General features: G+C 70.3%; 98 protein-coding genes, 1 tRNA gene and 4 pseudogenes (2 of these 103 only partly in view). 60 read left to right on the top strand and 43 right to left on the bottom strand.

Annotated features, from left to right (window positions below; genetic code table 11):
- Positions 1–492: the 5' portion of an MMPL family transporter gene (locus tag ACZ6TU_RS13600; RefSeq protein ID WP_469548241.1), read on the bottom strand. Its footprint begins 1,716 nt before the window's first position; only the first 492 of its 2,208 coding nucleotides appear in the window; it begins with the start codon at positions 490–492; its stop codon lies off the left edge, out of view.
- Between the two features lie 164 nt (positions 493–656).
- Between ACZ6TU_RS13600 and ACZ6TU_RS13605 the strand changes: the two genes are divergently transcribed.
- The 3 genes from ACZ6TU_RS13605 to ACZ6TU_RS13615 all read left to right on the top strand — a co-directional run bounded on the left by ACZ6TU_RS13605 (position 657) and on the right by ACZ6TU_RS13615 (position 4,057).
- Positions 657–1,322, top strand: a complete 666-nt coding sequence (locus ACZ6TU_RS13605) for a TetR/AcrR family transcriptional regulator (protein WP_467668252.1) — start codon at positions 657–659, stop codon at positions 1,320–1,322.
- 78 nt (positions 1,323–1,400) lie between these two features.
- Positions 1,401–1,640, top strand: a complete 240-nt coding sequence (locus ACZ6TU_RS13610; RefSeq protein WP_467668250.1) for a heavy-metal-associated domain-containing protein — start codon at positions 1,401–1,403, stop codon at positions 1,638–1,640.
- Between the two features lie 161 nt (positions 1,641–1,801).
- On the top strand, positions 1,802–4,057 hold the full coding sequence (locus tag ACZ6TU_RS13615; protein ID WP_469548243.1) for a heavy metal translocating P-type ATPase: 2,256 nt from the start codon (positions 1,802–1,804) through the stop codon (positions 4,055–4,057).
- 652 nt (positions 4,058–4,709) lie between these two features.
- Here ACZ6TU_RS13615 and ACZ6TU_RS13620 read toward each other — a convergent pair.
- The 3 genes and pseudogenes from ACZ6TU_RS13620 to ACZ6TU_RS13630 all read right to left on the bottom strand — a co-directional run bounded on the left by ACZ6TU_RS13620 (position 4,710) and on the right by ACZ6TU_RS13630 (position 9,296).
- A complete protein-coding gene (locus ACZ6TU_RS13620) occupies positions 4,710–5,999 on the bottom strand; it encodes a citrate synthase (protein WP_467668246.1) in 1,290 nt (429 codons plus the stop codon).
- A 178-nt stretch (positions 6,000–6,177) separates the two neighbouring features.
- Positions 6,178–8,454, bottom strand: a complete 2,277-nt coding sequence (recD2, locus tag ACZ6TU_RS13625; protein WP_469548245.1) for an SF1B family DNA helicase RecD2 — start codon at positions 8,452–8,454, stop codon at positions 6,178–6,180.
- A gap of 29 nt (positions 8,455–8,483) precedes the next feature.
- Positions 8,484–9,296 (bottom strand): annotated as a pseudogene (locus ACZ6TU_RS13630) (helix-turn-helix domain-containing protein).
- A gap of 129 nt (positions 9,297–9,425) precedes the next feature.
- Here ACZ6TU_RS13630 and ACZ6TU_RS13635 point away from each other — a divergent pair.
- Entirely contained in the window at positions 9,426–9,638 is a 213-nt protein-coding gene (locus ACZ6TU_RS13635) for a hypothetical protein (protein ID WP_469548247.1), read from the top strand.
- A 23-nt stretch (positions 9,639–9,661) separates the two neighbouring features.
- Complete coding sequence (locus ACZ6TU_RS13640; protein ID WP_469548465.1) at positions 9,662–9,988, top strand: hypothetical protein; 327 nt, start codon at positions 9,662–9,664, stop codon at positions 9,986–9,988.
- Here ACZ6TU_RS13640 and ACZ6TU_RS13645 read toward each other — a convergent pair.
- The gene (locus tag ACZ6TU_RS13645) at positions 9,957–10,829 is read right to left on the bottom strand and encodes an alpha/beta fold hydrolase (RefSeq protein WP_469548249.1); all 873 of its coding nucleotides are present in this window, start codon (positions 10,827–10,829) and stop codon (positions 9,957–9,959) included. The two genes, ACZ6TU_RS13640 and ACZ6TU_RS13645, sit on opposite strands and share 32 nt — an antisense overlap.
- A gap of 112 nt (positions 10,830–10,941) precedes the next feature.
- On the opposite strand from ACZ6TU_RS13645, the gene ACZ6TU_RS13650 reads away from it, so the two are divergent.
- Positions 10,942–11,373 (top strand): MarR family transcriptional regulator, encoded by a 432-nt coding sequence (locus tag ACZ6TU_RS13650; RefSeq protein WP_469548468.1) that lies wholly within the window; start codon positions 10,942–10,944, stop codon positions 11,371–11,373.
- A 181-nt stretch (positions 11,374–11,554) separates the two neighbouring features.
- Here the strand turns inward: ACZ6TU_RS13650 and ACZ6TU_RS13655 are convergent, their stop codons facing one another.
- From ACZ6TU_RS13655 to ACZ6TU_RS13675, 5 genes and pseudogenes are all read right to left on the bottom strand, one after another.
- Entirely contained in the window at positions 11,555–12,484 is a 930-nt protein-coding gene (locus tag ACZ6TU_RS13655; RefSeq protein ID WP_467668237.1) for a hypothetical protein, read from the bottom strand.
- A 192-nt stretch (positions 12,485–12,676) separates the two neighbouring features.
- Positions 12,677–13,153: a DUF2000 domain-containing protein gene (locus tag ACZ6TU_RS13660; RefSeq protein ID WP_469548472.1), complete on the bottom strand. Its 477-nt coding sequence runs from the start codon at positions 13,151–13,153 to the stop codon at positions 12,677–12,679.
- Positions 13,154–13,303: 150 nt separating this feature from the next.
- Positions 13,304–13,949, bottom strand: a pseudogene (locus ACZ6TU_RS13665) (integrase core domain-containing protein); the annotation flags it as partial.
- A gap of 27 nt (positions 13,950–13,976) precedes the next feature.
- Positions 13,977–15,074: an MFS transporter gene (locus ACZ6TU_RS13670; RefSeq protein WP_469548474.1), complete on the bottom strand. Its 1,098-nt coding sequence runs from the start codon at positions 15,072–15,074 to the stop codon at positions 13,977–13,979.
- A gap of 116 nt (positions 15,075–15,190) precedes the next feature.
- A pseudogene (locus ACZ6TU_RS13675) lies at positions 15,191–15,418 on the bottom strand (MFS transporter); the annotation flags it as partial.
- 127 nt (positions 15,419–15,545) lie between these two features.
- Here ACZ6TU_RS13675 and ACZ6TU_RS13680 point away from each other — a divergent pair.
- Positions 15,546–16,436 carry a sigma-70 family RNA polymerase sigma factor gene (locus ACZ6TU_RS13680; protein WP_467668233.1) on the top strand — a complete coding sequence of 297 codons (891 nt, stop codon included), beginning with the start codon at positions 15,546–15,548 and terminating at the stop codon, positions 16,434–16,436.
- A gap of 146 nt (positions 16,437–16,582) precedes the next feature.
- On the opposite strand, the gene ACZ6TU_RS13685 is transcribed toward ACZ6TU_RS13680, so the two are convergent.
- Together ACZ6TU_RS13685 and ACZ6TU_RS13690 are read right to left on the bottom strand one after the other, a co-directional pair.
- Positions 16,583–17,230, bottom strand: a complete 648-nt coding sequence (locus ACZ6TU_RS13685) for a dihydrofolate reductase family protein (protein ID WP_469548252.1) — start codon at positions 17,228–17,230, stop codon at positions 16,583–16,585.
- 81 nt (positions 17,231–17,311) lie between these two features.
- The gene (locus tag ACZ6TU_RS13690; protein WP_467668229.1) at positions 17,312–17,677 is read right to left on the bottom strand and encodes a cupin domain-containing protein; all 366 of its coding nucleotides are present in this window, start codon (positions 17,675–17,677) and stop codon (positions 17,312–17,314) included.
- 244 nt (positions 17,678–17,921) lie between these two features.
- On the opposite strand from ACZ6TU_RS13690, the gene ACZ6TU_RS13695 reads away from it, so the two are divergent.
- The 5 genes from ACZ6TU_RS13695 (at position 17,922) to rbsD (ending at position 23,773) form a co-directional block, all read left to right on the top strand.
- Positions 17,922–18,941, top strand: coding sequence for a LacI family DNA-binding transcriptional regulator (locus ACZ6TU_RS13695; protein ID WP_467668227.1), 1,020 nt, complete (start codon positions 17,922–17,924; stop codon positions 18,939–18,941).
- Positions 18,938–20,470, top strand: a complete 1,533-nt coding sequence (locus ACZ6TU_RS13700) for a sugar ABC transporter ATP-binding protein (RefSeq protein ID WP_469548255.1) — start codon at positions 18,938–18,940, stop codon at positions 20,468–20,470. The genes ACZ6TU_RS13695 and ACZ6TU_RS13700 overlap by 4 nt, the downstream gene beginning before the upstream one ends.
- A complete protein-coding gene (locus ACZ6TU_RS13705; RefSeq protein ID WP_469548257.1) occupies positions 20,460–22,409 on the top strand; it encodes an ABC transporter permease/substrate-binding protein in 1,950 nt (649 codons plus the stop codon). Before ACZ6TU_RS13700 ends, ACZ6TU_RS13705 begins: the two co-directional genes overlap by 11 nt.
- Positions 22,410–22,484: 75 nt before the next feature.
- On the top strand, positions 22,485–23,387 hold the full coding sequence (locus ACZ6TU_RS13710; protein WP_467668221.1) for a ribokinase: 903 nt from the start codon (positions 22,485–22,487) through the stop codon (positions 23,385–23,387).
- Positions 23,384–23,773 (top strand): D-ribose pyranase, encoded by a 390-nt coding sequence (rbsD, locus tag ACZ6TU_RS13715; protein ID WP_469548259.1) that lies wholly within the window; start codon positions 23,384–23,386, stop codon positions 23,771–23,773. The genes ACZ6TU_RS13710 and rbsD overlap by 4 nt, the downstream gene beginning before the upstream one ends.
- Positions 23,774–24,016: 243 nt before the next feature.
- Here rbsD and ACZ6TU_RS13720 read toward each other — a convergent pair whose 3' ends face one another.
- The 3 genes from ACZ6TU_RS13720 to ACZ6TU_RS13730 all read right to left on the bottom strand — a co-directional run bounded on the left by ACZ6TU_RS13720 (position 24,017) and on the right by ACZ6TU_RS13730 (position 26,666).
- Positions 24,017–24,520 carry a GNAT family N-acetyltransferase gene (locus ACZ6TU_RS13720; RefSeq protein WP_467668217.1) on the bottom strand — a complete coding sequence of 168 codons (504 nt, stop codon included), beginning with the start codon at positions 24,518–24,520 and terminating at the stop codon, positions 24,017–24,019.
- 365 nt (positions 24,521–24,885) lie between these two features.
- Positions 24,886–25,689, bottom strand: a complete 804-nt coding sequence (locus ACZ6TU_RS13725; protein WP_467668215.1) for a sugar phosphate isomerase/epimerase family protein — start codon at positions 25,687–25,689, stop codon at positions 24,886–24,888.
- A gap of 44 nt (positions 25,690–25,733) precedes the next feature.
- Positions 25,734–26,666 (bottom strand): bifunctional helix-turn-helix transcriptional regulator/GNAT family N-acetyltransferase, encoded by a 933-nt coding sequence (locus ACZ6TU_RS13730; protein ID WP_467668213.1) that lies wholly within the window; start codon positions 26,664–26,666, stop codon positions 25,734–25,736.
- A gap of 292 nt (positions 26,667–26,958) precedes the next feature.
- Here ACZ6TU_RS13730 and ACZ6TU_RS13735 point away from each other — a divergent pair, with 292 nt between their 5' ends.
- Positions 26,959–27,531, top strand: a complete 573-nt coding sequence (locus ACZ6TU_RS13735; protein WP_467668211.1) for a dihydrofolate reductase family protein — start codon at positions 26,959–26,961, stop codon at positions 27,529–27,531.
- A gap of 359 nt (positions 27,532–27,890) precedes the next feature.
- Here the strand turns inward: ACZ6TU_RS13735 and ACZ6TU_RS13740 are convergent, their stop codons facing one another.
- Positions 27,891–28,937 (bottom strand): LacI family DNA-binding transcriptional regulator, encoded by a 1,047-nt coding sequence (locus ACZ6TU_RS13740; RefSeq protein WP_306970802.1) that lies wholly within the window; start codon positions 28,935–28,937, stop codon positions 27,891–27,893.
- A gap of 334 nt (positions 28,938–29,271) precedes the next feature.
- Between ACZ6TU_RS13740 and ACZ6TU_RS13745 the strand changes: the two genes are divergently transcribed.
- From ACZ6TU_RS13745 to ACZ6TU_RS13755, 3 genes are read left to right on the top strand one after another with little or no spacing between them, the layout of a single operon-like run.
- On the top strand, positions 29,272–30,423 hold the full coding sequence (locus ACZ6TU_RS13745; RefSeq protein ID WP_469548262.1) for a Gfo/Idh/MocA family protein: 1,152 nt from the start codon (positions 29,272–29,274) through the stop codon (positions 30,421–30,423).
- Positions 30,420–31,589, top strand: coding sequence for a dihydrodipicolinate synthase family protein (locus ACZ6TU_RS13750; protein ID WP_469548264.1), 1,170 nt, complete (start codon positions 30,420–30,422; stop codon positions 31,587–31,589). Before ACZ6TU_RS13745 ends, ACZ6TU_RS13750 begins: the two co-directional genes overlap by 4 nt.
- On the top strand, positions 31,586–32,422 hold the full coding sequence (locus tag ACZ6TU_RS13755) for a sugar phosphate isomerase/epimerase family protein (RefSeq protein WP_469548266.1): 837 nt from the start codon (positions 31,586–31,588) through the stop codon (positions 32,420–32,422). Before ACZ6TU_RS13750 ends, ACZ6TU_RS13755 begins: the two co-directional genes overlap by 4 nt.
- 75 nt (positions 32,423–32,497) lie before the next feature.
- Here the strand turns inward: ACZ6TU_RS13755 and ACZ6TU_RS13760 are convergent, their stop codons facing one another.
- Entirely contained in the window at positions 32,498–33,127 is a 630-nt protein-coding gene (locus ACZ6TU_RS13760) for a GNAT family N-acetyltransferase (RefSeq protein WP_467668203.1), read from the bottom strand.
- Between the two features lie 441 nt (positions 33,128–33,568).
- Here ACZ6TU_RS13760 and ACZ6TU_RS13765 point away from each other — a divergent pair, with 441 nt between their 5' ends.
- Positions 33,569–35,404 carry a glycoside hydrolase family 3 protein gene (locus ACZ6TU_RS13765; protein ID WP_469548269.1) on the top strand — a complete coding sequence of 612 codons (1,836 nt, stop codon included), beginning with the start codon at positions 33,569–33,571 and terminating at the stop codon, positions 35,402–35,404.
- A 111-nt stretch (positions 35,405–35,515) separates the two neighbouring features.
- Entirely contained in the window at positions 35,516–36,172 is a 657-nt protein-coding gene (locus tag ACZ6TU_RS13770; RefSeq protein ID WP_469548271.1) for a hypothetical protein, read from the top strand.
- Positions 36,173–36,217: 45 nt separating this feature from the next.
- Here the strand turns inward: ACZ6TU_RS13770 and ACZ6TU_RS13775 are convergent, their stop codons facing one another.
- From ACZ6TU_RS13775 to ACZ6TU_RS13785, 3 genes are all read right to left on the bottom strand, one after another.
- A complete protein-coding gene (locus ACZ6TU_RS13775; RefSeq protein ID WP_467668197.1) occupies positions 36,218–37,654 on the bottom strand; it encodes a S28 family serine protease in 1,437 nt (478 codons plus the stop codon).
- Between the two features lie 96 nt (positions 37,655–37,750).
- The gene (locus ACZ6TU_RS13780) at positions 37,751–38,143 is read right to left on the bottom strand and encodes a hypothetical protein (protein ID WP_467668195.1); all 393 of its coding nucleotides are present in this window, start codon (positions 38,141–38,143) and stop codon (positions 37,751–37,753) included.
- 111 nt (positions 38,144–38,254) lie between these two features.
- A complete protein-coding gene (locus tag ACZ6TU_RS13785) occupies positions 38,255–41,986 on the bottom strand; it encodes an ABC transporter ATP-binding protein (protein ID WP_469548274.1) in 3,732 nt (1,243 codons plus the stop codon).
- Between the two features lie 174 nt (positions 41,987–42,160).
- Here ACZ6TU_RS13785 and ACZ6TU_RS13790 point away from each other — a divergent pair, with 174 nt between their 5' ends.
- Together ACZ6TU_RS13790 and ACZ6TU_RS13795 are read left to right on the top strand one after the other, a co-directional pair.
- Positions 42,161–43,318 carry an acyl-CoA dehydrogenase family protein gene (locus ACZ6TU_RS13790; RefSeq protein WP_467668191.1) on the top strand — a complete coding sequence of 386 codons (1,158 nt, stop codon included), beginning with the start codon at positions 42,161–42,163 and terminating at the stop codon, positions 43,316–43,318.
- 35 nt (positions 43,319–43,353) lie between these two features.
- Entirely contained in the window at positions 43,354–44,235 is an 882-nt protein-coding gene (locus ACZ6TU_RS13795) for an acyl-CoA thioesterase (RefSeq protein ID WP_467668189.1), read from the top strand.
- On the opposite strand, the gene ACZ6TU_RS13800 is transcribed toward ACZ6TU_RS13795, so the two are convergent.
- A complete protein-coding gene (locus ACZ6TU_RS13800) occupies positions 44,228–45,016 on the bottom strand; it encodes a phosphatase (RefSeq protein ID WP_467668188.1) in 789 nt (262 codons plus the stop codon). The genes ACZ6TU_RS13795 and ACZ6TU_RS13800 overlap by 8 nt on opposite strands.
- 93 nt (positions 45,017–45,109) lie before the next feature.
- Complete coding sequence (locus tag ACZ6TU_RS13805; RefSeq protein WP_469548277.1) at positions 45,110–46,720, bottom strand: PucR family transcriptional regulator; 1,611 nt, start codon at positions 46,718–46,720, stop codon at positions 45,110–45,112.
- 131 nt (positions 46,721–46,851) lie between these two features.
- Between ACZ6TU_RS13805 and speB the strand changes: the two genes are divergently transcribed.
- Together speB and ACZ6TU_RS13815 are read left to right on the top strand one after the other, a co-directional pair.
- Entirely contained in the window at positions 46,852–47,835 is a 984-nt protein-coding gene (gene speB / locus ACZ6TU_RS13810; RefSeq protein ID WP_020273332.1) for an agmatinase, read from the top strand.
- The gene (locus ACZ6TU_RS13815) at positions 47,832–49,517 is read left to right on the top strand and encodes a thiamine pyrophosphate-binding protein (protein WP_467668184.1); all 1,686 of its coding nucleotides are present in this window, start codon (positions 47,832–47,834) and stop codon (positions 49,515–49,517) included. Before speB ends, ACZ6TU_RS13815 begins: the two co-directional genes overlap by 4 nt.
- A gap of 29 nt (positions 49,518–49,546) precedes the next feature.
- Here ACZ6TU_RS13815 and ACZ6TU_RS13820 read toward each other — a convergent pair whose 3' ends face one another.
- Both ACZ6TU_RS13820 and ACZ6TU_RS13825 read right to left on the bottom strand, forming a co-directional pair.
- On the bottom strand, positions 49,547–50,173 hold the full coding sequence (locus tag ACZ6TU_RS13820) for a hypothetical protein (RefSeq protein ID WP_469548280.1): 627 nt from the start codon (positions 50,171–50,173) through the stop codon (positions 49,547–49,549).
- A gap of 265 nt (positions 50,174–50,438) precedes the next feature.
- Positions 50,439–52,529 (bottom strand): mannosyltransferase YkcB-related protein, encoded by a 2,091-nt coding sequence (locus ACZ6TU_RS13825; RefSeq protein WP_469548282.1) that lies wholly within the window; start codon positions 52,527–52,529, stop codon positions 50,439–50,441.
- A gap of 144 nt (positions 52,530–52,673) precedes the next feature.
- On the opposite strand from ACZ6TU_RS13825, the gene ACZ6TU_RS13830 reads away from it, so the two are divergent.
- A complete protein-coding gene (locus ACZ6TU_RS13830; RefSeq protein ID WP_467668179.1) occupies positions 52,674–53,525 on the top strand; it encodes a serine hydrolase in 852 nt (283 codons plus the stop codon).
- 53 nt (positions 53,526–53,578) lie between these two features.
- Positions 53,579–54,604: an esterase-like activity of phytase family protein gene (locus tag ACZ6TU_RS13835; protein WP_469548285.1), complete on the top strand. Its 1,026-nt coding sequence runs from the start codon at positions 53,579–53,581 to the stop codon at positions 54,602–54,604.
- A 188-nt stretch (positions 54,605–54,792) separates the two neighbouring features.
- Here ACZ6TU_RS13835 and ACZ6TU_RS13840 read toward each other — a convergent pair whose 3' ends face one another.
- Positions 54,793–55,389, bottom strand: coding sequence for an SACE_7040 family transcriptional regulator (locus ACZ6TU_RS13840; protein ID WP_020273324.1), 597 nt, complete (start codon positions 55,387–55,389; stop codon positions 54,793–54,795).
- A gap of 86 nt (positions 55,390–55,475) precedes the next feature.
- Between ACZ6TU_RS13840 and ACZ6TU_RS13845 the strand changes: the two genes are divergently transcribed.
- From ACZ6TU_RS13845 to ACZ6TU_RS13895, 11 genes are all read left to right on the top strand, one after another.
- Positions 55,476–57,092: a carboxyl transferase domain-containing protein gene (locus ACZ6TU_RS13845; RefSeq protein WP_469548287.1), complete on the top strand. Its 1,617-nt coding sequence runs from the start codon at positions 55,476–55,478 to the stop codon at positions 57,090–57,092.
- 14 nt (positions 57,093–57,106) lie between these two features.
- Positions 57,107–59,023, top strand: coding sequence for an acetyl/propionyl/methylcrotonyl-CoA carboxylase subunit alpha (locus ACZ6TU_RS13850; RefSeq protein ID WP_467668174.1), 1,917 nt, complete (start codon positions 57,107–57,109; stop codon positions 59,021–59,023).
- Positions 59,020–59,970, top strand: coding sequence for a hydroxymethylglutaryl-CoA lyase (locus ACZ6TU_RS13855; protein ID WP_467668172.1), 951 nt, complete (start codon positions 59,020–59,022; stop codon positions 59,968–59,970). The genes ACZ6TU_RS13850 and ACZ6TU_RS13855 overlap by 4 nt, the downstream gene beginning before the upstream one ends.
- Positions 59,971–59,975: 5 nt before the next feature.
- Complete coding sequence (locus ACZ6TU_RS13860; protein ID WP_469548289.1) at positions 59,976–61,136, top strand: acyl-CoA dehydrogenase family protein; 1,161 nt, start codon at positions 59,976–59,978, stop codon at positions 61,134–61,136.
- Positions 61,137–61,332: 196 nt separating this feature from the next.
- Positions 61,333–63,330, top strand: coding sequence for a glycosyltransferase (locus tag ACZ6TU_RS13865; RefSeq protein WP_469548291.1), 1,998 nt, complete (start codon positions 61,333–61,335; stop codon positions 63,328–63,330).
- A 204-nt stretch (positions 63,331–63,534) separates the two neighbouring features.
- A complete protein-coding gene (locus ACZ6TU_RS13870) occupies positions 63,535–64,578 on the top strand; it encodes an ABC transporter substrate-binding protein (RefSeq protein ID WP_467668167.1) in 1,044 nt (347 codons plus the stop codon).
- A gap of 148 nt (positions 64,579–64,726) precedes the next feature.
- On the top strand, positions 64,727–65,581 hold the full coding sequence (locus ACZ6TU_RS13875; protein WP_469548294.1) for a siderophore-interacting protein: 855 nt from the start codon (positions 64,727–64,729) through the stop codon (positions 65,579–65,581).
- A gap of 183 nt (positions 65,582–65,764) precedes the next feature.
- Positions 65,765–67,207 carry a lysine decarboxylase DesA gene (desA, locus tag ACZ6TU_RS13880; protein ID WP_467668163.1) on the top strand — a complete coding sequence of 481 codons (1,443 nt, stop codon included), beginning with the start codon at positions 65,765–65,767 and terminating at the stop codon, positions 67,205–67,207.
- Positions 67,191–68,477, top strand: a complete 1,287-nt coding sequence (locus ACZ6TU_RS13885) for a lysine N(6)-hydroxylase/L-ornithine N(5)-oxygenase family protein (RefSeq protein ID WP_467668162.1) — start codon at positions 67,191–67,193, stop codon at positions 68,475–68,477. Before desA ends, ACZ6TU_RS13885 begins: the two co-directional genes overlap by 17 nt.
- Entirely contained in the window at positions 68,474–69,022 is a 549-nt protein-coding gene (locus ACZ6TU_RS13890) for a GNAT family N-acetyltransferase (RefSeq protein ID WP_467668160.1), read from the top strand. Before ACZ6TU_RS13885 ends, ACZ6TU_RS13890 begins: the two co-directional genes overlap by 4 nt.
- Positions 69,019–70,788 (top strand): IucA/IucC family protein, encoded by a 1,770-nt coding sequence (locus tag ACZ6TU_RS13895; RefSeq protein ID WP_469548297.1) that lies wholly within the window; start codon positions 69,019–69,021, stop codon positions 70,786–70,788. The genes ACZ6TU_RS13890 and ACZ6TU_RS13895 overlap by 4 nt, the downstream gene beginning before the upstream one ends.
- A gap of 130 nt (positions 70,789–70,918) precedes the next feature.
- On the opposite strand, the gene ACZ6TU_RS13900 is transcribed toward ACZ6TU_RS13895, so the two are convergent.
- Positions 70,919–72,508, bottom strand: a complete 1,590-nt coding sequence (locus ACZ6TU_RS13900; protein WP_469548299.1) for a beta-N-acetylhexosaminidase — start codon at positions 72,506–72,508, stop codon at positions 70,919–70,921.
- A 94-nt stretch (positions 72,509–72,602) separates the two neighbouring features.
- Between ACZ6TU_RS13900 and ACZ6TU_RS13905 the strand changes: the two genes are divergently transcribed.
- Positions 72,603–73,487: a DUF4429 domain-containing protein gene (locus ACZ6TU_RS13905; protein WP_467668154.1), complete on the top strand. Its 885-nt coding sequence runs from the start codon at positions 72,603–72,605 to the stop codon at positions 73,485–73,487.
- A 13-nt stretch (positions 73,488–73,500) separates the two neighbouring features.
- Here ACZ6TU_RS13905 and ACZ6TU_RS13910 read toward each other — a convergent pair whose 3' ends face one another.
- Entirely contained in the window at positions 73,501–75,060 is a 1,560-nt protein-coding gene (locus tag ACZ6TU_RS13910) for a purple acid phosphatase family protein (RefSeq protein WP_467668152.1), read from the bottom strand.
- A 186-nt stretch (positions 75,061–75,246) separates the two neighbouring features.
- Here ACZ6TU_RS13910 and ACZ6TU_RS13915 point away from each other — a divergent pair, with 186 nt between their 5' ends.
- Both ACZ6TU_RS13915 and glmS read left to right on the top strand, forming a co-directional pair.
- A complete protein-coding gene (locus ACZ6TU_RS13915) occupies positions 75,247–75,504 on the top strand; it encodes a hypothetical protein (RefSeq protein WP_467668150.1) in 258 nt (85 codons plus the stop codon).
- A 12-nt stretch (positions 75,505–75,516) separates the two neighbouring features.
- Positions 75,517–77,334 carry a glutamine--fructose-6-phosphate transaminase (isomerizing) gene (gene glmS, locus ACZ6TU_RS13920; RefSeq protein ID WP_467668148.1) on the top strand — a complete coding sequence of 606 codons (1,818 nt, stop codon included), beginning with the start codon at positions 75,517–75,519 and terminating at the stop codon, positions 77,332–77,334.
- A 175-nt stretch (positions 77,335–77,509) separates the two neighbouring features.
- Here the strand turns inward: glmS and ACZ6TU_RS13925 are convergent, their stop codons facing one another.
- A complete protein-coding gene (locus ACZ6TU_RS13925; protein ID WP_469548303.1) occupies positions 77,510–78,070 on the bottom strand; it encodes a GPR1/FUN34/YaaH family transporter in 561 nt (186 codons plus the stop codon).
- Positions 78,071–78,194: 124 nt separating this feature from the next.
- On the bottom strand, positions 78,195–78,722 hold the full coding sequence (locus ACZ6TU_RS13930) for a universal stress protein (RefSeq protein WP_319168180.1): 528 nt from the start codon (positions 78,720–78,722) through the stop codon (positions 78,195–78,197).
- 306 nt (positions 78,723–79,028) lie between these two features.
- On the opposite strand from ACZ6TU_RS13930, the gene ACZ6TU_RS13935 reads away from it, so the two are divergent.
- The 8 genes and pseudogenes from ACZ6TU_RS13935 (at position 79,029) to ACZ6TU_RS13970 (ending at position 84,787) form a co-directional block, all read left to right on the top strand.
- On the top strand, positions 79,029–79,361 hold the full coding sequence (locus ACZ6TU_RS13935; RefSeq protein ID WP_469548305.1) for a hypothetical protein: 333 nt from the start codon (positions 79,029–79,031) through the stop codon (positions 79,359–79,361).
- A 377-nt stretch (positions 79,362–79,738) separates the two neighbouring features.
- Entirely contained in the window at positions 79,739–81,013 is a 1,275-nt protein-coding gene (locus ACZ6TU_RS13940; RefSeq protein ID WP_467668142.1) for a helix-turn-helix domain-containing protein, read from the top strand.
- A gap of 165 nt (positions 81,014–81,178) precedes the next feature.
- Positions 81,179–81,781 (top strand): oligoribonuclease, encoded by a 603-nt coding sequence (gene orn, locus ACZ6TU_RS13945; protein WP_086605598.1) that lies wholly within the window; start codon positions 81,179–81,181, stop codon positions 81,779–81,781.
- Between the two features lie 115 nt (positions 81,782–81,896).
- Positions 81,897–81,969, top strand: a tRNA-His gene (locus ACZ6TU_RS13950).
- A 540-nt stretch (positions 81,970–82,509) separates the two neighbouring features.
- Positions 82,510–82,653, top strand: coding sequence for a hypothetical protein (locus tag ACZ6TU_RS13955; RefSeq protein ID WP_469548308.1), 144 nt, complete (start codon positions 82,510–82,512; stop codon positions 82,651–82,653).
- Positions 82,632–82,875: pseudogene (locus ACZ6TU_RS13960) on the top strand (transposase); the annotation flags it as partial. The gene ACZ6TU_RS13955 and the pseudogene ACZ6TU_RS13960, both read left to right, overlap by 22 nt.
- A gap of 152 nt (positions 82,876–83,027) precedes the next feature.
- On the top strand, positions 83,028–83,552 hold the full coding sequence (locus ACZ6TU_RS13965) for a MarR family winged helix-turn-helix transcriptional regulator (RefSeq protein ID WP_469548310.1): 525 nt from the start codon (positions 83,028–83,030) through the stop codon (positions 83,550–83,552).
- The gene (locus ACZ6TU_RS13970) at positions 83,549–84,787 is read left to right on the top strand and encodes a multidrug effflux MFS transporter (protein WP_469548312.1); all 1,239 of its coding nucleotides are present in this window, start codon (positions 83,549–83,551) and stop codon (positions 84,785–84,787) included. Before ACZ6TU_RS13965 ends, ACZ6TU_RS13970 begins: the two co-directional genes overlap by 4 nt.
- Positions 84,788–85,091: 304 nt before the next feature.
- Here the strand turns inward: ACZ6TU_RS13970 and ACZ6TU_RS13975 are convergent, their stop codons facing one another.
- Positions 85,092–85,505: a hypothetical protein gene (locus ACZ6TU_RS13975; RefSeq protein ID WP_469548314.1), complete on the bottom strand. Its 414-nt coding sequence runs from the start codon at positions 85,503–85,505 to the stop codon at positions 85,092–85,094.
- Between the two features lie 522 nt (positions 85,506–86,027).
- On the opposite strand from ACZ6TU_RS13975, the gene ACZ6TU_RS13980 reads away from it, so the two are divergent.
- Positions 86,028–86,975 (top strand): hypothetical protein, encoded by a 948-nt coding sequence (locus ACZ6TU_RS13980; RefSeq protein WP_469548316.1) that lies wholly within the window; start codon positions 86,028–86,030, stop codon positions 86,973–86,975.
- Between the two features lie 68 nt (positions 86,976–87,043).
- Here ACZ6TU_RS13980 and ACZ6TU_RS13985 read toward each other — a convergent pair whose 3' ends face one another.
- On the bottom strand, positions 87,044–87,583 hold the full coding sequence (locus ACZ6TU_RS13985) for a GNAT family N-acetyltransferase (RefSeq protein WP_469548318.1): 540 nt from the start codon (positions 87,581–87,583) through the stop codon (positions 87,044–87,046).
- Positions 87,568–88,557 (bottom strand): hypothetical protein, encoded by a 990-nt coding sequence (locus ACZ6TU_RS13990; RefSeq protein WP_469548320.1) that lies wholly within the window; start codon positions 88,555–88,557, stop codon positions 87,568–87,570. The genes ACZ6TU_RS13985 and ACZ6TU_RS13990 overlap by 16 nt, the downstream gene beginning before the upstream one ends.
- 550 nt (positions 88,558–89,107) lie before the next feature.
- On the opposite strand from ACZ6TU_RS13990, the gene ACZ6TU_RS13995 reads away from it, so the two are divergent.
- The 3 genes from ACZ6TU_RS13995 (at position 89,108) to ACZ6TU_RS14005 (ending at position 90,982) form a co-directional block, all read left to right on the top strand.
- The gene (locus ACZ6TU_RS13995; RefSeq protein ID WP_469548322.1) at positions 89,108–89,407 is read left to right on the top strand and encodes an ATP-binding protein; all 300 of its coding nucleotides are present in this window, start codon (positions 89,108–89,110) and stop codon (positions 89,405–89,407) included.
- Complete coding sequence (locus ACZ6TU_RS14000) at positions 89,404–89,616, top strand: hypothetical protein (RefSeq protein WP_469548324.1); 213 nt, start codon at positions 89,404–89,406, stop codon at positions 89,614–89,616. Before ACZ6TU_RS13995 ends, ACZ6TU_RS14000 begins: the two co-directional genes overlap by 4 nt.
- A gap of 175 nt (positions 89,617–89,791) precedes the next feature.
- Complete coding sequence (locus ACZ6TU_RS14005; RefSeq protein WP_469548326.1) at positions 89,792–90,982, top strand: MFS transporter; 1,191 nt, start codon at positions 89,792–89,794, stop codon at positions 90,980–90,982.
- Positions 90,983–91,050: 68 nt separating this feature from the next.
- On the opposite strand, the gene ACZ6TU_RS14010 is transcribed toward ACZ6TU_RS14005, so the two are convergent.
- A complete protein-coding gene (locus tag ACZ6TU_RS14010) occupies positions 91,051–91,590 on the bottom strand; it encodes a hypothetical protein (RefSeq protein ID WP_469548328.1) in 540 nt (179 codons plus the stop codon).
- 282 nt (positions 91,591–91,872) lie between these two features.
- Entirely contained in the window at positions 91,873–92,928 is a 1,056-nt protein-coding gene (locus tag ACZ6TU_RS14015) for a LacI family DNA-binding transcriptional regulator (protein ID WP_467668131.1), read from the bottom strand.
- Between the two features lie 397 nt (positions 92,929–93,325).
- On the opposite strand from ACZ6TU_RS14015, the gene ACZ6TU_RS14020 reads away from it, so the two are divergent.
- The 4 genes from ACZ6TU_RS14020 (at position 93,326) to ACZ6TU_RS14035 (ending at position 98,189) form a co-directional block, all read left to right on the top strand.
- Positions 93,326–94,651 carry an ABC transporter substrate-binding protein gene (locus ACZ6TU_RS14020; protein WP_467668130.1) on the top strand — a complete coding sequence of 442 codons (1,326 nt, stop codon included), beginning with the start codon at positions 93,326–93,328 and terminating at the stop codon, positions 94,649–94,651.
- Positions 94,652–94,656: 5 nt separating this feature from the next.
- The gene (locus ACZ6TU_RS14025) at positions 94,657–95,670 is read left to right on the top strand and encodes a carbohydrate ABC transporter permease (RefSeq protein ID WP_467668128.1); all 1,014 of its coding nucleotides are present in this window, start codon (positions 94,657–94,659) and stop codon (positions 95,668–95,670) included.
- 12 nt (positions 95,671–95,682) lie between these two features.
- A complete protein-coding gene (locus tag ACZ6TU_RS14030) occupies positions 95,683–96,603 on the top strand; it encodes a carbohydrate ABC transporter permease (RefSeq protein ID WP_467668126.1) in 921 nt (306 codons plus the stop codon).
- A 149-nt stretch (positions 96,604–96,752) separates the two neighbouring features.
- The gene (locus ACZ6TU_RS14035; protein ID WP_469548332.1) at positions 96,753–98,189 is read left to right on the top strand and encodes a GH1 family beta-glucosidase; all 1,437 of its coding nucleotides are present in this window, start codon (positions 96,753–96,755) and stop codon (positions 98,187–98,189) included.
- Between the two features lie 61 nt (positions 98,190–98,250).
- Here ACZ6TU_RS14035 and ACZ6TU_RS14040 read toward each other — a convergent pair whose 3' ends face one another.
- The 6 genes from ACZ6TU_RS14040 to ACZ6TU_RS14065 form a co-directional block, all read right to left on the bottom strand.
- On the bottom strand, positions 98,251–99,567 hold the full coding sequence (locus ACZ6TU_RS14040; protein ID WP_467668122.1) for a glycoside hydrolase family 36 protein: 1,317 nt from the start codon (positions 99,565–99,567) through the stop codon (positions 98,251–98,253).
- Between the two features lie 21 nt (positions 99,568–99,588).
- Positions 99,589–100,476 carry a carbohydrate ABC transporter permease gene (locus ACZ6TU_RS14045; RefSeq protein ID WP_467668120.1) on the bottom strand — a complete coding sequence of 296 codons (888 nt, stop codon included), beginning with the start codon at positions 100,474–100,476 and terminating at the stop codon, positions 99,589–99,591.
- Complete coding sequence (locus ACZ6TU_RS14050) at positions 100,473–101,456, bottom strand: carbohydrate ABC transporter permease (protein ID WP_469548335.1); 984 nt, start codon at positions 101,454–101,456, stop codon at positions 100,473–100,475. Before ACZ6TU_RS14050 ends, ACZ6TU_RS14045 begins: the two co-directional genes overlap by 4 nt.
- A 33-nt stretch (positions 101,457–101,489) precedes the next feature.
- Positions 101,490–102,803 carry an ABC transporter substrate-binding protein gene (locus ACZ6TU_RS14055; protein ID WP_469548337.1) on the bottom strand — a complete coding sequence of 438 codons (1,314 nt, stop codon included), beginning with the start codon at positions 102,801–102,803 and terminating at the stop codon, positions 101,490–101,492.
- A 217-nt stretch (positions 102,804–103,020) separates the two neighbouring features.
- Positions 103,021–104,421, bottom strand: a complete 1,401-nt coding sequence (locus ACZ6TU_RS14060; RefSeq protein WP_469548339.1) for a HAMP domain-containing sensor histidine kinase — start codon at positions 104,419–104,421, stop codon at positions 103,021–103,023.
- Positions 104,418–105,122, bottom strand: coding sequence for a response regulator transcription factor (locus tag ACZ6TU_RS14065; protein WP_469548342.1), 705 nt, complete (start codon positions 105,120–105,122; stop codon positions 104,418–104,420). Before ACZ6TU_RS14065 ends, ACZ6TU_RS14060 begins: the two co-directional genes overlap by 4 nt.
- Before the next feature lie 132 nt (positions 105,123–105,254).
- On the opposite strand from ACZ6TU_RS14065, the gene ACZ6TU_RS14070 reads away from it, so the two are divergent.
- On the top strand, positions 105,255–105,773 hold the full coding sequence (locus tag ACZ6TU_RS14070) for a hypothetical protein (RefSeq protein ID WP_467668110.1): 519 nt from the start codon (positions 105,255–105,257) through the stop codon (positions 105,771–105,773).
- Between the two features lie 13 nt (positions 105,774–105,786).
- Here ACZ6TU_RS14070 and ACZ6TU_RS14075 read toward each other — a convergent pair whose 3' ends face one another.
- Entirely contained in the window at positions 105,787–106,656 is an 870-nt protein-coding gene (locus ACZ6TU_RS14075; RefSeq protein ID WP_469548344.1) for a spermidine synthase, read from the bottom strand.
- Between the two features lie 77 nt (positions 106,657–106,733).
- A complete protein-coding gene (locus ACZ6TU_RS14080; RefSeq protein WP_467668106.1) occupies positions 106,734–107,129 on the bottom strand; it encodes a hypothetical protein in 396 nt (131 codons plus the stop codon).
- A gap of 297 nt (positions 107,130–107,426) precedes the next feature.
- Between ACZ6TU_RS14080 and ACZ6TU_RS14085 the strand changes: the two genes are divergently transcribed.
- Positions 107,427–108,896 (top strand): hypothetical protein, encoded by a 1,470-nt coding sequence (locus ACZ6TU_RS14085; protein ID WP_469548345.1) that lies wholly within the window; start codon positions 107,427–107,429, stop codon positions 108,894–108,896.
- A gap of 36 nt (positions 108,897–108,932) precedes the next feature.
- On the opposite strand, the gene ACZ6TU_RS14090 is transcribed toward ACZ6TU_RS14085, so the two are convergent.
- Positions 108,933–109,526 carry a histidine phosphatase family protein gene (locus ACZ6TU_RS14090; RefSeq protein WP_467668102.1) on the bottom strand — a complete coding sequence of 198 codons (594 nt, stop codon included), beginning with the start codon at positions 109,524–109,526 and terminating at the stop codon, positions 108,933–108,935.
- 191 nt (positions 109,527–109,717) lie between these two features.
- Between ACZ6TU_RS14090 and ACZ6TU_RS14095 the strand changes: the two genes are divergently transcribed.
- The 4 genes in view from ACZ6TU_RS14095 to ACZ6TU_RS14110 are tightly spaced (each overlapping or abutting the next) and all read left to right on the top strand, a layout consistent with a single transcriptional unit that may run on beyond the window.
- Positions 109,718–110,671: a phosphatase PAP2 family protein gene (locus tag ACZ6TU_RS14095; protein ID WP_467668100.1), complete on the top strand. Its 954-nt coding sequence runs from the start codon at positions 109,718–109,720 to the stop codon at positions 110,669–110,671.
- On the top strand, positions 110,622–111,866 hold the full coding sequence (locus ACZ6TU_RS14100; RefSeq protein WP_467668098.1) for a hypothetical protein: 1,245 nt from the start codon (positions 110,622–110,624) through the stop codon (positions 111,864–111,866). Before ACZ6TU_RS14095 ends, ACZ6TU_RS14100 begins: the two co-directional genes overlap by 50 nt.
- Entirely contained in the window at positions 111,857–113,449 is a 1,593-nt protein-coding gene (locus tag ACZ6TU_RS14105; protein WP_467668096.1) for a hypothetical protein, read from the top strand. Before ACZ6TU_RS14100 ends, ACZ6TU_RS14105 begins: the two co-directional genes overlap by 10 nt.
- Positions 113,446–113,488 carry the 5' end (the start) of an AAA domain-containing protein gene (locus ACZ6TU_RS14110; RefSeq protein WP_467668094.1) on the top strand. Its footprint extends 1,292 nt past the window's final position, so only the first 43 of its 1,335 coding nucleotides appear in the window; the start codon lies at positions 113,446–113,448; its stop codon lies off the right edge, out of view. The genes ACZ6TU_RS14105 and ACZ6TU_RS14110 overlap by 4 nt, the downstream gene beginning before the upstream one ends.

Raw genomic sequence — 113,488 nt, forward strand, 5'->3', positions numbered from 1 at the left:
GACTTCCACCGGGCCGTGCACGCCGCGGTAGTGGGGCGCGATGCGCTCCAGGGTCTCGCCGGCGGTCTTCTCGTCGCCCGTGATGCGGGCGGCTATCAGCGCCTCGTGGCCGTCCTCGGCGCGCAGGGCCGGGGTGCCGGACTGCCAGTAGGAGCCGACGCCGGTGACGCCCTTCTCGTTCGCCAGTCGCTCGGCGAGACGCTGGGCCCGGGCGGCGACGGCCGGGTCGTCGACCGAGGCGTCGCCCGCGTCGACCAGGAGCAGCAGGTTCGGCTGGGAGCCGGGGAACTCGCGCTCCAGGGCCTTGGTCGCGTACGTGGACTCGGCGGCCGGGTCCTCCCAGCCGCCGGCGCCGAGCCGGTCGGCCACGCCGCTGCCGGCCAGCACCGCGAGGGCGGTGAGGACCAGCGCCACCAGCAGCGACAGTCTGGGCCGGGCGGTCACGAAGCGGGTCCAGCGTCCGACGCGTGGTGGTGTGTTGACTTCGGTCATCGTGCGGTGTCCCCTTCACCGTGATCCGTGTCCAGGCGCAGCCAGACAGCACGGGGCTGCCGTAGACTGGCAAACACGAGAGATCGCTCGCATTTCTGTCCCACCTCAGAATGCGAGCGACCGCTCGTGTTTGTCAATCGCGTTCTGAGACCTGGGGATAACGCGTGCCCGAGAAGACCGAGAAACCCGGAACAGAGACGACGGCGGCGGCCGAGGACCGGCCGCGCCGCCGCCAGGCGCGCGGCGAGCGCCGGATCGCCCAGCTCCTCGAGGCCGCCGCCACCGTCTTCTCCACGACCGGTTACACGGCCGCCAGCACCAACGCCATCGCCCGCGAGGCGGGCGTCTCACCGGGGACGCTGTACCAGTTCTTCCCGAACAAGGAAGCGATCGCGATCGAGCTGGGCAGCCGGCTCATGCACGAGATGCGGCAGTCCTACGACGAGGTCCTCGCCCCGATCGACCCCGCAGTGACGCCGATCGAGGAGGTGATCACCGGGACCGTCGACCGCTTCATCGAGTTCAACTGCCGCCACCCGGCCTTCTTCGCACTGATGCACGGCCCCGACATCCCGGGGCACATCGCCGAGGAGCACGACGCGCTGCACCGCACGCTGACCGCCCGGGTCGAGGCGCTCCTCACCCCGTTCACCCCCGGCGCCCCGGCCCCGGCGGTCGCCCGCGCCGCCCAGATGTGCGTCGGCATCTACAAGGCGGGCCTGGAGCTGGTCCTGGCCCACGAGGGCGCCGAACGCGAGGCGTACGTCCAGGAGCTGAAGGACGCCCTCCTGCGCTACCTGCGACCGCTGGTCGGGGGCGTCGTGGACTGATACCCCCTAGGGGTACAGTTGGGGTATGTGGACCCCTCGGGTCCCCATTGCCCCACATGCCTCGACGAGGAGTACGACATGACCGCCCAGACCGACACCACGGGCCCCGTCACCACCGTCTACAAGGTGAGCGGCATGAGCTGCGGACACTGCGAGGGCGCCGTCTCCGGCGAGATCTCCCAGATCTCCGGCGTCAGTTCGGTGACGGCCGTCGCCTCGACCGGTGAGGTCACCGTCGTCTCCGCCACCCCGCTCGACGAGGAGGCCGTACGCGCCGCCGTCGACGAAGCCGGTTTCGAGCTGGCCGGGAAGGCCTGATCCGGTTCCAAGAGCCGGAAACGGCTCCAAGAGCCCGAGACGCACAGGCCTGAGACACCCGAGGCCTGGCACTCGTACCGACGTACGGGCCGTACGCCGCCGCCCCGGCCCGTACGGCCCGTTCCGCTTCCCGGGCGCCCCGCATCACCTGGAGTACGGACATGACCAGCACCACCGCCAAGGCGCCGACGGACGGCGAGCCGGCGCTCGCCGAGGCCGAGCTGCTCATCGGCGGGATGACCTGCGCCTCCTGCGCGGCCCGCGTGGAGAAGAAGCTCAACCGCATGGACGGCGTCACCGCCACGGTGAACTACGCGACGGAGAAGGCCCGGGTCACCTACCCCGCGGGCATCGAGGTCGCCGATCTGATCGCGACCGTGGTGAAGACCGGGTACACCGCTGAGGAGCCCGCGCCCGCGCGCGAGGAGGAGCCCGCCTCCGAGGGCACGCGCCCCGCCGAGGAGGACCCCGAACTGTCGGCTCTCCGCCGCCGCCTCGTCGTCTCCGCCGCCCTCGCCGTCCCGGTCGTCCTGCCGGCGATGGTCCCGGCGTTCCAGTTCGACAACTGGCAGTGGCTCTCGCTCACCCTCGCCGCCCCGGTCGTCGTCTGGGGCGGGCTGCCGTTCCACCGGGCGGCCTGGACGAACGCCCGGCACGGCGCCGCCACCATGGACACGCTGGTCTCCCTCGGCACACTGGCCGCGTTCGGCTGGTCCCTGTGGGCCCTGTTCCTCGGCGACGCGGGCATGCCCGGCATGCGGCACCCCTTCGAGTTCACGGTCTCGCGCGGTGACGGCGCCTCCTCGATCTACCTGGAGGTCGCCTCCGGCGTCACGGCCTTCATCCTGCTGGGCCGTTACCTGGAGGCCCGCTCCAAGCGCCGTGCGGGGGCCGCCCTGCGCGCGCTCATGGAACTGGGCGCGAAGGACGTGGCCGTGCTGCGGGACGGGCGCGAGGTGCGGATTCCGGCGCAGCGGCTGGCCGTCGGCGACCGGTTCGTCGTACGGCCCGGCGAGAAGATCGCCACCGACGGCACGGTCGTCGAGGGGGCTTCCGCGGTGGACGCCTCGATGCTGACCGGCGAGTCGGTGCCGGTGGACGTGACGGCCGGGGACGCGGTCACCGGTGCGACGGTCAACGCGGGCGGCCGGCTGGTCGTCGAGGCCACCCGGATCGGCGCCGACACCCGGCTCGCGCGGATGGCGAAGCTGGTGGAGGACGCGCAGAACGGCAAGGCCGAGGTGCAGCGGCTCGCCGACCGGATCGCCGGGGTCTTCGTGCCGGTGGTCCTGCTGATCGCCGCCGCGACGGCCGGGGTGTGGCTGGGCCTGACCGGCGACGGCGTCGCCGCGTTCACCGCCGCCGTCGCGGTCCTGATCATCGCCTGCCCGTGCGCGCTGGGCCTGGCCACCCCGACCGCGCTGATGGTCGGCACGGGCCGCGGCGCCCAGCTCGGCATCCTCATCAAGGGCCCGGAGGTGCTGGAGTCCACGCGCCGGATCGACACGGTCGTCCTGGACAAGACCGGCACGGTCACCACGGGCCGCATGACCCTCCAGGAGGTCCACGTCGCCGAGGGCGCCGAGGAGAAGGAGGTGCTGCGGCTCGCGGGCGCCGTCGAGCACGCCTCCGAGCACCCCGTGGCCCGTGCGATCGCGCTGGGCGCCGAGGAGAGGGCCGGACAGCTCCCGGACGTCGAGGGCTTCGAGAACGTCCCCGGGCGGGGCGTACGGGGGCGTGTGGAGGGCCGTGAGGTCACCGTGGGGCGGCTCTTCGACGTGGTGCCACCGGAGCTGGCCCGCGCGCGGGACGAGGCCGAGCGGGACGGCCGTACGGCCGTCCTGGCCGGCTGGGACGGGACGGCGCGGGCCGTCCTGGCCGTCGCGGACGCGGTCAAGGAGACCAGCGCCGAGGCGGTGCGCGAGCTGCGCGCGCTGGGACTCACGCCGGTGCTGCTGACCGGGGACAACCGGGCGGTGGCCGAAGCGGTGGCCGAGGCCGTCGGGATCGACCAGGTGATCGCGGAGGTCCTGCCCGAGGACAAGGTCGACGCCGTACGGCGGTTGCAGGCCGAGGGGCGGGTCGTCGCCATGGTGGGCGACGGCGTCAACGACGCGGCCGCGCTCGCCGCCGCCGATCTGGGCCTGGCCATGGGCACCGGCACGGACGCGGCGATCGAGGCGGGCGATCTGACGCTGGTGCGCGGCGACCTGCGGGTGGCCGCGGACGCGATCCGGCTGTCGCGCCGGACGCTGGCCACGATCAAGGGCAACCTCGTCTGGGCCTTCGGCTACAACGTGGCAGCGCTGCCGCTGGCCGCCGCGGGTCTGCTGAACCCGATGATCGCCGGGGCCGCGATGGCCTTCTCGTCGGTCTTCGTCGTCACGAACAGTCTCCGACTGCGGACATTCCGCTGAAGTCCCCCGAATTCGCCCTAAGTTCGCGGCGAACGTGATATGAGCCCCTCTGGAGTCCGGGGCCCGGCTCACATAAGCTCTTCACAAGGCTCGCGCATCATCCTTACGCTTGAGCCCCGGGCGGCATATCCGGGCTCTTGCGTATCTACCGGACATACGCAAGAGACGCAGATCACAGTGATGTGAACGTAACCATCGAAGGGGTTCGAAGGTCTAAGTTGACGATGTCAGGCAGCGTCTTGGGGGGCGCCACCTGGCATCTGGAGATGTCTTGGGGGACTTCTCCGGATGGGGGTACCTCCCTGCTCGAACGGAGTTGAGAGCTTGGGGGAGCGTTGCCGGGGCACGTACACCGGGAAGCTTTGAGCGGCCCTCCCGGTCGTGCGCTGTCCCGGCAGACCGCACACAGCAGTACGGCGAGTTTTGCTCGTTTTGCTCAACAGCGATTCAGGCGCTGTCCTCACAGACGCCCGGCCGGATCCCGTGGGGGGAATCCGTACCGGGACTGGGAAGGCGCCCTGGTCGTCGGCCCGTGGGGGGACCGGCGACAGGGCGCCTTCTTTTCTGTCTCTCGAGCCTTCTCGCCCCGCTCGTACGCAAGAACCCCCGCACCCGCACGAGCGCGGATACGGGGGCCGAGCGGAACTACGCCTCAGCGCTCCTCGACGGGCACGAAGTCGCGCTCGACGACGCCCGTGTAGATCTGGCGCGGGCGGCCGATGCGGGAGCCCGGCTCCTTGATCATCTCGTGCCACTGGGCGATCCAGCCCGGCAGCCGGCCGAGGGCGAACAGGACCGTGAACATCTCGGTCGGGAAGCCCATGGCCCGGTAGATCAGGCCGGTGTAGAAGTCGACGTTCGGGTAGAGGCTGCGCGAGACGAAGTAGTCGTCGGAGAGCGCGTGCTCCTCCAGCTTCAGCGCGATGTCCAGCAGCTCGTCGGACTTGCCGAGGGCGGACAGCACGTCGTGCGCGGCGGCCTTGATGATCTTGGCGCGCGGGTCGAAGTTCTTGTAGACCCGGTGGCCGAAGCCCATCAGGCGGACGCCGTCCTCCTTGTTCTTCACCTTGCGGATGAAGGAGTCGACGTCACCGCCGGAGTCGCGGATGCCCTCCAGCATCTCCAGCACGGACTGGTTGGCGCCGCCGTGCAGCGGGCCCCACAGGGCGTTGATGCCGGCGGAGATCGAGGCGAACATGTTCGCCTGCGAGGAGCCGACCAGGCGGACCGTGGAGGTCGAACAGTTCTGCTCGTGGTCCGCGTGCAGGATCAGCAGCTTGTCGAGCGCGGAGACCACGGTCGGGTCCAGCTCGTACTCCTGCGCCGGGACCGAGAAGGTCATGCGGAGGAAGTTCTCGACGTAGCCGAGGTCGTTGCGCGGGTAGACGAACGGGTGACCGATCGACTTCTTGTACGCGTACGCCGCGATCGTCGGGAGCTTGGCGAGCAGGCGGATCGTGGAGAGGTTGCGCTGGCGCTCGTCGAACGGGTTGTGGCTGTCCTGGTAGAACGTGGACAGCGCCGAGACGACCGAGGACAGCATGGCCATCGGGTGGGCGTCGCGCGGGAAGCCCTTGTAGAAGTTCTTGACGTCCTCGTGCAGCAGGGTGTGCTGCGTGATGTCGTTCTTGAACGTCGAGAGCTCGTCGACGGTCGGCAGCTCGCCGTTGATCAGCAGATAGGCGACCTCCAGGAAGGTGGAGCGCTCGGCCAGCTGCTCGATCGGGTAGCCGCGGTACCGCAGGATGCCCGCTTCGCCGTCCAGATAGGTGACGGCGGATTTGTAGGCGGCGGTATTGCCGTAACCGCTGTCCAGCGTCACCAGACCGGTCTGGGCGCGGAGCTTGCCGATGTCGAAGCCCTTGTCACCGACGGTGCTGTCGATCACCGGGTAGGTGTACTCGTTGCCGTCGTACCGCAGTACTACAGAGTTGTCGCTCACGTCTTCCCTCACCGACGTTGTGCCTCATCTTCGAGGTGCCCTGACTGTCTCTACCATCCCCCACTCGGCTCAGGAGAGTGCACTCGGGGTCGACCATCGGGCCTATTGACGGCACTGAGTGCCGTCAACTTCCTCATCCTGCCCCCTGTGTTCCCCATCTGGAAGTGCTCTGTGACCTTCACGACTCATTTGATCGATCATTTTTCTGCGAACCGAGCCGGAAGTCGAGTGCCGTGCACCGGCGGCCCGCAGACACGGAGCGCACCGCCTGGCCGATCGCCCTGCGCGAACCGACGAGGACGACCAGCTGTTTGGCCCGGGTGACCGCCGTGTACAGCAGGTTCCGCTGGAGCATCATCCAGGCGCCCGTGGTGACCGGGATGACGACCGCCGGGTACTCGCTGCCCTGGGAGCGGTGGATGGTCACGGCGTAGGCGTGAGCCAGCTCGTCGAGCTCGTCGAACTCGTACGGAACCTCCTCGTCCTCGTCCGTCAGCACCGTCAGGCGCTGGTCGACCGGGTCGAGCGAGGTGACCACACCGACGGTGCCGTTGAAGACGCCGTTCTTGCCCTTCTCGTAATTGTTGCGGATCTGGGTGACCTTGTCGCCGACGCGGAACACCCGTCCGCCGAATCTCTTCTCGGGCAGATCGGGGCGGCCGGGGGTGATGGCCTGCTGAAGCAGGCCGTTGAGGGTGCCCGCGCCCGCCGGGCCCCGGTGCATGGGGGCGAGGACCTGCACGTCCCGGCGCGGGTCCAGCCCGAACCTGGCCGGGATGCGACGCGCCGCCACGTCGACCGTGAGCCGGCCGGCGGCCTCCGTGTCGTCCTCGACGAACAGGAAGAAGTCCTTCATGCCGTCGGTGAGGGGGTGTTGGCCGGCGTTGATCCGGTGCGCGTTCGTCACCACGCCCGACTGCTGGGCCTGGCGGAAGACCCGGGTGAGGCGGACGGCGGGGATCGGGCCTCCGTCGGCCAGGAGATCGCGCAGCACCTCCCCCGCGCCGACGCTGGGCAGCTGGTCCACATCCCCGACGAAGAGCAGATGCGCCCCCGGAGGGACGGCCTTCACCAGCTTGTTGGCGAGGAGCAGGTCCAGCATGGACGCCTCGTCGACCACGACCAGGTCGGCGTCCAGCGGGCGGTCCCGGTCGTAGGCCGCGTCGCCGCCGGGCTTCAGCTCCAGCAGGCGGTGGACCGTGGAGGCCTCGGCGCCGGTGAGCTCGGACAGGCGCTTGGCGGCGCGGCCGGTCGGGGCGGCGAGCACGACTTTGGCCTTCTTGGCGCGGGCCAGCTCCACGATGGAACGGACCGTGAAGGACTTGCCGCAGCCGGGACCGCCGGTGAGGACGGCGACCTTCTCGGTCAGCGCGAGCTTGACGGCGGCCTCCTGCTCGGGGGCGAGGTCGACGCCGGTGCGCGTTTTCAGCCAGCCGAGCGCCTTGTCCCAGGCCACCGCCCGGAAGCCCGGCATCCGGTCCTCCTCGGTGCGCAGGAGGCGCAGCAGCTGGGCAGAGAGGGAGAGTTCGGCGCGGTGGAAGGGCACGAGGTAGATCGCGGTGACGGGCTCGCCGCCGTCAGGTCCCGGGACCTTCTCCCGTACGACGCCGGGGTCCTCGCTGTCCTCCGAAGGCTCGGCCATCTCGGCGAGGCACTCGATGACCAGGCCCGTGTCGACCTGGAGGAGCTTGACCGCGTCCTTGATCAGCTGCTCCTCCGGGAGGAAGCAGTTGCCCTGGTCGGTGGCCTGCGACAGCGCGTACTGCAGGCCCGCCTTGACGCGCTCCGGGCTGTCGTGCGGGATGCCGACGGACTGGGCGATCTTGTCGGCGGTGAGGAAGCCGATGCCCCAGACGTCGGCGGCGAGACGGTAGGGCTGGTTCTTCACGACGGAGATGGACGCGTCGCCGTACTTCTTGTAGATCCGCACCGCGATGGATGTGGACACCTCGACGGTCTGGAGGAAGAGCATGACCTCCTTGATGGCCTTCTGTTCCTCCCAGGCGTCGGCGATCTTCTTCGTCCGCTTGGGCCCGAGGCCCGGGACCTCGATGAGCCGCTTGGGCTCCTCCTCGATGATCTGGAGCGTGTCCAGGCCGAAGTGCTGGGTGATGCGGTCGGCGAAGACCGGCCCGATGCCCTTGACCAGGCCGGAGCCGAGGTAGCGACGGATGCCCTGGACGGTGGCCGGCAGGACCGTCGTGTAGTTCTCCACGTGGAACTGCTTGCCGTACTGGGGATGCGAGCCCCAGCGGCCCTCCATGCGCAGGGATTCCCCGACCTGGGCACCGAGCAGCGCGCCCACCACCGTGAGCAGATCGCCGCCGCCTCTGCCGGTGTCGACGCGGGCGACCGTGTAGCCGTTCTCCTCGTTGGCGTACGTGATCCGCTCGAGAACGCCTTCGAGCACGGCGAGCTGCCGTTCGCCGGTGGGGGTCCCCGTCTGGTTGGGCATGATCCGACCGTACCGCCGGGGTACGACAGTCAGGCCTTTATGTGCCCTTCCTTGACGGCCGTCACGAATGCCGTCCAGCCGTGGGTGGAGAAGACCAGGGTGGGGCCGGTGGTGGTCTGACAGGTGCTCACCAGGGCCGGATCGTCCATCAGGTTCCCGGTCTGGAAGCCCTCGACGTAGGCCACCGGGGCCGAGTCCTCGAACGTCATGAGCGTGAGCAGACTCTGCATGAGCGCGTGTGCCCCCACGCCGTACGGAAGGACGTGCAAGCGCAGTCGTCCCGACTCGGCGATGTCCGCGATTTTGTGGAGCTGCTCCGCCATGACCTGCGGCCCGCCGACGCAGCGCCGGAGGACCGCCTCGTCGAGCAGAGTCCAGACCACGGGCCGCGCCGGTCCGTCGAGGATTCGACGGCGCTCTGTTCGGATGACAACGAGCTCGTCAAGTTCCCCGGCCGTGCGGTTCGGCCGGTATGCACGGAAGAGGGCGCGTGCGCAGTCGTCGGTCTGAAGTACTCCAGGGACCAAGGAAAGCGCGAACTGCTGGATCATCACCGCCAGTTGCTCAAGCTCGGCCACGGCTGCGAAGTGGTCGGTGTACTTCGACTCCAGATCCTCCAGCCACCGCGCGAAGAACCCGTCCGTCCCCAGCGCCCGGTCGATCCGCTGGGAGTCGTCGGGTTACGGTAGCCGCCTCCCGGCCTCGAAGTGGCTGATCAGCGTGGGCGAGCACACGACCTGGGCGCTCAGTTCCTCCTGGGTGAGGCCGGCGGCAATCCACCGCAGCCGCAGCCCCTCTCCGTACTTCTGACGCGGCGTCCGAAGCGTGCGGCGTTCGTCCATGCGGCCAACTCCCTTTCTTGACAGGCGCGATGTCAAGTCCCAGCCCCTAGCAGCGCAGCCAGCGCCGACCCCACTCTGTGAGTGATTCATCGCAGAACGCAGTCACCGCAGGTCGGAAGGCAAGCAGACATGACAGACCTCGTCGCCCGAGCCCTCGAACCGCTCCTCCGCGTCCTGTTCCCTCCACGCGGACGGCGACGGCGATCCCCCGCACCGCCCCCGTGCCCGTACGGCCGCGACGGCGTCAGCGGCGCCGTGGCCCGCCGCGCGGCGGAACGTCCGGTGCGCGGAGAGGACAACCGGCTGGTCCGCCCCTACCCGGCAGCGGAGGCGAACGCGTGACCGGCGGCGCGGACGAGCGAGCGATGGCCGGGCGGCTGCTGCCCTGGACGACTGTCGAGGGCAGGCCGTGCTACCTCGTGGGCGACGGGAAGGGCTACATCTCACGCATGGCCGACGACATCGAAGCCGTACAGCTGGACATGGCGGACGATCTTCTCGGCCACGCCGCCGCACTCCTCGCGGAACGGCGCGTGACGAGCGCGGAACTGCACTATCTGGCCCTGCGGCTGACCGAATCCCTGCGGGACGTCAAACGGGTCGCGGAGAGCAGAGGGGCACGCGGCGCGCCCCCGCGGCCGGGGGCGGCGCGGGCGGGGCTCAGCCGGCGGGGCCGGTCAGGAAGTCGGTGATGCGGTGACTCGCTTCGGCCGGCGCGGCGTGCGGCAGGGCATGGTGGGACACGTGCGGCAGCGTGGTCGTCGTGACGTGCGGCAAGAGCGTCTCGGCAGCAGCGGCCACCTTGGCGGGGTTGTGGGTCCGGCTGTTCGCGGCGAGCAGGAGCAGGACGGGCAGTTTCAGGCGGCGCAGTGCTTTCGGCCTCGGGCGGGGTCCGACCACCGGGCGGCGGGAGGGGAAACCCGCGGCCGCCTCTTGGAGGGCGAGCCAGTCGGGGTCGAGGGGGGCGCCCCCCGTCTCCCATTCCAGGAAGGTCCGGACCCGTCGGGGCGTGGGCCGCAGCAGCATCCGTAGCGCGTGCGACCCGTAGGCCGACTTGACGTTGGCGAAGCACTGGGTCGGGTCCAGGAGGATCAGGTGGCGTACCCGGTGGGGCGCGCGCAGGGCGTAGTGCAGCGCTATCCAGGCGCCGTACGAGTGCCCGCCCAGGTCGGTCTCCGCGAGGCCGAGGCCCTTGAGGAGCGCGTCGAGCCAGGTCGTCAGGTCGGCGACCGTACGGAGGTGGCGATCGGGGGCGGGTGTGCTGCGACCCGGGGCGCCGATCAGGTCGACGGCGTACACCCGGTGGACAGGGGAGAGTTCGGCGGCCTGCCGGTACCAGGAGGCCGAGGTCGCGCTTCCCCCTCCCGGCAGCAGGAGGAGTGGAGGGCCGTCGGCCGGGCCGCACATGTTCACGTGCGTCGCGCCGAAGGGCGTGGGCACGGTCGCGGCCTCACGCGAGGCCGGCCACTTGGCCATGACCCTGTCGTAGGCGGCGACAAAGCCGTCCATGTCGTACGTACCGCGAGCGCTCATGCGGCCATGGCTCCCTTATTATCTCGGCCAACGAGATACTTGCTGAGCGAGATGATAGGGGAGGCGGTCCGTGTCCGACCAGGAGTACGAGAGGGCCGGGCAGGGCCCCGAGATGGAGATCGTCCATCTGCTGCGCGCTGTGGCCGTCGACCTGGGGCAGCACAGCGCCCGGTTCGCCCGGCGCAACGGCATGCATCCCACCGACGTGCGCGCGCTGATCGTCCTGATGGACGCCTACCGTGCGGGCGAAGAGACCACGGCAGGGCAACTCGGTGCCGCGCTCACGCTGAACTCGGCGGGGACCACGGCACTGGTCGACCGGCTGGAGCGGGCCGGGCATGTGCGGCGGGTGCGCGGCCGACGGGACCGCCGCAAGGTCACCATCGAGGTCGACGAGCGCGCGATCGCCCTCGGCCGGCAGCACTTCGGCCCGCTGATCGACCGGGCGGTGGGCCTGTTGCGCGGGTACGACGAGCGAGAACTGGCCGCGATCAGAGGCTTTCTGACCGGGGTGCGGAAGGCTGCGGCCCTGGAAGACGACTAAGACCGTGTCCTACATGGTCAGTTAGCGGTTGTGCTGGACATGGGGAGTGGGCGGTGCTGAAGCTCCGGGAGGCTCCGCCCGTTCTGGCACGAGTGCGGCATGGCCACCTTCTGATCCTTAGCCCTGTTCAAGGCAGGCAAAGACGGTCACGACGCTGCGAGGCGGGTTCTGTGAGTCGGCTTCAGGTACCTGTGGTCACGGTGGTTGCAGTGCTTCGCTGCTGTACAGCCCGACCGCGGCGGCCCGTTGCTTCCTGCCTGGACAGCCATGCGTACCACGGGGCCACGGCAATCAGGCAGCAGATCAGCGCGAGCGACGTGGCGTTGAACCCGCCGTGGAAGACGGTCTCGGCGAGGTACGTGGCGCCGGGCAGGGTGGTTAGCAGCACCATAGCCACCATCGGATCCGCGCGCTGCAGCCCGGCCTGCAGCAGGAACAGCGGGATAGTCACCGCCAGTACGCCCAGCAGGAGCAGGGCAGGCGGCTCGGCCACCCAACGGCGACTGGGGCCGCCGGCCGCCACCAGGAGTGCCCCGCCACACAAGTAGGTGAGGTGGAAGCGATGGGCGGTCACGTACACGGGGTCGATTCCGCGCCGCCCCAACTCGGCTGAGATCAGCGCCAGTACGGCGGCCCCGGTTCCGGCGCCGACCACTAGAGCGAGCCCGAGGGCCGCCCCGGCCGACGGCTGGATCTCACCGGTGCTGGTGAAGGTCCAGGCGATGCCGAGGCCGAGCAGGACCAATACAGCGGCGGCCATCCAGCCCTGCCTGGTGGCGCGCCGCCCGTACCCCGCCAGCCCGAACAGAGCCAGGACGGCCGGCCCGATTGCCGTCTCGATCCCGGTAGCGAGCGCGGATGGTACCCAGCTCAACGAGGCGTAGAAGCCGAGAAAGGTTACCGCTGTGACCACGTTCATCAGCGCGAGCAACCCTGTGGCCTTCGGTGAAGCGGCGGCCAGCCCGCACCGTACCCGGCGCACCAGCAGCACGGCGTTGAACAGCACGGCCGCCGCCCCGAACCCCGTACAGGAAAGGGCCAAGCTCGCTGTGGCGTCCAGCCGCCCAGAGATGTAGCCGAACACCCCGGCTTGCAACAGCACCGACGCCACGATGCACACTATCGGCACGACTTACCTTCCCATCCATACGATCCAGCAGAAGACGCCCGGCCCCTCAGCCAGCCTGCTGAGGCTCCCCGCCACGATGTCGGCGCCGCGTTGCCGGAGAGGCTTGTCCAGGCAACGACGAGGCCACCTCGCCCAGCGCGAGCACTGGGCGAGGTGATCGTGCTCCACCGGAGATCAGTGCAGCAGGGAGAACTTCTTGGCCAGCGGATCCAGCACATCGCGCTGCCCGAAGACGGCGACTCCGTAGTAGTCGAGGGCCTGCTCCGGCGTGCTCTTCATTCGGTCTAGCTGTTCTGCGTAGGTGTCCCCGGTCATCTCTGCGGTGAAGTCGGTGTACAGCAGTCCTGCAGCGTCGGCCTGGTTGCGCAGCCGCCGGACCCAGGCCGGGCGCCCTTCGAGGACGACGAGGGAGAGCCCGGAAACGGGAGCGTGGCTGCCGGCATCAGCGTCCGAGAACGCAAGGAACGACATCTTGCGCAGCAGCTCCGGCTGCTCGGTGGCTGCCTTGGCGGCCAGCCCCAGGCACAGGTGCGACGCCGCGTTCGCCGCCACCCCCGGCGGAAGCTTCGCTTTGAGGGCGACGACGAACTTATAGCGGCTGTCGACCTCATTCGCGTCGACACAGGCGGGATTCGCAGTGGGGACGGTCACGGGTACCTCCTTCAAGATCTCAAGGGGAGTCGCTGAGGGGCGCCTCGGGCGATGTCCCCTAGAGACTGGCGCAGACCGGCACGCCAGTCTTGTACGATCTTGCGCCCTGATCTCATCCCGCATACTCACCAGTTGAGATGGCCTGTAAGTGTACTGACCCGGGAGGTTGATCAAGCGTGCGACGGGCGGCTTGTTCCCATAGCGGTGTGTGGCCGGTGGTGGTTGTAGGTGTGGAGCCATGCCGAGAGAGCAGCGCGGCGCTCGCCTTCTGAGATGTGGCAGCGGGCGTATCCCCAACCGTCGGCGAGCGTGCGGTGGAATCTCTGTGCGACCGACGAATCGCCATCCGCCACCGTCGGGGATGTTGCCGAGCTTTTTGACGTCGACGTGGATCATCGAGCCCGGGTGGGGATGTTCGTAGCGGCGTACTGGGTCGCCCGTAGCACGATCGAGATAGCTCAGGCGGTTGATCTGACAGCGACGAAGCATCCGGTGCGCGGTCGATGGCGCAACTCCGGTCAAGGCGGAGTTGGACGGGGCCGATGCGCTTGCGCAGCCGCAGAGAAACAATTCGTTTGGTCGTCGCTGCCGACGTCTTCGAAGGGCTGGTGCGTGGTCGGGAGGATCTGTCGGTCATGGGCTGCCCGGCCACATAAGGGGTCGCCCATCGTTTGACGGTGGGCCATGAGCATTGAAATCGAGCAGCGACTTCCCGGATCGGGAGGCCCTCGTCGACGACCAGTTGGGCGACCTTGAGTCGCGCTCGCGGGGTCAGGGCGGCGTTGGCGTGGCTCACAGACTCGGCTCCTTCGCCCGGGCTCCCTCAGCGGTGTGCCGTCCGTTGTTTGAGCGCCTGCAGTGATAGCCACACGGCGACAAGGAGGCTCGCGATACAGATTCCGAGGGCGACGTGGTAGCCCACCTCGAATGCGTTGCGGGCCGTGGTCTGCATATGGGAGGGGACTCCCCGGAGGTTTCCGGTAGCGATGGAGCCGGAGGCAGAGCGCGTGTGCCCGAATCGCGCCGCGGCCCAGGTGTGTTGGGTCACTGCCGCGCCAGTGGCACCGACGAGCGCGAGTCCCACAGCGGTGCCGAGCTGGCGGGAGGAGTTCAGCACCGCCGAGGCAGCACCCGCTACAGGCCCGGAGACGTCGCGCATGGCCACGTGGGTGATCCCGGGAACCAGCAGTCCGAAACCGACTCCGGCGACCAGGTGTCCAATGCCCGCCACGACGAACGGGGTCGTTGGCGTCACGGCGCTCAGCGCTGCCACGCCGAGCGCTCCCGCCGCACAGCCCGTGGTGACGATGGCCCGTGGCGTGAAGCGTTGATTGAGTTTGCCGGTCATCTGCGCGGCGACCAGGAACGGGGCGTTCATCAGCAGCCATGACAGGCCGGTGTGAAGTGCGGACCAGCCGAGAAGGTTCTGGAACATCAAGGTGACGTAGTAGAGCGTGCCGCTGAAGGCCATGTAGCTGGTGAAGTAGATGACGCAGGCGCCGATGAACGCTGTGTTGCCGCGCACAGCCCTCGGCACCAAAGGATCGCTGGCGTGGCGTTGCCACTGCACGAAGGCCACGAGAACGAGCCCACCGACGACAAGCGGTACCAGGGTTCGTGCTGGATCCCAGGGGATGTCGGTCGCGGTGATCAGTCCAAAGGTCACTGATGCCAGGCCCACCGACGCGAGCACGACACCCGGCACGTCAAGCGGCCGCGGCTCGGAGGCCGCGACGGCTCGCGGGACCGTCAGCAGAATCAAGACGACCGTGACGACGATGATCGGGAGGTTGACCCAGAAGATGGTTGACCAGCCGAAGGCCGAGAGCAGTAGGCCGCCGACGATCGGGCCCGAAGCCGATGCCGCCGATTGCTGCCCACCAGCCGATCGCGTGACCGCGCTGTTCCGGCGGGTTGGTATCTGTCAGTACGGCGAGGGTGAGCGCCAAGATGGCTGCTCCGCCAATGCCTTGACCGACGCGCACCCACGAGCGCCGTTGGGCCGGGTGCCAGCGCTGCTCCGGCAGAGCAGAGGCCGAAGACGACGAGACCGGCCAACAGGACAGGCCGGTGGCCAAGCCGATCACCGAGTGCGCCCATCACAGGGATCAGCGCAGCCAGCCCGAGGGCGTAACCGCTGATGATCCACTCCAACGCGTTGGGGGCCGCCTGGAGCTCATGTTGGATCGTCGGGAGGGCGACATTGACGATGGTGACGTCGAGTTGGATGACGAAGCCGGCCAGACACAACGCCAGCAGCGCCATCCGTCGTCGTTGGTGGGCATCTGGGGTCGGGGCTGATTTGTTCGGGGTCGTCACGTTGCGCTCCTGTCACGTTCTCGCTCAAGGCGTGTCATAGGCACTGACACCCCGCAACCCGAGGACGTGACCGATGGACTCCGCCGAACAGCTCAGCCGACACTTCGACGAGAACCGTCAACGGCTGACCGCACTGGCCTACCGGATCCTCGGCAACAGCGCCGATGCAGAAGACGCTGTCCAAGATGCCTGGGTCCGCCTCAGTCGCCCCGGCGCAACAGACATCGCCGCCGTCACCAACCTCGACGGTTGGATGACCACGGTCGTCTCACGCACATGTCTCAACAAGCTCAGAGCCCGAACCGCGCGCCCCGAAAGCCCAACAGACGCAACCGGGCCCGAACTCCACGTGCGACCGGACCAGGCCCTGAGCCCAGAGGATCAGGCTCTTCTCGCCGAGCAGGTCAGTCTGGCGCTCCACATCGTCCTGGAAAGCCTGAGACCACACGAGCGCCTCGCGTTCGTGCTCCACGACTCCTTCGGAATGCCATTCAGCGAGATCGCCGCCGTCCTCGGCAAGTCGACCGAAGCTACCCGCAAGCTCGCCAGCCGCGCGCGTCAACGAGTGCACGCCGTGGATCCGACCGAGATTGAGACCAACCCCGCCAGTCAGCGCAGCGTGGTCAACGCCTTCTTCGCAGCATCCCGCGACGGTGACCTCGACACCCTCCTCACTCTGCTGCATCCCGAGATCACATTCCACGCTGACGGCGGGGCCACCAGGCCTACCGCGACCGCCACGATCCGCGGACCAGAGAACGTGACACGGCGAGCAGCGACGTTCGCCATCCCGGACGCCGCATTCCAGCCAATCACGGTAAACGGCAGCGCTGCCGTCATCGTCCGCACCAACCACCAGCCCGTCTCGATCATGGCCTTCGTGATCTCTCACGGCCGAATCGCCCAGATCTACTCACTGCTCGACCAACCACGCATCGAGCAGCTGGTCAACAGCCTCGGGTAGGCCCACCAGCCCAGCGGCAACAGGCCTCCTCAGAGTGTCCGCTCACTCAGCCGCTCAACCAATGTCCCCGATCAGTACAACTAGGGCATCTCTGCTCGGCCGGCCGTCGCCGGGGAACCGGGCCTCTCAGTGGCTGAGAACGCGCATCACTTCCTCCAGAACAAGTGGTGCGTCACCCCGCTGGGGCTCGGCACGACATCGCAGTGGAAGCGGTCGAGGAGTTCCTCGGGCGACTCCCAGAGCCGTGAGCCGGATCCGAGCGTCACCGTCGGCGAGACCGCCACGTGCAGGGTGTCGACGAGGTCGGCGTCCAGGAACTGCCGGATGGTGGTGGCGCCGCCGCCGAGGCGGACGTCCTTGCCCTGCGCGGCCTTCCGGGCCTGTTCGAGGACCTCGGCCGGGTCGCCGCCGACGAAGTGGAACGTCGTGTCGGAGAGGGTGAACGAAGGGCGCTCGTGATGGGTCATGACGAACACCGGCGTGTGGAACGGGGGCTCCTCACCCCACCATCCCTTCCACTCGTGGTCCCGCCAGGGGCCGCGCTGGGGACTGAACTTGTTGCGGCCCATGATCTCGGCGCCGATGTTGTTCGCGAAGTCGCGTGTGAAGTAGTCGTCGAGACCGCGGCTCCCGCCGGGGTCGGTGCGGTTGGGCCAGCTCGCCGTGGCGCCGGCCCAGGCGAACATGGTCGCGGGGTCGGCGTGGCCGAACGGTCGTTCCAGGCTCTGGTGCTCGCCGGCACCGTATCCGTCACTCGAGACGTTGAAGTTCTGCACGCGCAGTAGCTGAGGCACGACGCTCCTCCTGTGGTCGATGAGGGTTGGACCGCTCCGGCCGGCGAATCTCATCGGCCGTCGGGGAATCCCGCCTCCGGCTCACCCCGACTGTGCTACCACGTGCTCGATCACCTGCTGGAAGTCCTCGCTCGGGGAGAACTCCACGAACTCACTGTCCTCCAGGGCGACCGGGACGTGGCCCGGGCCCCAGTAGTACGCCTGTCCCGCCTCGTACTCCTCCTCGCCGGAGGCCGTGCGCATCCTGATCCGGCCCTTCAGCAGATAGCCCCAGTGGGGGCACTGGCACGCGTCGTCGGGCATGCCCTTGAGGGCCGGGCCCATGTCCGTGCCCTGGGGCAGGCTGATGTAGCCCACCGACATACCGCCGCCGATCGGCATGAGGCGCAGTTCCACGCCGTCGCCCTCGAGGGCTACGGGTACGTCGTTCCGGTTTGCCGCCGTCATGACTCCTCCGCTCCGGCCCCGCCGGGCCTCGCGACAACGGACCCCCTCCTTCCACCCTGAACCGTCGGGCAGCACCCCGCGACATCACGATCCGGTCAAGAGGTGCCCTCAGGGTCTTGATTTACCGGCGTGTAATCGATTCCATCCCTGCGTCGATGTAATCGATTCCACGAGCACTTCGGCACGTGCTCCCCGACTGATGGCACGTGCTCCCACGACTGATCCACAAGGAGGTGGAGCGGCGGTGGCCAGCATCAAGGACGTCGCTGCCGAGGCCGGCGTGTCCGTCGCCACGGTCTCGCGCGTCCTGAACGACCACCCGTCGGTCAGCGCCGACGCACGCACGCGCGTGCTGGCCGCCGTCGAGTCCCTGGGCTACCGCCCGAACGCCGTCGCCCGGTCCCTGCGCACCGACCAGACCCACACGCTCGGCCTGGTCATCAGCGACGTACTGAACCCGTACTTCACCGAACTGGCCCGCTCCGTCGAGGAGGAGGCCCGCGCGCTCGGCTACAGCGTCATCATCGGCAACGCCGACGAGCGGCCCGACCTCCAGGACCATCACGTACGGAACCTGCTGGACCGGCGGATCGACGGGCTGCTCGTCTCCCCCACGGACGGCGGCTCGCCGCTGATGCTGGACGCCGCGCGGGCGGGGACGCCCATGGTGTTCGTGGACCGGTGGATCCCGGGCGTGGACGTGCCGGTGGTGCGGGCCGACGGGCAGACCGCCGTACGGGACCTCGTGGCGCATCTGCACGGGCTGGGGCATCGCAGGCTCGCCATCATCGCGGGCCCGGCGGCGACCACGACCGGCCGCGAGCGTGTCGAGGCCTTCCGGGAGGCGCTCGGCGCGTACGGGCTCGAACTGCCCGACGCCTACATAGGGCAGGGCGACTTCCAGGCCGAGAGCGGCCGTCTGGTCACCGAGGGATTCCTCGACCTCGCCGAGCCGCCCGAGGTCGTCTTCGCGGCCGACAACCTGATGGCGCTCGGCGCGCTGGACGCGGTACGCGCGCGTGGCCTGCGCGTACCGGACGACCTCGCGCTGGCCGCGTTCGACGACATCCGGTGGTTCGTGCACACCGATCCGCCGATCACCGCGATCGCCCAGCCCACGGGCGAGCTGGGCCGGGCCGCCGTAAGGGCCCTGGTCGACCGCATCGAGGGGCGGCCCGGCGAGTCCGTCACCCTCCCCGCCCGGCTCGTCGTACGCCGCTCGTGCGGCGAGAACCCCACCCCAGTGCAAAGGAGCACGACGTGAGCAACGCGGACGAGTTGCTGCGCATCGAGGGCATACGGAAAACCTTCCCCGGCGTGGTCGCGCTGGACGGCGTCGACTTCGACCTGCGCCGGGGCGAGGTGCACGTACTGCTCGGTGAGAACGGTGCCGGCAAGAGCACCCTCATCAAGATGCTCTCCGGCGCCTACACCCCCGACGCCGGGCGGATCCTGGTCGGCGGTGAGGAGACGCGCATCCAGGGTGCGCAGGACTCCGAGCGGCTCGGGATCGCCACCATCTACCAGGAGTTCAACCTGGTACCCGACCTGACGGTCGCCGAGAACATCTTCCTCGGGCGCCAGCCGCGCCGCTTCGGGATGATCGACCGCAAGCGGATGGAGGCCGACGCCGAGGTCCTGCTGAAGCGGGTCGGCGTGAACGTGTCGCCCCGCGCGCGGGTCCGCGAACTCGGTATCGCGCGCCTCCAGATGGTCGAGATCGCCAAGGCGCTCAGCCTGAACGCCCGTGTGCTGATCATGGACGAGCCGACGGCCGTGCTCACCTCCGAGGAGGTCGACAAGCTCTTCGCGATCGTGCGCACGCTGCGCGAGGACGGCGTCGGGGTCGTGTTCATCACGCATCACCTGGAGGAGATCGCCGCCCTCGGTGACCGGGTGACGGTCATCCGGGACGGGAGGAGCGTCGGGCAGGTGCCCGCCTCCACGCCCGAGGACGAGCTCGTACGGCTCATGGTGGGGCGGTCGATCGAGCAGCAGTATCCGCGCGAACGGGCCGACAAGGGCGCCGCGTTGCTCACCGTCGAGGGGCTGACCCGGGACGGCGTCTTCCATGACGTCAGCTTCGAGGTGCACGCCGGTGAGGTGGTCGGCATCGCTGGGCTGGTCGGGGCCGGCCGTACCGAGGTCGTACGGGCGGTATTCGGGGCCGACGCGTACGACCACGGCACCGTGAAGGTCTCCGGAGCCCCGATCGCCAAGTACGACGTCAACGCGGCGATGACCGCGGGCATCGGGCTCATCCCCGAGGACCGCAAGGGCCAGGGCCTGGTGCTGGACGCGTCGGTCGAGGAGAACCTCGGGCTGGTGACGCTGCGGTCGGCCACGCGCGCGGGGCTCGTCGACCTCAAGGGGCAGCGCGAGGCCGCCGAGCGGATCGCGGGGCAGCTCGGGGTGCGGATGGCCGGACTCGGCCAGCACGTGCGCACCCTCTCCGGCGGCAACCAGCAGAAGGTCGTCATCGGCAAGTGGCTGCTCGCCGACACCAAGGTGCTGATTCTCGACGAGCCGACGCGCGGCATCGATGTCGGCGCCAAGGTCGAGATCTACCAGCTCGTCAACGAACTCACCGCCGCCGGCGCGGCCGTCCTGATGATCTCCAGCGATCTGCCCGAGGTGCTCGGCATGAGCGACCGGGTGCTGGTGATGGCGCAGGGCCGGATCGCCGGTGAACTCTCCGCCGACGAGGCGACCCAGGACGCCGTGATGGCACTCGCCGTCAGCACTCCGACGACCACGACCACGACCGGAACGGAGGCCTCCCGTGGCCACTGACACGCTCAAGAGCACGACGGGCGCGGGTGGCGCCTCGGGCGGCCTGCGCCGTCTCCTGCTCGACAACGGCGCGCTCACCGCGCTCATCGTCCTCGTCATCGCGATGTCGGCGCTGTCCGGCGACTTCCTGACGACCGACAACCTCCTGAACGTCGGCGTGCAGGCGGCCGTCACCGCCATCCTCGCCTTCGGTGTCACCTTCGTGATCGTCTCGGCGGGCATCGACCTGTCGGTCGGCTCGGTCGCCGCGCTGTCGGCCACGGTCCTCGCGTGGAGCGCCACCTCGGCGGGCGTCCCCGTGTTCCTCGCCGTCCTGCTGGCCATAGCGACCGGCATCGCGTGCGGCCTGGTCAACGGCATCCTGATCTCCTACGGCAAGCTGCCGCCGTTCATCGCGACGCTGGCCATGCTGTCGGTGGCCCGTGGCCTGTCCCTCGTCATCTCCGAGGGCTCCCCGATCGCTTTCCCCGACTCGGTCTCCCACCTCGGGGACACGCTCGGCGGCTGGCTGCCGGTGCCGGTGCTCGTCATGGTCGTGATGGGCCTGATCGCTGCGTTCGTGCTCGGCCGGACGTACATCGGCCGCTCGATGTACGCGATCGGCGGCAACGAGGAGGCCGCGCGGCTGTCCGGCCTGCGCGTGAAGAAGCAGAAGCTCGCGATCTACGCCTTCTCGGGCGTCTTCGCCGCCGTAGCCGGTGTCGTGCTCGCCGCCCGGCTGTCCTCCGCGCAGCCCCAGGCAGCGGACGGCTACGAGCTGGACGCGATCGCCGCGGTCGTCATCGGCGGGGCGTCCCTGGCGGGCGGTACGGGCAAGGCGTCCGGCACGCTGATCGGCGCGCTGATCCTGGCCGTGCTGCGCAACGGGCTGAACCTGCTGAACGTGTCGGCGTTCTGGCAGCAGGTGGTCATCGGCGTCGTCATCGCGCTGGCCGTGCTGCTCGACACCGCGCGGCGCAAGGCCGGGGCGACCCCGGCCGGGGCCGGCACCGGCGGCGACAAGGGCAGGCAGGCGGCGACGTACGCGCTCGCTGCCGTCGTCACCGTCGCGATCGTCGGCGCCACGTCCTTCCTGCACAACGGCTCCTCCGCCGCCAGCACCCCGAAGATGGGCCTGTCGCTGTCCACCCTCAACAACCCCTTCTTCGTACAGATCCGGGCGGGCGCCCAGGCCCAGGCGAAGAAGCTGGGCGTGGACCTGACCGTCACGGACGCGCAGAACGACGCCTCCCAGCAGGCCAACCAGCTCCAGAACTTCACCACTTCCGGGCTCGGCGCGATCATCGTCAACCCGGTGGACTCGGACGCGGCGAGCAACTCCGTGAAGGCCGCCGACAAGGCGAAGATCCCGGTCATCGCCGTCGACCGCGGCGTCAACGACGCCAGGACGGACACGCTGGTCGCCTCCGACAACGTCACCGGCGGTGAACTCGCCGCGAAGACCATCGCCGACAAGCTGGGCGGCAAGGGCAAGATCGTGATCCTCCAGGGGCAGGCCGGCACCTCCGCCGCCCGCGAGCGCGCGCAGGGCTTCGCGAACGGCCTCAAGGCCTACCCGGGCATCCAGGTCGTGGCCCAGCAGCCCGCGGACTTCGACCGCACCAAGGGCCTCGACGTGATGTCGAACCTGCTCCAGGCCCACCCGGACGTCCAGGGCGTCATCGCCGCGAACGACGAGATGGCGCTCGGCGCGATCAAGGCCCTGGGCTCCAAGGCCGGCAAGTCGGTCTCCGTGGTCGGGTTCGACGGCACGCCTGACGGACTGAAGGCGGTCGAGGGCGGCACGCTGTACGCGTCCGTGGCGCAGCAGCCGTCCCAGCTCGGGAAGATCGCCGTGGACAACGCCCTGAAGGCACTCCAGGGCAAGAAGGTCGAGGAGATGGTGAAGGTGCCGGTGAAGGTGGTCACGAAGGAGAACGTGGCCGGCTTCAGCGGCTGACATCGGGGAACGGCGGGCGGTCACCCACGGCTGGTGGGGCCGCCCGCCCATGTCACTCATGTGGGGAGACGACTCATGTACGACTACGACCTCCTGGTCGTGGGGTCGGCCAACGCCGACCTGGTGATCGGTGTCGAGCGCCGGCCCGGTGCCGGCGAGACCGTGCTCGGCTCCGACCTGGCCGTCCACCCGGGCGGCAAGGGCGCGAACCAGGCGGTCGCGGCCGCCCGGCTCGGAGCCCGTACGGCTCTGCTGGCCCGGGTCGGCGACGACGCGTACGGGCGGATGCTGCTGGACTCGCAGCGGGAGTCCGGCGTCGACACGGTGGGTGTCCTGGTGGGCGGCGCGCCGACCGGGGTCGCGCTGATCACGGTCGACCCGTCCGGGGACAACAGCATCGTGGTCTCGCCGGGCGCGAACGGCCGGCTGGTGCCGGAGGACGTCAGCGCCGCCGGGAGCCTCTTCCACGCCTCCCGGGTGGTCTCGGCACAGCTGGAGATCCCGCTGGAGACTGTGGTGGAGGTCGTACGGAACCTGGCGCCGGAGAGCCGTTTCGTGCTGAACCCCTCGCCGCCGCGCCCCCTTCCGCAGGAGGTGCTGGCGGCGTGCGACCCGCTGATCGTCAACGAGCACGAGGCGAAGGTGATCCTGGGCTCGGCCGCCGTGGGGGACAGCCCGGAGGACTGGGCGCGGATCCTGCTCGCGAAGGGCCCGCGGTCGGTGGTGGTGACGCTGGGCGCGGAGGGCGCGCTGGTCGCCTCCGCGGAAGGCGTCTCCCGGGTTCCGTCCGTGAAGGTGAGCGCCGTGGACACGACCGGCGCGGGTGACGCGTTCACCGCCGCGCTGGCCTTCCGGCTGGGGGCCGGTGAGTCCCTTGCGGAGGCGGCCGCGTACGCGGCGCGGGTAGGGGCGGTGACCGTGACGAAGGAGGGCGCGCAGGCGTCCTTCCCGACGGCGGCGGAGGTCGCTGAGCTGTGAAGCGGAACGGAATACTGAACCGTCACCTCGCCGGTGCGATGGCCGAGCTGGGCCACGGGGACGGGGTGCTGGTGTGCGACGCGGGCATGCCCATTCCCGACGGCCCTCGGGTGGTGGACCTCGCCTTCCGGGCCGGGGTGCCGACGTTCGCCGAGGTGCTGGAGGGGCTGCTGGCCGAGCTGGTGGTCGAGGGGGCGACTGCGGCGACGGAGGTACGGGAAGCGAACCAGGGGGCTTCGGAACTCCTGGACGGGCACTTTCCGTCGCTGGACCTGGTGTCGCACGAGCGGCTCAAGGAGTTGTCGGCCGGGGCCCGGCTGGTGGTCCGCACGGGCGAGGCACGGCCGTACGCGAACGTGCTGCTGAGGTGTGGCGTCTTCTTCTGAGCCTTCTGAGTCTTCTTCTGATCGCCGCCCGTGCGCGTGCCGGCGCGTGCCCGGTGACGCTTCGAGGGGGCCCGGTCCGCGGACCGGGCCCCCTCGGCTTTTCCCCTCCCGTCAGAACCCCCGCAATCCCCCCGGATCCCCCTCCAGAAAGCCCTGACGCCATGTACGACCCGCGGAGGACGGAAAGGGTTGCACGGTCAGGTGAGAATTTCTTGCCTGATTCTTGCCGGATATCTGAGGAGATCACCGCGCCGGCCGGGTCAGCACGCGGGTGAGGCCGCCGTCGTCCTCCTCGACGTCCCGGACGTGCGTGAACCCGATCCGGCCCAGCAGGCGCAGCGAGGCCTCGTTCTGCGCGGCGACGGTGGCGTGCACCTCGGTCAGCCCGAGTACGTCGAAGCCGTATCCCACGAGTGCCTCCGCCAGCTCCGTCCCGAGGCCGCTGCCCCAGGCCTCCGGGGCCAGGGCATAGACGATCTCGTGGCCGTCGACCGCGTCCGTCCGCTTGATCTCCGCATGCCCGACCAGTCGCCCACCGCGCCGGACCGCCCACACGTCGAACAGTTCCTGGGCGTAGACCTTGCTGAAGATCCGCCCGAACAGTGCCCGGTCGTCCGCCTCGGCAGCGGGGCCGTCCCCCATCCACCGGGACACCCTGGTGTCCTGGAACAGGGCGACGAAGTCCTCTTCGTCCTCCGGGGTGTAGGCGTCGAGGAGCAGGCGGGGCGTGCGCAGGGTCGGGGGCATGGGCGGCGACGCTAGCGACGCGGGCAGCGGGGCCGCAATCCATTTCATGGCGGCTGCCCTTCGTCAGGACTTCGTCGACCGCCCTGGCGGCAGGCAGCTGCGGAGCCGGTTCCAGACCGGGTTCCTCGGCCAAGGGGTGCGCGAGGTCCGGCCCGGTGATCAGCTCGACCTACGAAGTCCAGTTCGCCGGCGGGGTTGACCAGGGCGACCGACCGGACCGGAATCCGCCACGTGGTGAGCACCCGACACGCCACGGCTCCGCCGAGCGAGGCGCCGAGGAGGCCGACCGGCCCGTCGTCGACGGGCAGTTGCTCGCGCAGCGCGGCGAGTGCGGCCCGTGCTCCGGGCCGGCGCCCCGCGCCCCGTCACGCCGAGTCGTTCAGCAGCCGGTTCAGATGCTCGCGGCCCGGTCCCAGCAGGCCTGGCAGTTCGGCGGCCGACTCGTACCAGCGCTTCTCGTACTCCCAGCACAGCCAGCCGTCCCAGCCGTGCCGGGAGAGGACCTCCACGCACTCGGCCAGCGGCAGGACGCCCGCGCCGAGCGGCAGCGGGGTCGTGTCCTCGGCGGAGGCGATGTCCTTGACCTGGACGTAGCCGAGGTGCGGGGAGAGCGCCGCGTAGGTCTCCGAGGGCTGCTCGCCGCCCAGCCAGGTGTGCATCACGTCCCACAGCGCGCCCACCTGGCGGTGGCCGACCAGCCCGAGGACGCGCATCGCGTCGGCGGCGGTGCGGTGCGAGTCGTGGGTCTCCAGGAGGATGCGGACGCCCAGGTCGCCCGCGTACTCGGCGGCCGTGCCCAGCCGCCGGGCGGCCGTCGCGTCGGCCTCCTCCGGGGTCTGGACGTCCAGGTCGCCGCCGGGGAAGACCCGGATGTACGGGGCGCCGAGGTCACGGGCCAGGTCGAGGAGGGAGCGGATCTCGGCCAGGACGGGCTCGTCGTCGCCCGGCGCGGCGACCCGCGCGTAGCCCGCCAGGCCCAGGATCTCTACGCCCGACCCCTTGAACTCGGCCGCGACATCGGCTCGTTCGGCGGAGCCGAGGCCGGGGTGGACCGGTTCCTCGGGGTGGGCACGCAGCTCCACTCCGTGGTAGCCGTGCGCGGTCGCGAGCCGCAGGACGTCGGGCAGGGGCAGGCCGGGGACACCGAGGGTGGAGAACGCCAGCTTCATGTGGACGGACCCTACCCGGCACCCCTGCCGGCGACTCCCCTTGGTCACTCGGGTGTTGCGAGAAGATCCAGTCGCCAGTCCTGGCCGACCAGGTCCTGGCCGAAGGAGCGGTGCGGTTTCTCCGCGACCAGCACGAAGCCGTGGCGCTGGTAGATGCGGCGGGCGGCGGCGAGGATGTCGTTGGTCCACAGGACGATCTCGCGGTATCCGGCCTCGCGCGCGAAGGCGACGACGGCCCCGACCAACCGGTCCCCGATGCCCAGGCCGCGCGCGTCCGGCTCGACGAGCAGCAGCCGGAGCCGAGCGGCCCCCGGCACGTCGTCCCGTACGCACATCACGCACCCCACCGGCCGGCCGTCCAGCTCGGCGATCCACGTCCGCTCCAGATGCGGGTCGTGGTCCTCGCCGTACTCGGCGACGATCCGGGCGACCAAGCCCTCGTAGTCGAGGTTGAAGCCGTACTCGGCGGCGTACAGGGCGGCGTTGCGCTGCACGATCCAGCCGAGGTCGCCGGGGACGGGGTCGCGCAGGACGACGTCCTCGGGGCGTGGCGCCCGGCCCTCACCCAGAAGTGTCCGGACGGTCCGCAGCGCCTCGGCCAGCCGCGGCCGGTCCTCGGCGCGCACGGTGTCCAGCATCGCCCCGACCGTTTGGCGCGCCCGCTCGTCGAGGAGCGCGGCGGCCTCCCGGCCGCGCTCGGTGAGGGTGACACTGCGCCGGCGCGGATCCGTCTCGGACGGTCCGCGCTCGACCAGGCCGTCCTCCTCGAACTTGTTCAGGATGCGGCTCAGGTACCCGGCGTCCAGGTGCAGCTGGGCCCGCAGGTCGGCGGCGTCCGTGCGCGGCGCGTGCGCGAGCTCGTAGAGCACGCGGGACTCGGTGAGGGTGTAAGGCGCGTAGAGGTGACGGCCGTAGTCGAGCGCGCCGATGACGTTCGTGTAGAAGCGGTTGAAGGAGCGGATGTCCTGAACGGTCATGGCCACGACCCCCGATGCTTGACTCAGTCAGAGATTCCTTGAGTCGATCCTAGACGTCCAGGGCATCCGAAACCAGGAGTTTCGTTTCGATCAACGAGCCCGACCGCGTGTGGCTCGCCGAGCTGATCCGGACGACGGCCGAGGCAGACGGGAGGGACGGGCGACGGCCGATGAGTTTCTCCGTGATCCGCAGTCAGACATCGTGATTGGTGCGCCGCAGCCGCGAGTGTTGTGGAAGCGTGCACCGACGGAACCTGCTGAGAACCGGACACGAGATACCTAGGAACCTTAGATGCGTACCCTGATCAGCACCGCTTTCATCTCGCTCGACGGCGTCGTGGAGGCCCCGGGCGGCGAGCCCGGTTACCGGAACGCCGGGTGGACCTTCAAGGACATCGAATTCCTCCCCGAGGCATTCGAGATCAAGGGCCGGGAGCAGAAGGAAGCCACCGCGATGCTCCTGGGCCGGACCAGCTACGAGGCGTTCAGCCCGGTGTGGCCCGGCATGGAGGACTTCGCCGACTACAAGGTGATGCCGAAGTACGTCGTCTCCACCACCCTCACCGAGGACGATCTGGTGTCGAACTGGGGTGAGATCACGATCCTGCGCTCGCTCGACGACGTCGCCGCGTTGAAGGAGACCGAGGGCGGCCCGATCATCGTCCACGGCAGCGCGGCCCTGAACCAGGCCCTTTCGGACGCCGGCCTGATCGACCGTTACCACCTGCTCGTCTTCCCGCTCCTGCTCGGCGCGGGCAAGCGTCTGTTCAGCGCCACCGACAAGGACACCCAGAAGCTGAAGCTCGTCGAGCACGAGGTCTACGCCAACGGTCTGCAGAAGAACGTCTTCGACGTCGTCCGCTGACAAGGCTCCCGCACTCGCCCCGCCGCCACGTCCCCGGACACGGCACTCGTCGGAGGGACCTGCTCGGCGGGCGAACGGAGCTTGGCGGAGCCCGCCGCGGGACCGGCCGAGGGCGTGGCCGGCCGGTTCGCCGGCCGGGGCCCTTCTCGAGGGCCCCGGGGCGCGTGCTGGTGAGTTCGCACGATCGTGCAGTCCACCGACACGGACCAGATCAGTTCCTCATCGACAACGGCCTGGGCCATCAGCCTGCCTCGTTCGAGGGCGACTCATCGACCGGCGCCTCACGGGGTGACCGTCGAAACGCCGCTGTCGGGCTTCACCTGCTCCGAGCCCCGGCACCACCCCCAGCACCAGCACGATCAGGCGCGCGGCACCCCGGAAGACCCCCGCACCATCAACTCCCCCCGCACCGAGGCGATCCCCCCGGGCGGCGCCTCCTCCCGTCCCATCGCGATCCGCCCGGCCCGCGCCCCGGCCTCCGCCAACGGCAGCCGCACGGTCGTCAGCGCAGGCACCGCGTCGATGCTGAACGGCAGATCGTCGAACCCGGCCACCGACACGTCCTCCGGAATCCGCAGCCCGGAGTCCCGCAGCGCCGCACACGCCCCGAGCGCGACGGAGTCGTTCGCGGCGACGACCGCCGTCAGCGACGGGTCGCGCCGCAGCAGCTCCAGCGTCGCCTCGTAGCCGGACCGCCGGTCGTACCGCCCGTGCACCGTCCACCGGGGGTCCTCCTCGATGCCGTGCGCGGCGAGCGCGGCCCGGTGCCCCTCCAGCCGGTGCCGGGTCGTCGTCCGCTCCTCCGGGCCCGCGATGTAGCCGAGCCGTCGGTGCCCGAGCCCGATCAGGTGCTCGGTGAGTTCCTGCCCGCCTCCGCGGTTGTCGAAGGTCAGCGCGATCGCGCCGGTCTCCGGCGCCGGCGGGCGTCCGCACAGGACGACCCGCGTCCCGGCGTCGGCCAGCTTCCGCACCTTGGTGTCCATCGCCGCCTGGTGCGCAGCGTCCTCAATCGCCCCGCCGGTCAGCACCACGGCCGCCGCCCGCTGCCGCTGCAACAGCGTGAGATACGTCAGCTCCCGCTCGGGAGAGCCGCCGGTGTTGCAGACCACCGCGAGTCTCTCCCCGCCCGCGCGGCCGCCCGGCCCGCCGATCTCGGCCTGGATCGCGCTCGCCATGATCCCGAAGAACGGGTCGGCGATGTCGTTCACCAGGATCCCGACCAGGTCGGAGGTGGCGGCGGCCAGGGCGCTCGCGGGCCCGTTGAGCACGTAGTCCAGCTCGTCCACGGCCTTCAGCACCCGCTCCCGGGTGGATGCGGCCACGGGGTAGTTCCCGTTCAGCACGCGCGACACCGTCGCGGGCGAGACCTGCGCGCGGGCCGCCACGTCCGCCAGGGTCACCGTCATCTCGTCGTCCTCCGGTCGAGCATCTCGTCGTCCGCCCTCGTCACCCTCGTACACATACAGACCTGTGGCCTTGGTTCCGATGGAACCGACGCCCCGGCACCGATGGACCTATGGCCATGGTTCCGAGCAGACCTTAAGCCCCCGACCCCGAGGTGTTCGCCCCCTCGAACAACTCGTCCTGGTCACGGTCTTGTCCGGACCGCGGTTCAGAGGCTAGCTTCTTCATGTATAGAAAGCGCTTGCTGTACCGCTCACCAGTCCACAGGTCGCTCACCGGGCCACCTGTGAAGAGTGGGGCGTACGCGGCGCGACGACCGCGTACGAAGGGAACGACGTGACACGCAAGACGGTGCGTATCGCCATGAACGGCGTGACCGGGCGCATGGGCTACCGCCAGCACCTGGTCCGCTCCATCCTCGCCCTCCGTGAGCAGGGCGGCCTCGACCTCGGCGACGGCACCGTGCTGTGGCCCGAGCCGATCCTGGTCGGCCGCCGTGAGCACGCGCTCAAGGCGCTGGCCGAGCGGCACGGGCTGGAGCACGTCTCGACCGACCTGGACGCGGTCCTCGCCGACGAGACGGTGGACATCTACTTCGACTCCCAGGTCACCTCCGCCCGCGAGGAGGCGCTCAAGAAGGCCATCGCGGCCGGCAAGCACATCTACACCGAGAAGCCGACGGCCACCGGCCTCGACGGCGCCCTGGACCTCGCCCGGCTGGCGAACGAGGCCGGCATCAAGCACGGCGTCGTCCAGGACAAGCTCTTCCTCCCCGGCCTGCTGAAGCTGAAGCGCCTCATCGACGGCGGCTTCTTCGGCCGGATCCTGTCCGTGCGCGGCGAGTTCGGCTACTGGGTCTTCGAGGGCGACTGGCAGGCCGCGCAGCGCCCGTCCTGGAACTACCGGACCGAGGACGGCGGCGGCATCGTCGTCGACATGTTCCCGCACTGGGAGTACGTCCTGCACGAGCTGTTCGGCCGGGTGAAGTCCGTCCAGGCCATCGCCACCACCCACATCCCGCAGCGCTGGGACGAGAACGGCAAGCCCTACGACGCCACCGCCGACGACGCCGCGTACGGCATCTTCGAGCTGGAGGGCGGCGCCATCGCCCAGATCAACTCCAGCTGGGCCGTGCGCGTCAACCGCGACGAGCTCGTCGAGTTCCAGGTGGACGGCACCGAGGGTTCGGCCGTCGCCGGCCTGCGCAACTGCCGCGTCCAGCACCGCTCGGCCACGCCCAAGCCGGTCTGGAACCCGGACATCCCCGCCACCGAGGTCTTCCGCGACCAGTGGCAGGAGATCCCGGACAACGCCGAGTTCGACAACGGCTTCAAGGCGCAGTGGGAGCTGTTCCTCAAGCACGTCTACGCCGACGCCCCCTACCACTGGGACCTGCTGGCCGGCGCCCGCGGTGTCCAGCTCGCCGAGCTGGGCCTGAAGTCCTCGGCCGAGGGCCGCCGTATCGACGTTCCGGAGATCCAGCCGTGACCATCCGACTCCCGGACAGCAACGGGGCGTCGCGGACGTACGAGCCGCGCACCGAACCGCTCCTGGTGAGCCCCGGCACGCCCTTCACCTCCCGCACGGTCTACTCGGCGGCGCACGTCGTCGCCGACCCGTACGCGGACGTCTCGCCCGACTCGCCCGCCGCCGTCGACTGGGACGCCACCCTGGCCTTCCGCCGGCATCTGTGGTCGCACGGGCTGGGCGTCGCCGAGGCGATGGACACGGCCCAGCGCGGCATGGGCCTGGACTGGGCGGGCGCGGCGGAGCTGATCCGCCGGTCGGCGGCGGAGGCGAAGTCGGTCGGCGGCCTGATCGCCTGCGGTGTGGGCACGGACCAGCTGTCGGCCACCGAGGTCGGCTACCCGTACAGCCTGGCGGAGATCCGCGCCGCGTACGAGGAGCAGCTCGCGGTCGTCGAGGAGTCGGGCGCGCGGGCGATCCTGATGGCCTCGCGGGCTCTGGCGGCGGTCGCCAAGGGGCCGGAGGACTATCTGGAGGTCTACGGCCACCTGCTCCGTCAGGCGTCCGAGCCGGTGATCCTGCACTGGCTCGGCCCCATGTTCGACCCGGCGCTGGAGGGCTACTGGGGCGCGACGGACCTGGACGCCGCCACCCACACCTTCCTGGACGTCATCGCCGCCCACCCGGACAAGGTCGACGGCATCAAGGTCTCGCTGCTGGACGCGCAGCGCGAGATCGACATCCGCCGCCGTCTGCCGCAGGGCGTGCGCTGCTACACGGGCGACGACTTCAACTACCCCGAGCTGATCGCCGGCGACGAACAGGGCTTCAGCCACGCCCTGCTCGGCATCTTCGACCCGCTGGGCCCGCTGGCCGCGGAGGCGGTCCGGGTCCTCGACACGGGGAACACGCAGGGCTTCCGCGACCTGCTGGACCCCACGGTCGGACTCTCCCGGCACCTCTTCCAGACCCCGACCCGCTTCTACAAGACGGGCGTGGTGTTCCTGGCCTGGCTGGCCGGCCACCAGTCCCACTTCACGATGGTCGGCGGCCTCCAGTCGGCCCGCTCGCTCCCGCACTTCGCGAAGGCGTACGAACTCGCCGACGGTCTGGGCCTGTTCCCCGACCCGAAGCTGGCGGAGGAGCGGATGAAGAACCTGCTGAGCGTGTACGGGGTGGACCAGTGAGCGCCGCGGAGCTGGAGCGCTTCTCCATCAACCAGATGACGGTGAAGCAGCTGTCGATGCCGGAACTGGTGGACGTCTGCGTCCAGTCGGGCATCGGCAACGTCGGTCTGTGGCGCGAGCCGGTCCAGTCGTACGGCCTGGAGGCCACGGCCAAGCTGGTCCGGGACGCGGGTCTGACGGTGACGACGTTGTGCCGGGGCGGCTTCTTCACGGCGATCGACCCGCAAGAGCGCGCGGAGGCCCTGGCCGACAACCGCCGGGCGATCGACGAGGCGGCGACGCTGGGCACCGACACGCTGGTCCTGGTCTCGGGCGGGCTCCCGGCCGGTTCCAAGGACCTGCACGGCGCGCGGGAACGCATCGCGGACGCCCTGTCGGAACTGGGCCCCTACGCGGAGCGGCACGGCGTCCGCCTGGCGATCGAGCCGCTCCACCCGATGTACGCCTCCGACCGCTGCGTGGTGTCGACGCTGGCCCAGGCCCTGGACCTGGCCGAACGCTTCCCGGCGCACCAGGTCGGGGTCACCGTCGACACGTACCACATCTGGTGGGACGACACGGCTCCCGCGCAGATCGCCCGGGCGGGTGCGGGCGGCCGGATCCACACCTTCCAGCTCGCCGACTGGACGACTCCGCTCCCGGAGGGCGTGCTGACCGGCCGCGGCCAGATCGGCGACGGCTCGATCGACATGCGGGAGTGGAAGGCGTACGTGGAGGCGGCCGGTTACACCGGTGCCATCGAAGTCGAGCTGTTCAACGACGGGTTGTGGGCACGGGACGGGCGGGAGGTACTGGCCGAGACGGCGGCGAGGTTCGTCGAGCACACCTCGTGATCCGGCCCTGAACCACGCTCGCTGCCCCGCCCCGCGGAACTGGGCGGGGCAGCGGCCGTATCGAGTGGTCGTGGCCTACGACCGCGTGAGGAACCCGTTCACCCGTTCCTCCAGCCTCTCCCGGCACCGCGGCCACTCCGGTTCCGTCACCGAGAAGATCGCGGAATCGCGCAGCCGCCCTTCCTCACCGGGGGCCCACGACCGGGACCAGTTCCGCAACACGCCCTCGAAGCGGGCGCCCACGCTCTCGATGGCGGCGCGGGAGCGGCTGTTGCGGGCATCGGTCTTCAGGTCCACGCGCGAGACGCCCCACTCCTCGAAGGCGTGCCGGAAGAGGAGGAGCTTCGCCTCGGCGTTCACGCCCGTGCCCTGGGCGGAACGGGCGAGCCAGGTGAAGCCGACCTCCACCGCGTCGAGTTGGTCGTCCGCGAGCCAGGAGCGTGGTTCCCAGTAGGCCGTGGCACCGACCGCGCGTCCCGTGGCCGTCGAGATCTGCGCGTAGGGCGCGAGCCGCCCCGTCGCCGCGCGGGCGAGTTGCGCGTCGATGTAGGCATCCACCTCGTCGGCAGCCGGTACCCAGGTGAAGGCATAGGTGTCCCGGTCCTCCGTCGCCGCCATCGCCAACTCGGCGGCGTGCCGGTGGCCCAAGGGCTCCAGACGGACCAGAGCACCTTCCAGGACGGGTCCTTCCAGTGCGAAGCTCACGAGGGCAAGCCTTCCGTACGCGGCCCGGGGCGTCGACCGAAATACGCGGCACCCGCATCCGCGTGCTCAGCGAGCAGTGGCCGGAAGCGGTGGCTCATCCGCCCCGTTGAACCCCTGCTTCACCCGCGTACCGACTTCCGGAAATCCGGCCCGGGCCGGGAACCCGGCCCGGACTCCCGTCGTCCAATGCGCAGGCCGCCGGAGAGTCACCACGGTGCGGTGTCGGCCCTCGCTGCTGGCTGCGATCGCTGACCACCCTCTCCGCCGTACCGCGGCCGGCGGCACCGCCGCCATCGGCGCGTCCCCCTCCAACCGCGCCGGTGGCGGCCCCTGTGCGGTTACTGTGCACTCCCTTGACTGGCAGAAACTTCCCGGTTATTGGTGGCCTCTCGGAAGTTTCCTTCAGCGGATCCCAGCGGATCACCTCCGGAAGGAGCGCACGTGCACGACACCGGCACGGGAAGCACGGGAAACACCGCACAGCCCTCCAGACGCACCGTCCTCGCCGCCACGGCCGGCGCCGTCGGCGCCCTCGCGGCCGCCGGGCCCGCGTACGCCGCCGGCGCCCCCGACGACAAGAGACTGCGCGCCCTCGTCTCGCGTATGACGCTGGAGGAGAAGGTCGGCCAGCTCTTCGTGATGCGGGTCTACGGCCACTCCGCCACCGCCCCCGACCAGGCCGACGTCGACGCCAACCTGAAGGAGATCGGGGTCCGTACGGCCGCCGACCTCGTCGCGAAGTACCGGGTCGGCGGCATCATCTACTTCGCCTGGGCGCACAACACCCGCGAGCCGCACCAGATCGCGGACCTCTCCAACGGCATCCAGCGGGCCTCCCTGGAACTGCCGCGCGGGCTGCCCGTGCTCATCTCCACCGACCAGGAGCACGGGATCGTCGCCCGGGTGGGCAGGCCCGCGACGCTCTTCCCGGGGGCCATGGCCGTCGGCGCGGGCGGATCGCGGTCCGACGCCCGGAGCCTCGGGCGGATCGCGGGGCGTGAGCTGCGGGCGATGGGCATCCGGCAGGACTACTCCCCCGTGGCCGACGTGAACGTCAACCCGGCCAACCCTGTCATCGGCGTACGGTCCTTCGGCGCCGACCCGAAGGCGGTGGCCGCGCTGGTGGCCGCCGAGGTCGCCGGGTACCAGGGGTCCGGGGTGGCGGCGACCGCCAAGCACTTCCCCGGGCACGGGGACACCAACGTCGACAGCCACACCGGCTTCCCGACCATCACGCACAGCCGGGAGCTGTGGGAGAAGCTGGACGCACCGCCGTTCCGGGCGGCGATCGCCGCGGGCATCGACTCGATCATGACCGCGCACCTGATGGTCCCGGCCCTGGACGACTCCGGCGACCCGGCCACCCTCTCCCGCCCGATCCTCACCGGCATCCTCCGCGAGCGGCTCGGCTACGACGGGGTCGTGGTCACGGACTCCCTCGGCATGGAGGGCGTGCGGACCAAGTACGGCGACGACCGGGTGCCGGTGCTCGCGCTCAAGGCGGGCGTGGACCAGCTCCTCAACCCGCCGGATCTGGACCTCGCCTGGAACGCGGTCCTGGCGGCCGTGCGGAACGGCGAGCTGACCGAGGCGCGGCTCGACGAGTCGGTCCTGCGGATCCTGCGGCTGAAGACGAAGCTGGGGCTGTTCCGCGCGCCGTACGTCGGTCAGGAGGGTGTCGATCGCACCGTCGGCACCCGGGCGCACCTGGCGGCGGCCGACCGGATCGCCGAGCGGACGACCACCCTGCTCGTCAACGAGGGGCGGCTGCTGCCGCTGTCCCGGCGCCGGTACCCCAAGGTGCTGGTGGTCGGGGCCGATCCGGCCTCGCCGTCGGGGACGACCGGACCGCCCACCGGGGTACTCGCCGCCGCGCTGACGGAGCTCGGCTTCACCGCCACCGCCCTGTCGACCGGGACGGCCCCGTCCGCGGCGACCATCGCCAGGGCGGTCGCGGCGGCGCGGGACGTGGACGCGGTGGTGGCGGCGACGTACAACGTCACGGCGGGCAGCGGCCAGAAGACGCTGGTCGAGCAGCTCGTGGCGACGGGGAGGCCGGTCGTGGCGGTCGCGATCCGCAATCCGTACGACGTGGCCCGGCTGTCCACCGTCCCGGCGTGCCTCGCGGCCTACTCCTGGACCGACGTCGAACTGCGGGCCGCCGCACGGGTGATCGCGGGACGGGTGGCACCACGCGGGAAACTCCCGGTGCCGGTGCAGCGGGCGGATGATCCGGAGCAGGTGCTGTACCCGATCGGGTACGGGCTGTCGTACTAGACGTACGCCACGGACCGGGCGCACCACCCCCAACGTGCGCAAACCGCCCCATGTGCCTGGCGTGCGCCCCGGCGGCGGGCCACGCTGGGCTGCGGCACTGGGGGGACGGCGATGCGCGAGAGAAGTTCGGCGGGGGTGGTGTGGGCGCTGCTCGTGCTGCTCGGAGCGCTGCTGACCGGGTGCCAGAGCCCGTCGGCGGGTGTCGCGGAGAGCGGCCGGCCGGGCGGGTCGGCGCCGGGAACGACCACCGCCGGATCACCGCCGGTGACCCGGCCGTCCGGGTACGGGGCGGTGTTCCTCGCGGTCGACGAGTGCAGTTCGTTCGGCACGACGAGCTTCACCGAGGTGCCGTGCGCCGGTGAGCGGGCGGCGGCCCGGGTCGTGGCGCGGCACGACGGCACGGTCCGGGACGGGCCGCGCTGCCCGGCGACCACGGACTTCGTGCTGCACATCAGCGAGCAGCGGCCCGTGTCCGACGAGGACGGCGACGGGGCGGTGCAGCAGGGCTACGCCTGTATGCGCAACCTCCAGCCGCCGCACCCGGGCGACCCGGGCGGCGGTGGCGGGCCCCGCACCATCGTCGGCGACTGCGTCTACGGCTCGGGCGACGGGCAGGTCCGCGAGACCGCGTGCGACGGGAACGGCGAGCGGGAGCCGGAGTACGAGGTGACCGAGGCCGTCGCCAGGCGCGCCGACTGTCCCGCCCCGACCGTCCTGTACGTCCGGCTCGGCGGCGACCGGCCCGTGGGGTGCGCCCGGCCGCTGTGAGCGACGGCCGGGCGCGACAGGAGCGCTACAGGCTCCTGCCGGGTTTTACGGCCGCAGCGTCTGCTCCCGCTGCGGGTCCCGCTTGTCGAGCTTGGCGTCGAACTTCGCCAGCGGCTTCGCCGCCTGCGGGTCCGCCTGCACCGCGCGGGAGGCGACTCCGGCCCAGTCGAGGATGCGGGCGGTGGCGAGGTCCTTCTGCTCGGGCACGAGGCCCGCGACGTTGGCGCCGTGGTTCATGCCGGGAGCGGTGAGGACGTAGGAGTCCTTCGCGCCCTGGCCGAGGTGGAACGGCTCGGCGCCCCACGGGTCGTTCTGGCCGTAGACGAAGAGCATCCGGCGGGCGTTGTGGCGGACCCAGGTGTCGACGTCCCGCATCGCGGCCGGCTGGAACTTCATGGGGATGTCACGCGGGACGAAGTTCCGCGGCGGCTGGTAGCCGTAGCGGATGTACTGCTTCTCGATGTGCGGGAACCGGATCGTCGGCGCGCCGAGCTGCGTGCCGGCCTGGTAGTAGTACGGCGTGTAGGTCGTCAGGCCCTGGTCGGCATAGGCGGAGAAACCGGAGATCGTGTCGACGGAGGTCCAGATGTCGTCGTCGGTGGCCTTCTTCGCGTCGGCCGGGATCTGGTCGCAGTCCTTCAGCAGGCTGTACTGCCAGAAGCCCCACACGTAGTCGAGGACGACGGCCTCGTAGGCCTTGTCCAGGCTGCCGATGGTCTCGAAGGTGAGGCCGTTCTCCTTCGCGTAGGCCGCGTACTTCTTCTCCAGCGGCTCACGGCGCACCAGCGCCTCGCGCTGCACGGCGTTCAGCCGGTCGCGGCACTCCTTGGTGCCGACGCGTGCGAAGAAGCGGTCGTAGGCCGAGTCCTCCTTGTTGACGACGTCGTTGGGGGCGACGTAGGCGACGACGCCGTCCATGTCGCGCGGGTAGAAGCGCTCGTAGTAGGTGGCGGTCATGCCGCCCTTCGAACCGCCCGTGGAGATCCAGTTCTTGCCGTAGACGCTCTTCAGGGCCTTGAAGACGCGGTGCTGGTCGCTGGCCGCCTGCCAGATGTCCAGCTTGGACCAGTTCGCCGGGTCGGGGCGGGACGGGGTGAAGAAGCGGTACTCCAGGGATACCTGGTTGCCGTCCACGATCTGGGTCGGCTCGCTGCGGCGGGGCGTCGTGGAGACGTTGTAGCCGCTGGTGAAGAAGACCGTCGGGCGGGAGACGTCCTTGTGCAGCACGGTGATGCGCTGCTGGAACGTGCCCTTCGACGGCTTCCGGTGGTCGACCGGCTGGGTGTAGTTCAGGACGAAGAAGCGGTAGCCGGTGTACGGCTTCTCCTCGACCAGGCTCATGCCCGGTATGGAGAGCAGCCTTTCCTTGATGTCGGTGGTGCCGTCGGTGCCGGTGGCGTCGGCGGCGGTGGCCGCCCCCGCCGTACTCAAGGTGCCTATGAGCACCGTGAGCGCCAGCAGCCATCTGAGCGCCTTGCGCATGCGCACTCCCCTGTGAGACAGATGTGCGCCGGAAGCTAGCGGACCAACTCCCCCCAGCACCAGGGGACATGGGGAAAACCCTCTATGCGCCGGTCGTCAGCACAGGATCCAGCCGGAGCTGAACGTCCCCCGCCCCACCCTGCCCTTCAGCCATACGCAGCGGCGCCCGGCGTGCACCATCACCGGGCCGGCGTGGTAGGAGTACCGGCCGTCGTCGACGACCGGGCGGTTGCCGCGTGCCTGCACGCTCACCGACATCTTCCGCTTCACGCCGGGCTTCTTGGTGAGGGTCACGGCGCAGACGTAGCCGCCGCGTTTGTAGACGAGCACGGTTCCGGTGGAGAACGGCAGGGTGCGGACCTTGCGGCCGGGACAGTGGGCGGAGGCGGCGGCCTGCGCCTCGCCCGGCGCCGCCACGGCGAGCAGGCCGGAGGCGGTCAGCACGGCCAGGCCGAGCGCGAGCCGCCGGCGTATCGCTCCACTGTCCACTGTCGTCCTCCCGTACCGCGTCGTGCGCGACCATCGGCGTACAGGTGTATGGACGCATGGCGTATGTCGGACGGTTGCACGAGCGTTACGAAAACGCCGGTCGCGCGGGCCTCACCGGGACGCGCCGACCGGCTCCTCCGGCTCCGCGGCGCCGATGAACGTCCGCCACAGCTCGGCGTACCGCCCGCCGCGCGCGAGCAGCTCCTCGTGCGTGCCGTCCTCGGCGACCCGGCCGTGGTCCATGACGACGACCCGGTCGGCGCGGGCGGCGGTGGTGAGGCGGTGGGCCACGACGAGGGTGGTGCGGCGGCCGGCGAGGCGGTCGGTGGCCTGGTTGACCTGGGCCTCCGTGGCCAGATCCAGGGCGGCCGTCGCCTCGTCGAGCAGCAGGACGTCCGGGTCGACCAGCTCGGCGCGGGCCAGGGCGATCAGCTGGCGCTGTCCGGCGGAGAGGTTGCGGCCGCGCTCGGCGACCTCGTGGAGGTAGCCGCCCTCCAGAGTGGCGATCATCTCGTGCGCGCCGACCGCCCGGGCCGCCGCCTCGACCTCGGCGTCGGTGGCGTCGGGCCGGCCGTAGGCGATGGCGTCGCGGACGGTGCCCTGGAAGAGGTACGCCTCCTGAGGGACGACCCCCAGACGGTGCCGGTACGAGGTGAGGTCGAGGGCGCGCAGATCGGTGCCGTCGACGGTGACCCGGCCACCGGTGGGGTCGTAGAAGCGGGCCACGAGCTTGACGAGGGTCGACTTCCCGGCGCCGGTCTCGCCGACGAACGCGACGGTCTGCCCGGCGGGGATGCGCAGGTCGACCCCGCCGAGGGCCTCCTCGCCGTCGCCGTACGCGAAGTGCACGTCCTCGAAGGCGATCTCGCCGCGCAGGGAGAGGACTTCGCGGGGTTCGTCGGCGGACTTCGTCGACGTCGGCTCCTGGAGCAGCTCCTGGATGCGGCCCAGCGAGACGGACGCCTGCTGGTAGCCGTCGAAGACCTGGGACAGCTGCTGCACGGGCGCGAAGAACAGGTCGATGTAGAGCAGGTACGCCACCAGCGAGCCGATCGCCAGCGTCCCGTCGTCGACCCGCGCCCCGCCCACGATCAGCACGGCCGCCGCCGCCACCGACGACAGGAACTGCACGAAGGGGAAGTACACGGAGATCAGCCACTGGCCCCGGATGCGCGCCTGACGGTAGCTGTCGCTGTGCCCGGCGAACCGCCGCCCGCCGTCCCGCTCGCGCCGGAAGGCCTGCACGATCCGCAGCCCGGACACCGACTCCTGGAGGTCGGCGTTGACCACCGACACGCGTTCACGGGCCAGTTCGTACGCCTTCACGCTCGCCCGGCGGAAGAAGTACGTGGCGATGATCAGCGGCGGCAGCGTCGCGAAGACGACCAGCGCGAGCTCCACGTCGATCACCAGTAGGGCGACCATGATGCCGAAGAAGGTGACGACCGAGACGAAGGCGGTGACCAGGCCCGTCTGGAGGAACGTCGACAGCGCGTCGACGTCGGTCGTCATCCGGGTCATGATCCGGCCGGTCAGCTCCCGCTCGTAGTAGTCGAGCCCGAGGCGCTGGAGCTGGGCGAAGATCTTCAGGCGGAGCGAGTACAGGACCCTCTCGCCGGTGCGTCCGGTCATGCGGGTCTCGCCGACCTGGGCCGCCCACTGCACGGCCACCGTCAGCAGCGCGAGCAGGGACGCCGCCCACACGGCGCCGAGCGCGGCCTGGGTGACGCCCGAGTCGATGCCGTGCCGGATCATGATCGGCAGCAGCAGGCCCATGCCCGCGTCGACGGCGACCAGACCGAGGCTGACCAGCAGCGGCAGCCCGAAGCCGCGCAGCAGCCGGCGCAGGCCGTAGGACCTCTCCGGCTGGACGGCCTGCTTCTCGTCGACGTCGGGGGCATCGGTTGCCGGGGGCAGCGCCTCCACCTGGGCGAGGAGCTCGGGGGTGGCGGGGCTCTCGGCGAGGGCGAGGTCCTTGCGCTCGCGGTCGCCGGTCCACAGCCGTGGGGTGACCCCGCGCTCGGCGTCGAACTCCGCGTCGAGCTCGTCCCGTACGGAGGTGTCCTCCTGCGGGCAGGCCGGCTGGGTGTGGCCCGGGGAGACCGCGCCCAGCTCGTCGGGGTCGGTGAGCAGGCGCCGGTAGAGGGCGGAACGCCGCTGGAGTTCGTCGTGGGTGCCGATGTCGGCGAGGCGGCCGCCGTCCAGGACGGCGATGCGATCGGCGAGGTTCAGGGTGGAGCGGCGGTGGGCGATCAGCAGGGTGGTGCGGCCCCGCATGACCTCCTTCAGGGCCTCGTGGATCTCGTGCTCGACCCGGGCGTCCACCGCGGAGGTGGCGTCGTCCAGGACCAGCAGGCGCGGGTCGCTGAGGATGGCGCGGGCGAGGGCGACGCGCTGGCGCTGGCCGCCGGAGAGGGTGAGGCCGTGCTCGCCGACCGTGGTGTCGTAACCCTCGGGCAGCTCCCTGATGAAACGGTCCGCCTGGGCGGCGCGGGCCGCCTTCTCGATCTCCTCCTGGGTGGCGTCCGGGCGGCCGTAGGCGATGTTGTTGCGGACCGTGTCGGAGAAGAGGAAGGAGTCCTCCGGGACCAGCCCGATCGCGGCCCGCAGCGACTGAAGGGTCAGTTCGCGCACGTCGTGGCCGCCGACGAGGACGGCGCCGCGGGTGACGTCGTAGAAGCGCGGCAGGAGGAGGGAGACGGTGGACTTGCCGGAGCCGGAGGAGCCGACGACGGCGAGGGTCTCGCCGGGGCGGATCTCGAAGGAGAGCCCGTCGAGGACGGGGCTGGTTTTGCCGGGGGCGACGTCGTAGCCGAAGGAGACGTCCTCGAACTCGACGGTCGCGGGGGCGTCGGCGGGCAGGTCCTTCCGGCCGTCCTCGAGAGACGGCTCGGTGTCGATCAGCTCCAGGACGCGTTCGGTGCCCGCGCGGGCCTGCTGGCCGACGGTGAGCACCATGGCGAGCATGCGGACCGGGCCGACGAGCTGGGCGAGGTAGGTCGAGAAGGCGACGAACGTGCCGAGCGTGATGTGCCCGCCCACCGCGAGCCAGCCGCCGAGCGCGAGCATCGCGACCTGGCCGAGGGCGGGGACGGCCTGGAGGGCCGGGGTGTAGACGGAGTTCAGGCGGATGGTGCGCAGCCGCCCGGCGAAGAGCCTGCGGCTGACGTCCCTGACCTTCCCGGTCTCCTGTTCCTCCTGCCCGAAGCCCTTCACCACGCGGACACCACTGACGGCACCGTCGACCACGCCGGCGACGGCGGCGGCCTGGGCCTGGGCGTACCAGGTGGAGGGGTGCAGCCGGGTGCGGCTGCGCTTGGCGATCCACCACAGGGCGGGGGCGACGGCCAGGGCGACCAGGGTGAGCGGCCAGGACAGCGACGCCATGATCACCAGGGAGATCAGGAACAGCAGGAAGTTCCCGATGGTCATCGGGAGCATGAAGAGCAGGCCCTGGATCAGCTGGAGGTCGCTGGTGGCCCGGCCGACGACCTGGCCGGTGGACAGCTCGTCCTGGCGGCGGCCGTCGAGCCGGGTGATCGTGCCGTACATCTCCGTCCGCAGGTCGTGCTGGACGTCGAGGGCGAGGCGGCCGCCGTAGTAGCGGCGGATGTAGGTGAGGACGTAGACGACCAGTGCGGCGGCGACGAGGAGGCCGGCCCAGGTGGTCATCGAGCGGGTGTGGTCGCTGATGACGTCGTCGATGATCACCTTCGTGATCAGCGGGACCAGCGCCATGACGGCCATGCCGCCCAGCGAGGAGCCGAGGGCGAGTACGACGTCCTTCGGGTGGCGCCATGCGTAGGCCCACAGTCGTCGTGCCCATCCCCGTTGCGGTGTCACGCGGGTGCCCTCCGATCGTCTGGTCTGCCGGAAGGCACCAACGCCGTGGGAGGCTGTTTTCATCCCGCGGCGTGACGAGCGTTACCCCGCCCCCACCCTGGACGATGGTTGATACTCGCCGGTATCTTAGTCTGAGCAAGCGCTTAGACAGCTGAGGTCCCTGGAGGTGGCGGCGTGCGCCGTACGGTGTTCAACGAGGATCACGAGGCGTTCCGGGAGACCCTGCGCGCCTTCATCGAGGCCGAGGTCGTACCGGTGTACGACGAGTGGTTCGCAGCGGGCCAGGCGCCCCGCGACTTCTACTACAAGCTCGGTGAGCTGGGGATCTTCGGGATCAACGTCCCCGAGGAGTTCGGCGGCGCGGGCCTGGACAGCCACAAGTTCGAGGCCGTGCTCTACGAGGAGACCTCGCGCGCGGGCGTTCAGTTCGGCGGCTCCGGCGTGCACGTGCTGCTCGCCCTGCCCTACATCAAGATGCTCGCCACCGACGAGCAGAAGAAGCGCTACCTGCCGAAGTTCGTCACCGGCGAGGAGATGTGGGCCATCGCGATGACGGAGCCGGGCACCGGTTCCGACCTCGCGGGCATGAAGAGCACCGCCAAGCTGAGTGAGGACGGCACGCACTACGTCCTCAACGGCGCCAAGACCTTCATCACCGGCGGTGTGCACGCCGACCGTGTGATCGTCTGCGCCCGGACCGCCGCCCCGACGGCCGAGGACCGCCGCCACGGCATCTCCCTCTTCGCCGTGGACACCAAGTCCGAGGGCTACTCCGTGGGCCGCAAGCTCGACAAGCTGGGCCTGAAGACCTCCGACACCGCCGAGCTCGCGTTCGTCGACGTCAAGGTGCCCGTCGAGGACCTCCTCGGCGAGGAGAACAAGGGCTTCTACTACCTGGGCCAGAACCTGGCCTCCGAGCGCTGGGGCATCGCCTTCGGCGCCTACGCCCAGGCCAAGGCCGCCGTGCGGTTCGCCAAGCAGTACGTGCAGGAGCGCACGGTCTTCGGCAAGCCGGTCGCCCACTTCCAGAACACCAAGTTCGAGCTGGCCGCCTGCCAGGCCGAGGTGGACGCCGCCGAGGCCGTCGCCGACCGCGCGACCGAGGCCCTCGACGCCGGTGAGCTCACGCCCGCCGAGGCCGCCTCCGCGAAGCTGTTCTGCACCGAGGTCGCCCACCGCGTCATCGACCGCTGCCTCCAGCTGCACGGCGGCTACGGCTACATGAACGAGTACCCGATCGCCCGCCTGTACGCGGACAACCGTGTCAACCGCATCTACGGCGGCACCAGCGAGATCATGAAGTCGATCATCGCGAAGGACATGGGCCTGTAAGCCGACCGCAATCAGTGGCCGGTACAACAGTTGTCATGAGTCAGGCACTACAGGACCTCCTCGATCTGCTCGACCTGGAGCAGATCGAGGAGGACATCTTCCGCGGCCGGTCCCGGTCCGCCGTCGTCCCGCGGGTCTTCGGCGGGCAGGTCGCGGCCCAGGCGCTCGTCGCCGCCGGGCGTACGGTCCCCGAGGACCGGCCCGCGCACTCGCTCCACGCGTACTTCCTGCGCCCCGGCGATCCCGGCGCGCCCATCGTCTACACCGTGGACCGGATCCGCGACGGCCGCTCCTTCACCACCCGCCGGGTGGTCGCCGTCCAGCACGGCAAGCCGATCTTCCACCTCTCGGCTTCCTTCCAGGTGTACGAGGACGGGCTGGACCACCAGAAGCGCATGCCGGACGCGCCCGATCCCGCCACGCTGCCCACCGGTGAGGAGCGGCTGCGCGGGTACGGGCATCTCGACCCCGTCGTGGTCGAGAAGTTCGTTGAGGCGCGTGCCGCCGTCGATCTGCGCTACGTCGACGAGCCGCCGTACGGGAAGTTCGGCGAACCGCGCGAGCCGCACTCCCAGGTGTGGTTCCGGACCAACGGCAAGCTGGCCGACGACCCGCTGCTGCACGTCGTCCTCGCCACCTACGTCTCCGACATGACGCTCCTCGACTCCGTGCTGCTCGCACACGGGCGGGGCGGCTGGGCCGTCGGGGACGTCGTCGGGGCCTCCCTCGACCACGCGATGTGGTTCCACCGGCCGTTCCGCGCCGACGAGTGGCTGCTCTACGACCAGGAGTCCCCGTCCACGTACGGCGGCCGGGGACTGGGACAGGCCCGGATCTACACGCAGGACGGGCGGCTGGCCATCACGGTGATCCAGGAGGGCGTGGTCCGCGTCCCGCGGGAGCCGGGCACTAGCTGAGGCCCGCCTCCGCCAGCAGGTACGCCGTCATCGGGTCGTAGTGGCGGGGGCTGACCACGTGGTCGTCGAGGGGCACCGTCACCTGTACGGTGCCCTCGGCCTCGGCGATGAAGAGGGCCGGGTCGTTGCAGTCGGCGTAGCCGACGGAGTCCACGCCGTGCTGTCCCGCGTAGCCCGCCCAGCCGTGGTCGGCGACCACCAGGTCGGGCAGCGGGCGGCCTTCGCGCTCCATGGCGGTCAGAATGGCCTTCATCGGCTCGCCCGAGTGGGTGTGCCACAGGGTGGCACCGTGCTCCAGCACCGCCACGTCCGCGAACTGCATGACGTAGCCCTCCTCCGTCGTCAGCCCCTCCGGGATGACGACGATCTCGCAGCCGGCCGCGCGCAGGGCGGACGCGGTCGCGCGGTGCACGTCGAGCAGGCCACCGGGGTGGCCGGTGGCGAACAGGACCCGCTGCTGCCCGTCCGCCGCCTTGCGCAGCCGGCCGGCGAGCCGTTCCAGGCCGGCGACGGTCAGCTCCGGGTCGATGGTGTCCTGGCCGTACCGGTGCTCGGGATCGTCGTTCACGCCGACCCGTTCCGCCATTACCGCGAGGACGTCCTGCTCGTCGCTCCAGCGGTCGCCGAGTTCCAGGCCGAGCCAGTAGTGGCGGTCGGCGTTCGCCAGCTTGCGGTAGTGGGAGAGGTTGTTCTCGCGGGGGGTGGCGACGTCGCCCGCGATGCGCGTCCTGACGAGGTGGTCGACGAGTTCGGCGCGGCTGGGTGTCCCGGGTATCGGCATGGCTCCCATTGTGAGGCAGCCGTCCGTGGGCGGCCCTGGGGTATCGAACGCTGGGACGTGCGTCACGTACTCAGCGAGACCCCGGTCATGTACTCAGATGTGCCGCAGCGCGAACCAGAGTTCCATGCGTACGTCCGGGTCGTCCAGGTCCGCCTCCAGCAGGGTCGCGCACCGGGCGATGCGCTGCCGCACGGTGTTGCGGTGCACGGCCAGGGCGACGGCCGTGCGGTCCCAGCTGCCGTGCAGGGACAGCCAGGTGCGCAGGGTCTCGGGGAGCGCGGGATGGGCCGTGACGGGCGCGAGCAGGGTGCGGGCGTGGGCCGCCGCCTCGCCGGGCGGGACCAGGTCGGCGAGGGCGGGGCGCGGGGCGTGCCGGAGCAGCGGGACGCGGGTGGCGCGGGCCCGGGCCAGGGCGCGGGCCGCCTGGGTGTCGGCGGCGGGCCAGTCCTCCGGGGCGACGGCGGCGCTGACGCCCAGGGTCCAGCCGGGCAGCGGGTCCGGTGCCCGGTCGGCCGGGACCAGGACCCGTACGACGTCGCCCGCCGGGTCGACCAGGGCGGACCCGAGCGCGGCACCGAGCGCGGCGGCCCCGACGGCGTCGGGTACGCCCTCCCCGTCAGGACGGGCGTGCACGACGACCCACCGCCCCTCGCCGCCGAGCAACGGAGCGACGCCCTCGGGCGCGGCCCCCAGCAGCAGCCGCACCAGCGCCGAGGAGCGGGCGGCACCCGTACCGCTCTGCTGCTCCCCGGTGAGGAGGGACAGCAGCACGGCGGCGACGGACACGATGGTGTGGTCCCCCGGCGCGCGCCCCGGGGCGGCCACCCCGAGCACGAAGCCGCGCCCGGCACCGAGGGCGTAGGCGGCGAGGTGGAGACCGGCGGTGGTGTCGGTGGCCGAGGTGGGTGCGGGGCGGCTGGGATCGGTGGGTGGCTGAGGGCCGGCAGGCGAGGCCGGGCCGGGCCGGTGGGCCGAGCGGGAGCGTGCCGCCGCGGGCTCGGCCGAGTGCGCGCCCGATGCGGAGCCGGTCTGTGATGCCGCACCTGCCGGAGGCGCCGGACGGTCCGGCCGTACGACCTCCGCCAGCCGCGCCAGCGCCGAGCCCACCTCCTCCCCGGGCTTCCGGCCCGCCCCCGCGATCTCCGCCCCCTCCGGCCCGTACAGCACGGCCCACCCGCCCAGGCGCTGGGCGAGTTGCCGGAGGATCGACGGGACCGGGTCGGGGCGGGAGGCGGCCGAGGCGAGGCTCTGCTGGGCCTCGGTGACGCGGCGGAGTTCGGTCAGGCGGGCCTGGGCCATCAGCTGCCAGACCGCGCGGGCCACTCCCGAGAAGGTGGTCTGCGGCGGCACCTCCAGCAGCGGCAGGCCGTGCCTCTCGCACGCCGCGACCAGCGCCCTCGGCACCGTGTCGTGCACCGGCGCCACTCCGAAGCCGAGAGCCGCGCCGCCCGCCGCCACGATCCGGGCCACGTAATCGTCGAAGTACGTGCCTGATCCCGCCGCCTCGGGGATGTGCACACCCGCCGTGAGCAGTAGTTCCCCACCCAGCAGATACGGATACGGGTCCGCCATCTCCGAGGTGTGGACCCAGTGGACGGCGGTGCCGGGGTCGTCCGGACCGGCGATCCGCCGCAGGGCCAGGTCCTCGCGGGTCAGGAGAGCGGAGAGAGGAACGGGGGGCGTAGGGGGAACCGTATCCGGCATGTGTACGTTCCCTCCAGCCAGTACCGTTCGAATGGATGAAACGTACACTTCGCAGCCGCTTTCCGGCCACCTAGGGTCAGTCCTCGTCAACGTACATACGCGATGAAGCGCAGGAGAGAAGGCACTTCCTCATGAGCAGCAACGAGACTCCCCGCGGGCCCGTCGACTCGTCCCGCGTCCCGCGGTACGCCGGTCCCGCGACCTTCGCCCGGCTGCCCCGGCTGGACGAGGTCGGCGGACGGGCCGATGTCGCCGTGGTGGGCGTGCCGTTCGACTCGGGTGTCTCGTACCGGCCGGGCGCCCGCTTCGGCGGCAACGCGATCCGTGAGGCGTCCCGGCTGCTGCGCCCGTACAACCCGGCGCAGGACGCCTCGCCCTTCGCGCTGGCCCAGGTCGCGGACGGCGGCGACATCGCCGTGAACCCGTTCAACATCAACGAGGCCGTCGAGACCGTCGAGGCCGCCGCGGACGACCTGCTGGGGACGGGCGCCCGCCTGATGACCCTCGGGGGCGACCACACCATCGCCCTGCCCCTGCTGCGCTCGGTGGCGAAGAAGCACGGCCCGGTGGCCCTGCTGCACTTCGACGCCCACCTCGACACCTGGGACACGTACTTCGGCGCCGAGTACACGCACGGAACCCCGTTCCGCCGCGCGGTCGAGGAGGGCATCCTCGACACCTCCGCCCTGTCCCACGTGGGCACGCGCGGCCCTCTCTACGGCAAGCAGGACCTGACCGACGACGAGAAGATGGGCTTCGGCATCGTCACCTCGGCGGACGTCTACCGGCGCGGTGCCGACGAGGTCGCCGACCAGCTGCGCCAGCGCATCGGCGACCGGCCGCTGTACATCTCCATCGACATCGACTGCCTCGACCCGGCCCACGCGCCCGGGACCGGCACGCCCGAGGCCGGCGGCATGACCTCGCGCGAGCTGCTGGAGATCCTGCGGGGGCTGGCGTCCTGCAACCTGGTCTCCGCGGACGTCGTCGAGGTGGCCCCCGCGTACGATCACGCGGAGATCACGTCGGTGGCCGCGTCCCACACGGCGTACGAACTGACCACGATCATGTCGCGCCAGATCGCCGCGGCCCGGAAGGACTCGGAAGCGCAGTGACTCACGACCACGACCTGGTGCTCCGCCCGACGCCCGCCCAGACGGAGGCAGCCCTGAGCCCTCCTCCCGGCCGCACCGGCGGAGACCTGGTCGTGGAGACGCTGGCCGGGCTGGGCGCCACGACCGTCTTCGGCCTGCCCGGCCAGCACGCCCTCGGCATGTTCGACGCGCTTCGCCGCTCGGACCTCAGGTATGTCGGCCTGCGGGTGGAGAACAACGCCGGGTTCGCGGCGGACGCGTACGGCCGGATCACGGGTGAGGCGGCGCCGCTGCTGCTGTCGACGGGGCCGGGAGCGCTGACCTCGCTGGCGGCGCTCCAGGAGGCGGCCGCGGCCAGCGCCCCCGTCCTGGCGATCAGCAGCCAGATCCCGACGGCGGGGCTCGGCGGCGGCCGCCACGGCTATCTGCACGAACTGCCCGACCAGGCGGCCTCGTTCCGGGGCGTGGTGAAGTCGGTCCACACCGTCCGTACCCAGTCACAGATCCCGTCCGCCATCGAGGCGGCCTGGACGTCGGCGCTGAGCGCCCCGCACGGGCCGGTGTGGGTGGAGATCCCGCAGGACGTGCTGCTCGCGCGGACGGCGCTCCCGGTGGTGACCGGCGGCGACGCCTTCCCCGAGGAGCTGCCGCCGCGCCCCGAACTGACGGCGGTGGCCGCCGACCTGCTGTCGAAGGCGGCCCGTCCGGCGATCATCGCGGGCGGCGGAGTGGTCCGCGCGGACGCGTCGAAGAAGCTGCGCCGGCTGGCCGAGACGCTGCAGGCGCCGGTCGTCACGACGCCCGGCGGCAAGGGCGCCTTCCCCTGGACGCACCCGCTGTCGCTCCAGTCCTGGATCGAGGACCGCCACACCACGGACTTCCTGGAGGGCGCGGACGTACTCCTCGTCGTCGGCTCCGGACTCGGCGAACTCTCCTCCAACTACCACACGTTCAAGCCGCGCGGCCGGGTCATCCAGATCGAGGCCGACCTCGGCAAGCTGGAGTCCAACCACCCGGCCCTGGGCATCCACGCGGACGCCCGCCTCGCGTTGCAGGCGCTGCTGGAGACGGTCTCCGAGCGGGAGGACCCGACGGCGCCGGGGCGCGTCCGCGCACTGCTCGCGAAGGTCGCCGAACGGATCGCCGCCCAGGAACTCACCCTGGAGCAGCAGGTGCTGGCGTCGGTGCGGAAGGCGCTCCCCGCCGACTCCCCGTCCTTCTGGGACATGACCATCCTGGCCTACTGGGCCTGGTCGGCCTTCGACGCCAAGGGCCCCAACCACATGCACTCCGCCCAAGGCGCGGGCGGCCTCGGCTACGCCTTCCCGGCGGCACTCGGCGCGGCGGTGGCCGACCCGACCCGGCCGGTCCTCGCCGTCTCCGGCGACGGCGGCGCCCTGTACTCGATCGCCGAGCTGGCGACGGCCCGCCAGTACGGACTGAACGTCACCTGGCTGATCGTCGACGACGGCGGCTACGGCATCCTGCGCGAGTACATGACCGACGCGTTCGGCGAGGCGACCGCGACGGAACTGACCCGGCCGGACTACGTGGCGCTGGCGGAGTCCTTCGGCGTCCCCGGGGTCCGTACGACCCCGGAGAACCTGGAGCAGGACCTCGCGAAGCAACTCGCGTCGCCGGGGCCCTCGGTGGTCCTTCTCCCTGCCGTACTGCGGATGTTCGCGCCGACGCACCTGGACTGAGCGCCGGCCGCCTTATGAGGTCAGGTCCCCTACAGACCGTCGCGCACCATCGCGGCGACGATGTGGACGTGGCGGTCGGCGGCCGTGTTCGACCACTCGTTGTCGAAGTTCAGGCCGTAGGGCCAGAAGTGGCCGCCGCCGGTGGAGATCTTCGCGCCGGAGCCGTCGTACTGCTTGACCAGCGCGGTCGCCTGTCCGCCGGTCCAGGTGCCGCTGCCGCCGAGGCGGGACCAGCCCGAGCTGGTGCCCACGCCGATGGTGTGGGCGATCTCGTGCAGGGCCGTCCGCTCGGTCATGTAGCTGCGGTTGCTGCCGAAGCGGATGGTCCCGTTGATGTTGCCGTCGGCGGTGGGGACGCCCGGCTCGTAGCGGACGGTGATGGTCTTGCCCAGGTCACTGAGGTTGTTGTAGCGGGCCACCGCCGCGTTCATGGCCCGGGTGATGGCGTCGTAGGCGGTGCGCTGGTCCTCGGTGGGGTTGCTCGCCCGCACGAGGGACCAGGTGATGGTGGCCGCGGCGGCGCGTTCGCGGGCCGGGGCGGATGCGGCCTGGGGGATGGCCTGGGGGGTGGCGGCCTGGGCGACGGCCGGGCCGGCCAGTAGTGCGGCCGTCAGGGCGGCTATGAGTGCCTTGCGGGACGCCTTGCGTCGGCTCATTGCGGATCCTCCTGTGGGGGGTGGCCGTCGAAAGCTTGCGAAACTTCGTACGACGTTCGGGATCTCGGACACACGGAACCACTGTCGACATCAGATCGGATGCGATGAAATCTCTTCACTGACGCGGCAGTTGGCGCGCTGTCGACCGCAAGTATCCCGGTGGGAAAGACGGCGTCAAGAGTTTCCGCAGGGGTCAGTGGAACGGTGGGGACGGGGAACGGCCCCTGACCGATGAGGTCGGGGGCCGTTCGCCGGTGTCACCGGATCAGCTGACGTCGGACGGGTCGAGACGGTAGATCGTCGACTGACTCGACTGCGACGAGGAGTTGGAGTTGGAGTCCTTCACGGCCGTGCCGTGCTTCTGCACCCACGCGGTGACCTCGGAGTTGAGGGAGGAGTCACCACCGGGGCCGCCGCCCATGCCGCCGCCGAGCTGGACGTAGTGCAGTTCGCCCTTCTTCACCAGCTCCTTGAGCTTGGCGAGCGTCATCGCCTTGTCGCTGCCGGACCAGCCCCACATGGAGATGACGGGCTCCCCGCTGCTCACGATGAGCTGGGCGGCACTCTGCGAACTGGACACGGCCAGCAGCCACTTGGCGCCGTCCTGGTGCTTCTTCAGGTACGAGACCAGCTCGCTGCTCGCGCCTCCGCCCATGCCGCCGGGCCGGCCACCGGCGGGCGCCTCACCCTCCGGGAAGCCGCCCGCCTGGGCGTTACCACCCGGGGCCCCACCGCCCTGCTGAGCACCACCCGGCATGGCCCCTCCGCCCGGCATCCCCCCACCGCCGGGCCCGCCCGAGCCGCCACCCGGGAAGCCCCGGCCACCGGCGCCGCCGCCCCCGGGCCCGCCGAAGCCGCTGCCCGTCGACGGCCCCGCCGTCGGGTTCGTACCGCCCATGCCGCCGCCCGACCCGGTCGGCACCGACCAGGCGTACGCGGCCGGTCCCGCCACCGCCGCGACCACGGCCGCGGCCACGGACACGGCCAGCAGCCGCAGCCGGAGCCCCGAGACGCCGGAGCGGAAGACGAACAGACCCACGAGAGCGAGGGCCATGACGACCAGGATCGAAGGCCACAGCCAGGTGTTCCAGCCGGAGGCCCGCCGCAGCAGCACCGCCGCCCAGGCAGCCGTGACACCCAGCCCGAGCGGCAGCACCCACACCCACCGCCGGTCCGTACGGAAGGCCCGCAGCAACAGCACACCGCCGCCTCCGCACAGCGCCGCGACGCCCGGGGCGAGCGCGGTCGTGTAGTACGGGTGCATCGTGCCCTCGGCCAGGGCGAACGTCAGGTAGTGCAGGACGGTCCAGCCGCCCCACAGCACGAGCGCGGCCCGCGTGAGGTCCGTACGCGGAGCGCGCCCGCACAGGACGAGTCCACCGACGAGCGCGATGCCCGCGAAGGGGATCAGCCAGGAGATCTGGCCGCCGAGGATGTCGTTGAACATCCGGCCGAGACCGGCGGTGCCGGAGAAGCCGCCGCCACCCCCGCCACCGCCACCGCCGTTGCCCTCGCCGCCGAGGATCCGGCCGAGGCCGTTGTAGCCCGTGATCAGGTTCCAGGCGGTGCCGTCCGTGGAACCGCCGATGTACGGCCGCTCGGAGGCCGGGACCAGCGACACGGCCGCGGCCCACCAGAAGCTGGAGACGGCCAGTGCCACAGCGGCCAGGGTCAGGTTCACGATCTTCTTGCGCCAACCGAGCCGGGACGCGTACACGTACACGGCGAAGACGGCGGGCAGCGCGATGTACCCCTGGAGCATCTTGGTGTTGAAGGCGAGCCCGAAGCAGGCCGCCGAGCCGAGCAGCGGCAGCAGCCGCCCGTTGCGCACGACGCGCAGGGCGAGCGCCGCGCCGGACACCATCAGGAACACCAGCAGCGTGTCGGGGTTGTTGTCCCGGTTGATGGCGACCGTGATCGGGGTGAGGGCCAGGACGAGGGCCGCGAGGGCCGCCGCGGCGTGCCCGAACACCCGCTGCACGGAGGCGTGCAGGATCCAGATCGTGGCGAGCGCGGCCACGACCATCGGTGCCATCATCTGCCAGGTGCCGTAGCCGAAGATCCGGCACGACAGGCCCATGACCATCAGCGCGAGCGGCGGCTTGTCGACGGTGAGGAAGTTCCCGGCGTCCAACGAGCCGAAGAACCAGGCCTTCCAGCTCTGCGTGCCGCTCAGCACGGCGGCGCTGTAGAAGCTGTTCAGGCTGGAGCCGGACAGGTTCCAGGAGTAGAGCACCGCCGCCAGGGCGAGGATCGCGAGCAGCACGGGGAGCGACCAGCGCGGAGCGGCGGTGTCCCGGGGCGGGGGCGCGGCGGGCTCTGCGATGCGGGGCTGGGTTTCGGTGGCAGATGTCACCCCAGCATGGTGGGCGGCCCTGGTTGGTGGCCGCTGTGCCGAAGCTGGCCGCCGCCTGTGAACCGCGCAGCGCCCGGTAACGACTCGCACAAACCTTCACCAAGTCCTACAACCTTTGCCCCCTCCCGATGAGTCATGGGGTGCATGACTTCTGGGACATCCCGCCGCGCGAGAGTGCTGGCGGCGGCCGTGGGTACGGGCGTGCTCGTGCCGCTCGTCGCCGCCGCCACACCCGCCGCCGCTGCCACTCCGGCCGTGACCTGTACGTCCGCCAAGGCCGGGCTCGCCGCCAAGCTGAAGAAGGACATCACCGCCGCGCTCGCCACCCGCAAGGGGACCGTCGCCGTCGGCCTCTACGACCGCAGCACCAACACGACCTGCACCCTGCGCGCGGGCACCGCCTACGACTCGGCCAGCGTCGTCAAGGTCACCGTCCTCGCCACGCTGCTGTGGGACGCGAAGAAGACGAACCGGTATCTCACCGACCGCGAGAACACCCTCGCCAAGGCCATGATCACCAAGTCGGACAACGCCGCGACCTCCACCCTGTGGAGGCAGCTCGGCATGACGAAGATCAGGGGCTTCCTCACCGCCGCCGGCATGACCCAGACCAAGCCCGGCGCGAACGGCTACTGGGGCCTGACGCAGATCACCGTCACCGACGAGCAGAAGCTGCTGAAGCTCCTGACCGCCAAGAACGCGGTCCTGAGCGACAACTCCCGCGCCTACATCCTCAAGCTGATGGGCCAGGTCGTCTCGTCCCAGCGCTGGGGCACGCCGTACGGAGTACCGTCCGGCGTCACCGTGGCCGTGAAGAACGGCTGGCTGCAGCGCGCCACGAACGGCTGGCGGGTGCACAGCGTCGGCGCGTTCAAGGGCGGCGGCCACGACTACATGATCACCGTGCTCACCCACGGCAACAGCACCATGAACTACGGCATCGCGACCATCCAGGCCGTGGCCAAGGTCATCCACAAGGACCTGGCCGCGAGCTGACCTTTCACCACGCGTCCTACCCTGCGTCACCGACCCGCCCTACGGTGACGCCCATGCCCCTGAGAACCCACCTCGCCCTGCTCACCGCGGGCCTGGCGGCGGCCACGTGCCTGACCGCCGTCGGCCCCGCCCAGGCGCACACACGGCACGCCTGCTCGCCGGCCGTCTCCATCGACGGCTTCTCCGACGCGCTCGACAAGACGACGTACGAGGACACCCACGTCGGCAACTTCTCCGCGCTGGCCGTGGACGGTGACGGCTCCCTGGCCGCCCTCTCCGACCGCTCGTCCCTCTTCCGCCTGGACGCGAGGACGCTGAAGCCCCGGTCCGTGGTCCCGCTCACCGACGAGAACGGGGCCGCGCTCGACGCCGAGGGCCTGGTCGTCGACGGCGACGGCACCCGCCTGATCACCTCCGAGACCGAGCCGTCCGTACGCCGCTACTCCCGCACCGGCGAGATCCTCGACCGCCTCCCGGTCCCGGACGACCTGCGCGTGAGCCCCGCGGGCCGCGCCCGGCCCAACGGCACCTTCGAGGGCCTGACCCTGCTGCCCGGCGGCCGCACCTTGCTGGCCTCGATGGAGTACGCGCTCTCCGGCGACGACTCGACGATCGTCCGCTTCCAGACCTGGCGCAGGACGCCGCACGGCCACTTCGCCCTCGGCGCCCAGTACGCCTACCGCACGGATGCCGGCCTGGGCGTCCCCGAGGTCCAGGCGACCCCCGACGGCCGCCTCCTGGTCCTGGAACGCGGGTTCACCTCCGGCGTGGGTAACACGGTCCGCCTCTACCTGGCCGATCCCCGCGGGGCGACGGACACGAGCGCCATCGAGACCCTCCCGGGCCACCCCGAAACCCGCCTGATCAGAAAGACCCTCCTCACCGACCTCGTGACCTGCCCCTCCCTCGGAGCGACGGCCAAACAGCCGCAGCCGAACCCCCTCCTCGACAACATCGAGGCCATGACGATCACGGGCCGGACGAAGAACACCCTGAAGGTCCTCCTGGCCAGCGACGACAACGAGAACAAGACCCAGACGACCCGCTTCTACGCCCTGCGGGTGAGAACAACCGCCTAGCCCCCCATCCGGCTGCCCGAGCCCGAACCTTGTGGGGCCCGGGCCGGAGCGCGCCCGTGCCGAGCCCGCCGGGCTGGGGGCAACCCCCGCCCGGGCCCGGAGACAAGCACAGCCCCTTGCCCGACCGCCCCCTTCAGACGGGCCCGGGCGGGGCAAAACGCCCAGGGGCGCAGGCGGCGGAGCCCCCGCTAAACCCCCACCGCCGCGAACGCCCCCCGGGCCATCCGATGCAGCAACTCCGCCGTAGCCCCCCGCCCGGGCAAGGACCCGGCCCTCCCCAGATGCGGCGTCGAGTTCAGCAGCCCGAACACCGAATGCACAGCCGACCGCGCCGCAGGCTCCCCCAACCCGGGATACACCTCCCGCACCACCCCCACCCACAGCTCCACGTACTGCCGCTGAAGCTGCCGCACCATCTTCCGGTCGCTGTCCCGGAGGCGGTCCAGCTCCCGATCGTGCAGGGTGATCAGAGGCCGGTCGTCGAGCGCGAAGTCGATATGCCCCTCGATCAGCGAGTCGAGGACCGCCTCCGCCCCCGCACCCCCGTCCGCCTCCGCCACCCGCCGCTTCGCCCCGGTCAGCAACTGCCCGCTGATCCCCACCAGCAGCTCCGCGAGCATCGCGTCCTTGCCCGCGAAGTGCCGGTACAGCCCGGGCCCGCTGATCCCGACAGCGGCGCCTATCTCGTCGACTCCGACCCCGTGGAAGCCCCGCTCGGCGAACAGCCGGGCGGCCTCCTTGAGGATCTGCTCGCGTCGGGTGGGGGCATCGGTTCTCGTGGCCATGAAATCAATTCTAGACAGGGAGGTTAGCGGTCGTTAACCTGAAGGAAATGCGTTAACGCTCATTAACAAGGTGAGGGGGCCGCAGGATGCACGAGGCACCGGAGCTCACGAGCGCGGCAGACCCCGCGTCGGAGGCATTTCGGGCCAACGAGGAGGCGCACCACACCCTCGTGGAGGAGCTGCGCGCCAAGCTGGCCACGGCCGCCCAGGGCGGCGGCGAGAAGTCCCGCGCCCGCCACACCGCGCGCGGCAAGCTGCTCCCCCGCGACCGCGTCGACACCCTCCTCGACCCGGGCTCGCCCTTCCTGGAGCTGGCCCCGCTCGCGGCCGACGGGCTGTACGAGGGCCAAGCCCCGGCCGCCGGCGTCATCGCCGGCATCGGCCGGGTCAGCGGCCGCGAAACCGTGATCATCGCCAACGACGCCACGGTCAAGGGCGGCACGTACTACCCGATGACGGTCAAGAAGCACCTCCGCGCCCAGGAGGTCGCCCTCGACAACCGCCTCCCCTGCGTCTACCTCGTGGACTCCGGCGGCGCCTTCCTCCCCATGCAGGACGAGGTCTTCCCGGACCGCGACCACTTCGGCCGGATCTTCTACAACCAGGCCCGCATGTCCGGCGCCGGCATCCCCCAGATCGCCGCCGTCCTCGGCTCCTGCACGGCCGGCGGGGCGTACGTCCCCGCGATGAGCGACGAGGCGGTGATCGTCCGCAACCAGGGCACGATCTTCCTGGGCGGACCACCCCTGGTGAAGGCGGCCACCGGCGAGGTCGTCACGGCGGAGGAGCTCGGCGGCGGCGAGGTCCACTCCCGCGTCTCGGGCGTCACGGACCACCTCGCGGAAGACGACGCGCACGCGCTCCGCATCGTCCGCACCATCGTCTCCACCCTCCCCGCGCGCGGGAAGCTCCCCTGGGAGGTCGTGGAGGCGACGGAGCCCAAGGTCGACCCGCACGGCATCTACGGCACGGTCCCGGTCGACTCCCGCACCCCGTACGACGTACGGGAGATCATCGCGCGCGTGGTCGACGGCTCCCGCTTCGCCGAGTTCAAGTCCGAGTTCGGCCAGACCCTGGTCACGGGCTTCGCCCGGATCCACGGCCACCCGGTGGGCATCGTCGCCAACAACGGCATCCTGTTCTCCGAGTCCGCCCAGAAGGGCGCCCACTTCATCGAGCTGTGCGACCAGCGCGGCATCCCGCTGGTGTTCCTCCAGAACATCTCGGGGTTCATGGTCGGCCGGGACTACGAGGCGGGCGGCATCGCCAAGCACGGCGCCAAGATGGTCACGGCGGTCGCCTGCACGCGCGTGCCGAAGCTGACGGTCGTGGTGGGCGGCTCGTACGGCGCGGGCAACTACTCCATGTGCGGCAGGGCGTACTCCCCGCGCTTCCTGTGGATGTGGCCGAACGCCAAGATCTCCGTCATGGGCGGCGAGCAGGCCGCCTCGGTCCTCGCGACCGTCAAGCGGGACCAGCTGGAGGCGCGCGGGGAGTCCTGGCCGGCCGAGGACGAGGATGCCTTCAAGGCCCCGATCCGCGCCCAGTACGAGCGCCAGGGGAACGCCTACTACGCGACGGCCCGCCTCTGGGACGACGGTGTGATCGACCCGCTGGACACCCGGCAGGTCCTGGGCCTGGCCCTGACCGCGTGCGCCAACGCGCCCCTGGGTGACCCCCAGTTCGGCGTCTTCCGGATGTGAGGGGACGGACGACGATGTTCGAGACAGTGCTTGTGGCCAACCGGGGCGAGATCGCCGTACGGGTCATCCGTACGCTGCGGTCGATGGGCGTGCGCTCGGTGGCCGTCTTCTCCGACGCGGACGCCGACGCCCGGCACGTCCGCGAGGCGGACACGGCGGTCCGGATCGGACCCGCCCCGGCGCCGATGAGCTATCTGTCGGTGGAGCGCCTGCTGGAGGCGGCGGCGCGCACCGGCGCCCAGGCCGTCCACCCCGGCTACGGCTTCCTCGCCGAGAACGCCGCCTTCGCGCGCGCCTGTGCCGAGGCCGGCCTGGTCTTCATCGGCCCTCCGGCGGACGCGATCTCCCTCATGGGCGACAAGATCCGCGCCAAGGAGACGGTGCACGCGGCCGGGGTACCGGTCGTCCCCGGCGGACGCGACCCCGAACTGGCCGACGCGGCCCGCGAGCTTGGCGCGCCCGTGCTGCTGAAGCCGAGCGCGGGCGGCGGCGGCAAGGGCATGCGCCTGGTGCGGGACCTGACCCGGCTGGAGGAGGAGATCGCCGCGGCCCGCCGCGAGGCCCGCGCCTCCTTCGGCGACGACACGCTCCTGGTCGAGCGCTGGATCGACCGCCCCCGCCACATCGAGATCCAGATCCTGGCCGACGGCCATGGCCATGTCGTCCATCTGGGCGAGCGCGAGTGCTCCCTCCAGCGCCGCCACCAGAAGATCATCGAGGAGGCGCCGAGCGTGCTCCTCGACGAACGGACGCGCTCCGCGATGGGCGAGGCGGCGGTCCAGGCGGCCCGCGCTTGCGGCTACCGGGGCGCGGGCACGGTGGAGTTCATCGTCCCCGGCGTCGACCCGTCGTCGTACTACTTCATGGAGATGAACACCCGCCTCCAGGTGGAGCACCCGGTCACGGAGCTGATCACGGGCCTGGACCTGGTCGAGTGGCAGCTGCGCGTGGCTGCCGGCGAGCCTCTCGGCTTCGCACAGGCGGACGTACGGCTGACCGGCCACGCCGTGGAGGCCCGTATCTGCGCCGAGGACCCGGCGCGCGGCTTCCTCCCCTCCGGCGGCAGGGTCCTGAGGCTCCGTGAACCGCAGGGCGACGGCATCCGCACCGACTCGGGCCTCACGGAGGGCACGGAGGTGGGCAGCCTCTACGACCCGATGCTCTCGAAGGTCATCGCGTACGGCCCCGACCGCGCGACCGCCCTGCGCAAGCTCCGTTCGGCCCTGGCGGAGACGGTCACGCTCGGGTTGCAGACCAACGTCGGCTTCCTGCGCCGGCTGCTCGCCCACCCGGCGGTGGTCGCCGGCGACTTGGACACCGGCCTGGTCGAGCGGGAGGTCGAGGGGCTGGTCCCGACGGAGGTACCGGAGGAGGTGTACGAGGCGGCCGCGGCCGTGCGTCTGGACGCGCTGACGCCCGAGCCCGGCGGCTGGACGGACCCCTTCTCGGTCCCCAGCGGCTGGCGACTCGGCGGGGGTCGGAAGCCGCCCGCCTTCCACCTCAGGGTCCAGGACGCACTGGAGTACACCCCGCGCGGCACCGGCACGGTCACGGGCGACCGGGTCTCGGTGACGCTGGACGGCGTCCGCCACACCTTCCACCGCGCCGCCGACTGGCTCGGCCGCGACGGCGACGCCTGGCACGTACGCGACCACGACCCGGTGGCCGCCTCCCTGAGCCGCGCGGCCCACGCGGGCGCCGACTCGCTGACCGCGCCCATGCCGGGCACGGTGACGGTGGTGAAGGTCGCCGTCGGCGACGAGGTGACCGCGGGCCAGAGCCTGCTGGTGGTGGAGGCGATGAAGATGGAGCACGTCATCTCCGCCCCGCACGCCGGCAAGGTCACCGAACTGGACGTGACCCCGGGCTCGACGGTCGCCATGGACCAGGTGCTGGCGGTCATCGCACCCCACGAGGAGGCGGAGGAATGACAGTCGACGGTCTCCCGATGGTGGTCCCGGCGGCGGACCTCCCCACCCGCGTCCGCATCCATGAGGTGGGCGCGCGCGACGGTCTCCAGAACGAACGGGCGACCGTCCCGACCGAGGTCAAGGCGGAGTTCGTCCGCCGCTTGGCCGAGGCGGGCCTGACGACGATCGAGGCGACGAGCTTCGTCCACCCCAAGTGGGTCCCCCAACTGGCGGACGCGGAACAGCTGTACCCCCTGGTCGGCGACCTCCCGGTGGCACTGCCGGTGCTGGTCCCGAACGAACGCGGCCTGGACCGCGCCCTGGCCCTGGGCGCCCGGCGGGTGGCGGTCTTCGCCAGCGCCACGGAGTCCTTCGCCAAGGCCAACCTCAACCGCACGGTGGACGAGGCGCTGGCGATGTTCGAGCCGGTGGTGAGCCGGGCGAAGGCCGAGGACGTCCACGTCCGCGGCTACCTCTCCATGTGCTTCGGCGACCCCTGGGAGGGCGAGGTCCCGGTCCCCCAGGTGGTCCGGGTCTGCAGGTCCCTCCTGGACATGGGCTGCGACGAGCTGAGCCTGGGCGACACCATCGGCGTGGCGACACCGGGCCATGTCGTCTCCCTGCTGCGGTCGCTAGGCGAAGCCGGTGTCCCCCCGGCCGTCCTCGGCGTCCACTTCCACGACACGTACGGCCAGGCCCTCGCCAACACGCTCGCGGCCCTCCAGCAAGGCGTCACCACGGTCGACGCCTCGGCGGGCGGCCTGGGCGGCTGCCCGTACGCGAAGTCGGCGACCGGCAACCTGGCCACCGAAGACCTCGTGTGGATGCTGCGGGGCCTCGGCATCGAAACCGGAATCGACCTCGGCCGCCTCGTCGCCACGAGCGCGTGGATGGCCGGCCACCTGGGCCGACCCAGCCCGTCCCGCACCGTCCGAGCCCTGTCCCACGAGGACACCGAGGAGCAGTGATCACCATGGACTACCGTCTCTCCCCCGAGTTGGAGGAACTCCGCCGCACCGTCGAGGAGTTCGCGCACGAGGTCGTGGCGCCGAAGATCGGCGACCTCTACGAGCGGCACGAGTTCCCGTACGAGATCGTCCGGGAGATGGGCCGCATGGGCCTGTTCGGGCTGCCGTTCCCCGAGGAGTACGGCGGCATGGGCGGCGACTACCTGGCCCTGGGCGTGGCCCTGGAGGAACTGGCGAGGGTCGACTCCTCGGTGGCCATCACGCTGGAGGCCGGAGTCTCCCTGGGCGCGATGCCGGTCCACCGCTACGGCACGGAGGCCCAGAAGCGGGAGTGGCTCCCCCGCCTCTGCTCCGGCGAAGTCCTGGGCGCGTTCGGCCTGACGGAACCGGACGGCGGCAGTGACGCGGGCGCGACCCGTACGACGGCCCGCCTGGACGAGTCGACGAACGAGTGGGTGATCAACGGCACGAAATGCTTCATCACCAACTCGGGGACGGACATCACGGGTTTGGTGACGGTCACGGCGGTCACCGGCCGCACGCCGGACGGCAAACCGCTCATCTCCTCGATCATCGTCCCCTCCGGCACGCCGGGCTTCACGATCGCGGCCCCGTACTCGAAGGTCGGCTGGAACGCCTCGGACACCCGCGAACTGTCCTTCTCGGACGTCCGGGTCCCGGCAGCGAACCTGCTGGGCGAGGAGGGCCGCGGCTACGCCCAGTTCCTCCGCATCCTCGACGAGGGCAGGATCGCCATCGCGGCGCTCGCGACGGGCCTGGCACAGGGCTGTGTGGACGAGTCGGTGAAGTACGCCAAGGAACGCCACGCCTTCGGCAAGCCGATCGCCGCCAACCAGGCCATCCAGTTCAAGATCGCCGACATGGAGATGAAGGCCCACACGGCCCGCCTCGCCTGGCGCGACGCGGCAGCCCGCCTGGTGTCCGGCGCCCCCTTCAAGAAGGAGGCGGCCCTGGCCAAGCTCTACTCCTCCACCATCGCCGTGGACAACGCCCGCGAAGCCACCCAGATCCACGGCGGCTACGGCTTCATGAACGAGTACCCGGTCGCCCGCATGTGGCGGGACTCCAAGATCCTCGAAATCGGCGAGGGTACGAGCGAGGTCCAGCGGATGCTGATCGCACGGGAGTTGGGCCTGGTGAGCTGAGCTTCGGGGCGGCGGCCGGCGCCGACCACGGCGTGGGCCCCCCGGCCCCCGTGGGAAGGGAAAGCCACTTCGTGGGCATATCGACTCCATGATATCTTCACAACCCAAATGGCACCTTTCCCCGTGCACGAATAGACCACCGGCGCCGACCACGCCGGAGACGGGGTGTGCCTCGTTTCTCCGGGGGAGTATCACGATGACCGGCCCTGCCGTTTCGGTGGTTATTGCTGCGTACAATGCGATGCCTTATCTCACGCGTTGCATCACCTCCGTCGCCGAGCAGAGCATCGGCCGGGACGCGGTGGAAGTCATCGCGGTCGACGACGGTTCGACCGACGGCACGGGTGAGGAGCTCGACCGGCTCGCCGAGGAATACCCGACGCTGTTACGGGTCTTTCACCAGAGGAATTCCGGCGGGCCGTCAGAGCCCCGGAACAGGGGGCTCGATCATGCCCGGGGGACGTTCGTCTTCTTCCTGGACGCCGACGACCACCTGGGCCCCGAGGCCCTGGAGCGCATGGTGGCCATGGCCGAGGAGAACGGCACCGACATCGTGCTCGGCAAGATGGTGGGGGTCGGCGGACGCGGGGCGCCCACTTCGATGTTCCGGCGCAACCAGCCGCGGACCGATGTCTTCTCGTCCCGCGTGTACTGGACCCTCAATCCCATGAAGCTGTTCCGCCGCGAGCTGCTGGAGCGGCTGGAGTTACGGTTCCCGACGGACCTGAGTATCGGCGAGGACCAGCTTTTCGTCGGCCCCGCCTATCTGCACGCGGACGGAATCTCGGTACTCGCCGACTACGACTGCCTGTTCTGGGTCGCGCGCGAGGACAGCGGCAACATCACCCTGCGGACCGGCGGCTCCGAACCCCGCCTGCGCTTCCTGCCCCGTGTCGTCGACCTGCTCCTGGAGCAGGTGCCGCCCGGCCCCGGCCGTGACCACCTGGCGCACCGCCACCTGACCGTCGAGGTGCAGCACCTCCTCGACCACCTGGTGCACGAGCCCCGCCCGGAGCAGGAGAAGGGCCTGGCCCGGCTCGCGGAAATCATCGCCCCGCTGTGGCACGAGGGGCTGAACGACCGGTTGTCGGCGATGGCCCGCCTGCGTCTGCACCTCGTACGCCACACCATGCTGGACGAGCTGCTCGAACTGGTCCGGTTCGAGGGCGAGCTGGCCCGGAGCGGGGTCGCAACGCCCGTCCTCGCCGACGGCGGCCGCGCCTACGCGCGCTACCCGTACCTCCGCGACCCGTCCCGCGGCATTCCCGACGCCTGCTACGACGTCACCCGCCAGCTCGGGGTGCGCCACCGCGTCACGGGCGCCGAGCTGCGCGGCACCGTGCTGCGCCTGACCGGGCACGGCTACCTGCACCGGGTCGCGACCGAGGGAGTGACGACCGAACTGGTGCTGCGCGAGCGGGACAGCGGCACGGAGCACCGGCTTCCCGTCACCCATACCGCGACACCGGGGCTCGGCAAAGAGGAGGACGAAGGCCGGTATGCGTACGAGAAGGCGGGATTCGAGGCATCCGTCGACATCACCACCGCCGGCGACGGCGGCCCCCTTCCCGACGGGCTCTGGGACCTCTACCTGGCGATCGGCGCTCAGGGCATCTCCCGCGACGTCCGCATCGGCAACAAGCGGGACGCCGGGGTCTCCGGAGCGGCGACGACGCACATCGTGGTCAGCGGCGACGAGCCCCGTGCCGTCACGCTCTACACCACCAACCCCCACGGCAACTTCACGCTCGACATCGGCGAACGCAAGCACCGGGTACTGCCGCAGCTGAGCCTGCGCAGCGTGCGCTGGGCCCCGGGCGCGCCCACGGAGCTGGAGTTCGCCGGGCGGTGCGCGCTCGCCGCCTTCCCGGACGGCGCTCTCGCCGTCCACCTGGAGGACGGCCGGGGCGGCACCGCCGTCTTCCCGGCCCGCACGGCCTCGCGGTCCGGCGGCGACTTCGTCGTGCGGGTACCGGTCACCGAGCTGCCGGCCGGGCTGTGGACAGGGCAACTGCGGCTCGGCCCTTGGTCGTCGGACCTGCCTCCGCTTCCCGCGAACGTCGCCCCCGCCAAGTGGCGGCGCCGCGGCCTCCCCTGGTACGCGAAGCCAGTGACGGACCGAGGCGCGGGCTTCGCGCTCCGGGTGGCCCGCACCGACCTGGTCCGGGCGGCGACGCGCCGCCTCAAGTCGTAGGCGGACCAGCCGCCGAGAGGCTCGGCGTCCGGTCTCGTGATTCGGATCACCGCTCCGGGGGACATTCCCGCACCGTCCCCCGGGCACAGGTACCAGGGCCCCCCTGGACACGACCTGAGGTTAGGCTAACCTAAACAGGAATCCAGCCAACTGGCTGACAGCCGTGCCCGCAGTGGCTCCGAACGTACGAAAGCAGACCCAGCGATGTCGAACGCCAGAACCGCCCGCTTCTCCCGCCGCGGCATCCTCGCCGCCGGTGGCGCTCTCGGACTCGGCGCCCTCGTGACCGCGTGTGGCAGCGAGGACTCGACGGACGGCGGCTCGGACTCGAAGGCGTCCGCCAAGTCCGGCCCGTGGTCCTTCAAGGACGACCGCGGCAAGAACGTGCAGCTCGACAAGGTCCCCGCGAACATCGTCGCCTTCACCGGCGTCGCCGCCGCCCTGTACGACTACGGCGTCTCCGTCAAGGGCGTCTTCGGCCCGACCAAGACGCAGGACGGCAAGCCCGACGTCCAGGCCGGCGACATGGACATCAGCAAGGTGACCATCCTCGGCAACACCTGGGACCAGTTCAACGTCGAGAAGTACGCCGCCCTCGCCCCCGAGGTGCTGATCAGCACCATGTTCGACTCCACGGGCACCCTCTGGTACGTCCCCGAGGCCTCCAAGGACAAGATCGCCAAGCTCGCCCCGAGCGTCGGCATATCGGTCTACGACCGTCAGCTCACCGCCCCGCTCCAGCGCATGTGGGAGCTGGCCGAGTCCCTCGGCGGCGACATGAAGGCCGCGAAGGTCACCGACGCCAAGAAGCGGTTCGAGGAGGCCTCCGAGCGGCTGCGCAAGGCCGCCAAGGCCCACCCCGACATCAAGGTGATGGCCGGTTCCGCGAGCCAGGAGCTCTTCTACGTCTCCGGCACCAACCTCTCCGTCGACCTGGAGTACTTCAAGGCCCTCGGCGTGAACTTCGTCGAGCCGCCGGAGAAGGCCAAGGCCAAGGGCGGCGGCTGGTTCGAGAGCCTCAGCTGGGAGAACGTCGACAAGTACGCGGCCGACATCATCATGATGGACGACCGGTCCTCGGCGATTCAGCCGGCGAACATCACCGAGGCGACGTGGAAGAAGCTGCCCGCGGTGAAGGCCGGGCAGGTCATCTCCCGTTCGGCCGAGCCGATTCTGTCGTACGACAAGTGCGTGCCGTTGGTGGAGAACCTCGCGAAGGCCATCGAGAACGCGAAGAAGGTCAGCTAGGCGTTCCGCGCCGCGGGGGCTTGCCGGGTCCGCGACTGCGGGTCCGTGTGTGGCTGGGCGCGCTCACGCGGCGGAGCCGCATATCGAGACAGCCCCGCGCCCTTGAGGCAAGTCACCCAGCCCCCCTGACGACAACTCAGGAGTCCCTATGACCACCGCCGTAGCCGCCCCGTTCCGTTTCTTCTCCCTCCAGGTCGTGCGGACGAGGCGGCTCGGTCCGTCCCTGGTCCGTGTCACCTTCGGTGGGCCCGATCTGCACGCCTTCCACTCCGACGGGCATGACCAGTCGCTGTCGCTGTTCCTGCCCCACCCCGGGCAGCCCGAGCCGGTCGTCCCGCTCGAACTCGGGGACGGTTGGTGGCAGGGCTGGCGTGAACTGCCGGACGAGGTACGGGCCGTGATGCGGTCGTACACCCTGCGGGCGCTGCGCCGCGACCCGGACGAGATCGACATCGACTTCGCCCTGCACGGCATCGAGCCGGGCGCCTCGGTCCAGGCCGGCCCCGCCTCCCGCTGGGCCGCCCGGGCTGCCGCCGGAGACCGGGTCCTGCTGCTCGGCCCGGCCATCGCCGACAACCGGGCGATCCGCTTCCGGCCCCCCGAGGACACCGACCTCGTGGTCGTCTGGGGTGACGAGACCGCCGTACCGGCCGCCTCGGCCATCGTCGAGTCACTGCCGGCCGGCACCCGGGCCCGGGTCTGGCTGGAGGTGCCGCACGCCGGGGACATCCAGGACCTGGTGACCGAGGCGGACGCCGAGATCACCTGGCTCGTCAGAGAAGAGAAGGGCGACCAGGGCTCCTCCACCGCCCTCGACGTCCTCCGCGACGCCCAACTGCCCCCCGCCGAGCGGCCGTACGTCTGGATCGCCGGCGAGTCCGGCTGCGTGAAGCAGCTGCGCCGGCACTTCGTGCGCGAGCGCGGCGTCGACCGCCGCCGGGTGACGTTCGTCGGCTACTGGCGCCGCGGCGTGAGCGAGGAGCAGTTGCGGTCAGAGGGATAGCCGCAGCCCACCAGCCCTTCCCCAACCCCCAGCCCTCCTCCCCACCCATGTGACCCAAGTGACCACGGTCACGGCAGGGCCCGGCTCCGCCTCAATCGACTTAGGTTAGGCTTACCTAAGTTGAACCCGCGGTTCAGCCCACCCCTGTCCCGCACCGGACTGTCCCCACCGGAGGACCCCCACATGCGCTCGCACCTGCTCAACGACACCACCGCGGAGCAGTACCGCCGCTCCGTGACCGACGGAGTCGAGCGGGTGGCCGCCAAAATCGCCACCACCGAACGGCCGTTCACCGGCGTCACCGTCGACGCCCTCGCTCCCGCCATCGACGCGATCGACCTCGACAAGCCGCTGCACGACACCGCCGCGGTGCTCGACGAACTGGAGGACGTCTACCTCCGGGACGCGATCTACTTCCACCACCCCCGCTACTTGGCCCACCTCAACTGCCCGGTCGTCATCCCGGCCGTGCTCGGCGAGGCCGTCCTGTCCGCCGTGAACTCCTCCCTGGACACCTGGGACCAGTCGGCCGGCGGCACCCTCATCGAGCGCAAGCTGATCGACTGGACGACCGAGCGCATCGGCCTCGGCCCCGCCGCCGACGGCGTGTTCACCTCCGGCGGTACGCAGTCCAACCTCCAGGCGCTGCTGCTGGCCCGCGAGGAGGCCAAGACCGACACGCTGGCCAAACTGCGCATCTTCGCCTCCGAGGTCAGCCACTTCAGCGTGAAGAAGTCCGCGAAACTGCTCGGGCTCGGCCAGGACGCCGTGATCTCCATACCGGTCGACCACGACAAGCGCATGCAGACCGTCGCCCTCGCCCGCGAGCTGGAGCGCTGCAAGGAGGACGGCCTCGTCCCCATGGCCGTCGTAGCCACCGCCGGCACCACCGACTTCGGCTCGATCGACCCGCTGCCCGAGATCGCCGGGCTGTGCGAGCAGTTCGGCACCTGGATGCACGTCGACGCCGCCTACGGCTGCGGCCTGCTCGCCTCCGTGAAGCACCGGGACCGGCTGAACGGCATCGAGCGCGCCGACTCCGTCACCGTGGACTACCACAAGTCCTTCTTCCAGCCGGTGAGTTCGTCCGCCGTGCTGGTCCGCGACGCGGCCACGCTCCAGCACGCCACCTACCACGCCGAGTACCTGAACCCGCGCCGCATGGTGCAGGAACGTATCCCCAACCAGGTGGACAAGTCCCTGCAGACCACCCGCCGCTTCGACGCCCTCAAGCTGTGGATGACGCTGAGGACCATGGGCGCCGACGGCATCGGGCAGCTCTTCGACGAGGTGTGCGAGCTGGCCCAGGAGGGCTGGAAGCTGCTCGCCGCCGACCCACGCTTCGACGTCGTCGTGGAGCCGAGCCTGTCCACCCTCGTCTTCCGCTACATCCCGGCTTCCGTCACCGACCCCGCCGAGATCGACCGGGCCAACCTCTACGCCCGCAAGGCCCTGTTCGCCTCCGGCGACGCCATCGTCGCGGGTACCAAGGTCGGCGCCCGTCACTACCTGAAGTTCACCCTGCTCAACCCCGAGACGCAGGCGTCCGACATCGCCGCCGTCCTCGATCTGATCGCCGGCCATGCCGAGCAGTACCTGGGAGAGTCCCTTGACCGCGCGTCCTGAAAACCCGTCCCCCCTTCCTGCGACTCATGACTTCGTGGGCATCGGGCTCGGCCCCTTCAACCTCGGCCTGGCCTGCCTCACCGAACCGATCGACGAACTCGACGGCGTCTTCCTGGAGTCGAAGCCCGACTTCGAGTGGCACGCGGGCATGTTCCTCGACGGCGCCCACCTCCAGACGCCGTTCATGTCGGACCTGGTCACCCTCGCCGACCCGACGTCCCCGTACTCCTTCCTGAACTACCTGAAGGAGAAGGGCCGGCTGTACTCGTTCTACATCCGCGAGAACTTCTACCCGCTGCGCGTCGAGTACGACGACTACTGCCGCTGGGCCGCGAACAGACTGAGCAGCATCCGCTTCGACACGACGGTGACGGAAGTCCGGTACGAGGACGATGTCTACCTCGTGCACACCGAGGCCGGAGAGGTCTTCCGCGCCCGCCACCTCGTCCTCGGCACGGGCACCCCGCCCTACATCCCCGAGGCCTGCGAGAACCTGGGCGGCGACTTCATCCACAACTCCCGCTACCTGAGCCACAAGGCCGAGCTCCAGAAGAAGGACTCGATCACGCTCGTCGGCTCGGGCCAGTCGGCCGCCGAGATCTACTACGACCTGCTCAGCGAGATCGACGTCCACGGCTACCGGCTGAACTGGGTCACCCGCTCCCCGCGCTTCTTCCCGCTGGAGTACACCAAGCTCACGCTGGAGATGACCTCGCCGGAGTACGTCGACTACTTCCGCGAGCTGCCCGAGGCCACCCGCTACCGCCTCACGGCCGAGCAGAAGGGCCTGTTCAAGGGCATCGACGGCGACCTGATCAACGAGATCTTCGACCTGCTCTACCAGAAGAACCTCGGCGGTCCCGTCCCCACGCGCCTGCTCACCAACTCCTCGCTGACCAGCGCGACGTACGACAACGGCACGTACACGCTCGGCTTCCGCCAGGAGGAGCAGGAGAAGGACTTCGAGCTGACCTCCGAGGGCCTGGTCCTGGCCACGGGCTACAGGTACGCCGAGCCGGCGTTCCTCAAGCCCGTGCGGGACCGCCTGGTCTACGACTCCCGGGGCAACTTCGACGTCGCCCGCAACTACGCCATCGACGTCACCGGCCGGGGGATCTTCCTCCAGAACGCCGGCGTCCACACCCACAGCATCACCAGCCCCGACCTGGGCATGGGCCCGTACCGGAACGCGTACATCATCCGCGAGCTGCTCGGCACCGAGTACTACCCGGTCGAGAAGACGATCGCGTTCCAGGAGTTCGCCATATGAGCACCACCGGCATCGGCACGTTCACCATCCGCCCCCTCGACCCCCTGAAGGACGCCGAGCTGCTGCACTCCTGGGTCACCCACCCCAAGGCGGCCTACTGGATGATGCAGGACGCGGAACTCCCGGACGTCGAGCGCGAGTACATGCGCATCGCGGCGGACGAGCACCACCACGCCTACCTCGGCCTGCACGAGGGCCGGCCGGCGTTCCTGATGGAGAAGTACGACCCGCGGTACGTCGAGCTGACCGGGCTGTACGACCCGGAGCCCGGCGACGTCGGCATGCACTTCCTGGTGGCGCCGACCGACCGGCCGATCCACGGCTTCACCCGGGCGGTCATCACCGCCGTGATGGACGAGCTGTTCGCCGACCCGCGCACCCGGCGGGTCGTCGTGGAGCCCGACGTGAGCAACAAGGCCGTACACGCGCTGAACGAGGCCGTCGGCTTCGTTCCCGTCCGTGAGATCGACAAGCCGGAGAAGCGCGCGCTGCTGAGTTTCTGCACGCGCGAACAGTTCCTGGCCGCCCGAGGAGTAGCCGCATGACCCTGTCCGACGCCGTAGCGCATCTGTCCCCCCACCGCTGGGCGCGGGCCAACCGCCTCCTGATCCGCAAGGCACTCGCCGAGTTCGCGCACGAGCGCCTGATCACCCCCGAGCAGGACGGGGACGGTTACGTCGTCCGCAGCGACGACGGCCAGACCCGGTACACCTTCAAGGCCACGCTCCGCGCCCTCGACCACTGGCAGGTCGACGCCGACTCGATCACCCGTCACCGTGACGGTTCCGAACTCCCGCTAGCCGCCCTGGACTTCTTCATCGAGACGCAGAAGTCCCTGGGCCTGAGCGACGACATCCTGCCCGTCTACCTGGAGGAGATCTCCTCCACCCTCTCGGGCACCTGCTACAAGCTCACCAAGCCGAGGACCACGGCCGCCGAGCTCGCGCGCGGCGACTTCCAGACCATCGAGACCGGCATGACCGAGGGCCACCCCTGCTTCGTGGCCAACAACGGCCGGCTCGGCTTCGGCATCCACGAGTACCTGTCGTACGCGCCGGAGACGGCGAGCCCGGTCCGCCTGGTGTGGCTGGCCGCGCACCGCTCGCGTGCCGCGTTCACGGCCGGTGTCGGCATCGAGTACGAGTCGTTCCTGCGCGAGGAGCTGGGCGAGGAGACCGTCGAGCGCTTCCACGGCGTCCTGCGCGACCAGGACCTGGACCCGGCCGACTACCTCCTCATCCCCGTCCATCCCTGGCAGTGGTGGAACAAGCTCACCGTCACCTTCGCCGCCGAGGTCGCCCGGGGGTACCTGGTGTGCCTGGGCGAGGGCGACGACGAGTACCTGGCCCAGCAGTCCATCCGGACGTTCTTCAACCGGTCCAGCCCCGAGAAGCACTACGTGAAGACGGCCCTGTCCGTCATCAACATGGGCTTCATGCGCGGGCTGTCGGCCGCGTACATGGAGGCCACCCCAGCGATCAACGACTGGCTGGCCCAGCTCATCGACAACGACGAGGTCCTGAAGTCGACCGGTCTGTCGATCATCCGGGAGCGCGCCGCCGTCGGCTACCGGCACCTGGAGTACGAGAAGGCGACGGACCGCTACTCGCCGTACCGCAAGATGCTGGCCGCGCTGTGGCGGGAGAGCCCGGTGCCGTCCCTGAAGGACGGCGAGTCTCTGGCCACCATGGCCTCCCTGGTCCATGTCGACCACCAGGGGGCGTCCGTCGCGGGCGCGCTGATCGAGCAGTCGGGTCTCACCCCGAAGGAGTGGCTGCGCCGCTACCTCCGCGCGTACTTCACCCCCCTCCTGCACAGCTTCTACGCCTACGACCTGGTCTTCATGCCGCACGGCGAGAACGTCATCCTCGTGCTGCAGGACGGGGTCGTGCAGCGCGCGATCTACAAGGACATCGCCGAGGAGATCGCCGTCATGGACCCGGACTCGGTGCTGCCGCCGGCGGTGGAGCGGCTGCGCGTGGAGGTCCCGGAGGACAAGAAACTCCTGTCGATCTTCACGGACGTCTTCGACTGCTTCTTCCGCTTCCTCGCGGCGAACCTCGCCTCCGAGGGCGTCCTGGAGGAGGACGACTTCTGGCGCACTGTCGCGGAGGTCACCCGCGAGTACCAGGAGTCGATGCCCTCACTCGCCGACAAGTTCAAGCAGTACGACATGTTCGCCCCCGAGTTCGCGCTGTCCTGCCTCAACCGCCTCCAGCTCCGCAACAACGAGCAGATGGTGGACCTGTCGGACCCGTCCGGCGCCCTCCAACTGGTCGGCACCCTGAAGAACCCGATCGCGGAGTTCTGACCCACAGGCAGGCGGGCACCCCGGAGTACGGTCCTCCGGGGTGCCTGTCCTTGTGGGGGCGCGGGGCCGTATCCATGTGCGGCTCCGCCGCGCGGGCGCGACAAGCCCCCCCCCCACACCCGCAGACGAATCACCGCCCGTCAGAACCCCACGGCACCTGCGGCGACCGATACCACTCGATCCCCAGGGCATTCCACCGCTCAGCCTGCGCAGCAAGCCGCACCTTGTACCGCTCCCAGTCATGCGTATCAGCCGGCGACCACCCCAGCTCGGCAACACCGGGCAACCGCGGAAAGGCCATGTACTCGATGTGCCCGGAGTTCTCGATCGTCTCCGTCCACAGCGGCGCCTCGACCCCCCGCACAGCCCCGGCCGGCACCCCGGGCAGATACGCCCCCGGATCCCAGTCGTACGACCGCCGCACCTCGACGTAACCCGCCCAGGACAGCCCCAGCGGTGTGTCCTTCGTGTACTTCATGTCGAGGTAGACCCGGTCGGCCGGAGACAGAATCAGCCCCGTCCCGTTCTGCGCGGCCTTCACGACCCGCGCCTTCTCCTCGGCACTCGTGCTGTCGAGCCCCCAGTACTGGGCGAGAGCCCCCTTCGCCGGAGTCGCCCCGGCCAGCTGGTGCCAGCCGACGACCGTCTTGCCGTACTTCGCGACGACCGGCTGCACCCGGTCCATGAACGTGACGTAGTCCTCATGGCTGGTGGAGTGCGCCTCGTCGCCCCCGATGTGGAGGTATTCGCCCGGTGTGAGCGCGGCCAGCTCGCGGATCACGTCGTCCACGAAGTCGTACGTGATCTCCTTGCCGACGCACAGCGTGCTGAAGCCGACCTCGGTGCCGGTGTAGAGCGGGGGTGCCACGCCGTCGCAGTTCAGGTCGGCGTAGGAGGCGAGGGCCGCGTTGGTGTGGCCCGGCATGTCCACCTCCGGGACGACCTCCAGGTAGCGGGAGGCGGCGTACCGCACGATCTCCTTGTACTGGGCCTTGGTGTAGTAGCCGCCGGGGCCGCCGCCGATCTCGGTGGAGCCGCCGTAGGTCGCGAGGCGCGGCCAGGAGTCGATGGCGATGCGCCAGCCCTGGTCGTCGCTGAGGTGCAGGTGCAGCTTGTTGATCTTGTAGAGAGCGAGTTGGTCGATGTAGCGCTTGACCTGGTCGACGGTGAAGAAGTGCCGGGAGACGTCGAGCATGGCGCCACGCCAGCCGTAGCGCGGGCTGTCCTCGATGGTGCCGCCGGCGACCAGCCAGGGGCCGGGCTGGACGGTGTTCTTCTCGACGGCGGCGGGGAGGAGCTGGCGCAGGGTCTGGACGCCGTGGAAGAGGCCGGCGGGCTCGGCCGCGGTGATGGTGACGCCCTTGCGGCCGCTGTCGAGGCGGTAGCCCTCGGCGCCGAAGGAGCCCTTGGCGAACCGCAGTCTGATGCCCCCGGCGCCGTGGTCGGTGACGGGGAGGCGGTAGCCGGTGGAGGGCCGCAGGACGGCCGCGAGGTACTCCGCGACGCGCCGCGCCTCCCGCGAGCCGTCTACATGGACGTGCGTGCCGCGGGTGATCCGGTAAGGAGAGCCACCCGGGGCGACCGAAGCGGGCGCGGGTACCACGCGGTCGAGCGGGGTGGGCGATGGCTCGTGTGCGCAGGCGGCGCCTGTCATGGAGACGCCCATCGCGACCAGCAGCAGGGGACCGAGAACGCGAAGCGTTCTGTGGTGCTGTCTCACACGGCCGACTCTCACGAGCGTGTCCCTTCCATGAGCCTTTATCCCCAAGAGGTCTGGACCACTCTCTCGTGAGACTGGTGGAACAATCCACCCCATGGCGGAAATCATCCAGAAGGACGGCACGTGGGCCTTCGACGGCGACGCCCTGCGGCTGACCCCCGGGCGGGACAAGAACGTCAGTCTGCTACGCAGGGAGCTGGGTGAACTGGTCGTCCCGCTGGGGGCGTTGGCCGGGATCTCGTTAGAGCACGGCAAGAGGACGGGGCGGCTGAGGCTTCGCCTGCGCGACGGCGCCGACCCTCTGCTGCACGCCACGGGCGGCCGGCTCACCGAGCCCCACGACCCGTACCAGCTGATCGTGGAGTCCGACCGCTACGGCGTCGCCGAATACTTCGCGGACGAGGTCCGTAACGCCCTGCTCCTCGACCAGGTCCCCGCCGACCCGGTCGACGCGTACCTGCTGCCGGGCCCCTCCGTCCCCCTGTCGGTCTCCGCGGGAGACGGCACCGCCGGCTTCGACGGCGAGCGCATACGCCTGGAGTGGAACTGGAAGACGGAGGACGCCAAGGCCGCCGCCGGTGCCCGCACGCTCGCGCTCACCGACATCACGGGCGTGGAGTGGCAGCCGGCGGCCGGCCTGGAGAACGGCCACCTCCGCTTCACCGTGCGGAACGCGCCCACCAAGGCCCCGCCCAAGTACGACCCCAACGCGGTGGAGCTGTGGGGCTTCAAGAAGGACCCGCTGATGGCGCTGGTCGCTGCGGCGGTCCAGGCCAGGCTTCCGCACCCGGCCCAGGCCGCCGCCGGCGACGTGACGGACGCGCGACCGGAACCGCCTTCTCCTCCGGTCGCGTCCGCCGAGGACGACCACGACGCCCTCCTGCGCCGTCTGCGCGAGCTCGGTGAACTGCACCGCACGGGCGTGCTGACGGACGACGAGTTCGCGCTGGCCAAGCAGGCGATCCTCAAGCGGATGTAACACCCTCGGGGCGCTACTTCGCCCGGCGCGCCACCGTGAAGTGGTCCACCTGGTCACCGGTCTCGGCGATGCCGCGCACCTTGAGCGTGGCCAGCCGCCCCTTCGGCGCCGGGGTGACGTCCACGCGCAGGAAGGAGTAGTCGAGGTAGCGCACCCGGGACCAGGTGACGGTCTCGTTCTGCTTGCCTTCCTTGACGTTGACGAACGAGGACACGGAGTCCACGTCGTGCTCGTTGCCCTCGTACGACAGCGGGGCGCTGAACGCGTAGAGGCTGCGGCCCGCCGCACCGGCCGTCACGTAGACCACTCCGTCGGTCTCGGGGTAGGCGGTGCCGCCGATCGGGAGCTTCCTGGTGACCTTGCCGTCCTTGATGACGTCGGTGCGCTCGTACTGGTGGTTGTGGCCGTTGATGACCAGGTCCACGGTGTACTTCTCGAACAGCGGCACCCACTCCTGCCGGACCCCGCCCTCGGAGGCGTGGGAGGTGGAGGTGCAGTAGGCGCAGTGGTGGAAGAACACGACGACGAAGTCGACGTCGCGCGCGGCCCGGTACTTCTTGAGCTGCGCCTCCAGCCACTTGGTCTGGGTGCCGCCCGAGATGCCGAGGTTGGCCGGGATCTCGAAGGAGATGTCGTTGGCGTCGAGCGAGATGACGGCCGTGTTGCCATAGACGAAGGAGTAGACGCCCGGCAGGTTCCTCTGGTCGGGGCCGTTGTCCGGGAGGGTCCAGCGGGCCTCCTCGCCGCCGTAGCCGTTGGGCGAGTACCAGGCCTCCATGTCGTGGTTGCCGTAGGCGGGCATCCACGGGACGGACTTGGCGACGGACTCGGTCTGGGCGAGGAACTGGTCCCACACGCGCGAGTCGAAGCCGGTGTCGTCGGTCCTGCCCTGGCCGGCCGGGTCGCCGTACGCGATGTCGCCGGCGTGCAGGTGGAAGGCCGGGTTCTGGCCGAGGAGCAGGCTGTTGTTGGCGAGTGCGTGGTAGCTGACGCCCTCGTCGCCGAAGGCCGTGAAGGTGAACGGCGTCTTGTGCGCGGGGGCGGTGGTGAAGGTGCCGAGGGTGCCGAGGAGGTGCGGTTCGGCCGGGTCGAAGCCCTGGTGGCCGACGCCGTAGTAGTACGTCCGGCCCGGGCGCAGGTGGGTCAGCTTGGCGTGGACGTAGTACTGGGTGTGGTTGCCGCTCGCACCGACACCGGCCGGTGTGAAGAGGGTGCGGACCTCGGCGTCGATCTTCCGGGAGAGGTCTGTGGGGTGGGCGCCGATCCGGATGAACGGCTTCTTGACGGCGACCGGGACCTGCCAGGAGACGGTCATCTCGGTGCGCGGGTCGGTGCCGTAGGCGAGGTGGCGGCCGAAGGGGGCCACATGGGCGCCGTCGACCGTCTCGGTGCTGGGCCGCCCGCTCGGAACGGCGGCCTGGGCGGTGGCACCCGGCACGAACGCGCCACCCACGACGGCACCGAGTGTGACGGCACCGCCTCTGATCATCGAGCGCCGGGAGAACCTGGCGCGCAGGTACTCGTGCTGCTCGGCCATGCTCATGCGCTCGGCGAGCCGCTCGGGTACGCCCATACGAGGAATGTCCATGGCGTCCAAAAATCGACGCCTCGGGCAACGGGACACCGGCCACCCGGTGGACGCTTCACGAACAAGCGCTCATGACAGGTTCAACGTTCCCCCAAAGGATTCCATCAGCCACCTGCCCGAAACCGGGCAGAATTCTTGCGTAAGCGCCGCCGGTGCCCCAGGATCTACCGGGTGCACGACGAACTCGTTGATCATCTGGCGCGGTCCACGCCCCTCAGCCGGGGCGAGGCGCTGCGTGTGATCCAGGACGTGCTCGCCTACTTCGACGAGACGACCGAGGAGTACGTCCGTCGCCGCCACCGCGAGCTCCAGGCCCAGGGCCTGGTGAACGCGGCGATCTTCGAACGGATCGAGGCGGACCTCAAATACCGCGCGGTGGCACCGCCGGAGCTCTCGCTCCGGCAGCTGCGGCGCATCGTCTACGGCTAGGAATGCGTATATATGTGCGGAATCGTCGGTTACATCGGGAAGCGTGACGTCGCTCCCCTCCTCCTGGAGGGCCTCCAGCGCCTGGAGTACCGCGGGTACGACTCCGCGGGCGTCGTCATCACGTCCCCGAAGGCCTCCGGCCTGAAGATGGTCAAGGCCAAGGGCCGCGTCCGCGATCTGGAGGCCAAGGTCCCGGCCCGCTTCAAGGGCACGACCGGCATCGCCCACACCCGCTGGGCCACCCACGGAGCCCCGTCCGACGTCAACGCGCACCCGCATCTGGACGCCGAGGGCAAGGTCGCCGTCGTCCACAACGGCATCATCGACAACGCCTCCGACCTGCGCCGCAAGCTGGAGGCGGACGGCGTCGAGTTCCTCTCCGAGACCGACACCGAGGTCCTCACCCACCTCATCGCCCGCTCGCAGGCGACCAAGCTTGAGGACAAGGTCCGCGAGACCCTCCGGCTCATCGAGGGCACGTACGGCATCGCCGTCATGCACGCCGACTTCCCCGACCGGATCGTCGTCGCCCGCAACGGCTCCCCGGTCGTCCTCGGCATCGGTGAGAAGGAGATGTTCGTCGCCTCGGACATCGCCGCGCTGGTCGCCCACACCCGCCAGATAGTCACGCTGGACGACGGCGAGATGGCCACCCTGAAGGCCGACGACTTCCGCACGTACACGACGGAGGGCACCCGCACCACCGCGGAGCCCACCACCGTGGAGTGGGAGGCCGCCTCGTACGACATGGGCGGCCACGACACCTACATGCACAAGGAGATCCACGAGCAGGCCGACGCCGTGGACCGCGTGCTGCGCGGCCGCATCGACGACCGCTTCTCCACCGTGCACCTGGGCGGCCTCAACCTCGACGCCCGCGAGGCACGCCGGATCCGCCGCGTGAAGATCCTCGGCTGCGGCACCTCGTACCACGCGGGCATGATCGGCGCCCAGATGATCGAGGAGCTGGCCCGCATCCCCGCCGACGCCGAGCCGGCCTCGGAATTCCGCTACCGCAACGCGGTCGTCGACCCCGACACCCTCTACGTCGCCGTCTCCCAGTCCGGCGAGACGTACGACGTCCTCGCCGCCGTGCAGGAGCTGAAGCGCAAGGGCGCACGGGTCCTGGGCGTGGTGAACGTGGTCGGCTCGGCGATCGCCCGCGAGGCCGACGGCGGCATCTACGTCCACGCGGGCCCCGAGGTCTGCGTGGTCTCCACGAAGTGCTTCACGAACACGACGGTCGCCTTCGCGCTCCTCGCCCTCCACCTGGGCCGCACCCGCGACCTCTCGGTCCGCGACGGCAAGCGGATCATCGAGGGCCTGCGCAAGCTGCCCGCCCAGATCGCCGAGATCATGGAGCACGAGGAGGACGTCAAGAAGCTGGCCCTCCAGTTCGCCGAGGCCCGCTCGATGCTCTTCATCGGCCGTGTGCGGGGCTACCCGGTGGCCCGCGAGGCCTCCCTGAAGCTCAAGGAGGTCTCCTACATCCACGCCGAGGCCTACCCCGCCTCCGAGCTCAAGCACGGCCCCCTGGCCCTGATCGAGCCCGCCCTCCCCACGGTCGCGATCGTCCCCGACGACGACCTCCTGGAGAAGAACCGCGCCGCCCTGGAGGAGATCAAGGCCCGCAGCGGCAAGATCCTCGCCGTGGCCCACCAGCACCAGGAGAAGGCCGACGAAACCATCGTCGTCCCGAAGAACGAGGACGAACTCGACCCCATCCTGATGGGCATCCCGCTCCAACTCCTGGCGTACCACACGGCACTGGCCCTGGGCCGGGACATCGACAAGCCGAGGAACCTGGCCAAGTCGGTAACGGTGGAGTAGTGCCCCTCTTTTAGGGGCGCGGGGCTGTATCGATGTGCGGCTCCGCCGCGTGGGCGCGAACAACCCCCACGCACCCGCACAGGCCACACAAGAGGACGGACCCCCACGTGCTGCCCAAAGCACAGGGGGTCCGTTTTCAGCACCGGGAAGCCGCCCAACTCCCCGGCCTGCGCAGCTAACCGGTAGCCGTCACTCCCCGGCCGGCAGCGCGTCGTGGAAGCGCCGTTGGCCAGTGCGCGAGCGCCGCGGTGGCCGCGTACCAGGCGACAGCCCCCGCGGCCACGGCGAACCACCCGCCCACCTTGGCGAGCCCGTCGTCACCGGCGAACTCGGCGATCGCCATGAGCAACAGGGCGACGAAGAACAGCCCGTAGACCACCTGACCGAGCTGCTCCCCACCCGCAAGCGTCAGAGACAGCACCACGAGGGCGAACAACAGCAGGAAGAACCCTGCCGCATTGCCGGAGGCACCCGCCGACACGGCCCACGTGAACCACAGTGCCCCGAGCACCGAGAACCCCGCCCCACCGACGGAGTCCCCGTCACGCAGGGCCATCAGCCCGGCGACGAAGAGGGCGATGCCGCCCACATACCGGGCGATTGACACGGCGTCAGCAGCCGACACCCCGTCGATCACAGCGGTATGCCCGAGCCCGAAGGCCAACAGGGTGATTCCCAGGGCGAGTCGACCGGCCAGGGTGGTGATTCCGCTTCCCGCGGAGACGTCTTTGTCCACGGCGGGCTCCCTTCGTGCATGTGCGGTTGTGCGGTGTCCCGTATATGCCCTTCACAAGGGCACAAACACCTCTACGCACGAGTAGGTTTACGCACCACACCAGGGCAGCAAGGGGAGTTGATACTCAGGGAATGACGACGACGGGCCGCTTCGCCCGCTTGGCGAGCCGCCCGGCGACGGAGCCGAAGATCCGCCCCACGAGGCCGTGGGTCGACCCGACGACGATCGCGTCGGCCTCGTACTCCCGGCCGACCTCTTCGAGTTCGTGGCAGATGTCACCGCCGCGCTCGACCAGGATCCAGGGCACCTCGGCGAGATAGTCCGCACAGGCCAGCTCCAGCCCGAGCACCTCGGTCCGATGGTCCGGCACGTCCACGAACACGGGTGGCTCGCAGCCGGCCCACACGGTGGTCGGCAGCCGGTTGGCGACGTGGACGATGATCAGGCCCGACCCGGAGCGATGGGCCATGCCGATCGCGTACGCCAGGGCGCGCTCACTGGACGTGGAGCCGTCGAAGCCGACGACGACCCCGTGCTTGAAGGCGGGATCGCAGGAGTGGCGTGCCTCTTCCGCCGCCAGGGGCTCGGCCGCCGTGGGATCGGCGACGGGCCGCTTGCGGTCCGCGGGTTCGAAGAATTCGTGACCGGCCATGGCTGTCTCGGCGTTGTGATCCTTTATGGGTGGGACAACAGTGTGCGGCGGAGCTGTGTCCGGGAATGGTCTTCCCAACCCCATACCCCCAAGGGTACGGCGGCACGCCTCCTTAGCCCAGATCCCGCCCGCCGTGCGTGCGGGTTCCAGGGAGCATGCACGAGGCGACGCCCGTAACGCAATGGTTGCTGCGCTGTACAGGCGGTTTGCACAGGATTCACTTACCCGTGCCGGTGATCCGGTCACACAGTGACCGGATCACCGGCCACGCGTTGAACCCCGTGAGTCACGCCACAGGGAGCACGCATGCCCGGACCCCGCCCCGCCTCCGAGGCGGACCGCGCGACCCCGCCGCCGCGGGACACCGCGACGGACGTGGTCCGCTGGGCAGCCTTCAGCTGCCTGCTCGTCCCGGTCGTGCTCCTCGGATACGGCGCCTCCCTGGCCGGTGCCGTCGGCACGACCCTCGGGCTCGCGGCCGTCACGGGCGCCTGCCAGGTCCTGCTGCGCCAGTCCGAGCGCGGCGCGGCCCGGCTGGCGGCCGAGGACCGGGCACCCCACCGGGGCCGGCACCACCGCACCGGAACGGGGTCGCACCGTGGCGGACGGCACACTGGCGCGGATACACCGGTCGGCTGACCGGTTTCCGCGCACGCGCACGCTGCTTTTCAGCCAACTTCTCGCACCCGTGCATCACCCTCCCTGACCACCCCCCAACCCCCGTTCGACCTGCACGGAAAGGGCCTCAGGGGTGCTGCGCACCCTACGCGGATTGGCCACTGCGACAAGGCGCGCTTCCCTGCACGCCCCACGAGTGCAACGCTTCGTGATCGAATGCTTCACGCCAAGTTGCCAAGTCGACAATGTGCCGAGTGCCGATCCGGCCACTGCGGCCCAACGGGACACAGTAGATTCGATCTTGACTGTCTACGGCGGGGGACTCGTGCAGGACCGAGGGGAAACGTGCAGGAGCGACACAACCGAGGAGCCGCGACCACCGAGGGGGGCTTAGCAGTATGAGCCACGACTCCACTGCCGCGCCGGAAGCCGCGGCCCGGAAGCTTTCCGGGCGACGCCGCAAGGAGATCGTCGCGGTGCTGCTGTTCAGCGGCGGCCCCATCTTCGAGAGTTCCATACCGTTGTCGGTGTTCGGGATCGACCGCCAGGACGCCGGCGTACCGCGCTACCGACTGCTGGTGTGCGGCGGCGAGGACGGCCCACTGCGGACCACAGGGGGCCTCGAACTCAGCGCACCGCATGGCCTGGAAGCGATCTCGCGCGCGGGTACGGTCGTCGTACCGGCCTGGCGTTCGATCACTTCTCCGCCACCGGACGAGGCGCTCGACGCGCTGCGCCGGGCACACGAGGAGGGCGCCCGCATCGTCGGGCTGTGCACCGGCGCCTTCGTCCTCGCGGCGGCGGGCCTGCTGGACGGCCGGCCCGCGACGACGCACTGGATGTACGCGCCGACGCTGGCGAAACGCTATCCGTCGGTGCACGTCGATCCGCGGGAGCTGTTCGTCGACGACGGCGACGTGCTGACGTCGGCCGGCACGGCCGCGGGCATCGACCTGTGTCTGCACATCGTGCGCACGGACCACGGCAACGAGGCGGCAGGGGCCCTGGCCCGGCGCCTCGTCGTGCCCCCGCGCCGAAGCGGCGGTCAGGAGCGCTATCTCGACAGGTCTTTACCAGAGGAGATCGGCGCCGACCCGCTCGCCGAGGTCGTCGCCTGGGCGCTGGAGCACCTCCACGAACAGTTCGACGTGGAGACGCTGGCGGCACGCGCGTACATGAGCCGTCGTACGTTCGACCGCCGCTTCCGCTCCCTGACCGGGAGTGCCCCGTTGCAGTGGCTGATCACGCAGCGGGTGCTCCAGGCGCAGCGCCTGCTGGAGACGTCGGACTACTCGGTGGACGAGGTGGCGGGGCGCTGCGGCTTCCGGTCGCCGGTCGCTCTGCGCGGGCACTTCCGCCGCCAGCTGGGCTCGTCCCCGGCCGCCTACCGGGCGGCGTACCGCGCCCGTCGCCCACAGGGCGAGCGGCCGCAGGACACCGAGGCCGCCCAGGGCGGACCGGGGTCCGGCATGCCTGGGCACGGGGGGCATCCCGGCCAGCAGCCCGCCTCGCTGCACCCGGAGCACCCCGTTCCGCTCCAGTCCCGCCGTACGGCGGCGGCGAACGCGGTCGGATCGTCCCCGGCCCTGTCGACGTCGGCCGCGTCCGACAACGGCCGGGAGGCGTACGTGCCGAGCCGGGCGAGCCTGCCGGGGCAGCGCAGTGCGACGTGAAGTGACGTGAGCCGGTGATCGGGCCCGCGTGGAGGAAATCTCCGCGCGGGCCCGGCGCTGTATCGGGGGCAGGTGCACGGTCGGCCACGAGGCAGGTGCGCCGTTGGCCACAAGGTCACCGCACGGCCGGTTCAGCCCGGGGCTGCTCACCGTAAGGTTAGACACATGAACGATCGCATGGTGTGGATCGACTGCGAGATGACCGGCCTCTCGCTGTCGGACGACGCGCTCATCGAGGTGGCCGCCCTCGTCACCGACTCCGAGCTGAACGTGCTCGGCGAGGGCGTGGACATCGTCATCCGGCCGCCGGACCGGGCGCTGGAGACGATGCCGGAGGTGGTGCGTCAGATGCACACCGCGTCCGGGCTGCTCACGGAGCTGCCGAACGGCACGACGCTGAAGGACGCCGAGGAGCAGGTCCTGACGTACGTCAGGGAGTTCGTCAAGGAGCCGGGCAAGGCCCCGCTGTGCGGCAACTCCGTCGGCACCGACCGCGGCTTCCTGCTGCGTGACATGCCGACACTGGAGGACTACCTGCACTACCGGATCGTCGACGTGTCGTCGATCAAGGAGCTGGCCCGCCGCTGGTACCCGCGGGCGTACTTCAACAGCCCGCAGAAGAACGGCAACCACCGCGCGCTCGCCGACATCCGCGAGTCCATCGCGGAGCTGCGCTACTACCGCGAGGCCGTCTTCGTCCCGCAGCCCGGGCCCGACTCGGACACCGCGAAGAAGATCGCCGCGAAGCACGTTCTGCCTGCCCAGTAGCCGTGCCGGGGGCCTGCGGAGGGGCGCCGCGAAAGCCGGGCGCGAGCACCCCTTCGGACCCTGTACACTTTTTCTCGGCCGGTCGGGGAAATCACTGATCTCCAAGCCGGTCATGGTGGGTGTAGCTCAGCTGGTAGAGCACCTGGTTGTGGTCCAGGATGCCGCGGGTTCGAGTCCCGTCACTCACCCTCGCTGAAGAGGCCGGTGACCTGTAGTAATCAGGTCACCGGCCTCTTTCGTATCCGCCGTGGCCACATCGGTGGCTGCCCGGAGCCTTGAGAAGGGTTCTACCTTCCACCCGTGGCGAGCATCCGCAAGGGCGTCCGCAGGGACGGCAGCACCGCATATCAGGTCCGGTGGCGTGAGCTCGGCTCCCGCGGGGGAGCGCCACCAGTCCGAGACCTTCGACTCCGAGCCGGAGGCCCGAGCGCGGAAGAGAAGGACAAGAGCGTCGTGTCCTTCGCCACACGGTCGGAGCACTTCGTGGAGCCCCTCACCGGCGCGCAGGTCCGCACCGGCACGACTTGGCGGGTGCACGCCCTCGCCGGAATCGGGAAGGCCACCATCAGCACGGGCGCCACCACCGTCGCCCCGAACATGACGGGGCCTACGGCTGACGTCACCAACTCCCCCGTGGAAGCCGCAAACCGAAAGCTGCCCGTTTCGCCGCCGACCTTCAAGGGCGTCAGCAGACATCCGTGCCATCAGCCCTGGGGGGAAGCGGTTCGATGCCAAGTGGTCAGCGCCGCAACAGCTTCAAGAACCTGCTGTTGCTGTGCGTCCCCCACCACACCACGATCGACGGCGCCAGCAGCTCCGACTACCCGGTGGAACTTCTCGAGGAGTGGAAAGCCGCACCATGCGCGAGCTGATCGCCGCCCGATTATGGCTGACCGTCTACCAACTACCGCCGTACGCGGAACGAGCTCAATCCGGTGGAGGGTGTGTGGTCGCTCCTGAAGAGGTCGCTAGCCAACCTCACCGAACTAAGCCTCGACGAGCTCACCAAGCTGGTGAAGATCCGACTCAAAAGCATGCAATACCGCCCCTGTCTCATCGACGGCCTCGTAGCCAAGACCGGGCTCGACCTCCAATGCTCTGTGCCGCCCAGCAGTGACCGACGTCACGATGATGCATCTGGTGCAGCATGTGCCGACAGACCGCCCAGGCGAGAAGCCAACACTTACTAAATTGGCTTATTGTGCAGCGATTGAAGAGTCATATAGTAAGCGTTAGCTTGGTAAGTATGGTTGATGTTCCAGAAGAGACATCGCAGGATCTGGTCTTGGCCGAGGCGTTGCGGTGGGGCGTGTCCCGCCTGGCTTCCCGGCTACGCGCCGAGCAGCCGGGGAGCAGCCGCTCCTTGACGCGGCTGGCCGCATCCGTGCTCGCCAACCTTCGGCACAGCGGCCCACTGACCCCGTCGGAACTGGCCGCCATCGAAGGGCTGCAGACCCAGTCACTGACCCGGGTGCTCAACGAGTTGGAGGAACAGGGGCGAATTCGCCGGTCGAAGAGCGAGGTGGATGCCCGTCGCCAGAACATCGAGGTCACGGAAGCGGGGCGGGAGGCGCTGCGGGAGCACGTGCGCGATGGCAACGCCTGGCTGGCGGCGGCACTGCGTCAGACGCTGTCACCTGCCGAGCGCGGTGTGCTGCAGATCGCCGCCGGACTGCTGGAGCAGGTGGCGGAGGCCGAGGTGGCCGTCGATGAGTGCCGGGGGCCGGCGCAGGCGTCAGGGCAGGTCGAGGGGGCGGCCCCGGCGCTATGACTACTCACTCAACCGGTAAGGCATCAGCCGGTCATCAGCGCCCGTCCTCCGAACTTCCGAAACGGCTCACGCTGTTGATGGTTCTGGCTGGACTGAGCGGCGCGAGCCCGCTGGCCACAGACATGTACGTTCCCGCCCTCCCGGACCTGGCCCGCTCCTTGGCAACCGATGCTTCCGGCGCGCAAATGTCACTGACCGGGTTCCTGGCCGGAATCATCGTCGGGCAACTTGTTCTGGGCCCCCTCAGTGATGCGGTCGGCCGCCGCCCCGTTCTCATCGGCGGATCCGTGCTGTTCGCTGTCTTCTCCACCGTGTGTGCTCTGGCGCCCACGGTGGAGTTGCTCAACATCGCACGAGTCGGGCAGGGCATCGCGGGAGCGGCCGGGATCGTCGTCTCCCGTGCTGTCGTGGCCGACCTCTTCGACGACCGTGAACTTCCCTTGGTCTACTCCCGCCTGGGAGCGATCACCGCCACGGCCCCGGTCCTGGCCCCCTTGGCCGGAGGCGCCCTGCTGCTCGCGGTGTCCTGGCGCTACGTCTTCGCCGTCCTCGCCCTCATGGGCTTACTCCTGTCGCTGGGCGTATGGCGCTGGATTCCCGAGTCCCTCCCGCCCCACGCCCGCCTCACCGGCGGGATGACCGCCAGCCTGCGCGCCATCGCAGAGGTCGCCGCACAGCGCGCCATCCTCGCACCGGTGCTGGCCCTCGCCTGCGGTGGGGCCGCCGTCTTCGCCTATATCGCCGGAACCACCTTCGTCTTCCAGGACATCTACCGTCTCTCCCCGGCTCTTTCCAGCCTCGTCTACGGCGTCAACGCCGTCGGCAACATGGCAGGGAGCCTGGCCTACGGCCACCTGGCCAAACGTCGGACCCCCGAGGCTCTCCTCATCACCAGCGGGGCGCTGGCGACAACGGGGGCGGCAGCACTATTCCTCATCCAGGCGACCGCTGGCAGCACCACGCAGCTGACCTGGCTATGCCTGTTGATCACTATCAGCGCATTCGGCGTCTTCTTCCCAGCCGTGATCACCGTTGCTCAGAGCCGCGGACGCGCTGCCCCGGGAGCTACCTCCGCTCTCCTGGGCGGAAGCCAGTTCCTCTTCGGCGCGGCCGCATCCCCCCTGGTCGGGCTATTCGGTACTCAGAGCCCGGCGCCCATGGCAGCCGTGATGAGTAGTTGTCTCGCCCTGGGAACCCTGGCCGCTATCGCCACCAAACGTGCACACGCCTCCTGAGGGTTGCTACCCCAAGGGTGCTGATCACGACCTGGACAACAGCGAGTCCTGCGCCAGAGACCTTCAGCCGCCGTAACGCCAGCCCTTGAAGGTCTCTAGCCCCACAGGTGTCCCGTCGGCATGATGATCGGCATGCCGACGGGACGATCCAGTGCTGGGAATGCCGAGGCCACTTGAAAGTCGACGGACTCGATCGCCGAGGCCAGAAGCTCTTCTGCCCTCACGGAGTTGCGAAGGCAGAGAAGCCCACCCGGGTCAAGGTCAAGCGCGTGCTGATGCCGGCCACCTGACGCTCGGACCACGGCTACTTTGGCATGACCATGCCGTGGTCCGTCACCTCGTAGCTCTGCAGGCACTCCAGGTACGCAGCCTCCGACACGTTGTACGGGCCGCCAGCCTGTTGATTGCAGTACTTGCTCAGGGTCTGACTCTTCTGCGCGGCGGATATCCCAGCAGGTTGGTTGTTCTGTCGCTGGTTGTTCTGCGACTGCTCGTTCACCTGATCCTGCACCCAGGAGTCCTGTGGAGGGGCACCCGAGCTGCTGCCGGAGCCCAGGACCGCACCACCCAGGAAAAACGAGGCGACGGCCACAGCGGCGACACCGCCCCACAGGGTCACCGGCCGCTTCCACCAAGGCCGCTCCATCGCCGCCAGGATGCGCTGATACTCCGAGGTGTTCTCGTACTCGTCCCGCCAGCGGTACCGAACCCGTCTCATGGCAATCCCCCTCAGAGCCCAACCGGCGTCCCCTGCTGCACGAAGAGTCGGGCGACACAGGTTATCCATGAGGCATACACGAATTCTACACGCCGCCTCGACTGTGATCTGGCGGCCCAGAGCGTCATGGCGGCCGTCAGCATATGACCGCCTGCCACCCCGCCCGGAGCGCCAGGCGGCTGGTTCACTCAGCTCTCCTCTTCGACCTCCTCGGCCGCCTGGGACCTCCTCTGACCCCGGCGGTCACGAAGGAAGCGGAAGATCTCGGCTCCGAACGTGAGAGCTGCAGCGGATACGGCCAATGCCGATTCAAGGACGTGCACGGTGACGGGCCCCCTCGCGCCTGAGGCCCCAACACGAAGAGCCGTGTGGAGTCTCGACATGCATGAACATGCCTGACGGTCGCAGGGACTTCGAGATACGCACGGAGTCCAGTGCTCCGCCGTATAGGTGTCCGTGCCCCCCGGGGCTGGGTTCCTCAATTCGATCGCTCTGTACTACATGGGCAGTTACCGTCCCTTCATGGACGATTCCCTCTCCTTCGAGGGCTTCCTCGAGGGTGCGAAGAAGGCCGCTCACAGAGCTATGGACGACCACGGCCGAGGTGACTACGACGAGTTCGCGCTCCACGCCGGAGTCGCGATCGAGCGGCTCGCCAAGGCCGTCCTGGTCTCGAAGAATCCGGTGTACATCGTCGAGATCAGGGGCAACGCCAGCACGGACATGCTGTTCCATATGGGGGGTCACCGAACGGCCAAGAAGATCCGCACGGTTGGAGCGTCAGAGGCCATCTCTCGTCTACGAACCCTGGAGGTCCTCGCTCCGAACAAGGACCTGGACACGCTGATCGACGTGCGGAACGGTGCCGCTCACACCGGAAGCGGAGACGAGGCGAAAGCCCTCCTGCCGACCCTTGCAGAGACCGTTGAAACGCTGCTGAGGGACCTCGGAGGCCCGCTGCACGCCTTCTGGGGAAGGTGGACGACCGCTGCCCGCATGGCCGTGGACGACAAACGGAGCGCGATCTATCGGGACGTCCAGGTCCGGATCAGGCAGGCGAAACACCGTTACGACGATCGGTTTTCTGACCTGCCTGAAAATCTTCAGCACCGTCTCAAGATCGAGCAGCTTCGACTGGAAGGCTTCTCGGTAGTCCGTACGGCGAGCGGCATCCAGATCGAGAGTAACGAGGCATGTCCAGCTTGCAGGAGTGCTGCCCCCGTTCTCTCCGTGAACCAGGGCACAGAGGAGTCGCCGCACTTCACCGTCATCGCCCTACGCTGCTCCATGTGCTACCTGAAGCTCGCCACTCGGGATGAGCTTGCCGCCGCTGGGGTGGACATCAAGGCTGCTGACGATCGGGCCGCACACAAAGCCACACGATTTCTTACCAACCCTGACTTTTCAGAAGCGACACTTGGCATGAGGGTGGAAGAGTTCCTGAACGCCGACATCGACGATCAGGACTGATCTCCCTCACTCGAAGCCCAGGTCGATGACGAAGTCCACCAGGGTCGCGTCACCCCGAGGTGTCTCCACTACTCCAGCGGTAGCTCGGCCAGCATCACGGCGTACACCGGGGAGTCCGGGAAGGGCTGCCGCTCGCCGACCTTCCGGAAGCCCCAGGACTCGTACAGCTCCTGGACCTTGGGGTGCGTGACGTCGACCAGAAGGACTGCGAGGTCCTCGTCCCGGTCGTTCAGCAGGGCGCGGGAAAGCAGTTCGGCCAAGCCCTGCCTGCGGTAAGCCTGGCGGACGGCCAGCTCCGAGTAGGAGAACGTCCGGCTCTTCTCCGGCGCCGGGTCGAGGTGCTCGCGCCACCACTCGCGGTAGGGAGCGGACGGGGCGCCATAGGCGAAGGCCACAGCCTCCTCGGCGTCGTACGCGATCACGCAATCGAAGTCGGGGTTGCCGCCCCAGTGGTCGACGAACCAGGGGAAGCGCTGATTGAACTCGTCGTCCATCGCATCCGCGTAGGCGTCGGCGTGCACGTCGATCAGCGTCTGGCGGATCTTCGGCAAGTCGTTGTGCGAGTAGCGTCGGACGACCAGATCGGCGGCGATCAAGATCGGCTCCATTCGACTCGGAAGCGGTCTCCCCACTCTTGTGCGACCCCGGCGCCCGGCGCAAGCGTGATCAAGTCGCGGTGAAAGTCGCCGAGGAGAGTCCGCATCCGGCCGGGAATCGGCCGCCCGGCCATCAGGTCGAACACAATGGACGCAGTCCCGCACGCCTGGTCGATATCCCGTTGGTGGAGCTGGGCCAGGGCGAGGCGGGTCGTGGCCAGAGCGCGGTTCCTGCGGAACTGCTCGGGGATCGTCCCAAGCGCCCGGTGGGAGTCGGCCTCAGCTTCCGCAGGACGGCCGATCAGGTCCTTCACGATGGCCGAGATGGCGGACAGTTCGGCATGCCCGTAGAAGGCCATCCAGCTCGGCCGGCGCACGTCGAAGACGCTTTTACTCAGGGCCTCCTGGGCGTACCCCAGTGAGCGGATGGCGGCCTGCTGGTCACCGAGGTTCGAGTGGCCGACAGCGGTCCTGGCGTGCGCGAGCGAGGCGAACAGCGGATCCCGCCGGGTGATGGCCGTGGCCTGAGCCGCGTATCCGGCGTCCACGGCCTGGGTGTACTGACGCCGCTGGTGGGCGAGCATCGCGTAGGAGTTCCAGACCCGCATCTCCACGACGGGGTCTTTGGCCATCCCGGCGAGGTACAGCGCGCGATCAAGGTGCTGCTGAGTCCGGTCGAGGTGGCGGGCGTCGAGGGCCGACCAGGCGGCCGTTGCGGTGTAGTCGGCGGCCAGGGAGAACAGGCGTTGGCGGATGCGCTGGGAGGCGGCCAGCTTGAGCTTGTCGAGGGCCTTCTCAGCTCCGGTCAGGGCGGCCCGCTCCAGGCCCTCGTGGCCTCCTCGGTTGTCGTCCAGGGCCATGAGGGCGTCCAGGCCGGACCGGAGCCGGATCACGTCGGACGTACCGACCCGGGTAGGTCGGGAGTCCGGGACCACGACGGCGGCGGCTGTGCCGCTGGTAGCAGTGAGGAACTTTCTGCGCCGCACGGGAGACTCCGGTTCGCTGGCGGGAGGTCTTGCCGATGGCGGGCGGAAGCCCAGCTCTTCGGCCGTACATCCGAATACTGCCTCTAACGCCTCGCGCTGGCGCGGGTGCGGGCACCGAGTTTTTCCGGTCAGCCAGTTCCGGACGGTCCTGTCGCTCACAGTCCCGTCGTATCCGGAGGCCCGGAGTCGGTCGTTGACGGCCTCGGCCAACTCGGCCTGCTTGAAGCCCGCTTCGCGCATGGCGCTGATGAGGCTCGCGTTCCCCTCCACCTACCCACGGTAGCCACTGATACCCCATCAGTGACGGCAGGAGCCGGGAAATTTCCGGTTGGCCGTGATGCACGCCCGGCCGACTTTTCCTCCTCGGCGCGGACGAGCGGTCGTTGACTGAACCAAGGCCGTCGTACACCGACACCCCGAGGTTCAGATGATCGTGTCAGCGAAGCCGCATCACACGGGACACCCCGGATACTCCGAGACACTCCCGGGTCTGGAGGAGAGCGCCGAGGCCGCTCGGAGGCTCGTACGGACAGCTCTGGCCGCTTGGCACATGGAGGAGCTGACGGACACCGCCATACTTCTCGTCTCGGAGCTGGTGGCCAACGCGGTCAAGCACACCAACAGCCGCGTGATTCGGGTCGTCATCATCAGGCCGAGCGAACGGTCCGTACGGATCGGGGTCGTCGACAGGGCCCGCGCGCTGCCGGAGCTGGCCAAGCCCGGTGACGACCTCCTCACCAGCGGTAGGGGACTCCTGCTGGTCGACGCCCTGGCCGAGCGCTGGGGAACCGACCTGTACCGCTGGGGCAAGCAGGTCTGGGCCGAGGTGTTCTGCGAGCCGGCCCGGTGACCGAGGAGAAACCCAAGGCGTGGGTCGGCGACCAGGTGTACGACGCCAACGCGGGCAGGGAGGGCATCGTCAGTGACGTGAAGAGGGACGGCACGTACTTCCTGCGTGCGGTGGACTCGTTTGCCTTGAGGTGGACGGCTCCGAACGCCGAGAAGTTGACCGTCACCGTGCCCCGCCTGGTGCGCGTCAAGAAGGAACGAGAGGCGTAACCGTGCAGAGCACTGCGTTCCCCGTGGGTCAACAGGCATCCACTGCTACGAATGGAGTTCGAGTCCCGTCACTCGCCCTGAGCACTCAGCCGATGGCTACGCCTGGAAACCACCTGCTGATGCTTTGTGCGCGCCGGTCCCGGGCCGGGCAGCGACCGGCATTACGGTCGGCGGCATGGACGGTGAGCGCCGAGGGTGGCGTGCGTGTGTGCTCAGCGGGGCGGTGTTCGCCGTGTGCATGGCCGGCACCACGCTGCCGACTCCCCTCTATCCCCTCTACCAGGGCAAGTTCGGGTTCTCCGAGCTGACGGTGACCGTGGTGTACGCCGTGTACGCCTTCGGGGTCATCGGGGTCCTGCTGCTGGCCGGCAACGCCTCGGACGCCGTGGGCAGGCGCCCGGTGCTGCTGTGCGGCATCGGCCTCGCGGCGGCGAGCGCCGTCTGTTTCCTGTGCGCCACCGGGCTGGGCTGGCTGTACGCGGGGCGGCTGCTGTCGGGACTCTCGGCCGGTCTGTTCACCGGTGCCGCCACGGCGTACGTCATGGAGCTGGCGCCGGAAGGCGGCGCATCCCGGGCCACGTTCGTGGCGACGGCCGCCAACATGGGCGGACTGGGCTGCGGTCCGCTGCTGTCCGGGCTGCTCGCGCAGTACGCCGACTGGCCGCTGTATCTGCCGTTCGTCACGCACCTCGTGCTGGTGGCCGGGTCGGCCGTCGTCCTGCTGCGGCTCGCGGAGACCGTACGGGAGCGGAAACCGCTGAGCACCGTACGGCCGCAGCGCCCCGCGCTTCCGCCTCAGGTGCGGGCGGTGTTCGCCCCCTCAGCGATCGCCTCGTTCGCGGGGTTCGCCCTCTTCGGGGTGTTCACCTCGGTCAGCCCCGAATTCCTCGCCGAGTCCCTGCACATGGACAACCACGCCGTGAGCGGGCTGATCGTCGCGCTGGCCTTCTTCGCCTCGACCGCCGGACAACTGGCGGTCGGCCCGGTCGGGGTGCGGCGCTCCCTCCCGCTGGGCTGCGCCGGACTCCTCGCCGGGCTGGCGCTGCTCGCGGGCGCGCTGCGGTGGGACCTGCTGTCCCTGGTGGTCCTGAGCGCACTCGTCGGCGGCGTAGGGCAGGGCCTGGCGTTCCGCGGCGCGCTGTCCGAGGTCGCCGGGGCATCACCCGAACACCGGCGGGCGGCGGTGATCTCGACGCTGTTCGTCGTCGCCTACGCCGGCATCTCGGTCCCGGTGATCGGCGTCGGCCTGCTGACGGACCCGATCGGCCTGGAGGGCGCGGGCCTGGTGTTCATCGCGTGCATGGCGGTGCTGGTGTCGACGGCGGCCGTCTATCTGGTCCGGCGGTCAGCGGTCGCGAGGACGTGACTGCCCTCTGCCGGGGGGGGCGATCAGCCTCTACTGGCTCGGCGTGCACGAGGCCGTCGCCGAGTTCCTCAGTCTGCGGCGTCTCTTGCCGCCCTGTGCACCGAGCTCCGCCACGCCGCCGTCAGCTCCGCCACGCTCGTGAAGCGTTCGGCCGGGTCCGGGCGCGTGGCCCGTTCCACGAGCGTCAGTTGGGCCGCGGTGCCTCGCCAGGTCGGCTCTCCGCCAACCGTGTTCATCAGGATGCGGATGGCGCTGCCCAGAGCGTGCACGGTGGTTCGGGTGTCGATCGTCGAACCGCGTCGCCATTCCTCCGGGGCCATGAAGCGCCGTGAGCCCGGCAGGCGGTCCGCCTGGAGCACGAACGGGCCCGGGCGGTACTCGTCCAGGTCGATCAGGTGGAGATCGCCGGCGTCGAAGTCGTAGAGGAACGCGCCGTCGTAGAGGTCGACGGCGACGAATCCCGCGGCCTCCACCGCCAGGTGGGCGCCCAGGAGGTGGTCGATGGCGCGCACGACCCTGGGGACGGGGAGGGCTTGGAAGCGGGACAGGGGTCCTGCGCGCCGTAGCCGCTCGGGGGAGTACAAGGACTCCCCGCGACGCCAGGGCATCACCGCCGCCGTGCGTCCCGTCGCCCGTCGCGAACCGGTGCAGCTGGGGGACGATCACCGGATGCCGTACCGCCCGGTGGAAGGCCCAGGCGCGGTTCAGCGCGTGCTGGGCGGCGCCGGTCGTCGCCTCCTTCACGAACCAGCGTTCCCCGTCGGCGAGCCGGACCCCGTACGACACACAGCCCGAGTCCTGGTCACGAAAGGCCCGGAAGACCTCGCCCACCGTGCGCAGATACGGCTCGGTCCGAGCGACCTCGGCGACGTCCAGCAGGGGATGCGGCGTCACGACGACGAACGGGGCACCAGCTCCGTGGCCAGGACCACCTGTCGTCGGTCCAGTCCCCGGGACGCCAGGGGGCGGCGGTCGGCGACCTCCGTGAGGAGGAGGTCGATCATCCGGCGGCCCATCACCTCTATGGGCTGGCGGACGCTGGTGAGGGGCGGGTCCATGTGGCGGGCGATGGCGGAGTCGTCGTAGCCGACGAGCGCCACGTCGTCGGGGATACGGCGCCCCGCCTCGCGCAGCGCCTGGCGGGCGCCGGCCGCGGTGACGTCGGAGCCGGCGAAGACCGCGTCCAGGTCGGGACGGCGCTCCAGCAGTGCCGCCATGGCACGGCTGCCGCCCTCCTCCGTGAAGTCGCCCGGCTCGATCAGCGCCTCGTCCACCTCGTGGCCCGCGTCGCTCAGGGCGTCGCGGTAGCCCTCGATGCGGCGCTGGGCGCCGTAGACGTCGAGGCGGCCGGTGATGTGAGCCACCCGGCGGCGGCCGCGGGACAGCAGGTGCTCGACGGCCTGTCGGGCGCCGCCGTAGTTGTCGGAGTCGACCGACGGCAGGGTCTCGGCCGCCGATCGCGGGCCGCTGATCACCGCCGGGATGTCCAGCTGGGCCAGCAGGTCGGGCAGTGGATCGTCCGCGTGGACCGAGACCAGCAGGACGCCGTCCACCCGATGGGCGGCCAGGTACTGGGCGAGGCGGCGGCGTTCCTTGTCGCTGCCCGCGAAGATCAGCAGCAGCTGCATCTCCGTGTCGGACAGCTCCGCCCCGACGCCCTTCAGCATGTCCGAGAAGTACGGCTCCGCGAAGAACCGGGTCTCCGGCTCGGGCACGACCAGGGCGATCGCGTCCGTGCGGTTGGCGGCCAGGGCACGGGCCGCGGTGTTCGGGACGTAGCCGAGCTCGGCGACCGCCGCCTCGACGGCCGCGCGGGTCGCGTCGCTGACCCGGGGCGAGCCGTTGATCACCCGGGACACCGTGCCGCGGCCGACACCGGCGCGCGCCGCCACCTCTTCGAGGGTGGGCCGGCCACCGCTTCGGCCCCGCGCTCCGTGGCTTGCCATGGGCTCCGCCTTCCCGTCCACACCCGCACTCTGCGGCTGGCCTGGAATTTAACAGGCTCGTCTGCTGGAGTGACCGCTACCGGGGCCCGCCGCCCCCGGCCTTCCGCTTCGGTCGGCAAGCCGGTCCGACTGGCCGGATACCGCCGTCCGGGGCCTCAAGGGCCTCCGGCCAGGGTCCAGTTAACGTCCCGATAACTGAACGCATCTCTCCCTGTCCGGTCCCTTGACACCCCCGCCCCGACCGGAGAACCTTCAACACATCACTGGTGGGAGCGCTCCCACGGTACCTGACACATACACAACCCGCACGTTCCCCGCCCGAGCCGCAGCGAGTGAAAACGGGTCCAACAATGCAGTTGGCCGGGGGGTCGGCACGTCAGGGCAACAGGAGGACGACATGCGAGCACGCATCCGAACCGCCCGCAAGGCGATGGTCCTCGCGGCCGTCGCGTCGCTGGGCGCCGGGCTGCTGGCCGGCTGTGCCGACGACGGCAAGGACGACGGCTCCGACTCCCCGTCGGGCGACAGCGGCGGCAAGACGACGATCTCCGTGGGACTCTTCGGCACCATGGGCTTCAAGGAAGCCGGCCTCTACGCCGAGTACGAGAAGCTCAACCCGAACATCAAGATCGCCGAGAGCGCCGTCCAGCGGAACGAGAACTACTACCCGGCGCTGCTGAACCACCTCACCACCAACAGCGGTCTGCTGGACGTCCAGGCCGTCGAAGTCGCCAACATCGCCGAGGTCACGGCCACCCAGGCAGACAAGCTCGAGGACATGTCCAAGGTTTCGGGCGTGGACAAGGGCAAGTGGCTGGACTGGAAGTGGCAGCAGGCCACCACCAAGGACGGCAAGACCATCGGCCTCGGCACCGACGTCGGCCCGATGGCGATCTGTTACCGCACGGACCTCTTCAAGCAGGCCGGTCTGCCCACCGACCCGGCCGAGGTCGGCAAGCTGTGGGCCGGTGACTGGGCCAAGCTCGTCAAGGTCGGCGAGCGCTACAAGTCGAAGGCCCCCAAGGGCACCTTCTTCATGGACTCCCCCGGCGGTCTGATCCAGGCGATCCTGGGCAGCGAGAAGGAGAAGTTCTACGACTCCTCCGGGGAGGTCATCTACAAGACCAACCCGGCCGTCAAAACCGCCTTCGACCTGACCGCCGAGGCCGCCGAGAAGGGCCTCGTCCAGTCGCAGACGCAGTTCCAGCCGGGCTGGAACTCCTCGATCGCCAACAACAAGTTCGCCGCCATCGCGTGCCCGCCGTGGATGCTCGGCACGATCAAGGGCTACTCGAAGCCGGACGCGGTCGGCAAGTGGGCCGTGGCCACCGCGCCCAAGGGCGGCAACTGGGGCGGCACCTTCCTCACCGTGCCGAAGAGCGGCAAGAACGTGAAGGAGGCCCAGAAGTTCGTGACCTGGCTGACCGCGCCGGAGCAGCAGGCGAAGCTGTTCAAGGTGCAGGGCAGCTTCCCGAGCGCCCCGTCCGCATACACCATGCCCGAAGTGACGGGCGCCAAGAACGAGATGACCGGTGAGCAGCAGATCGGCTCGATCTTCGCGGAGGCCGCCAAGGCCGCCCCGGTCCAGGTGATCGGCCCGAAGGACCAGATCATCATGCAGGGCCTGACGGACAACGGCGTGATCCTGGCGACGAAGGGCAAGACGGCCAAGGAGGCCTGGGACTCCGCCACCAAGACCATCGACAACAAGCTGGACCAGTGACCCGTATGGCCACCCGTCACGACACCGCCGCGCCCCCCATGGAGGGGGGCGCGGCCCCGGGCCGCCCGCCCGGGGACGCCGCGGCCGCGGAGAAGGAGCGGCGGCGCCGGGACCGGCTGTCCCGCCGCTGGCAGCGGGACATCCGCTGGAGCCCGTACGCCTTCGTCTCACCGTTCTTCCTGCTGTTCGTCGCGTTCGGCCTGTTCCCGCTGATCTACACGGGCTGGGCCTCGCTGCACCAGGTGGAGCTGACCGCGCCGACCGACATGAACTGGGTCGGGCTGCGCAACTACGCCCGGATCTTCGACGACGAGTTCTTCTGGAACGCGGCGAAGAACACCCTGACCATCGGCATCATCTCCACCGTCCCGCAGCTGCTGATGGCGATGGGCATCGCCCACATCCTCAACTACAAGCTGCGGGCCTCGACCTTCTTCCGGGTCGCGATGCTCGCGCCGTACGCGACGTCGATCGCCGCCGCCTCGCTGGTGTTCGTGCTGCTCTTCGGCCGTGACTACGGCATGATCAACTGGGCGCTCGACATGGTCGGCATCAACCCGGTCGACTGGCAGAACGACAAGTGGTTCTCGCAGATCGCCGTCTCGACGATCATCATCTGGCGCTGGACCGGCTACAACGCGCTGATCTACCTGGCCGCCATGCAGGCGATCCCGCAGGACCTGTACGAGTCGGCGGCCCTGGACGGGGCCAACCGCTGGCAGCAGTTCATCCATGTGACGCTGCCGGCGCTGCGCCCGACGATCCTGTTCACATGTGTCGTGTCGACGATCGGCGCGAGCCAGGTCTTCGGCGAGCCGCTGCTGTTCGACGCCAACCAGGGCACCTCCGGCGGCGCGGAGCACCAGTTCCAGACGCTCGGTCTGTATCTGTACGAGCAGGGCTGGGTCGCCCACCACCTGGGCCGTGCCTCGGCGATCGCCTGGACGATGTTCCTCATGCTGATCGTCATCGGCATCGTCAACTACGTCATCTCGCGCCGGCTGCGCGCCAGTAGTTAAGGAGTTCCGGCCGTGACGACGACTGTGACGCCCCAAGACGCACCGCCGCCCGGCGCTGCGCCCGCGAAGGAGTCCAAACGCCCCCGACTGCCGAAGTCCGCGCGGGCCGGCGGGACGTTGCACGGCGGCCCGATCGCGTACGCGATCCTCATCGTGTTCACGATCGTCTCGCTGTTCCCGCTGGTGTGGACGGCGATCGCCGCCTCGCGTGACAACCAGCGGCTCGCGCAGACTCCGCCGCCGTTCTGGTTCGGCTCGGGTCTGTTCGACAAGCTGGAGATCGCCTGGAAGGACGCCAACCTGGGTGAGGCGTTCTTCAACACCACGATCGTGGCGGGTACTTCGGCACTGACCATCGTCTTCCTGTCGACGATCGCCGGTTTCGCCTTCGCCAAGCTGCGGTTCAGGGGCCGTGGCGCGCTGATGCTGATCGTGATCGGCACGATGATGGTGCCGCCGCAGCTGAGCGTGATCCCGCTGTACATGATGGTCGCCAAGCTCGACTGGACGGACCAGTTGCAGGCGGTGATCTTCCCGTCGCTGGTGAGCGCGTTCGGTGTGTTCTTCATGCGGCAGTACCTGATCCAGGCGCTGCCGGACGAGATCATCGAGGCCGCCCGGGTCGACGGTGCGAGCAGCTGGCGCGTGGTGTGGCACGTGGTGTTCCCGGCGGCGCGGCCGGCGATGGCCGTGCTCGGGATGCTGACGTTCGTGCAGACCTGGAACGACTTCATGTGGCCGTTCCTGGTGCTGACGCAGATGGGCAACCCGACCGTGCAGGTCGCGATCGCGGGCCTGGGCCGCGGCTACACGCCCGACCAGTCCCTGATCATGGCGGGCGCACTGCTGGGCACGCTGCCGCTGCTGCTGGTCTTCGCGATCTTCGGCAAGCAGATCGTGGGCGGCATCATGCAGGGCGCCGTCAAGGGCTGACGCCCTCGTCCGTTCTCCCAGCGTTCTTCCAGGGGGCCGGGTCAGCGCCGCCCCGGCACCCTGTTCCTCCCTTCCCCCCTCTCCTCCCTCCTCCCCCTCCTCCCTCCTTCCCCCCTCGCCTCTCCACGACCTCCAATGGGAGCGCTTCCATGCCTGACTCCGAGAACCCGGCCACCGCGGTGACCTTCCCTCCCGCCTTCCTCTGGGGCGCGGCGACCTCCGCGTACCAGATCGAGGGTGCGGTGCGGGAGGACGGCCGTACGCCGTCGATCTGGGACACCTTCAGCCATACGCCGGGCAAGACGGCCGGCGGCGACCACGGTGACACCGCCGTCGACCACTACCACCGCTACCGCGAGGACGTGGCGCTGATGGCGGAGCTGGGCCTGGGCGCCTACCGCTTCTCCGTCTCGTGGTCGCGGGTGCAGCCGACCGGCCGGGGTCCGGCCGTACAGAAGGGCCTGGACTTCTACCGCCGGCTGGTCGACGAGCTGCTGTCCAAGGGCATCAAGCCGGCCGTCACGCTCTACCACTGGGATCTGCCGCAGGAGCTGGAGGACGCGGGCGGCTGGCCGGAGCGTGACACGGCGTACCGCTTCGCGGAGTACGCGCAGATCGTCGGCGAGGCGCTGGGCGACCGGGTCGAGCAGTGGATGACGCTCAACGAGCCGTGGTGCAGCGCGTTCCTGGGCTATGCCTCCGGGGTGCACGCCCCGGGCCGGACGGATCCCGCGGCGTCGCTGCGTGCCGCGCACCATCTGAACCTGGCGCACGGGCTGGGCGCCTCCGCGCTGCGCTCGGTGATGCCGGCCCGCAACGCGGTCGCGATCAGCCTCAACTCCTCGGTGGTCAGGCCGCTTTCGCAGAGCCCGGCGGACCTGGCGGCGGCCCGGAAGATCGACGACCTGGCCAACGGCGTCTTCCACGGCCCGATCCTGCACGGCGCGTACCCGGAGTCGCTGTACGTGGCGACGGCGGAGCTCACGGACTGGGCCCACGTCCTCGACGGCGACCTGGCGCTGATCAACCAGCCGCTGGACGCGCTGGGCCTCAACTACTACACGCCCGCGCTGGTCTCGGCGGCCGACCCGTCGGCGAAGGAGCCGCGCGCCGACGGCCACGGGTCCAGCGACCACTCGCCCTGGCCGGCCGCGGACGACGTCGCCTTCCACCAGACGCCCGGCGACCGCACCGAGATGGGCTGGACGATCGACCCGACCGGCCTGCACGAGCTGATCATGCGCTACACCCGGGAGGCGCCGGGCCTGCCGCTGTACATCACCGAGAACGGCGCGGCCTACGACGACAAGATCGACTCGGACGGCCGGGTGCACGACCCGGAGCGCGTCGCCTACCTGCACGGCCACCTGTCGGCGGTCCGCCGCGCGATCGCCGACGGCGCGGACGTCCGCGGCTACTTCCTGTGGTCCCTGATGGACAACTTCGAGTGGTCCTACGGCTACGGCAAGCGCTTCGGCGCGGTGTACGTGGACTACGCGACGCTCGAACGCACGCCGAAGTCCAGCGCCCACTGGTACGCGAAGGCGGCGCGCACCGGGACGCTGCCGGAGGCGGAGGCGGTCTAGCCACTGCGGAGGCGGGGGGACGGGGCGCGGCACTAATAGGGGAGTGCCGCGCCCCGGCATGTCAGGAGACGCTGCGTGGCGTCAGCAGCCGGCGGGTTGTCGTCACGCCCCACTCGTCGAGCGACAGAAGGCGGTCGCTGGAGGCCATCAGGCCTCCCGTGGACTCCACGTGTGCCGCCCACTGTTCGCGGGTCTCGACAGCCGGGCGGGCCATCAGGCAGTCGGGGTCGTTGATCCAGAGGCGGCCGTGCTGCCACTGGCGGCCGGCGCCGGTGAACTCGGCCGGGTCCTGGCCGGGCTGGCTGTAGTCGTCCGCTTCGGGGCGGCGGTGCGGGGCCGTGTCGGGGCTGACCCGCATGGCGTCGAACAGGCCGATGGAGGGGAGCATCGGGGCGCCACAGCCCAGGAGGTAGGAGTCCGGGCCGATCGCGTCACGGATCAGGCGGATGCCGGAGCGGTACGCAGTGAGCGGGTCGACCTCCGCGTGGCGTACGCCGTCCAGGGCGCCCGCGTACAGGAAGTCAACCTTGAAGTAGTCGTAGCCCTCGGCACGCAGCGTCGTGAAGACCTCGGTCAGGTAGCCCGCCGCGCCCGGGTGAGTGGTGTCCAGGACGCGCAGGTCGTGGCCCCAGTTGCGGCCGGCGTGCGCGAAGCCGCCCCGGCCGTCCCGGACCAGCCAGTCGGGGTGCTCGGCGGCCAGTTCGCTCGCCGGGTCCACGAGGAACGGTGCCGTCCAGATGCCGGCGCGGCGCCCGCGGGAGCGGATCTTGTCGGCGATTCCGGCGCGGGAGCGGAAGCGGCCGGAGAGAGTGAGCCAGTCGCCGAGGGCCCGCTGGTAGCCGTCGTCGATCTGGACGACGTCGACGGGCAGGTCGAGGGTGTCCATCGCACGGAGGTTCTCGTGGATGTCGTCCTCGGTGACCTCCGTGAAGTACTCGTACCAGGAGCACCAGACGGTGGGCGCCGGGCGCGGGGCCGCGATGCCGAGTCCGGAGGCCCAGTCGCCCAGCACGGACTGGATGTCGTCGCCCGTCCACTCCTTCACCAGGCCGTCGGCACCGATCTCCGCGATCCCGTCCCGTACGGCGAGCCGGATCGACGGCACCTCGGACGTCGGTTCGGCCGCCGCCCACAGCCGGACCGGTGAGCCGTCGCCGGGGTCTAGCGCGAGCAGGCCCTCGCCCTGGAAGACGCCGTCGGGGACGGTGACGCCGGGCCGGTAGCAGACCGTGGCCCAGTTGGCGTTGGCCGGACGGTGGGGCCCCGCTCCGAGGGCGTAGGCGCCGCTGGGGCTCCAGGACTGCCAGCCCTCCTCGTGGACGCGGGCGCGGCGGCGGTCGACGGGCACGGAGGCCAGCGGCGTGAAGGGGTGCTGCACGGTGATCTCTTTCGGGAAGGGTCAGCCCTTGTTGGCGCCCAGGGTCAGGCCGCTGACGAACTGCCGCTGGAGGACGAAGTAGACGATGAGGGTGGGGATGGCCGTGAGCAGGGCTCCGGCGGCGACCAGGTTCGGGTCGGTGAAGTACTGGCCGGAGAGGTTGTTCAGCGCCGAGGTGATCGGCATGTTCTCGCCGGTGGAGATCAGGACGATGGCCCAGAAGAAGTCGTTGTAGATCCAGATGGACAGGAGGGTGGCGAGCGCGGCCATCGCGGGCTTGCACAGCGGCAGCACGATCTGCCAGTACAGGCGCCAGACGGAGGCGCCGTCGACGAGGGCGGCCTCGGTCAGTTCGTGCGGCAGCGAGCGCATGTAGTTGCTCAGCACGAACGCGCAGAAGCCGGACTGGAACGCCACGTGGATGAGGACCAGGCCGAGCGCGGAGTCGTAGAGCTTGCCGGACATGGTGATGCCGGGCAGGTCGATCAGCAGGTACAGCCGGTACAGCGGGGTGATGATGACCTGCTGGGGCAACAGGTTGCCTGCGGTGAAGACCAGCAGCAGCGCCAGGTTGACGCGGAAGTCGAAGCGGCTGACGTAGAAGGCGACCATCGACGACAGCAGCAGCGTCAGCAGCACGGCCGGCACGGCCACGATCAGCGTGGTGCCGAAGTAGTGCAGCATGTCCGACTGCTGGAAGGCGTTGGTGAAGTTGTCGAAGGTCAGCTTGTCGGGCCAGGAGACATAGCCCTTCTCGCTGGTCTCCGCATACGGCCGCATCGCCGCGAGCAGGGCCCACAGCAGGGGCGCCAGCCAGGCCAGCGCCGTGACGACGAGGAAGGTGTGCAGCAGGACCCGGGCGGGGCGGACGGGGGTGCGCTGCTTGTGAACGCCGGCGACGGTGCTCATGCGCGCCGCTCCTTCCGGAAGGTGGCGATCAGGTAGGGAATGATCACCGCGAGCGAGATCACCAGCAGGACGACGGCGATGGCGGAGCCGTATCCGATCCGGCTGGACTCGCCGATGATGTTGTTGGTCACCAGGATCGACAGCAGTTCCGTGCCCTGGGCGCCCTTGTTGAAGACGAAGACCAGGTCGAAGGCGCGCAGGGCCTCGATGATCGTGACGACCAGGACGACGGTGTTGGTCGGGCGCAGGGTGGGGAAGACGACGTTCTTGAACGTCTGCCATTCGTTGGCCCCGTCCAGGGCGGAGGCCTCGCGCAGGGCGGGATCGACGCTCTTCAGACCGGCCAGGTAGAGGATCATCATGTAGCCGGCGTGCCGCCAGGAGGCCGCGACCAGGATGGCCCAGAGGTTGAGGTCCGGGTCGCCGATCCAGTCGATGTAGTGGCCGGGCTTGTTGGCTCCGATGAGGCTGTTGATCAGGCCGGTGTCGGGGTTGTAGACCAGCTGCCAGACGAAGCCGATGACCGCCATCGACACCACGACCGGCAGGAAGAACGCGGTCTGGTAGACGCGGCTGAAGCGGATTTGCTTGTCCAACTGCACGGCCAGGAACAGGCCGAAGGGCGTGGGCAGCACGATGAGCACGACGAACCAGATCACGTTGTGCTCGACGGCGGGCCAGAACTGCGGGTTGCTGGTGAACAGTTCCTTGAAGTTCTGGAGGCCCACCCACTGGATGGAGTCGAAGCCGATGCCGTTCCAGGTGGTGAAGGCCAGCGCGATGGAGGCGAGGGCCGTCAGCCACACCAGGGCGACGTGCAGGATCGTCGGCACGCCCGCCATCAGGCCGAGCGTGAGCCGGTCGCGACGGGTCAGCAGGCGCTTGTGCCCGTGGGGCACCTTGGCGGGCTTGGACGTGGGGGCGGACCCCGGAGCCGGCTCGTCGGCCGTCTCCGGGACCTTGGCGGGGGTGGCAGTCATGTCAGATCCGAGTCGTCGATTCTCCGTTTCCGGTCACGAGGAGGCGAAGATCGTCTTCTTCTGACGCTCGATCGACGAGAGGATGCTGTCGACGTTCTTGGGGTTGCGGATGAAGTTCTGGAGCGCGGGCTGCATCACCGTGGAAGTGAAGTCCGGGCGGGAGTCGCGGTCCATGAACTGCGTCAGGCTCTTCGCGCCCGAGATCATCTCGTAGGCCTTCTTCTGCAGCGGCGTGTACGAGGAGGTGTCGGCCTTGGTGGAGGCGGCCACCACGTTCGGGTCGGACTTGAGGTAGATCTGCTCGGCTTCCGGGGTGCCCAGGTACTCCAGCAGCTCGGTGGCGCCCGCCTTGTTCTTGGGGGCCTTGGAGAGCATGAAGCCGTCGGTCGGCGCCTCGACGGTGTCCTGAGCGAAGGCCGGGTCGATCTCCGGGAAGGCGAAGAAGTCCAGGTCGTCCAGGTCGGCCTTGTTGGTGAACTGCTGGCCGACGAAGGTGCCCAGCACATACATGCCGGCCTTCTTGGCCACCAGCGTCTGTGCCGCGTCCTGCCAGGTGCGGCCCACCGCGCCCTCCTGGTGGTAGGGGAGGATCTCCGTCCAGTGGTCGAAGACCTTGCGCACCTTGGCATCGGTCCAGGAGGCCTTGCCCGCCATCAGCTCGACGTGGAAGTCGTAGCCGTTGGTACGGAAGTTGATCTGGTCGAAGGTGCCCATCGCGGGCCAGGCGTCCTTGTCGCCGAAGGCGATCGGGACCAGACCGTCCTTCTGCATCCGCTTGCACAGGGCGACGAAGTCGTCCCACGTGGTGGGGACCTCGTAGCCGTGCTGGGCGAAGACGCTCTTGCGGTAGAAGACCGCCCAGGGGTACGTGTACAGCGGCACGAAGTAGTACTTGCCGTCCTCGCCCTTGCTGAGCTTCTTCATCGCCTCGGGGAAGTTCCCGCCGATCTTCTGCCACACGTCGTCGATCGGGGTGGCGAGCTTCTTCGACGCGAAGAACTGCATGCGGTACCCGGCGAACCAGGTGAACACGTCGTCGGGCGTGCCCTGGAGGTAGGAGTTGATCTGCTCCTGGAACGTGTTGTGGTCCTTCGTGTTCACGTCGACCTTGACGCCGGACTTCTTCGTGAAGGCGGCGTAGATCTCGGCGAACGCCTTCTTCGGCACCGCGTCCGAGGAGTTCGAGCCGAGGCTGACCGTCTTCGGATCGGCGGCCGAGCCGCTGCCGCCGCAGGCACTCAGCAGGGGTATGCCGGCGCCGAGCAGGGCCGCGCCCCCTATGCCGCGCAGGAGAGAGCGGCGGCTGGGAGCGGGGAAGGAGGGTCCGGAGGGGGAGAGGTCGTGCATGAACGGCTCCTGAGGGCAGGGTTCGGCCACGAGGGTGTGGCGTGAAATCCGGTCTTAATCGACCAGAAATCAACTTGACCGAACACGGTGGCGCAATAACAGCCGTATGTCCGGTCATGCGTCAAGGCCCGCCGCCTCGATTTGTCGAAACGTGACCGACCCGTGAGCGCGCACTCGCCCGGGAGGGGCCGGGACCGGCCGGAGAGAGCGGAAGCCGTCAAACGGAGCGGGAGCGGTTGTATGCAGCGACCAGCCTGCCCGGACGCCGTCGCCGCACCTGCCCGCGTCGCCCCCTGCCCGTCGGCGCCCGCCCGGCCGGCTGGATCCAGATCCGTACCTCCGCCCCGCCGAGCACCGAGGAGCCGATCCGTACGTCCCCGCCGGTCGACTCCGCGAGCCGGCGCACGATGTCCAGACCGAGACCGGTCGAACCGTCGCTCCCGGAGCCGCGGCCCCGGGCCATCGCGGCCTCCGGGTCGGGTATGCCGGGGCCCGCGTCGGACACGAGGACGATCACCGCGTCCTCGCCGTTGTGCACGTCGACCGCGAAGGCGGTGCCCTCCGGGGTGTGCCGGAAGACGTTGCCGAGCAGCGCGTCGAGCGCGGCGGCCAGGTCGGCACGGGCCACGGGTATGCGCACCGGCCGGTCGGCACCGGCCACCCGCCACTTGCGGCCCTCGTCCTCCGCGAGCGCCGACCAGAACGCCATCCGCTCCCGCACCACCTCGGCCGCGTCGCACCCGGCGCCCGGACCGGCCGCGGCCGTCTGCGGCTTGGCCTCCCGGGCCGTACGGATGATGGTGTCGACCTCACGCTCCAACTGCTCGACCGCGGTCCGGGTCTGGTCGGCGGCCGGTCCCTCGCCGAGCGACGCGGCGTTGAGCCGCAGCACGGTCAGGGGTGTGCGCAGCCGATGGGACAGGTCGGCCGCCAGCTCCCGTTCGTTCGCCAGCAGTTGGACGACCTGGTCGGCCATCGAGTTGAACGCGACTGCGGCGAGCCGCAGTTCGGTGGGGCCCTTCTCCGGCACGCGGGCGCCCAGCTTGCCCTCCCCCAGTTCGTGCGCCCCCTCGACCAGGCTCTTGGCGGGCCGGACCATCCGCACGCCCAGCCGGTCGGCGACCGCGACCGAACCGAGGATCAGCGCGACACCGACCCCGGCGAGCACCGCCCAGGCCGTGCCCACGCCGTTGGTGACCTCGGCCTCCGGCACGTACACCTCGACGACCGCGATCTCGCCGGTGCTGAGCGCGACCGGCTGGAGCAGCGTCGAGCCGCCGGTGACGCCGGTGGTGGAGGCGCGGCCCAGTTTCCGCACGGCCGCGATGTCCTCGTCGGCGGCGCGCTGCCGCCCGAGCTCCAAGGCCTCCTGGCCGTCGCCCGCCGGTATGTGCACGGCCATCCCGGCGTCGGAACCGGCGGAGGCCACGACCCGTTCGAGCTGGTCGCGGTCCGTGGTGATGGACAGTGCCGGGGCGACGGCCGCGGCCTCCCGCTCGGCACCCGAGAAGGCGCGGTCCCGGGCCATCTCGCGGATGACGAGTCCGAGCGGCACCGCGAAGGCGAGCACGACCATGGTGGTCACCGCCAGCGACACCTTGACCAGGGCCCACCTCATCGCGGCGTCTCCGCCCCCGGCGGTTCGAGCTTCACGCCGACTCCCCGAAGGGTGTGCAGATAGCGGGGCTTCGCGGCCGTTTCGCCCAGTTTCCTGCGCAGCCAGGACAGATGGACGTCGATGGTCTGGTCGTCACCGTACGACTGCTGCCACACCTCGGCGAGCAGTTCCTTGCGAGGGACGACGACACCGGGCCGGCGGGCCAGGAAGGCGAGCAGGTCGAACTCACGGCGGGTGAGGTCGAGCCGCGCGCCGTCCAGTTCGGCATGGCGGCGAAGCGGGTCGACGGTCAGGCCGCCGACCCGGATCACCGGGGACGGCTCTCCCTCTCCCGCGCCGGAGCGGACGCGGCGCAGCACGGCCGCCATGCGGGCCGACAGGTGCTCGACCGAGAAGGGCTTGGTCAGATAGTCGTCCGCTCCGGCGTTCAGCAGCCGGACGATCTCAGCCTCGTCGTCCCGGGCCGTGGCGACGATCACCGGCACGTCCGTGATCCCGCGCAGCATCTTCAGGGCCTCGGACCCGTCGAGATCGGGCAGTCCGAGGTCCAGGATCACCACGTCGAAGCGGACATGGGCGACCTCGCGCAGCGCCTCCAGTGCCGTACCGACGCTGCGTACGGTGTGCGAGGCGTCGGTCAGGTGCCGGATGAGCGCCGAGCGTACGAACTGGTCGTCCTCGACCACGAGCACACGTGCCATGCGCCGCACCGTACGCCATCTCGAACAGCCGGGTGCGGGCCTGTGGACAACTCCCCTCCTGGGGACAACCAGCCCTTGCGCGACCCTCGTTCGCGGACAACACGTGGGACACGTGAGGCAGGATGGCCCCCGATGCGCAGAGGACTCGTACACGTACTGGCCTGGCTGCTCGCCACGGGCGCGGCGGTCACCCTGTCGTGGTGGGGTGTCCACACGGTGATGGCGGGTACGGCCTACGACCCGCCGCGCGCTCTGCCCATCAAGGCCGCCGACGCGACGCCCCAGGAGCCGAAGCCACTGGCCACACCGTCGGAACGGACGCCTCCGCCGAAGCGGCGCACTCCGAGCGCGCCACCGAAGGCCGACAAACCGAGCCCGCTCCCCACAAAACCACCCAGCCCCTCCCCCACCGCAACCGCCACCGCCACCGGCCAGGTCAAGAGCTACGACACCGACGGCGGCCGGGCGGTCTTCGACCTCGGCAGGACCTCCGCCTCCCTTGTCTCGGCCACTCCCGGCGCGGGCTGGTCGATGCAAGTGTGGAAGACCGAGTCCTGGATCCGCGTGGAGTTCGCCTCGGGCGCGGACCGGGTGTCGGTGTTCTGCACCTGGCACGACGGACCGCCGCGCGTGGAGATCGGAAACTACTGAGTGCCGTACGGGCTCACTTGAACACCGACGCGGGCGGCGCGGGCGACGCCACCGCCGCGAGGTCCGTCACAGGTACGGCCCCGCCGGTGAAGTCGGTCAGCGTCCGTCCGTGCTCGACCCGGCCGGGATGCGGGTCGGAGGCGGCGCGGCGAGTCAGCTCGGCGACGGGCAGCGACTGGTCGGAGGCGACCAGGACGGCGTTCCCGAAGCGTTTGCCGCGCAGCACAGTCGGGTCTGCGACCAGCGCGAGTTGCTCGAAACGGGCGCCGGCGGTGGCGATCTGGCCGCGCAGGTGGGCGAGCGGCGGCCCGTCGGCGAGGTTGGCGGCGTAGACCCCGCCGGTCTTCAGCGCCCTGCGTACGTCGTCGAGGAACTCGGTCGAGGTCAGATGGGCCGGTGTCCGGGCCCCGCTGAACACATCGGTGATGACCAGGTCGGCCCAGCCGTCCGGTACCTTGGCGAGCCCCTCACGGGCGTCGACGGACCGCACCCTGATGCGCGCGTTCGGGTCCAACGGCAGCTCACGGCGGACCAGTTGCACGAGGCCGGCGTCCCGTTCGACGACCTGCTGCGTGGAGCGGGGCCGGGTCGCGGCGACGTACCGGGCGAGAGTGAACGCGCCACCGCCGAGGTGCACGGCGTGCACGGGCCTGCCCGGCGGTGCGACGAGGTCGATGACATGCCCGAGCCGGCGCTGGTACTCGAAGGACAGGTATGCCGGGTCGTCCAGATCGACGTGCGACTGCGGGGCTCCGTCGATCACCAGGGTCCAGGCCCGGGCCCGCTCGCGGTCGGGGATCAGCTCGGCGAGCCCGCCGTCGACGCTCTCGACGACGGCTTCCGCACCGGCCTGCCTGCGCCGACCGCTCCTGGACTTTCCCATTGGGCCATTATCGGGGTCTGGCTGTTAAGCCGGGCATCCGCTCCCGCGGGCGTCAGCGCCTGGCCGGCATCGGCGCCTCAGCGGCAACCGTCCGCCGCCTTGATCGTCCGGGCCGCCTCCCCGAGGGCCTTGCGCAGCACCGCGGGGTCCGTCGCGAGGTCCGCCTCCCCCGGCGGCAGCAGCCAGTCCGAGCCCTCCACCGGAGGTTCGGGGGCCAGGGGCAGTCCGCGTCCGTCGGTCTCCGTGCACGTGCTCCCCGGCACGTCCCACGCCGCAGCCGTCCCCGGCGGCACCAGGAAGCCCAGCGTGCCACCGCCGTCGTCGTGCAGTACGGGCCCGACCGCTTCACCGGTCCCGCGCCGCAGGATGTCGACCGCCTCCAACCCCTGCCGCGCCGGCACCGTCACGACATCGCAGCCGGCCGGCGGCGTACTCGGCGGCGTACGAGGATCGTTGATCTGGCTGGTCTCCATCCCGGCCTCCACCACAGAACCCCTGCTTGGACGAGCGGTCGGGAGTCGGGGGCCTCCCGGTCCGCAGAGTTCAACGCGGCAGACCGTCAACGGCTACGGCGGAAGTCAGCCGCAAAGGATGGCACTTCATGGCAGATCACGGATGAGATATCCGGTTTGTAGTCAAACCCAGCGTGAGGACTCCGGCACAGCAGGTACGTTCTTGCCCGCCGGACACGGGGCAGACCATACGGGACAACCCGTACAACCCACCCCGAACCCGGCATGGTTCGACGGTTCGCACGAGAGGACCCGGCCATGGCGTCGTCAACGGTGACCTCGTCTCAACCCAACCGGCCACCGCGGCCCAACCTCGCCTTCCGGCACCTGCGCGGACAGCGCTCACCGGCCGAGTTCGCCGCGGCGATCCGCCGGGCCGCTCTGGAGATCGGCGAGCAGGTCAGCTGTGACGCGCGGTACGTCGGCCGGGTCGAGGCGGGCGAGATCCGCTGCCCCAACTACGCGTACGAACGGGTGTTCCTGCACATGTTCCCTGGCCGCACACTCACCGACCTGGGGTTCGCGCCCCGCTCGTCGGTACGCGGACGCCGGGTGCGCGACACCGAGGACGCGCCCCTGACGTGCACCCCGAACCCGGCGAACGCCACCAATGAGACCAGCGAGGCGTGCGAGCCGTATGAAACGCAGAACCCGTACGACCCGTACCACCCGTACCACCCGTACCACCCGCACGACACCTACGAGGAGAGCGACGTGCTACGTCGCGCATTCATGACCGGCGGGGGCGCCACGGTGGCCGCCGCCTCGCTGGGACCCGTCGGCCTCGCCCTCGACGCCGCGGCGGCACAGCGCCCCGTGCGCCGCGCCGGGGCGAGTGACGCGGGTGCCCTGGAAGAAGCCGTCCGACGCATCCGGCTGCTCGACGACCGGCACGGGGCCGACGGCCTCTACCGCCGTGCGGCGGCCCCGCTGCGTGCCGCCTACGCCCTGCTGGACGCCGGTACGACCCGGCAGACGACGGCGGACCGGCTCTACTCGGGCGCCGGTGAACTGGCCATCTCCGTGGGCTGGCTGGCCCACGACTCGGGACGCTTCGACGACGCCCGCTCCCACTACGCGGAGGCCCTGGCGACCGCCCGGATGACGGGCGATCCGGGCCTGGAGGCGCACGCCTTCTGCAACACGGCCTTCCTCGCGCGCGACGCGGGCCGGCCGCGCGAGGCGGTCCGGGCCGCCCAGGCCGCACAGCGCGTCGCCCGGCCGGTGGGCTCGGCCCGGCTGATGTCGCTGCTCGCGCTGCGTGAGGCGGGCGGCTGGGCGGGCCTCGCCGACCGCGTCGGCTGCGAGCAGGCACTGGCCCGGGCGCAGGCCTTCTTCGAACGGGGCCCCTCGGACGACGACCCCGAGTGGATGAGCTTCTACGGAGAGGCCGAGCTGGAGGGGCTGGAGGCGCAGTGCTGGTCCACGCTCGGCGACTGGCCCCGGGCGGCGCGGCACGCGCGGCGGGCGGCGGAGCTCCAGGATCCGCACTTCACGCGGAACATCGCGCTGTACACGGCCGAGCTGGCGGACGACCTCGCGCGGGGCGGGCGGCCGGACGAGGCCGCCGTGGCGGGAATGCGGGTGCTGGATCTGCTGGAGGAGGTCCAGTCGTCCCGGATCCAGACGATGCTGGCGGCTACGGCGCGGGTGCTCTCGCCGCACCGGCGGGCCTCGGGGGTGTCGGCGTTCCTGGAGAGGCATGCGTCGTTGCCGAGGATGACGTAGCTGCGGGCACCCCGACCCGCACCCCGTCTTCCTCAACTACACAAGGTGCCCAAGATCGTTCCAACTCTCGATCGCCGGCTCTCCGTAAGCCCACCCCAGCACCGACAGCGACGTCGGATTCAGCCGTATCCGCGCCGCGAAGTCGATCGGCAGGCCCAGCCACCGCGCCCCGAGGGAACGCAGGATGTGCCCATGGGCGAAGACCAGGACGTCCCGGTCCTCGGCGCGCGCCCAGGAGACCACCTCGTCCGCCCGGGCCGTCACCTCGGCGAGGGTCTCGCCCTCGGGGACCCCGTCGCGCCAGATGAGCCAGCCGGGCCGGACGGCCTGGATGTCCGCCGGGGTCATGCCCTCGTACGCCCCGTAGTCCCACTCCAGCAACGCGTCCCACGCACGCGCGCGCTCGCCGAAGCCGGCCAGTTCGCACGTCTCACGCGCGCGTGCGAGCGGGCTGGTGCGCACCTCGACGCCGGGCAGGCCGTCGTACGGCGCCCGGTGCAGGCGCTCGCCGAGCAGCTTGGCCCCGCGCCGGCCCTCCTCCAGGAGCGGCACGTCGGTCCTGCCGGTGTGCTTGCCGGACAGCGACCACTCGGTCTGTCCGTGGCGGGCCAGCAGGATGCGCGGAGCCATGGGGGACCTTTCCGGAAGAAAAACGCGAGCGGAACTCCTCCATCATCGCGCACGCTGGTCGCGGGCAACCCGGGGGGCGATCTCTGCGTCTTCGAGATCCGGAGGGCGCCCACAGGGCGCACACGTACGCCGTAAAGTGGCACGACCGACCGGCCGGGCGCCGCGTGACGACGAAGGGGGAGGGCGATCGGATGCCGCACACCGAGATACCGGGCACCGAGGCGGCCCCTGCGCTCCGGCTGCGCTGGTGGACGGAACTGCCGCTGATCGTGCTGGTGTACGCCTGCTACACGGCGGGCCGGCTCCTCGCCCGGGGCGACGTCTCCGGTGCGGTCGACAACGGCCTGGCGCTCCTGCGCGCCGAGAGGGCTCTGTATCTCAACTTCGAAGAACCGCTCAACCGCCTCTTCACCCGCGAGACCTGGATAGGCATACCGGCGGACTTCTGGTACGCGTCGCTGCACTACCTGGTCACGCCGGCGATCCTCGTGTGGCTCTTCCGCTCCCGGACGGTGCGGTACCGCGCCGCGCGGACGTGGCTGATGACGTCCACTCTCATAGGCCTGATCGGCTTCACACTGATGCCGACCTGCCCGCCCCGGCTCCTCGACGCCAGTCACGGCTTCGTGGACACGATGGCCCAGTACAGCTCGTACGGCTGGTGGGGCGGCGCGGCGAGCGCCCCGCGCGGCATGGGCGGAATGACCAACCAGTACGCGGCGATGCCGAGTCTGCACGTGGGCTGGGCCCTGTGGTGCGGAGTGATGCTGTGGCGCTACGGCGGTACGCGCACAGCGAAGATCGCGGGAGTCGCCTACCCGCTGATCACGACGATCGTGGTCATGGGCACCGCCAACCACTACTTCCTCGACGCGCTCGCGGGCGCGGCCGTCATGGGCGCCGGGCTGCTGCTGGCGCCGGTCGTGATGCGCACGGCGGACCGGGTCAGGGCACGGTTCGTGCCGCCTGTCGCGCCGGTCACGGCGGCATCTCCCGCCGTGGGTTCCCCGATTGTCAGTGCCGGATGCCAGACTTCCGCGGGTGAGCGAATTCCACGGCAGCGCGAGTCGCGGCTCGGAGCGGGAGCCGAGCCGAGTGCCTCCCCCAAGGACGCGGGGGACGGCGCTCCGGCACCGGCTCGCTGAGCTGCGCGGTCCCGACGTACCCGCGAAGGCCCTGGACGCGCGCGCGTTGGCGGCGCTGGCCGCCAACCCAGGATGTGCACGGCGCGCGATCCTCGACGGCGCCGGGGTGAACAAGGCGGCGGTGGCGAGCGCGCTGGGCTCGCCGTCGGCCTTCGGTCAGTCGCAGTTCGCGCTCACGCGGGGCAACGCGTTCGAGGCGCGGGTCAAGGCCGACGGCGGCGCGGAGCTGCTGCGGCTGGTGCACGAGAAGCTGGACCGGGCCGCCGAGCCGCCCGCCGAGGCGCGCGTGCCCGACCTGACGGCGACCGGCCCCCAGGGGCGTACGGCCCGTACGGCGCTGGAACTGCGGGAGGCCACCGCGCACCCGGGCGCGTGGACGCTGCTCGACCACCCGATGCTCGCGCTCGACGTCGCGGGCTCCCCCGCGTTCCTCGAACCGGATGCGGTCGTGGTGCATCCGGACGGCAGCTGGACCGTGGTCGAGATCAAGTCGTTCCCGCTGCTGGACGGTTCGGCGGACCCGGCGAAGGTCGGGGCGGCGGCCCGGCAGGCGGCGGTGTACGTGCTGGCGCTGGAGGAGGTCGCCGCGCGGCTCGGCGCGGAGCCGGAGGGGTGCGCCGGTGTCGAGGGGGCGAGCGCGCGGAGGCCCGAAGGGTCGAGCACGGTCGCCCCCTCGACACCGGCTGAAGCGCCCCGGAGGCGAAGCGCTCAGGACAGGGCTCCGTCCCCGCGCGTGCGGCACCGGATCCTGCTCGTCTGCCCCAGGGACTTCTCCAACCTGCCGGCCGCGTCCGCCGTCGACATCCGCAAGCAGCGTGCGGTGACGGCCCGCCAGCTGGCCAGGCTGACCCGCATCGAGGACATCGCCGAGGCGCTCCCCGAGGGCACGTGCTTCTCCCCCGAGTTGCCCGCCGACGAGCTGACGGCCGCCGTCGAGTCGGTCCCGGCGACGTACGCGCCGGAGTGCCTCTCCGCGTGCGAGCTGGCCTTCCACTGCCGGGCCCGGTCCCGCGAGACGGGCGCGGTGACCTCGCTCGGGCGTCCGGTGCGGGCGGAGCTCGGCGGTTTGACGACGGTCGAGGACGTCCTGGCGGCGGCCCGCGGCGAGGCGGGTGACCCCGACGATCCGGCGGTGGCCGCCCTGCGACGGGCGGCGGCCCTGCGTGCCGAGGCACTGGAGGCGGCGTGTCGCTGATCTCCACCCTGGCCCGGCTCGAAGCGGTCAGCACGGGCCGCGCCCAGCCCGCCGCGACCGTGCGGCACCGGCACCTGTCCGGCCGTCCGCTGGTGTTCGTGCCGCTCACCACCGCCGGCGAGGCCGGCGCCCCGCTCGGCGCGCTGGTCGGCACCGACCGGGACGCGCCGCGCCTGCTGGCCGTCCCGCAGCCCCGCGACCGCGACCTCAGGTTCGCGTTCCTGGCCGAACTGGCCGACGTGGTGCTGCCGTACGTCGACGCGTACGCCGAGGTCGTGGAGGCCGCCGAGCGCACCGAGACCGACCCGGAGACCGGCAAGCGGGTCAAGATCGAGGTCGACCTGTGCGCGGACGCGCCGCAGCTGATCGTGCCGAGCCGCGGGGGCATCGACCTGGTGCGGCTGCTCGGGCGCTCCATGCGTTTCCGGCGTACGGCGGAACAGGAGCCGGAGGCCCCGTATCCGGCTCCGCCGCGGGTGCCGTTGCTCGGGCGGTGGCTGACGCACTTCGGGGAGCGGGCCCGGGTGCCCGGCTCCTCACTGCTGCTGGCCATGACCGACGTACTCGGCCGGCACTGGGCGACCGGACAGTCCACCCTGGAGGACCAGCACCTGGGGGCGCTGCTCGCCTGGATCGACCCGCCGGAGGGCCTGACCGGCGCCGAGGCCGCGCTGCGGGCCGAGCTGCAGCGGGACGCGAAGGGCCAGCTGACGTGTCCCCCGGCCGGCCCCGCCACCGACCCGGCGTTCGACAACAAGCTGCTCGCCCCGGCCCTCGAGCGCTACGACCGGGCGCGTACGGCCCTCGCCGCCGCCGAGGACGGTCTGGAGGCCGACGACCGGCTCGGTGCGCTGACCGCCGCCGAGCGGGAGATCCGGGACCTGGTGCTCAGCCGCACCCTGCCCACCTGGGAGAAGGTCTGGCAGGGCCTCGACCTGCTACGGGAGCTGCCCGAGGGGGCGCATGTCGAGGAGCGCTGGACCCGCGACCGCTGGTCCTTCACCGGCCACCGCGACCGGGTCCTGGCCGGCGAACCCCCGCAGCCGCGCCGTGACGACGCGGTCACCGCGGCCAACAAGCTCGCCACACGCGAGCGTGAACAGGCCCGGCTGGAGGCGCAGGAGGCCCTCGACGACCCGCTGGTCATGGCGGGACGGCGGCTGTCCGGGGAGGCGTTCGCGGGTGAGGTCACGGATGTCGTGATGGCGTACAGCGAGGGCAAGCGGCCCAGCCCGCGCCCCCTGGTCACCGTGCGCACGGACGACCGGCCGCATCTCGGGGAGCGAGTGAAGGTGTACCGGTCGCTGGGCGGGAAGCCGCAGTCGGCGGAGTTCGTCGGGGCCGAGGAGGACGGCGCGTACGTCGTGCTGCGGGTCCTCGACAAGATGGGCCGCGGCAAGGAGCCCGAGCCGGGGTCGGTGCCGGAGAAGGGCGACCGCGTCTGCTTCACGCTCTTCGAGCACGAGCAGCGCGGCGGCGCGAAGCTGCCCGACCCGGAGGAGACGCCCTGGACGCACGGCGGGCCGCCCGGTGAGGCGGCCCTGGAGGCCGCCGACCCGGTGACCGAGGAGGACGTGTTGTGACGACGGTCTTCGATCCCTCTGCCGCCGCGACCCAGGCCA

Source organism: Streptomyces sp. NPDC052064, from assembly GCF_055585925.1.

Coding starts and splice junctions, on each gene's coding strand:
- ACZ6TU_RS14050 (WP_469548335.1), bottom strand. CDS start 101,456: ATGACTGCCACCCCCGCCAAGGTCCCGGAGACGGCCGACGAGCCGGCT.
- ACZ6TU_RS13640 (WP_469548465.1), top strand. CDS start 9,662: ATGGCCGGGCGGCTGCTGCCCTGGACGACTGTCGAGGGCAGGCCGTGC.
- ACZ6TU_RS13835 (WP_469548285.1), top strand. CDS start 53,579: ATGCCCCTGAGAACCCACCTCGCCCTGCTCACCGCGGGCCTGGCGGCG.
- ACZ6TU_RS14065 (WP_469548342.1), bottom strand. CDS start 105,122: ATGGCACGTGTGCTCGTGGTCGAGGACGACCAGTTCGTACGCTCGGCG.
- ACZ6TU_RS13805 (WP_469548277.1), bottom strand. CDS start 46,720: ATGCCGGATACGGTTCCCCCTACGCCCCCCGTTCCTCTCTCCGCTCTC.
- ACZ6TU_RS13910 (WP_467668152.1), bottom strand. CDS start 75,060: ATGGGCGTACCCGAGCGGCTCGCCGAGCGCATGAGCATGGCCGAGCAG.
- ACZ6TU_RS14020 (WP_467668130.1), top strand. CDS start 93,326: ATGCGAGCACGCATCCGAACCGCCCGCAAGGCGATGGTCCTCGCGGCC.
- recD2 (WP_469548245.1), bottom strand. CDS start 8,454: ATGCCCAACCAGACGGGGACCCCCACCGGCGAACGGCAGCTCGCCGTG.
- ACZ6TU_RS13930 (WP_319168180.1), bottom strand. CDS start 78,722: ATGGCCGGTCACGAATTCTTCGAACCCGCGGACCGCAAGCGGCCCGTC.
- ACZ6TU_RS14015 (WP_467668131.1), bottom strand. CDS start 92,928: ATGGCAAGCCACGGAGCGCGGGGCCGAAGCGGTGGCCGGCCCACCCTC.
- ACZ6TU_RS13975 (WP_469548314.1), bottom strand. CDS start 85,505: ATGAGACGGGTTCGGTACCGCTGGCGGGACGAGTACGAGAACACCTCG.
- ACZ6TU_RS13720 (WP_467668217.1), bottom strand. CDS start 24,520: ATGCCCCCGACCCTGCGCACGCCCCGCCTGCTCCTCGACGCCTACACC.
- ACZ6TU_RS14055 (WP_469548337.1), bottom strand. CDS start 102,803: ATGCACGACCTCTCCCCCTCCGGACCCTCCTTCCCCGCTCCCAGCCGC.
- ACZ6TU_RS13980 (WP_469548316.1), top strand. CDS start 86,028: ATGGACGATTCCCTCTCCTTCGAGGGCTTCCTCGAGGGTGCGAAGAAG.
- ACZ6TU_RS13995 (WP_469548322.1), top strand. CDS start 89,108: ATGGAGGAGCTGACGGACACCGCCATACTTCTCGTCTCGGAGCTGGTG.
- ACZ6TU_RS13740 (WP_306970802.1), bottom strand. CDS start 28,937: ATGACGGTGACCCTGGCGGACGTGGCGGCCCGCGCGCAGGTCTCGCCC.
- ACZ6TU_RS14095 (WP_467668100.1), top strand. CDS start 109,718: ATGCCGCACACCGAGATACCGGGCACCGAGGCGGCCCCTGCGCTCCGG.
- ACZ6TU_RS13730 (WP_467668213.1), bottom strand. CDS start 26,666: ATGACCGTTCAGGACATCCGCTCCTTCAACCGCTTCTACACGAACGTC.
- ACZ6TU_RS13860 (WP_469548289.1), top strand. CDS start 59,976: ATGGACTACCGTCTCTCCCCCGAGTTGGAGGAACTCCGCCGCACCGTC.
- ACZ6TU_RS13840 (WP_020273324.1), bottom strand. CDS start 55,389: ATGGCCACGAGAACCGATGCCCCCACCCGACGCGAGCAGATCCTCAAG.
- ACZ6TU_RS13895 (WP_469548297.1), top strand. CDS start 69,019: ATGACCCTGTCCGACGCCGTAGCGCATCTGTCCCCCCACCGCTGGGCG.
- ACZ6TU_RS13855 (WP_467668172.1), top strand. CDS start 59,020: ATGACAGTCGACGGTCTCCCGATGGTGGTCCCGGCGGCGGACCTCCCC.
- ACZ6TU_RS13795 (WP_467668189.1), top strand. CDS start 43,354: ATGAGTCAGGCACTACAGGACCTCCTCGATCTGCTCGACCTGGAGCAG.
- ACZ6TU_RS13650 (WP_469548468.1), top strand. CDS start 10,942: ATGGAGATCGTCCATCTGCTGCGCGCTGTGGCCGTCGACCTGGGGCAG.
- orn (WP_086605598.1), top strand. CDS start 81,179: ATGAACGATCGCATGGTGTGGATCGACTGCGAGATGACCGGCCTCTCG.
- ACZ6TU_RS14025 (WP_467668128.1), top strand. CDS start 94,657: ATGGCCACCCGTCACGACACCGCCGCGCCCCCCATGGAGGGGGGCGCG.
- ACZ6TU_RS13725 (WP_467668215.1), bottom strand. CDS start 25,689: ATGAAGCTGGCGTTCTCCACCCTCGGTGTCCCCGGCCTGCCCCTGCCC.
- glmS (WP_467668148.1), top strand. CDS start 75,517: ATGTGCGGAATCGTCGGTTACATCGGGAAGCGTGACGTCGCTCCCCTC.
- ACZ6TU_RS14045 (WP_467668120.1), bottom strand. CDS start 100,476: ATGAGCACCGTCGCCGGCGTTCACAAGCAGCGCACCCCCGTCCGCCCC.
- ACZ6TU_RS13710 (WP_467668221.1), top strand. CDS start 22,485: ATGTACGACTACGACCTCCTGGTCGTGGGGTCGGCCAACGCCGACCTG.
- ACZ6TU_RS13735 (WP_467668211.1), top strand. CDS start 26,959: ATGCGTACCCTGATCAGCACCGCTTTCATCTCGCTCGACGGCGTCGTG.
- desA (WP_467668163.1), top strand. CDS start 65,765: ATGCGCTCGCACCTGCTCAACGACACCACCGCGGAGCAGTACCGCCGC.
- ACZ6TU_RS13830 (WP_467668179.1), top strand. CDS start 52,674: ATGACTTCTGGGACATCCCGCCGCGCGAGAGTGCTGGCGGCGGCCGTG.
- ACZ6TU_RS13800 (WP_467668188.1), bottom strand. CDS start 45,016: ATGCCGATACCCGGGACACCCAGCCGCGCCGAACTCGTCGACCACCTC.
- ACZ6TU_RS13635 (WP_469548247.1), top strand. CDS start 9,426: ATGACAGACCTCGTCGCCCGAGCCCTCGAACCGCTCCTCCGCGTCCTG.
- ACZ6TU_RS14070 (WP_467668110.1), top strand. CDS start 105,255: ATGCGCAGAGGACTCGTACACGTACTGGCCTGGCTGCTCGCCACGGGC.
- ACZ6TU_RS14080 (WP_467668106.1), bottom strand. CDS start 107,129: ATGGAGACCAGCCAGATCAACGATCCTCGTACGCCGCCGAGTACGCCG.
- ACZ6TU_RS13775 (WP_467668197.1), bottom strand. CDS start 37,654: ATGCGCAAGGCGCTCAGATGGCTGCTGGCGCTCACGGTGCTCATAGGC.
- ACZ6TU_RS13680 (WP_467668233.1), top strand. CDS start 15,546: ATGGACTCCGCCGAACAGCTCAGCCGACACTTCGACGAGAACCGTCAA.
- ACZ6TU_RS13850 (WP_467668174.1), top strand. CDS start 57,107: ATGTTCGAGACAGTGCTTGTGGCCAACCGGGGCGAGATCGCCGTACGG.
- ACZ6TU_RS14005 (WP_469548326.1), top strand. CDS start 89,792: ATGGACGGTGAGCGCCGAGGGTGGCGTGCGTGTGTGCTCAGCGGGGCG.
- ACZ6TU_RS13890 (WP_467668160.1), top strand. CDS start 68,474: ATGAGCACCACCGGCATCGGCACGTTCACCATCCGCCCCCTCGACCCC.
- ACZ6TU_RS14060 (WP_469548339.1), bottom strand. CDS start 104,421: ATGAGGTGGGCCCTGGTCAAGGTGTCGCTGGCGGTGACCACCATGGTC.
- ACZ6TU_RS13965 (WP_469548310.1), top strand. CDS start 83,028: ATGGTTGATGTTCCAGAAGAGACATCGCAGGATCTGGTCTTGGCCGAG.
- ACZ6TU_RS13875 (WP_469548294.1), top strand. CDS start 64,727: ATGACCACCGCCGTAGCCGCCCCGTTCCGTTTCTTCTCCCTCCAGGTC.
- ACZ6TU_RS14085 (WP_469548345.1), top strand. CDS start 107,427: ATGGCGTCGTCAACGGTGACCTCGTCTCAACCCAACCGGCCACCGCGG.
- ACZ6TU_RS13985 (WP_469548318.1), bottom strand. CDS start 87,583: ATGGAGCCGATCTTGATCGCCGCCGATCTGGTCGTCCGACGCTACTCG.
- ACZ6TU_RS13955 (WP_469548308.1), top strand. CDS start 82,510: ATGCCAAGTGGTCAGCGCCGCAACAGCTTCAAGAACCTGCTGTTGCTG.
- ACZ6TU_RS13770 (WP_469548271.1), top strand. CDS start 35,516: ATGCGCGAGAGAAGTTCGGCGGGGGTGGTGTGGGCGCTGCTCGTGCTG.
- ACZ6TU_RS13935 (WP_469548305.1), top strand. CDS start 79,029: ATGCCCGGACCCCGCCCCGCCTCCGAGGCGGACCGCGCGACCCCGCCG.
- ACZ6TU_RS13870 (WP_467668167.1), top strand. CDS start 63,535: ATGTCGAACGCCAGAACCGCCCGCTTCTCCCGCCGCGGCATCCTCGCC.
- ACZ6TU_RS14090 (WP_467668102.1), bottom strand. CDS start 109,526: ATGGCTCCGCGCATCCTGCTGGCCCGCCACGGACAGACCGAGTGGTCG.
- ACZ6TU_RS13690 (WP_467668229.1), bottom strand. CDS start 17,677: ATGACGGCGGCAAACCGGAACGACGTACCCGTAGCCCTCGAGGGCGAC.
- ACZ6TU_RS13845 (WP_469548287.1), top strand. CDS start 55,476: ATGCACGAGGCACCGGAGCTCACGAGCGCGGCAGACCCCGCGTCGGAG.
- speB (WP_020273332.1), top strand. CDS start 46,852: ATGAGCAGCAACGAGACTCCCCGCGGGCCCGTCGACTCGTCCCGCGTC.
- ACZ6TU_RS13615 (WP_469548243.1), top strand. CDS start 1,802: ATGACCAGCACCACCGCCAAGGCGCCGACGGACGGCGAGCCGGCGCTC.
- ACZ6TU_RS13610 (WP_467668250.1), top strand. CDS start 1,401: ATGACCGCCCAGACCGACACCACGGGCCCCGTCACCACCGTCTACAAG.
- ACZ6TU_RS13865 (WP_469548291.1), top strand. CDS start 61,333: ATGACCGGCCCTGCCGTTTCGGTGGTTATTGCTGCGTACAATGCGATG.
- ACZ6TU_RS14075 (WP_469548344.1), bottom strand. CDS start 106,656: ATGGGAAAGTCCAGGAGCGGTCGGCGCAGGCAGGCCGGTGCGGAAGCC.
- ACZ6TU_RS13820 (WP_469548280.1), bottom strand. CDS start 50,173: ATGAGCCGACGCAAGGCGTCCCGCAAGGCACTCATAGCCGCCCTGACG.
- ACZ6TU_RS13940 (WP_467668142.1), top strand. CDS start 79,739: ATGAGCCACGACTCCACTGCCGCGCCGGAAGCCGCGGCCCGGAAGCTT.
- ACZ6TU_RS13970 (WP_469548312.1), top strand. CDS start 83,549: ATGACTACTCACTCAACCGGTAAGGCATCAGCCGGTCATCAGCGCCCG.
- ACZ6TU_RS14010 (WP_469548328.1), bottom strand. CDS start 91,590: ATGCCCTGGCGTCGCGGGGAGTCCTTGTACTCCCCCGAGCGGCTACGG.
- ACZ6TU_RS13645 (WP_469548249.1), bottom strand. CDS start 10,829: ATGAGCGCTCGCGGTACGTACGACATGGACGGCTTTGTCGCCGCCTAC.
- ACZ6TU_RS14035 (WP_469548332.1), top strand. CDS start 96,753: ATGCCTGACTCCGAGAACCCGGCCACCGCGGTGACCTTCCCTCCCGCC.
- ACZ6TU_RS13905 (WP_467668154.1), top strand. CDS start 72,603: ATGGCGGAAATCATCCAGAAGGACGGCACGTGGGCCTTCGACGGCGAC.